The following is a 112886-nucleotide window of genomic DNA, read 5'->3' on the forward strand; positions in this document are numbered from 1 at the left end:
AGCCAGAGGGCGGCGATGAGCCGGGATTGCTTACGCGCCCCATCCGCCTGGCCCCGGACGACCCGGAGCAACTCACAACATACAGGATTGCTTCGTCGGCTGCGCCTCCTCGCAATGACGGACTATTTACGGCTGGCGAGGACCACGCCGAGGATCGCCACGGCCATGCCGGCGAGCTGGGTCGGCGTCAGCGTCTCGCCGAAGAGCAGCCAGGCCTCGATCGCGACCGCCGGCGGCACGAGATAGAGGAAGGTCACGGTGCGCGAGACCTCGCCGCGGCGGATCAGCCAGAGATAGAGCCCGATGCCGCCAAGCGAGAGCGCGATCACCGACCAGGCCAGGACGAGGACCATGGTCAGGTTCCACTCGATCCGCATCGGCTCGAGCGCATAGGCGAAGGGCAAGGTGACGATGAAGGCCGTGAGATACTGCCAGGCGGTGACGGTGCGCAGGTCGCCCGAGACGACCCGGGCCTTCTGGTAGAAGGAGCCGAGCGTCACCGCGAGCATGCCGACGACATTGACGATGACCGGCAGCAGCACGGCTTGGAGCGCCGCCGGCTCGACGCCGACGAGCTTGGGCTCGAGCACGAGCGCAATGCCGAGGAAGCCGCAGACGATGCCGGCCCAGCGCACCGGCGAGATGCGCTCGCCGACGAGCATGGGCGCGAGCAGCGCGCTCAGGATCGGCTGCAGCCCGGCGATCAGGCCGGAAATGCCGGCGGGCAGGCCATGGCGCACCGCCCACCAGACGCCGCCGAGATAGACCGCGTGCAGCAGGATGCCGGTGACGATGCAATCGATGATCGCGCGGCCCTTCGGCCAGGGCGCGCGCATGGCGAAGGCGATCGCCGCGATCAGCAGCCCGGCCGAGGCATAGCGCACCAGCAGGAAGGTCAGCGGGTCGGCATAGAGGGCCGAATAGCCGGCGACGATCCAGCCGCTCGACCAGAGCAGCGTGAAGATCAGCGGCACCAGCCGCAGGAACGTGGTGGATTTGTACATTGAACCGACTTTCTGGCGGCCTGATAGGCCGAATAGCGACAGTTGTCGCCGCCATGGACGCCGACGGGCCATGTGCAAGGGAGCGGGCTCCCTTCTCCCCCTGCGGGAGAAGGTGCCCCGAAGGGGCGGATGAGGGGTCGCGCTGTCCTTCCCCGTGACGGGATGCCACGCACCGATGCTGCAATCGTCGCGCGACCCCTCATCCGTCTCGGCTTCGCCGATCCACCTTCTCCCGCATCAAAGTCGGCTGCTGCCGACTTTGACACTCGGGATTGCCCATCTCGGGCAAGCCCGAGATGGGTGGGAGAAGGGAGCCCCCTTGCACTTGCCGGCTTCGGCTCGCTGGGCACACAATCGGCACCCGCCCGCCGAGCCCGCCCATGTCGCTGCACAAAGTGCCCGTCACCGCCTTCGAGCGCTTCATCGCCCATGATTCCTGGGCGATCGCCAGCCATATCGCGCTGTCGGTGCTGATGTCGCTGTTTCCCTTCCTGATCGTGGTGACCGCCTTCGGCGGCATGTTCGGCTCGCGCGAGGCGGCCGACGAAGCCACCATGCTGCTCTTCGAGGCCTGGCCGCGCGAGATCGCCGGGCCGATCGCGCGCGAGGTCCGCTCGGTGCTGACGGCGACACGCGGCGATGCGCTGACGCTCGGCGCCGTGCTCGCGCTCTATTTCTCGTCCTCGGGCGTCGAAGCTCTCAGAATCGGCCTCAACCGCGCCTATGAGGCCTATGAATGGCGGGCCTGGTGGCATACGCGGCTGGAATCGATCCTCTATGTGATCGGCGGGGCGGTGTTCATGCTCGCCTTCGCCTTCCTCGTGGTGCTCGGTCCGCTGGTCCTGCGCGGCCTGATCGGCCTCCTGCCGGAGCTGGCGCCGCTCTCGGCCGCGCTCAGCTTCGTGCGCGTCGCGGCCGCGACCGTGCTGATCGTCCTGGCGCTGGTCGTGGCGCACCGGCTGCTGCCGGCGCGGGCGCCGCATATCAGGATCCTCTGGCCCGGTATCCTGGTGACGCTGGTGTTCTGGCTGATCGGCGGGCTCGGCTTCGGCTGGTATCTCGACAGTTTCGCCGACACCTATGTCACGACCTATGCCGGGCTCGCGACGGCGATGATCGCGCTCGTCTTCCTCTACTGGCTGGCGGCGATCTTCCTCTATGGCGCGGAGCTGAACGCGGCCTATGCGCTCGCCCGCAAGCCGCGGGCCGATCCCGGCGAGGCGATCGGCTCGCTCTGAGCGTCGGCCGCGACGAACCAGGTCGCACGCGTTGACGCGCTGTCCCATGGCTGGTTGTCTGCGGCCATGATCGAGACGTCACGCCTGCTCCTGCGCCCGCATGCGCTGGAGGATTTCGAGCCCTGGTACGCGATGTTCTCGGATCGGGAGCTGTTCCGCTTCATCGCGGCGCCGCAAATGTCGCGCGAGGATGCCTGGAACCGGCTGCTGCGCTATGCCGGGCACTGGTCGCTGCTCGGCTACGGCATGTTCGCTGTCTTCGACAAGGCGACGGGCCAATTCATCGGCGATGTCGGCCACGCCGATTTTCACCGCGAGCTCGGCGCCGGCTTCGACGGCTATCCCGAAGCGTCCTGGATCATGGCGAAACCGGCGCATGGCCGTGGCCTGGCGGCCGAGGCGGTCTCAGCGTGCCATGACTGGATCGCCGGGCGGCACGCTCCGGCCCGCACGGTCTGCATGATCAACCCCGAGAACGCCGCCTCGCTCCGGCTCGCGGGCAAGCTCGGCTATCAGCTCTTCGACAGCCGGACCTACAAGGGCAATCCCTGCCTGATGCTGGAACGCGTAGCCCCCTAGCAGCTAACGCGCAGAGCGCTGCGCGTCCTTTCGGACGTGACGTGGCGCTCTGTCTTCCTGGGAGCATCGGATCGATCCGAAAAGTGCACCCCACTTTTCGGTCCGATGCTCAGCCGCCCAGCGCCTCGGCCACGTCCTCGAAACTGCGCAGCCCGGTACGGGGAGCATAGACCAGCACCGCCATGTTGCCGGGCGCGTGCTCGTTCTTCCACATCTTGTGATGCGCGAGCGGGATCTTGTCCCAGGGGAAGACCTCGGACATGCAGGGGTCGATGCGCCGGTCGAGCACGAACTGGTTGGCGGCGCTCGCCTGCTTGAGATGGGCGAAATGCGAGCCCTGGATGCGCTTCTGCCGCATCCAGACATAGCGGGCGTCGAAGGTGATGTTGAAGCCGGAGGTGCCGGCGCAGAACACGATCATGCCGCCGCGCTTGGCGACGAGGCAGGAGACCGGGAAGGTGACCTCCCCGGGATGCTCGAAGACGATGTCGACATCCTTCTTGCCGGTGATGTCCCAGATCGCCTTGCCGAACTTGCGGGCCTCCTTGGTCCATTCGGCATATTCGGGCGAATTGACCTTGGGCATCTGGCCCCAGCAGTTGAACTCCTTGCGGTTGATCACGCCCTTGGCGCCGAGGCCGAGCACGTAGTCGCGCTTGCTCTCGTCGGAGATCACGCCGATCGCATTGGCGCCCGAGGCGGCGCAGAGCTGCACGCCGAAGACGCCGAGCCCGCCCGAGGCGCCCCAGATCAGCACATTGTCGCCCGGCTTGATCGTATGCGGGGCGTGGCCGAAGAGCATGCGGTAGGCGGTCGCCAGGGTCAGCGTGTAGCAGGCCGCCTCCTCCCAGGAGAGATGCTTCGGCTTCGGCATCAATTGCCGCGACTGCACCCGGCAGAACTGGGCGAAGGAGCCGTCCGGCGTCTCATAGCCCCAGATGCGCTGGGACGAGGAGAACATCGGGTCGCCGCCATTGCATTCCTCGTCGTCGCCATCATCCTGATTGCAATGGACGATGACCTCGTCGCCGACCTTCCAGCGCTTCACCTTGGAGCCGACGGCCCAGACGATGCCCGAGGCATCGGAGCCGGCGATGTGATGCGGCGCCTTGTGGACGTCGAAAGGCGAGATCGGCTGGCCCAGGCCCGCCCAGATGCCGTTATAGTTGACGCCGCCGGCCATCACGAGCAGCAGCACCTCCTCCTCGCCCACCGGCCAGGTCGGCACGACCTCGATCTGGAAACTGTCCTGCGGCGGGCCATGCCGCTCGCGCTTGATCGCCCAAGCGTACATGTTCGCCGGGACATGGCCGAGCGGCGGCAGTTCGTTGAGCTCGTAAAGGTCCTTCAGCGGCGCCCGCGGCGGCGCTTCCTGCAGCGTGGACATGGCCTTCTCCCTTTTATCCCGCCGTGAAAGGCCCGACGGCTTTGGAGGGGATCATGGCGCCTAATGCTGCGCTGCGCCATCCCCCTTAGGAATCATACCGCAACGCAACAACAAGCCACCGGTGCACCGACTTGTTCCCGCATGGCTGCGGCATGGCGCTTGTGGTATTCTGGTCACGCAATCGCTGGAGCAGCATCATGCGCTCACTCCTGCAGCTGCTTGGCCTACCGAATCTGCCGGCCCCGGAACTGGCCGTCCTCGTCGGCCTCGTGGCTGTCGGGGCGCTGCTGCTTGGCTGGATCGCCGACATCATCCTGCATGAAGCCGGTTTCGGCGTGATCCTCAACGGCGTGATCATCATCGTCGGCGCGATGCTTGGCGTGATGCTCTGGCAACGGCTCGGCCTGCTGGTCGGCAGCAACCAGTATTTCACCGCGGCGATCATCGCCGCGACCTCCGGGATCGTCCTGCTGATCTCCTGCGGCGTCGGCAAGCGCCTCGTCGCCTGAGCTCCGGCCATGTTGGCGGGCGGCGTGATCGGGCTGGGGTGGCCGATAGCGGCTTGCCTTGCCGCCACCGAGCCCCGACAGTCCCTCGCATGGATATCTGCAAAGAGCTTCACGGCACGCGCGTGCTGATCTGCGGCGAAGACGGCCCCATGCTCGCCGGCGAGCGCGATGTCGGCGATTTCCTCGGCGCCGCCTGGGCCGAGGATGCGAGTCTGGTGGCGATCCCGACGGCGCGCATCGGCGCCGATTTCTTCCGGCTGCGCACACGCGTCGCCGGCGAGATCGTCCAGAAATTCGTCAATTACCGGATCCGGCTCGCCATTATCGGCGATATCTCGGCCCCATCAGCCGAAAGCCAGGCTCTGCGCGACTTCGTCCATGAAGCGAATCAGGGCGAGGCCTTCTGGTTCCTGGACGATCTGGCGGCGCTGGAGCGCCGACTGGCAGCGCGGAGTTAGCGCATCGGCCCGAAAAGTGGCTAGCGGTTTTCGGGAAAAGCCGATGCGAAAACAAGAAGCTAGATCATGGCACCGGATACGATATCCGGTGCCATGATCTAGCCAGCCCGACTCGCCGCCAGCATGTAATTGACATCCATGTCGCGCGCCGCCGACCAGCGGCCGGTGAGCGGATTGTAGACGACGCCGGTGCTCTCGCCGAGTTCCAGGCCGTTTGCCTCGATGGCGGCGCCAAGCTCGTCCGGCGTGACGAATTTCTCCCAGTCATGCGTGCCGCGCGGCAGCCAGCGCAGGACATATTCCGCGCCGACAATGGCGAGCGCATAGGATTTCAGCGTGCGGTTGAGCGTCGCCATGACGAGCAGCCCGCCGGGCTTCACCGCCGCGCAGCAGGCCGCCACGAAGGCGTCGACATCGGCGACATGCTCGACCACCTCCATGGCGAGCACGATGTCGAAGCGCCGCCCCTCGGCAACCAGCGCCTCGATGGTCTGCGCCCGATAGTCGATGGCGAGCCCGGATTTCTGGGCATGGGCGCCGGCGACGGCGATATTGCCCTCGGCCGGATCGAGCCCGGTCACCTCGGCGCCCAGCCGGGCCAGCGGCTCGGAGAGCACGCCGCCGCCGCAGCCGATATCGACCAGGGTCAGCCCGTCCAGCGCCTGGAGCGATTTCGGATCGCGGCCGAAGCGCTCGCAGGCAAAGTCGCGGATGAAGCCGAGCCGCACCGGATTGAATTTGTGCAGCACGGCCATGGGCCCTTTCGGGTCCCACCAGCTCTTGGCCATGGCGTCGAAGCGCGCGACCTCGGCCGGATCGATCGTCGAGCCTTCGCGTGCCATTGCTGCCATTGCCTCGATTCCCCGTTTACGCCGGCCGTTTCACAGCCGCATTGACACTTTCCGCGCCGCCCGTCATCTACACCCGCCCTTCGCTAGAGGACGCGCCGGTCGGATCGCCAGGCGAGCTGACCGGATCACGTGGTCTCTATCAAAGTTGGGAGGCGGATTCACTGATCAGGTTGACGCAACCCGATCGGATCCGGCTCCCGCGCGAGGGGACGTTTCGTCCCGGCCCGGCCGGGCGCTAGTTAGAGAGCCCTTGGACGCTATGGCCCGTCTGGTGATGAAGTTCGGCGGCACCTCTGTCGCCACTGTCGAGCGCATCAAGAACGCCGCCCGCCACGTCAAACGCGAATTCGACGCCGGCCATGAGGTCGCGGTCGTGGTCTCCGCCATGTCAGGCAAGACCAACGAGCTCGTCGCCTGGTGCAAGGAGGCGGCGCCCCTGCACGACCAGGCCGAGTACGACACGGTCGTCGCCTCCGGCGAGCAGGTCACCTCGGGGCTGATGGCGATCGTTCTGCAGGGGATGGGCATGCCGGCGCGCTCCTGGCAGGGCTGGCAGATCCCGCTCTTCGGCTCGGACGCGCATGGCGCCGCCCGGATCGAGGGCGTCGACGGCGCCGGCATCCTCGCCGGCTTCGACCGCAACCGCGAGATCGCGGTCTGCTCCGGCTTCCAGGGCGTGAACCCGCGCACCAACCGCATCGTCACGCTCGGCCGCGGCGGCTCCGACACTAGCGCGGTCGCGCTCGCTTCCGGCCTGAAGGCCGATCGCTGCGACATCTACACCGATGTCGACGGCGTCTACACTACCGATCCGCGCATCGTTCCGAAGGCGCGGCGCATGGACAAGGTCTCCTTCGAGGAGATGCTGGAAATGGCCTCGCTCGGCTCGAAGGTGCTGCAGGTGCGCTCGGTCGAGATCGCCATGGTCCAGCGCGTGCCGACCTATGTGCGCTCCTCCTTCGACGACCCCGAAAACCCCAATTCAGGCACACTTATCTGCGACGAGGACGACATCGTGGAACAGCAGATCGTCACCGGCATCGCCTTCTCGCGCGACGAAGCCCAGATCACGCTCCGGCGCGTGGCCGACAAGCCGGGCGTCGCGGCAGCGATCTTCGGGCCGCTGGCCGACGCCAATATCAATGTCGACATGATCATCCAGGTCGTCTCGGACGACCAGGCGACGACCGACATCACCTTCACCGTGCCGACGGCCGATTACGAGCGCGCCAAGACGCTGCTCGAATCGAAGCATGACGTCATCGCCTACCAGGACATCCAGGGCGCGACCGACGTGGTGAAGATCTCGGCGATCGGCGTCGGCATGCGCAGCCATGCCGGCGTCGCGGCACGCGCCTTCCGGGCGCTGGCCGAGAAGGGCATCAACATCCGCGCCATCACCACCTCCGAGATCAAGTTCTCGGTGCTGATCGATGCGGCCTATACCGAGCTCGCAGTCCGCACGCTGCACTCGCTCTACGGGCTCGACGCGGCCTGAGGCCCAGACGTCAGTGCGAGCACCCGGGTCTTGCCTTCGGCAAGCCCGAGTACAGGCTCCGCGAAGCAATCCAGGGGCGGCAGTGCTGTACGCCTCCTGGATAGCTTCGTCGCTGACGCTCCTCGCAATGACGGCTTGCCGTGGCCTGCTGCCTCGGCGCCATCAGGCCCAGAAGGGCGTCGTCGCCTCGAATTTCCGCCATCGCTTCAGCAGGCCCTTGGCCGCCTCGACCTGCTCGCGCCGCTGCCAGCCGATGACCGCTCCGATCGAGTAATGCAGCTCGGGCGCGGAGGTGCCGCGCCTGAGCGTGTCGAGCAGCGGCTGCGTCGTCGCTGCGTCATTGGCGGCGCCGAGCACGTCCTGGAGCTGCGAGAGCCGCTTCAGATATTTCCCGGCAGCAGGGACATCGGCATAGAGCGGCAGGAAGAACTCGCTGGTGTAGCGCAGCTTCTTCAGGGACAGCCTGAGCTCGTGCCGCGCCTCTGGCGAGAGCTGCTTGAAATGGCGGCCGCGCTTCAGTGATTTGCGGTGGCTGCGCGTCAGCACACGCCGCGCGAAGCTCTTCACGGGCTCGGCCAGCACCGTCATGGCTTCGCTGGCGACGCCGTTGCGCCAGCCGCGACGCTCGAGCAGGCGGCCGAAGGAGAGCAGGAAGCGATTGGTCTGCGACCCCGCGAGCATCTCGCGCACCACGACATAGCTTTCCGCCCGAAACGGCTCGGCGGCGTTGCGCAGGCCGGCAATATCGATATCCGGCAATCCGGCCTTCTCGATATCGGCCAGTGTGTCGGTCGCGAAGACGTCCCAGTTGCGGGCGGGGCCGAGCACCCGTGCGAGCCGCCTGGCCTCCTCGGCGACCGGACCGAGCGCCGTCGGCCCGAGCTCGCGGCGGATCAGCGTCAGCGCCGTGCGCAGGCGGCGCAGCGAGACCCGCATCTGGTGGACGCCCTCGGGATTGTCGCCGAATTCGACCGGGGCGAGATTGGCCATGAGCTGGTGCTGTCCGTTACCGAGGATCTTGGCGATGGCGGCGTCGACATTATCCTCCGCCGTAATGGCGACGGGCTCGGCCTTGGCGGCCTTGAACTCGGTATTGCGGGCGAGCTTGTAGCCGCGCGCGGCCTTGGTCGCGGTCTCGACCTGCAGGGGCGCGAGATCGAGCAGCGAGAGGCCGATCTCGTAGAGAATGGCGGCATCGCCGGCCTTCAATTCGAGCTCGATCTCGGACAGCTTTTCGCTGCGCTCGCCGGCGGCGATCACGCCCTCGTCGAAGGCGATCTCGACCAGGGCGCTGTCGAACTGCACCTTCTGGATGCGGCGGCGGACCTTGCTGCTGAAGACCGGCCTCAGGACCTCCGCGCGCAACCCGTCGAGCGGCGCTCCTATCTCCGCGACCGGAAAACGCGAGAGATCGATATGCTCGTCATCGACGGGCGTTTCCCATTCCTGCCGCGCGAGCGGATTGTCGCCGGAGGCCGCGCGCTTCAGCGTCTGGATATGGCGCTGGCCGCTGCGGCGCACCCGCAGCGAGATGCCGTGGCGGTCGAGCAGGCAATCGGGCGTGTCGTAATAGACCGCCTCGAGCCTGCGCACGATGCCCTGGTTGCGCGCATGCTGGGTGATGACCGGCGCCTGGCGGAGTTTGTCGAGCATAGCCGGCGTCCCCCGCAGCTTCAGCTCGACCTCGTGCGGCGCCTTGTCCTGAGCGTTCGGATGTCCTGGTGCGCCCGGCAGCGCCGGGTTCGGCATGTCGTCCAAGCATCCCTCCCGAGCGCGCCTTTATGGCAGTTAGGTGACAGTAGCCCCGCATCTGCGGCGCTGTCACCAGCGCCGTGATGTGCGGCGCCGATTTTCACGGGGCGCGTTGACCGGCGCCCCTGCCCTTACGAGAATGCCGGCCATGTCCGCCGGTTCCCCAGCCTCCGCTCCCGAATTCGATGCCAACCGGCTCGACGATTTCCTGCACGGCGCCCTGCCCGGCCGCGCCGGCGGCAAGATGGAACTGGAGCGGATCAGCGGCGGCCAGTCGAACCCGACCTTCTTCGTCTCCTATCCGGAGATCGGAACGCGGCTGGTGCTGCGCAAGAAGCCGCCCGGACCGCTCCTGCCCTCGGCCCATGCGGTCGACCGCGAATACCGCATCCTGAAGGCGCTGTCCGGCTCTGCCGTGCCGGTGCCGCCGGTGCTCCTCTTCCATGGCGAGGACGATGTCGTCGGCACGCCCTTCTACCTGATGGAGCGGCTCGACGGCCGCGTCTTCCACGACACCGCCCTGCCCGGCATCGCGCCAGCAGAGCGCAGGCAGATCTATGTCGCCATGGCCGAGACGCTGGCCGCGCTGCATCGTTTCGACTGGCAGGCGGCCGGCCTTTCCGATTACGGCAAGCCCGGCAATTACTATGCCCGCCAGCTCGCGCGCTGGGGCCGGCAATGGCGCGAGACCAGGACGCGCGACATCCCGGCGATCGACCGGCTGATCGACTGGCTCTCGGCGCATCTCGACGCGAGCGAGGAAACCACCATCGTCCATGGCGATTTCCGGCTCGGCAACCTGATGTTCGCGCCCGACGGGCCGCACGTGATCGCGGTGCTCGACTGGGAGCTCTCGACGCTCGGCCATCCGCTTTCGGACGCCGCCTTCTCCTGCCTGCCCTGGCATTCCACCCCGGCCATGTATGCCGGGATCGTCGGGCTCGACCGCGAAGCCTTGGGCATCCCGAGCCAGGCCGAGTATCTCGAGCGCTATTGTGCCGCGGCCGGGCGCATGGATGGTCCCGGAACCTTCCATATCGCCTTCTCGCTGTTCCGCTTCGCCGTCATCCTCGACGGCATCGCGGCCCGCGCCAAGGCTGGCAATGCGGCGGCGGAGAATGCGGTCGCGGTCGGCGAGATGGCCGAGAGCTTCGCGGGACAGGCCGAAGCGGTTATCGAGAGCGCCGAGTGAAAATCGTGACTTGCCGTCATGCTCGGGCGGAGCGAAGCGCAGACCCGGGAAACTCTCGACGAGGACGCGCTGGCGGGCGCCTCGCTTGTCCTGAGATGCTCGGGTCAAGCCCGAGCATGACGCCCCGGAGCTGAGGAGAAGCGCTATGGATTTCGCCTATTCCGACAAGGTCGAGGCGCTGCGGGCGCGGCTGCAGGACTTCATGGACGCACATGTCCAGCCGGCCGATGCGGAATGGAAGCACGAGGTCGAGGCCGGGCGCTATCCGATGGCGCTGATCGACGGGCTGAAGGCCAGGGCCAAGGCGGAAGGCCTGTGGAACCTGTTCCTGCCGGCGCTCAAGCCCGACGAGCCGGGCACGCGGCTCGCCAATCTCGAATACGCGCCGCTGGCCGAGATCATGGGCCGGATCTTCTGGTCCTCGGAAGTGTTCAACTGCAACGCGCCCGATACCGGCAACATGGAAATCCTGCACATGTTCGCCACGCCGGAGCAACGCGAGCGCTGGCTCGATCCGCTGCTCAACGGCGAGATCCGCTCCTGCGTCGGCATCACCGAGCCCGGTGTCGCCTCCTCCGATCCGACCAATCTCCAGACCACGATCCTGCGTGACGGCGACGATTACGTCATCAACGGCCGCAAATGGTGGACGACCGGTGCTCTGCACCCGAACGTCAAGTTCTGCATCCTGATGGGACTGTCGGACACGCGGCCCGATGCCGATCCGCATCGGCGCCATTCGATGGTGATCGTGCCGATGGATGCGCCGGGGGTGACGGTGATGCGCAACCTGCCGCTGCTCAACCATTATTCGCCGGAAGGCCATACCGAGACGGATTTCACCGAGGTCCGCGTGCCCGCCGCCAACCTGCTCGGCGAGGAAGGGGCGGGCTTCGCGCTGGCGCAGGCACGGCTCGGGCCCGGCCGCATCCACCATTGCATGCGCACGATCGGGCAATGCGAGGTCGCGCTCGAGCTGATGGTCGAGCGCGCGCTGCAGCGGAAGGCTTTTGGCCGCAACATCGCCGATTACGCCAATATCCAGGACTGGATCGCCGAGGGGCGCATGGAGATCGACCAGGCGCGGCTGCTCTGCCTGCGCGCCGCCTGGATGATGGACAGGCACGGCAACAAGGCGGCGCGGACCGAGGTCTCCGCGATCAAGGTCGTAGCGACGCGCCTGCAGACCAAGATCGCCGACCGGGCGATCCAGGTCTTCGGCGCCGGCGGGCTCTCCAACGATACGCCGCTCGCCTTCATCTATAGCTGGGGCCGGGCGCTGCGCTTCATCGACGGGCCGGACGAGGTGCATCTGCGCACGGTCGCGCGTGCCGAGATCAGGAAGCGGCAGGCGAGCAATCGCAGCACCATGGCCGAGCAGGGTGTGAAGCTGCCCTATCTGAAGCCGGTGGCGCCATAGAACGAGCCAGAAAGCGGGTGGCTGCATCGCGCCCCGCCATGTGAGCCTCTCGCGACATTCCCCGTCGAAGGAGGCGACCATGCCCGCTCTCGCAAAACAGCTCGCCCTGCCCCCGCCCGCAGCCCGCATCGACGATCTCGACTGGGCGCGCATCGAGGCCGAGCTGGATTCCCATGGCGTCGGCCTGACCGGCCCGCTGCTCACGCAAGAGGAATGCGCGGGCCTCGCCGGGCTCTACCCCGACGAGAGCCGTTTCCGCAGCCGCATCATCATGTCCAGGCACGGCTTCGGCAGCGGCGAATACCAGTATTTCGCCCATCCGCTGCCGGAGATACTCGCGGCGCTGCGCCCAGCCGTCTATGCAAGGCTCGCCCCCGTCGCCAATCGCTGGAACGAGGCGCTCGGCATCGCCCAGCGCTATCCGGCGAGGCTCGAGGCGTTCCTCGGCCTCTGCCATGAGGCCGGGCAGAAGCGGCCGACGCCGCTGCTGCTGAAATACGGCGCGGGCGACTATAATTGCCTGCACCAGGACCTCTATGGCGACCTGTTCTTCCCGTTCCAGATGGTGATCCTGCTGTCGCAGCCGGGCGAGGATTTCACCGGGGGCGAGTTCACGCTGGTCGAGCAGCGCCCGCGCATGCAGTCGCGGCCGGAGGTGGTGCCGCTGATGCGGGGCGAGGCGGCGATCTTCGCCGTGCAGCACCGCCCGGTGCAGGGCACGCGCGGCACCTACCGGGTCAACCTGCGCCATGGCGTCAGCCGCGTGCGCTCGGGCGAGCGCTATACGACCGGGCTGATCTTCCACGACGCCAGGTAGGAGGCGACGACACATTCCCCGTCATTGCGAACGCAAGCGAAGCAATCCAGGAGGCGTAGCGCGCGACGGCCCTGGATTGCTTCGTCGCTGCGCTCCTCGCAATGACGGCGGGGACAGCCAGACCCTAGTGCATTGCCTCTTTTTCCATGCTGCCGCGCATGCCGCCGGGGATGCAGAGCTTTGGGTAGAGCCTCGACATCTCACGGATCAGGAACTTCACCGGCACGTCGAAATAGGCGCCATGGTCGGCGAGATAGGCCATGAAGGTGCGGCCCTGGCTGTCGAAACTCTGCAGCAGCGCGTCGGCCTTGCCGTCGAAGGGCAGCGGCGCGACGCCGAGCCTGTCGCAGAGCGTCTCGTTGAAGGTCGGCGAGGCCTTGAGCCAGGTCTCGCCGAGATAGACCTCGGTATAGCCGTGATAGGCGAAGACATCGGTGCCGACGGCCGCGAGCAGGCGCGGCGTGGCGAGATGATTGCGGACATCGGCGAGGCCGACCCGCGCGGGAATGCCGACCACCCGGCAGAAGGCCGCGTAGAGCGCCGCCTTGCCGACGCAATAGCCGGTGCCCGCCTCCAGCACGGCGCTGGCGCGATAGGTCCCCGGATTGAGGTAATCGCCGTAGGGATCGTAGCGGATGCCGTCGCGCACCGCGTCGTAGAGGATGCGGGCCTGCTCGAGCGGGTCGCTGATGCCGGAGGTGAGCAGCTTCGCCTCGGCGATGATCGAGGGATGGTCGCTGTCGACGAATTCGGCGGGGCTCGTGAAGAGCGTGCGGTGGCTGTCCTGCATGATGATGGTCTCAGCGGCCGGTGAAGCGCGGCGGGCGCTTGTCGAGGAAGGCGGCGACGCCCTCGGTGAAATCGGCCGAGGCGGCCGAGGCCAGGAAGGCCTCGCGCTCGGCATCGAGCTGCTCGGCGAGGCTGCGATCGCCGGAGGCTCCGAGCAGGGTCTTGATCCGGCCATAGGCCAGGGTCGGCCCGTTGGCGAGCCGGCGAGCGAGATCGAGCGCGACATTGCCCGCCATCTCGTCGCCGACGACGCGATTCACGAGGCCGAGCCTGAGCGCCTCCCTGGCCTCGATCGTCTCGGCGAGCAGGGCGAGTTCCTTGGCCTTCTTCATCCCGACGGCGCGGGCGAGATGATAGGTGCCCGAGCCGTCCGGCGTCGCGCCGATGCGGGCATAGGCGAGCGTGAACCTGGCGCTCTCGGCGGCAACGGCGAGATCGCAGGCGAGCGCGAGGCTGAAGCCGGCGCCGGCGACGGCGCCATGCAGGCAGGCGACGCTCGGCTGCGTCAGGCTGTCGAGCAGGCGCAGGCCCTTATGCAGCGGATCGATGATCGCCATGATCGCGGCCTGCGGGTCGCCGCCCGCCGTGAATTGCGAGACGTCGCCGCCGGCGCAGAAACCCCTGCCCTCCCCCTTCAGCAGGATGACGCGGATATCGTCACGCCCCGAGATCTCCTCGATGCGCGCGAGAAAGGTCTCGGCCATCTCGGCGTTGAAGGCGTTCAGCACCCCGGGCCGGTTGAGCGTGAGAGTCGCGACGCCGGACTCGACCGCAAGCAGGACGGAGGTGGAGGATTCGGGCATACGGCGGGTTCCGGGCAACGGCGCAAGCGCCGCTTGTAGCACGGCCGCTTCCGCCGATGTCACCCGCGTCCTTAGACGAAGGAGGGTGTGATGAGATGTCGACCGTCGGACACCTGGCCTTGAACCACCGCCGTCGTTGCGAGCGAAGCGAAGCAATCCAGGGCCGCCGAGCTCTCCGAATCTGGATTGCTTCGCTGCGCTCGCAATGACGGGATTGCCCTTTCGCCTCCGGCGAGATCAGGCCACCGCCGCCCTCGGTGCATTCGCCGCGTCGCCGCCTTCCAGCAGCGCCATCGCGGCCTGCACGCCGCCGCTGCGATGCGGCACGCCGGCTGCCGCGAGCCCCATCTCGACGCCGGAAAGCGCGCCGATCAGGGTCAGCTCGTTGCACTCGCCGAGATGGCCGATGCGGAAGACTTTTCCGGCGACCTTGCCGAGGCCGGAGCCGAGCGAGATGTTGAACTTCTCCAGCGTGACCTTGCGGTAATGGTCGGCGTCATGGCTCGGCGGCATCAGCACCGCCGTCAGCACCGGCGAGTATTCGGCCGGGTTCTGGCAGAGCACCTCCAGCCCCCAGGTCTCGACCGCCTTGCGGGTCGCGGCGGCGAGGCGCTTGTGGCGGGCGAAGACATTGTCCAGCCCCTCCTCCTGCAGCATCGTGACCGCTTCCTTCAGGCCATAGAGCAGGTTCGTCGCCGGGGTGTAGGGGAAGAAGCCGCCGGCGTTGGGCTTCAGCATTTCCTGCCAGTCCCAGTAGGAGCGCGGCATCTTGTTGGTCCTGGACGCCGCCAGCGCCTTTTCCGAGACCGCGTTGAAGCTGATGCCCGGCGGCAGCATCAAGCCCTTCTGCGAACCGGAGACGGTGACGTCGACCTGCCATTCGTCATGCCGGTAATCGACCGAGGCGAGCGAGGAGATCGTGTCGACCATGAACAGCGCCGGGTGCTTGGCGTTGTCGATCGCCTTGCGGATCTCGGCGATGCGGCTGGTCGAGCCGGTCGAGGTCTCGTTATGCACGACCATGACCGCGGCGATCTTGTGCTCGCGATCCTCGACGAGCCTCGCCTCGATCGCGGCCGGATCGGCGCCGCGGCGCCAGTCGCCGGGCAGGAACTCGACATTGATGCCCCAGCGCGTCGCGATATTGCGCCAGAGCGTGGCGAAATGGCCGGTCTCGGCCATCAGCACGGTGTCGCCGGGCGAGAGCGTGTTGACGATCGCCGCCTCCCAGGCGCCCGTGCCGGAAGCCGGGAAGATCACCACCGGCTGCGTCGTCTTGAAGATCGCCTTGCTGCCTTCCAGGACGGCATGGCCGAGCCGGGCGAACTCGGCGCTGCGATGGTCGATCACCGGCATGTCCATGGCGCGCAGGATGCGGTCCGGCACCGGGCTCGGACCCGGAATCTGCAGGAAGTGACGACCCTGCTGCGTGGCCATGGCGTTTCTCTCCTTCTTGGCGCGGCGGCTCGTCGCCGCTTGATCGCGATCTTTTTGCATTCATTCTGTGGATTTGCAATATAACGATGGAACGCAAGAATGCCGTGCGCGATCTCGACAGGGACCGCGCCATCCCCTAGCGATGACATGATGACAGCGACGATGCTCGACAGCGCGGATGTAGACCTGGCCCCCGAGGAGAGCCGCAGCGAGCCCCTGCGCGGCTCGGCCTCGCTGCATGACGGGCTGCTGGCGGCCCTGCGCGACTATATCGTCGAAGGCAATCTGGCGGATGGTGCGCGCGTGCCCGAACGCCTGCTCTGCGAGAAATTCGGCATCTCGCGCACGCCGCTGCGCGAGGCGCTGAAGGTGCTGGCGGCGGAGGGGTTGATCGACCTCCTGCCCAATCGCGGCGCGCGTGTGCGCTCGCTCAGCAGCGAGGATCTGCGCGAGCTTTTCGACGTGATGGGCGGGCTCGAGGCCCTGGCCGGGCGCCTTGCCTGCGAGCGGATCAGCGACGAGGAGGTCGCGCAGATCGAGCAGGTCCATCACGACATGTACCGCTTCTATATCCGCCGCGACATGCACGGCTATTTCCAGTGCAACCAGGCGATCCACCGCATGATCGTCGAAGCCGCAGGCAATGCGACGCTGTCGGCGACCTATGCCAATTTCGCCGGGCGGATCAGGCGCGTGCGCTATTCCGCCAATCTCGACAAGGAGCGCGACCGCTGGGGCGAGGCGATGCGCGAGCACGAGGCGATCCTCGACGCACTGCGCCGGCGGGCCGGCAGCGAGCTCAGCGACATCATGTTCCAGCACCTGCGCAACAAGCGGAAGGCGGCGCAGCATATCGGCGAGGCGCAGGCGCTGGAGGGGGACGCCTCGCGCTAGGGCGCAGCCTCCCTTCTCCCCTTGCGGGCGAAGGTGGCAGCGCGAAGCGGTGACGGATGAGGGGTCGCGCGACGGTCGAAGCGCCGGCGCCTGGCGAACTCCCTCATCGGACAGCGCGGCGCGACCCCTCATCCGGCGCTTCGCGCCACCTTCTCCCGCAAGGGGAGAAGGAAGGGCCGAACTCCGCCTTCAATCCGGTCGTCTTCACTTTTCGGATTGAATGCAAAATTTTTTGATTCTAGGCTCCCTCCCATAGCGCCGTCAGAGTGCATCACTGGGAGGATCTGGAAGATGAAGCAGCATTGGCTTGCCGCATGTGCGGCGCTCGTTGCCGGCGCCGGCCCGGCTTTGGCCTGGGAGCCGACCAAGGCGATCGAGATCGTCGTGCCCTTCGCGGCCGGCGGCGCCTCCGACCAGATGGCGCGGACGATGCAGGGCATCATCCAGAAGCACAACCTGACCTCGCAGCCGATCATCGTCGTCAACAAGCCGGCCGCCGGCGGCGCCGAGGGCATGCTCGACATCCAGAAATCCTCGGGCGATCCGCACAAGCTGATCACCACCTCGAGCGGCGTCTTCATGACGCCGATGGCGACCAAGCTGCCGCTGAACTGGACCGACTACACGCCCGTCGCGATGATGGCGCAGGATTCCTTCGTGCTCTGGGTCAACGCCAAGTCGCCCTACCAGAAGGTCTCCGACTTCATGGAGGCGGCCAAGAAGGCGGCGCCGCCGCTCAAGGTCGGCGGCACCTCCTCGAAGCGCGAGGACAACCTGATCGTCTTCGCCATGGAGAAGGTCGGCGGCGTCAAGCTCGCCTTCATCCCGCATAACAGCGGCGGCCAGACCACGACCCAGCTCGCCGGCAACCATATCGAGGCCAGCACCAACAACCCGGCCGAGGATGTCGCCAACTGGCGCGGCGGCGCGACGCGCCCGCTCTGCGTCTTCTCGGACCAGCAGATGACCTACAAGGAGCCGGTGGCCGACGGGAAATCCTGGGCCGATATCCCGACCTGCCCGTCGCAGGGACTGAACGTCACCTACCAGATGCTGCGCGGCATGTTCATGCCCGGGAAGGTCACCAAGGACCAGCAGGCCTTCTACGTCGACATGTTCAAGAAGATCTCGCAGACGCCCGAGTGGAAGGAATATCTTGCCCGCTCCGCGCTGGTGCCCGACTATCGCGACGGCGAGGCCTTCGTCGCCTTCCTCAAGGAGGACGAGGCCAAGCACGAGAAGCTGATGAGCGAAGCCGGCTTCATGGCGAAGTGAGCGGTCCGTCGTGGCCAGCTACGCTGCACCCGACCACGCCGTCATCCCGGCCGGAGAGCAGCGTAGCGCCGGGATCCATCATAAAGCTCCGGAGCCCTGCGATGGATCCCGGAGCGGCGCGGCTTCGCCGCTCGTCCGGGATGACGCCGAGGGAGATCGCTGATGTCGAACCCAGCTGAAACCGAGCCTGAACCCGGCCTCTCGCGCCGCCCGGTCGAGATCGTCACCGCGCTGATCCTGATTGGGCTCGCCGGACTCGTGCTCTGGGATTCCTATGGCCGCGGCGCCGGCTGGGATAATGGCCCGGAGAACGGCTTCTTCCCGGCCCGCGTCGGCTGGCTCTTCCTGGCGGCCTCGCTCTTCATCCTGGTCCAGTCCTTCCGCTCCGAGAACAAGATCTTCGTCACCTGGGAGCAGCTCAAGCAGGTCACCCGCGTGCTCGGGCCGCTCGTGCTGTTCGTCGCGCTGATCCAGCCGCTCGGGCTCTATGTCGCCTCCGCGGCCTTCATCCTCGTCTTCATGGGCGTGGTCGGGACCTCGCGCTGGTGGAGCATCCTGCTCACCGCGATCCTCGTGCCGATCGTCTGCTTCTGGGTCTTCGAACTGCAATTCCGCGTGCCGCTGCCCAAGGGGCCGCTCGAAGCCGCGCTCGGCTATTGAGAGGTGATCGATGGATGATTTTGCCTCGCTGATCACCGGCTTCCAGGTCGCGTTGTCCTGGCAGAATGTCGGCTTCATGGCGATCGGCGTGGTGCTCGGCATCATCGTCGGCGTGCTTCCCGGGCTCGGCGGCCCGAACGGCGTCGCGATCCTGCTGCCGCTCACCTTCGGCATGGACCCGACCTCGGCGATCATCCTGCTCTCCTCGATCTATTGGGGGGCGCTGTTCGGCGGGGCGATCACCTCGATCCTGTTCAACATCCCCGGCGAGGCGTGGTCGGTCGCGACCACATTCGACGGCTACCCGATGGCGGTGCAGGGCAAGGCGGCGGAAGCGCTGACGGCCGCCTTCACCGCCTCCTTCATCGGCGCGCTCGCCGGCGTGGTGCTGATCACCTTCGTCGCGCCACTGGTCGCCGAGTTCGCGCTGCGCTTCGGCCCGGCCGAGTTCTTCGCCGTGTTCCTTTTGACCTTCTGCTCCTTCATCGGCATGGGCCGCGAGAACCGGGCCAAGATCCTGGCCTCGCTCTGCATCGGCTTCCTGCTCGCGGCGGTGGGTCTCGACTCGATCTCGGGCGACCTGCGCATGACCTTCGGCTCGACCGAGCTGATGCGCGGCTTCGACTTCCTGATCGTCGTCATCGGCCTGTTCGGCGTCAGCGAGATCCTGCTCACCGTCGAGGAAGGCCTCGTCTTCAAGGGCAAACAGGCCCGGATCGACCTGATGGTCGTGCTGCGGACCTGGGCCGGGCTGCCGCGCTACTGGCTCACCCTCGCCCGCTCCTGCCTCGTCGGCATGTGGATGGGCGTGACGCCGGGCGGCGCCATCGCCGCCTCGTTCATGGGCTATGGGCTCGCCAAGCGCTTCTCCAAGCGCGGCAAGAATTTCGGCAAGGGCGAGATCGAGGGCGTGCTGGCGCCGGAGACCGCGGCGCATGCCGCCGGCACCTCGGCGCTGCTGCCGATGCTGGCGCTCGGCATTCCCGGCTCGGCGACGGCCGCGGTGCTGCTCGGCGGCCTGCTGGTCTGGGGCCTCCAGCCCGGCCCGATGCTCTTCGTCGAGCAGAAGGATTTCGTCTGGGGCCTGATCGCCTCGATGTATCTCGGCAATCTCGCCGGGTTGATCATCGTGCTGGCGACCGTGCCGCTCTTCGCCGCGATCATGCGGATTCCGTTCTCCTATGTCGCGCCGGTCATCCTGATCGTCTGCGCCATCGGCGCCTATACGATCTCGAACTCGATCTTCGACATCTGGCTGATGCTGATCTTCGGCGTCGTCGGCTACGTCTTCAAGAAGCTCGATTTCCCGCTGGCGCCACTTGTGCTGGCCCTGGTGCTGGGCGACCGGGCCGAGGATGCGTTCCGGCAGGCCCTGCTCGGCTCGGCCGGCAGCCTCAACGTGTTCTACGCCAACGGGCTCGTCACGACGCTGGTCGTGCTGGCGCTGATGCTGCTGTGCTGGGGGCCGGTCTCGGATCTGATCGGCGCCGTGCGCAATCGCGGACGCGCAAGCAAGGCGGCGGAAGCGGCCGAGTAACTTGTACGAGCTATCACACCGTCATCCCGGACAGGCAGCGATGCTGCGCGGGGCCGGCGTTCTGATTTCAAGACTGGACTGACACGCGATGACCCATGCCGCTCCCCTCGCCAAGCAGGGCTCGCGCAATCTCGGACTGGAACGGCGGCTTGCCCAGGCGCTCGAAGGCGAGGTCCGCTTCGACGCCTTCACCCGCGGCCGCTACGCCACCGACGCCTCGATCTATCAGATCATCCCGCAGGGCATCGCGTTCCCGAAGACCGAAGCCGATATCGCCGCCGCGCTCCAGATCGCGGCCGAGCACGGCGTGCCGGTGATCGCGCGCGGCGGCGGCACCTCGCAGAACGGCCAGCCGATCGGCGATGCGCTGATCCTCGACATGAGCCGGCATTTCAACGCGATCCGCGACTATGACCCGGCCTCGGGCACCGTCTCGGTCGCGCCCGGAATCGTGCTGGAGCAGCTCAACGGCTTCGTGAAAAAGGACGGGCTGTTCTTCCCGGTCGAGCCCTCGACCGCGAGCCGCTGCACCATCGGCGGCATGGCCGGCAACAACTCGTCGGGCGCGCGCTCGCTGCGCTACGGCAAGATGGTCGACAATGTCCTCGCCCTGCGCGCGCAATTCCATGATGGCGAGGCCTTCGCGCTCGGCGACACGCCCGTCGGCGACAATGCCTCCGTGCGCGCCCGCGATCTGATGACCCGCATGCTCAAGCTCGCCGACACGCATCGCGACGAGATCGAGCGCATCTTCCCGAAGGTGCAGCGCCGCGTCGGCGGCTATAATCTCGACGAATTGCTGCCGGCGCGGCCGAACCTGTCGCATCTCCTGGTCGGTTCGGAGGGCACGCTCGCCATCACCACCGAGGCGACGCTGAAGCTCTCGGCCTTGCCGACGCATCGCGTCATGGGCGTCTGCCATTTCCCGAGTTTCCGGGCGGCGATGGAGACGACGCAGCACGTCGTCGCGCTCGGGCCGGTCGCGGTCGAGCTCGTCGACAATAACGTGCTGGTGCTCGGCGCCGATATCCCGCTCTTCGTCAGGACGCTCGCCGACATCACCAGGGGCACGCCGAACTGCCTGCTGCTGGTCGAGTTCGCCGGCGACGATCTCGATGCGCTGAAGCGCGACCTCAAGCGGCTCGACCAGTGCATGGCCGATCACGGCTTCGCCGATGCGGTGGTCGAGGTGATCGAGCCCGCCCGGCAGAGGCCGGTCTGGGAGGTGCGCGAGGCCTGCCTCAACATCATGATGTCGATGAAGGGCGACGGGAAGCCGGTCTCCTTCATCGAGGATTGCGCCGTCCCGCTCGAGCATCTCGCCGATTATACCGACGCGGTGACCGAGCTTTTCGCCAGCCATGGCACGCGCGGCACCTGGTATGCCCATGCCTCGGTCGGCTGCCTGCATGTCCGCCCGATCCTCAACATGAAGGACGAGGCCGGCGTGAAGGCGATGCGCGGCATCGCCGAGGCCGCCTGCGATCTCGTGCGCCGGTTCAAGGGCTCCTATTCCGGCGAGCATGGCGACGGCATCTCGCGCTCGGATTTCGTCGAGCCGATGTTCGGCGCGACGCTGACGCGGGCCTTCGAGGAGGTGAAGGACGGGTTCGACCCCCAGAACTCGCTCAATCCCGGCAAGATCGTCCGCCCCTATCATATGGACGACCGCTCGCTGATGCGCTTCCCGCCCGGCTATGCCACGCCGATCCCGGCCGAGACGGCGCTCGACTGGTCGGATTGGGGCGGGCTCGGCGGCGCCGTCGAGATGTGCAACAACAACGGCACCTGCCGGAAGATGGCGGGCGGGACGATGTGCCCGTCCTACCGCGCCACCAAGGACGAGCAGCACCTGACGCGCGGGCGGGCGAACACGCTGCGCCTCGCCATCTCCGGCCAGCTCGGCGAGGACGCCTTCACCTCGCAGGAGATGAAGGAGACGCTCGATCTCTGCGTCTCCTGCAAAGGCTGCAAGCGCGACTGCCCGACCGGCGTCGACATGGCGCGGATGAAGATCGAGTTCCTGCACCATTACCACGCCCGCCACGGCCTGCCGCTGAAGGAGCGGCTGATCGCCTATTTGCCGCGCTATGCGCCCTGGGCGGCAAAGCTCGCGCCGCTGATGAACCTGCGCGACCGGATCCCGGCGTTGGCGAGGCTCTCGGAACGCTGGCTCGGCTTCAGCGCCCGGCGCTCGCTGCCGGTCTGGCGCAAGCCCTGGGCGCAGGGCGGCAAGCCGGCGAATGCGTCGGACGTAAAGGGCGACGGGCGCGACATCGTGCTCTTCGGCGACACGTTCAACCGCTATTACGAGCGCGAGAACCTTGAGGCGGCCGAGCGCGTGCTGGCGGCCGGCGGCTATCGCATCCACAAGGTCGAGCCGGCCGATGGCGGCCGCCCGCTCTGCTGCGGCCGCACCTTCCTCTCGGCAGGGCTGGTCGACGAGGCGCGGGCCGAGGCGAAGCGGACGCTCGAGGCGCTCTCGCCCTATATCGCCAAGGGCGCCCGCATCGTCGGGCTGGAGCCCTCCTGCCTGCTGACCTTCCGCGACGAGTTCGGCGCGATCCTGCCGAAGGCCGAGAGCGAGCCTGCGGCCAAGGCCGCCTTCCTGCTGGAGGAGTTGCTGGCTGATGATCTCAAGGCCGGCACGACCACGCTGCCGCTGAAGGATCAGGGCGGCCGCGTCGCGCATCTGCACGGGCATTGCCACCAGAAGGCCTTCGCGGCGATGGGCGCGGTCGAAGCGACCTTACGCGCCATTCCCGGGCTCGAGGTGAAGCCGATCGAGTCGAGCTGCTGCGGCATGTCCGGCGCCTTCGGCTATGGCGCCACGACGATGGATGTCTCGCTCGCCATGGCCGAGCTCTCGCTGCTGCCGGCGGTGCGCAAGGCGGGCGCCGGTGACCTCATCATCGCCGACGGCACGAGCTGCCGCCATCAGATCCATGACGGCGCGAGCCGCGAGGCGCTGCATGTCGCCCGCGTGCTCGACATGGCGCTGGAGGGCTAGCGGATGCTTCGCTCACAAAGTCCGGTCACCCGCCGTCATTGCGAGGAGCGCAGCGACGACGCAATCCAGGGGAGTGCGTGAGCCCCTGGATGGCTTCGCTGCGCTCGCAGCGAGACTGACCAGGCGGCCGCTTCCACCATCGCCGGCATTTCCGAACCACAGGCCCGAGCAACGGGCGAAACCAGGGAGGATGGACATGCTACGGATGATGCTTCTGACGGGAGTCGCGGCTTTCGCCGCCTATGGAACGGTGCAGCAGGCAATGGCGAAGGACTATTTCCTGGCGAGCGGGCGCTGGGACAATGTCGTGCTGGTGATCGACCTCGAGAAGGCGATCGACCCGGCCAATGACGGCACGGCCAAGGCCGTGGTGAACCGGCTCCGGGTCACGCCGGATATCGACGCGACCGGCAGCGGCAAGGCCGATACGATCTCCAGCGGCCAGCCGATCAATATCGCGATCGCGCCGGACCAGCGCCGCGCCTATGTGGTCAACCATTCCGGCCGCTCCAAGCCCGAGGCTGCCGCCGCCTTCCAGCACGGCCATGCCGGCACGGTCACGGTGGTCGACCTGAAAAAGGCGCTCGATCCCGCCAGCAACAACACGCTCGCCGCGGTCGAGGCCTATATCGAGACCGAGGGCTTCGGCCCGACCGGCTTCGCGATCACGGCCGACGGCAAGCACGCCGTGCTCGCCCATGCCGAGCGCGAGGGCGACGAGGATGGCGGGCGCCATATCAGCATCGTCGACCTCGCCACCAACAAGGTCATCAGCAAGGTCGAGCAGGCCTTCGGCAAGCCGGGCTTCCCCTGCCCGCCCGACCCGGTGCCGCATCGCGCGCCCGATCCGAAATTCGGCTGCTTCCCCGATACCAACGGCGTGACGATCAGCCCGCTCGGCGGCGGCACGATCTTCGGCGCCAATGGCGGCACCGACGATATCTCGGTGATCAGCCTGCAAAAGGCGATCGCGGGCGGTTCAGGCGCGGAGATCGCGCGGATCCCGATCCAGGCCGGCGGCTTCGGCATCTCGACCAGCCCGGACGGCAAGCTCGTCGCCCATGCCTCGCGCGAGAACGCCCAGACCGACACGCCCGGCAACACGGTCTCGATCATCGATGTCGAGAAGGCGCTGTCGGACCCGGCCAAGGCCGAGGTCGCCCGCGTGCTGGTCGGCACCGACGACAAGGCCGCGCCGACGCGGCCCTTCGTGGCGGCGTTCCTGCCCGACGGCAAGCGCATCCTCTCCACGCATTTCCGCTCGAACAATATCGACATCATCGATGTCGACAAGGCGATCGCCGGCCAGCCGGCGACGATCAAGCGCATCGAGCTGAAGACGCCGGGCGGTGAGCCGTCGCGGCCGCGCGGCATCGCGATCACGCCGGACGGGAAATATGCCGCGATCACCGGCGCGCCCAAGGGCAAGCCGAATTCCAGCGTGGTCTGGATCGTCGATCTCGCCAGCTACGACGTGAAGGGCCGCGTCACCGAGATCGGCAACGAGAGCTATATGATCGGCGCCTTCCAGGCGAATTGAGCGACCAGAGCATCGGGCCGGATATCGTATCCGGTCCGATGATCCAGGTGCTCGAGTCGACGCATTTTCTTCACGCGAACCGGTGCCCGCTTCGCTCGGGCGCCTGCGTTTGCGGCGGGCGCCCGTGCAGCCAGTCCCGTAGCTGCGGCCGCGCTGGAAAGGCTAAAGCTGCCGCGCCTGGCGGCAGGCGCCGGGCCGGATAGCGGCGATTCATGCTCCAATTCCTTGCGACCAGCACGCCGTTCTTCGCGGTGATCGGGCTTGGCGCGCTGGTTTCCGGCCGCTCGCTCTTCGGACCGGAGGCGGTCCGCGTGCTCAACACCTTCGCCTTCATGGTGGCGACGCCCGCGATGGTGCTCAGGGTGATGTCGCGCCAGCCGATCGCGGAACTCTGGAACACGACCTTCTTCGTCGCGCTGGCTGCGATCGGCGTCACGGTGATGCTCGCCGGCATCGTCATATCCAGGCATCTGGGCGGGCTGCCTTTTGCACACGCCGTCTCGCGCGCGCAGGGCCTCGTCGGCGGCAATTTCGCCTTTCTCGGCATCCCCTTGATGCTGGCCTTTCTCGGCGAGCGCGCGGCGGCGCCGATCGCCATCGGCCTGATCTGCGATACCGCCCTGATCATCCCGCTCGCGATCGGGCTGATCGAGGCCGGCCGCGGCACCGGCACGATCCCGAGCATCGCAGTGCGGCTGCTCAAGGGCACGATCCTCAATCCGTTCATGCTGTCGATCATGGGCGGCGTCGCGCTGTCGCTGAGCGGCGTCGCGATCCCCGAGCCGATCGACCGCTTCCTCGCCTTCCTCGGCAATGCGGCGGCGCCCGTCGGCGTGTTCGCTCTGGGCCTCGCCGCGCGGCAATGGAGCGGTGGCGAGATGCCGCTGCGCGCCATCGCGCCGCTGGTGATCGGCAAGCTCGTCCTGCATCCGCTCGTCACCTGGGCCGTGCTGGCGCTGGTGCTGCGGCTCGATGCGTTCTGGGTCACGGCGGGCGTGCTCTATGCGGCCTTGCCGATCGCCGCCAATGTCTTCGTCATTTCCGAACGGTTCGACACCGGCAGCCGGCCGATCGCGGCGGCGATCGTGGTTTCGACCGTGCTGGCGGCGCTGAGCTTTCCTTTCGCCGTCTGGCTGATCGCCGGACAGGGGCTGGCTCCCTGAAGGGATCTTGCGCTGATGCGGATGCCGCCCTGCGCCGCGGTACGTGGCATGCATCCATGCCAACCGCTAGATAAGAGCCGCCGATTGTGCGGCGCGATATCAAACCGAGGCGGACCATGACCAGCCAGCTCTTCAGCCCCTACAAGCTCGGTGGACTCGAGCTGCAGAACCGCATCGTCATCGCGCCGATGTGCCAATATTCGGCCGAGGACGGCAAGGCGACCGACTGGCATACGATCCATCTCGGCCATCTCGCGCTGTCCGGCGCGGCGCTGCTCTTCATCGAGGCGACCGCGGTCTCGCCCGAAGGCCGGATCTCGCCGCTCGATCTCGGCCTCTGGTCGGATGAGACCGAGGAGGCGCTCGGCAAGGTGCTCGCCGCGGTGCGCAAGTATTCGGACATGCCGATCGGCATCCAGCTCGCCCATGCCGGCCGCAAGGCCTCGGTCCATGTGCCCTGGAACGGCGGCGGCCAGGCCGGGCTCGACCAGGGCGGCTGGCAGACGCTGGCACCGTCCGCGCTGGCCTTCGGCAACCACCCGCGTGCACCGCTGGCGCTCGACGCCGCCGAGATCGCCAAGCTGTGCGAGGATTTCGCCGAATCCGCCAAGCGGGCGGTCCGACTCGGGCTCGACGCGATTGAGCTTCACGCCGCGCATGGCTACCTGCTGCACCAGTTCCTGTCGCCGCTCTCGAACAAGCGCGAGGATCAATATGGCGGCTCGCTGGAAAACCGGATGCGGCTGCCGCTCGAAATCTTCGATGCTGTGCGTGCGGTCGTGCCGGCCGGCATTCCGGTCGGCTTCCGCGTCTCGGGCTCTGACTGGGCCGAGGGCGGCTGGGATCTCGACCAGACCATCGCCTTCGCCAAGGAATTGAAGACGCGCGAGGCCTGCTTCATCCATGTCTCGGGCGGAGGGCTCTCGCCGGACCAGAAGGTGCCGCTCGGCCCGAACTACCAGGTGCCGTTCGCGCGCGCCGTGAAACAGGCGACCGGGCTGCCGACAATCGCGGTCGGGCTGATCACCGAGGCGGACCAGGCCGAGGCGATCATCGGCACCGGCGATGCCGATCTCGTCGCGCTCGCCCGCGGCATGCTCTACGATCCGCGCTGGCCCTGGCATGCCGCTGCCCAGCTCGGCGCCAGCGTCAAGGCGCCGAACCAGTATCTGCGCTCGCAGCCGCGCCAGCACAGCAAGCTCTTCGCCTGAGGCCCGCGACCTGACGGAGCATGGCCGGTGGCTGCGCTCCGTCCCGCCCCGATCCAAACGAGCCCCATGAGCGAAAACCCGCTGACCAATCCGAACATCGCCCATCCCGCCGTCGACGATGCCGCGATCAGCCTGCTGATCCGCACCTTCTACGAGCGCGCCCGCGCGGACGAGCTGATCGGCCCGATCTTCGAGAAGGCGGTCAGCGATTGGGACGAGCATATCGGCAAGATCAGCGATTTCTGGAGCAACATCATGCTCCGGACCTCGCGCTATGACGGCCGGCCGATGCGCCCGCACCTGATCCTGCCGCTCGAAGGCGCGCATTTCGACCGCTGGCTCGCGCTGTTCGAGGCGACGGCGCGCGAGCTCTTCGCGCCCGATGTCGCCGATGCCTTCATCGTCCGGGCGCGCAGGATCGCCGACAGTTTCGAGATGGCGATCGGCACGCAGCGCGGCGAGATGCGCCCGCCGCGTCACAGCCTCCGGCCGCTCTAACGGCGCACCGTCGCGCGGTCTTGCGCATGGCCGCGCGAGCCGTTTCGGACGGCGGAGCCTGCGTTATCCTCAGGCAAATCACGCTCGCCCAAAAAATGGGCAGGAGCGCTCCCTCGCTCGGTTGACCACCTATCGGCCGGTCAGTAGCGTCGATTCAGCACATAAAAGCAGGGGTTGGCTCAGATGATCGGTAGCGTGCAGCAGGTCGTGTCGGGTTTGGCGCGCGTGGGATGCGGGGCGTTCTCGTCCGGCCGCCGCGCGGCGCTCAGGACCATCGTGCTCGGCGGCGCCATGGCGCTCGCCGCCCCCTTCGCCGCCCAGGCGCAGACGCCGATCAAGTTCACGCTCGACTGGGTGTTCCAGGGCCCGACCTCGCCCTTCCTCGTCGCGCTGGAGAAGGGCTACTACAAGGCCGAAGGGCTCGACGTGACCATGGATCCCGGCCAGGGCTCGGCCGGCGCGGTCCAGCGCGTCGCGACCGGCGCCTATGATATCGGCTTCGCCGACGTGAACTCGCTGATCGAGTACAACGTCAAGAATGCCGGCAAGGAAATCCTCTGCGTCTTCATGGCCTATGATTTCCCGCCCTTCGGCGTGCATACGCTGAAGAAGACCGGCATCACCAAGCCCGCCGACCTCGCCGGCAAGAAGCTCGGCGCCCCGGTCTTCGACGCCTCGTTCCGCCTGTTCCCCGCCTTCGCCAAGAAGGTCGGCCTCGACGCCAAGAGCGTCGAGCACGTCAACCTGACGCCGCAGTTGCGCGAGCAATCGATGGTGCAGGGCACGGTCGACTTCATCAGCGGCCATTATTTCTCGTCGGTCCTCGACCTCAAGGCGCGCGGCGTGAAGCAGGAGGACATCGTCTCCTTCAACTATTCCGACTACAAGATGGACGTGTACGGCAACGGCATCATCGTCTCGCCGGCGCTGGCCGAGAAGCCGCAGGTCGTCACCGCCTTCCTGCGCGCCACCGCCAAGGCCTGGAAGGAAGTGGCTGCCAACCCGGCGATCGGCATCGCCGCCACCAAGAAGCGCGACCCGCTGATCGACGAGAAGCTGGAGGCCGAGCGCCTCGACATGTCCCTGAAGATGAATGTGCTGACGCCCTTCGTGAAGGAGAACGGCATGGGCGATGTCGACCCGGCGCGCTTCGCCCGCTCGGTCGTCGATGTCGCCGAGGCCTTCGGCCTGCCGGCCGCGCCGGAGCCGGGCAAGGTGTTCAGCAGCAAGTACCTGCCGCCGAAGGCCGAGCGCATGGTCGCGCCGTGAGGGACGGGCGCGACCTGCCCCCTCCCGCCTGCGCGACCCCTCATCCGGCCCTTCGGGCCACCGTCTCCCGCATCAAACTCGGCTGCTGCCGACTTTGGCACTCGGGACTGCCCATCTCGGGCAAGCCCGAGATGGGTGGGAGAAGCAACAATGGCGCGACGCGCTGATCCGACTGCCTCAAGCCAAGCCCGAGCAAGCCAAGCCCGAGAATGACGCCCTCGATGCCGGACGCCACCTCTCCCCTCGTCGAACTGCGCCAGGTCAGCCTCGCCTATGGCAGCGGCGCGAACCGCATGCTCGCGCTCGAGGATGCGACGCTCTCCATCGCCAAGGGCGAGTTCATTGCCGTCGTCGGCCCATCCGGCTGCGGCAAGTCGACCTTGATGAAGCTCGTCACCGGGCTGCTGCCGCCGAGCGGCGGCGAGGTCCGGGTGCATGGCCAGCCGGTGAAGGGCCCGATCCGTGGCGTCGGCATGGCCTTCCAGGCGCCGACGCTGATGCCCTGGCGCACGACGCGCGACAATATCCTGCTGCCTCTGGAGGTGGTGGAGCCGCATAAGCGTCGCTTCCGCGCCAACAAGGCCGAGTATGTCGAGCGGGTCGAGAAGCTGCTCGCCTCGGTCGGCCTCGGCGGCTTCGGCGACAAGTTTCCCTGGCAGCTCTCCGGCGGCATGCAGCAGCGCTCCAGTCTGTGCCGCGCGCTGGTGCACGAACCCGAGATCCTGATGCTCGACGAGCCCTTCGGCGCGCTCGACGCCTTCACGCGCGAGGAGCTCTGGGGGGTGATGCAGAAGCTCTGGATGGAACGGCGCTTCACCGCGGTCCTGGTCACGCATGACCTGCGCGAGGCGGTCTATCTCGCCGATACCGTCTATGTGATGAGCAAGAGGCCCGGGCGGATCGTCAAGATCCGCAAGATCGACCTGCCGCGCCCGCGCACGCTGGAGACGACCTTCGAGATCGGGTTCGTCGACATCGTCCACGAGCTGCGCGAGCGCATCCACCTGGAGCATGCCTGATGCGGCCTCCGGCAGGATCTGGACAATGACCGATACGCAGCGCCGCCTGCTCCTCATCGCCATGCCCTGGCTCGCCATGGCGGCGCTCCTCATCCTGTGGGAACTCGCCTGCATCGTCTTCCAGGTGCCGGAGATCCTGGCGCCGCGGCCGACGCGGGTCTTCGAGGTGATGGTCCTGCGCTGGGACATCCTGCTGAAATACTGCATGGAGACCTTCGTCACGACCGCGATCGGCTTCGTTCTGGCGATCGGCTTCGGCCTGCTGCTCGGCCTGGCGGTCGGCGCCTCGCCCTTCATCTATTCGGGACTCTATCCGCTGCTGATCGCCTTCAACGCGGTGCCGAAGGTCGCACTCGTGCCGATCCTGATGATCTGGCTCGGCGTCGGCGCGCTGCCGGCGGTGATCACCGCCTTCGTGATCAGCTTCTTCCCGATCGTCGTGAATGTCGCGACGGGGCTGGCGACGATCGAGCCCGAGATGCGCGACGTGATGCGCTCGCTCGGCGCCAGCCAGTGGGAGATCCTGACCAAGGTCGGCGTGCCCCGCGCGATGCCCTATCTCTTCGCCAGCCTGAAGGTCGCGGTGACGCTCGCCTTCATCGGCTCGGTGATCTCGGAGACGGTCGGCGGCAATCGCGGCATCGGCTTCCTGATGCTCTCGGCCGGGGCGCGCAACGATTCCGCCACGACCTTCGCCGGGCTCTTCGCCATCGCGATCATGGGCATCGCGATGTATGCCGCCTGCGCGCTGGTCGAGCGTCGCATGACGCGCTGGGCCTTCCGCGGCGAGCTGGTGACTTAGCGCGGCGCGCGCTCAAAGCACTGGAACAACGAGACCTGCTGCCGCGTTCGTTGTCCTGGCCGAGGGACCGCGCAGCCCGGGGTCCGCGCAGCTATGGGCCGCTGCGGTCGCTGCGCTCGTTCGGGCGGTTGCGTAAAGACGGGTGGGTCGTGCAATGGCGCCGCGTGCAAACTGGAAGGGTTTTCTGAAGATCGCGGAACTGACCTGTCCGGTCGCACTCTACACGGCAGCCTCGACCTCCGACCGCATCACCTTCCATACGATCAACCGCGCCACCGGCCACCGCGTGCAGCGCCAGTTCGTCGATGCGGTGACCGGCAAGCCGGTCGAGAAGGAAGAGCAGGTCAAGGGCTACGAGATCGCCCAGGACGACTATGTCGTGCTCGAGCCGGAGGAGGTCGCCGAGGCCGTGCCGGAGAGCGACAAGACGCTCTCGGTTTCCGCTTTCGTCGGCTACGGCGATATAGACGACGTCTATTTCGACCGGCCCTATTACCTCGCGCCCTCGGACAGGCATGCCGAGGAGGCCTTCGCCTTGATGCGCGAAGGCATGCGTAAGAAGAATGTCGCGGCGATCGCCCAGGCGGTCCTGTTCCGGCGGGTGCGCACCCTGCTGATCCGCGCCCATGACAACGGGCTCGTCGCGACCACGCTGAATTTCGACTACGAGGTCCGGCCGGCGGCCGAGGCGTTCGACGAAATCCCGGCGATGAAGATCAAGGGCGAGATGCTCGATCTCGCCAAGCATATCATCGACACGAAGAAGGGCCGGTTCGACCCTGCCGAATTCGACGACCGCTATGAGGCGGCCCTCGCCGAGCTGGTGAAGGCCAAGGCGGAAGGCCGGAGGATCGCGATCCCGAAACAGGCCAAGCGCGAGAAGGTCGTCGACCTGATGGAGGCGCTGCGCCAGAGCGCGGGCGCGGCCGGCAAGAAGCCCTCCGCCAAGGCCGGCGCGGCCGCCCGCAAGCAGGCGGCGCCACGGCGCAAGGCGAGCTGAGCGATGGCGCTCGAAACCTACCGCAAGAAGCGCGATTTTGCCGCGACGCCCGAGCCGAAAGGCCGCAAGGCGCGCAAGACGGGCAACAGCTTCGTCATCCAGAAACATGACGCGACGCGGCTGCACTATGATTTCCGGCTCGAGCTCGACGGCGTGCTGAAAAGCTGGGCGGTCACCAAGGGGCCGAGCCTGGTTCCCGGCGAAAAGCGGCTGGCGGTGCATGTCGAGGACCACCCGCTCGACTATGGCGGGTTCGAGGGTACGATCCCGAAGGGCGAATATGGCGGCGGCACCGTGATCATCTGGGATCGCGGCACCTGGACCCCGCTTCACGACGCCCATAAGGGCTATGCCAAGGGCCATCTCGAATTCGAGCTGCATGGCGAGAAGCTGGGCGGACACTGGCATCTCGTCCGGATGGCGGGCAAGCCGCGCGAGAAGCGCGAGAACTGGCTGCTGATCAAGGGCGAGGACGAGGCCGCGCGCGGGGAGAGTGACCCCGATATCCTCGACGAGCGGCCGGAATCGGTCGCCACCGGGCGCGAGATCGCCGATGTCGCTGGCGAAAAGCCGGGCTGGTCGTCCAAGACCGGCCGGATCCGCAAGAGCAGCGGCACGCGCGCGCAGGCCAAGGCAGCCCCCTCAGCGGCAAGCAGCCGGACCGCCGAGCTGCCCGACGCCGCGACGATCAAGGGGGCGAAGAAAGCCGCCCTGCCCGCCTTCGTCGAGCCCGCGCTCGCATCGCTGGCCTCGGCGGCGCCGACGGGTGAGCGCTGGCTGCACGAGATCAAGTTCGACGGCTATCGCCTGCAGGCGCGCATCGAGGCCGGCCGGGTCAAGCTCCTGACCCGCAGCGGGCTCGACTGGACCAGGAAATTCGGCAAGGAGATCGTCGGCGCGCTCAAGGACCTGCCGCTCGGCACGGCGCTGATCGATGGCGAGCTCGTCGTCGAGGCGGCCTCGGGCGCCTCCGATTTCTCGGCGCTGCAGGCCGATCTCAGCGAGGGGCGCAGCGAGCGCTTCCGGCTCTATGTCTTCGACCTGCTCTATCTCGACGGCTACGACCTGCGCCCGCTGCCGCTGAGCGAGCGCAAGGAGCTGCTCGAACGGGTCGTCGGCAGCGAGCCCGGCCTCATCCGCTATAGCAGCCATTTCGACGAGGGCGGCGATCTCGTGCTGCAGCATGCCTGCCGGCTCGGCCTCGAAGGCGTCGTGTCGAAGCAGCGCGACGCGCCCTATCGCTCCGGCCGGAGCAAGGGCTGGGTCAAGGCGAAGTGCTCGAACAGGCAGGAATTCGTCGTCGCCGGCTATGTGCCCTCGACCACCTCGCGCAGGGCGATCGGCTCGCTCGTGCTCGGCCTGCATGAGCGCGGCAAGCTCCGCCATGTCGGCCGCGTCGGCACCGGCTACAGCGCGGCGATGGCGGAGGAGCTTTACCAGCGCCTGGAAAGGCTGAGGACGCCGTCGAGCCCGTTCGACGAGAAGCTCACGGCCGACGAGGCCCGGCAGGTGCGCTATGTCCGGCCCGAGCTCGTCGCGGAGGTGGAGTTCCGGGCCTGGACGGCCGACGGCCATCTGCGCCACGCTTCCTTCCGCGGCCTGCGCGAGGACAAGCCGGCCGCCGAGATCGTTCGCGAGACAGCAAGGACCAGGAAAATGGAGTCCAGGCCGCAGGCGCGCAAGGTCAAGCTGACCCATCCCGACCGGCTCTACTGGCCCAATGAGGGTGTGACCAAGGAAGGGCTCGCCGACTACTATGCCGAGGTCTGGACGCATATCGCGCCGCATATCGTCGGCCGGCCGCTGGCGCTGCTGCGCTGCCCGAGCGGCATCACCGGCGAGCATTTCTTCCAGAAGAACGCCTGGAAGGGGCTCAACCCCAATATCGTCCTCGTCGACGACCCCAAGACCGCCGAGCAGGAGCAGCTGATCAGCATCGAGGATCTCGATGGGCTGCTGGGCCTCGTGCAGTCGGCGGCGCTCGAAATCCACCCCTGGGGCTCGACCGTCGCCGATTGGGAACGGCCGGACCTGATCATCATGGATCTCGATCCCGGCGAGGGCGTCCCTTGGGAGGCGGTGATCGAGGCGGCCCGCGAGACCCGCGAGCGGCTGAAGGCGGCCGGGCTCGATCCCTTCGTCAAGACCTCCGGCGGCAAGGGCCTGCATGTCGTGGCGCCGCTGAAGCCGAAGGCGGAGTGGCCGGCGGTGAAGGCCTTCACCAAGGGCATCGCCGATGCGATGGCGGCGGACAGCCCGGAGCGCTTCGTCTCGACCATCACCAAGTCGAAGCGGCGCGGCAAGATCCTGATCGACTATCTGCGCAACCAGCGCGGCTCGACCGCGGTCGCGCCCTATTCGACGCGCGCCAGGCCTGGCGCCGCGGTCTCGATGCCGCTGTCATGGGATGAGCTCAGCCCCGGCATCGGGCCGGCCTATTTCACCGTGGCGAACACGCCGACGCGCCTGGCCTCGCTCTCCGCCGATCCCTGGGACAGGTTCCGCGCCGCCGCCGCGCCGCTGGAGGAGGCCAAGCCGCGCCGGAAGCGCAGCGCGGCATAATCGCAGCAATTTTTGAGGCTCAGGATTTCCGCTTGCCCTCGGCGCTGATGCTCCGGCGCAAGGCGTCCATGATGTTGATGACGTTGCCGGCCGGCTCCTCGGCGGGCGCCTTGGCCTTGGCCGGGCGTTTGCGCCCCTTCTTCTTGGCGGCAATGATCGCGAGCAGGCGCTCCTGTACCGGATCGTCCACCATCTCCGGACTCCAGGGCTTGCTGCGCTCCTCGATCAGCGTGGTGACGAGGCCCATGAGCTTGGAATCGGGCTTGGCCTCGCCGATCCCGCCGAAATACTCCTTGGCATCGCGCAGCTCGTCGCCATAGCGCAGGGTCCAGAGCACGATGCCCTTGCCGCGCGGCTCCAGCATGACGGCGCGCTCGCGCCGGTACATCACGAGACGCGAGATGCCGACCGTGCCGGTCGCGGCCATCGCGTCGCGGATGACGCAGAAAGCCTCCTCGCCGACCGGATCGTCCGGGGTGAGGTAATGCGGCGTGTCGTACCAGAGCCATTCGATGCTGTCGGACGGGACGAACATCTCGATATCGATCGTCCTGGTGCTCTCGAGCCCGACGGCTTCGAGCTCGTCATCCTCGAGCAGGACATAGTCGTCCTCGCCGCGCGGATAGCCCTTGACCTCGTCATCCTCGTCGACGGGCTTGCCGCTGACGGCATCGACATAGCGGCTGAGGACGCGGTTGCCGGTCTTACGGTTCAGCGTGTGGAAGCGCACCTTCTCGTTATCGGTCGTCGCCGGCACCATCGCGACCGGGCAGGTGACGAGCGACAGCTTCAGATAGCCTTTCCAGAAGGTGCGAGGTGCCATCTGCGCGCTCCATACGACCCGATGCAACGTGCGCGCATGCCGGATGGTTCCGCCGCAACAATCGGCCCGGGGCGCCCGATCCTTTTGGCGGCTGATGCGTTTAGCCGGCAGGAGGAATCCAGCAATGCAGCACCACGCCATGAAATGGCTACTCGCTACCAGCCTGGCCTTCGCCGCGGCGACGCCGGTGCTGGCGCAGGACAGCGCCCCCGGAAACGACGCGTCCTTCCTGCGCTCGTTCGAGGGCAAGTTCACCGGCAGCGGCCGCCTGCAGCGCGCCGGCGGATCGAGCCATAACCTGAGCTGCAAGTTCAGCGGCGATCAGGAGGGCTCGCGCGTCGTCCTGAACGGCACCTGCTCGACCGCGCTCGTCTTCAGCACCACCGTGCGGATCGAGATTCGCCATGAGGCCGGCGGGCAGCGCTATGAGGGGACATTCCGCGAAGGCACCGGCACCGTCGCGGCGCTGGCCGGCTCGCGCCAGGGCCGGACGCTGTCGCTCTCCTTCAATGAAACCGCGGAAAGCGTGCGCCCCGGTCCGCCCGCGCGGCTGTCGATCAGCCGGACGCAGAACGACATGGTCCTGACGCTTCGGGGGACGAAGCCGGGAGAAGGCCAGAATCTCGACCTGACGCTGCGCGAAAGCTGACGAACAGCTGGAGCATTTCCAGCGAAGTGGACGCAGGTTCGCGTGAAGGAAATGCATTAGGGACATCCCATGATCATGGCTGTCGCCAGGCGCATCGCGTTGCGTAAGATCGGATTCCGGCAGGACCCAACCCACGCGACGCATGAATGGCGCCAGTCAGCGACGGACAACCCACCAGCGCGATCCGGGTCCTGCTCGTCGAGGACGACGCGCCGACGCGCTGGCGCCTGCATGACGCGCTCGCCGCCCCCGCGACATTCGCGGTCACGACCGCCGCCACCCTGGCCGAGGCGCGGGCCGCGCTGGGCGAGACCGGCCCGCAGGTCCTTCTGACCGACCTGCAGTTGCCCGACGGGCATGGGGTCGAGCTCATCCGCGAGACGCGGCAGCGCTTTCCGCAGACCGAGATCATGGTGATCTCGATCCTCGGCGACGAGGAGAGCGTGATCTCGGCGATCATGGTCGGCGCCACCGGCTATATCCTCAAGGACGCCTTCCCGACCGATATCGCCGCGACGGTGCGCGACCTCGTCGCCGGACACTCGCCGATCTCGGCCTCGATCGCGCGCTTCATCGTGCGCCGGACCCAAGCACAGCCGGGCCGCTCGCCCCAGCCGGCGCTCAACACCACCAGGCTGACGCCGCGCGAGATCGATATCCTCTGGGGCATCGCCAAGGGCTTCAGCTATGCGGATATCGCGGCCCATCTCGGCCTGTCGCGCCAGACCGTCCCCGGCCATATCAAGAGCATCTACCGCAAGCTCGAGGTCAATACGCGCGGCGAAGCGGTGTTCGAGGCGCTCCAGCAGGGCCTGATCAAGCTGTGACGACGGAGGTGGCGGACGAGGCCTCATCCACGGCATGGGACTGGATCTACCGCCTCAGCGGCTATGTGCTGATGCAGGCGGTCATCGTCGTGATCTGCGCCTTGCTGCTGCGCCAGTCGCCCCCTGAGCCGCCGGCGCGCTACCGGCTGACCGAGGCGGCGCTCGTCGACGCCACCGGCGAGCGCGTGGTCGGCCTGCCGCATCACTACCCCTCCCGCTTCACGCTGAACGATCCGCCGCTCTATCACCTGCGCTTCGAGCGGCCGGCGGGCGAGGCGGACCAGAGCTGGTCCGTCTTCCTGCCGCGCTTTACCAATGGCGTCGAGGTCGCGGTCAACGGCGCCGTCATCCTCGACAGCCGGCGCGATCCGGAAGCCAACCGGCCCGACCGCAACACGCCGCAGATCGCCGCCATCCCGGCGCCGCTACTGCGTGACGGCGCCAATCTGCTGACGGTCCGGCTGTTCGTCTGGGAGCCGCTCACCGGCTTCCTCGACCGCCTCTATGTCGGGCCCGACGACGACCTGCGGCCGGCCTATAACCGGCGGACCCTGCTGTTCCTGACGCTGTCCGTGGTGTTCTCGTCCTGGCAGGCGATCCTCGCCGTCATCCTCGGCATCATGTGGCTGAAGCGGCGGCACGAGCCGGCCTATGGCATCCTCGCCGCCGCCATGGCGATCGGCACCGTCCAGGCCTTCGTCTCCACCCCTCCGGTCGGGCAATCGCTCTATGCCGGGCTGAACGCCCTCTTCATCGCCTCGGCCCCGCTGGAGAGCGCCTTCGTCCTCGTCTTCGTCTTCCTTTTCCTCGGGCTGAAGCTGCCGCGCCATGCCGCTGCGATCTTCATTCCCGGCCTGCTCATCGTCGCGATCGGCCTCTACGGGAACCCGCATCTGGTGCGGCGCTCCTATCTTCTCCTCGGCCCGCCGACCGTCGGCTTCTGCCTGGTCACCACCGCCATCGTCATCGCCCGCACGGCCATCTCACGGCGCGACATCGTCAGCCTCTTCCTCGGCAGCGCCGTCACCGTCGTGATGAGCTGCTGGATCCATGACATGCTCTCGGTGCTCAACATCCTGTCGGACCGGCGCATCTTCATCGCGCGCCTGTCCTATTCGGCCCTGCTGGTCGCCATCGGCGCCGGCCTGACCTGGCGCTTCGCGCGGGCGCTGAACGAGGTCGACAGCTTCGCCACGCGGCTGGTCGGCCTGGTGCGCGAGGCCGAGGACAAGCTGCGCGAGAGCTTTGCCCGCGAGGAGGAGCGCACGCGGGCCGCCGCGCTCGCCAGCGAGCGGACCCGGCTGATGCGCGACCTGCATGACGGGCTCGGCGGGCAGCTCGTCAGCATCGTCGCGCTCAGCGAGCGCAGCGGCCGCGACGGCGCGCAGATCGGCGAGGCGGCGCGCGGCGCCCTGCGCGACCTGCGCCTCGTCATCGATGCGATGGACGATATCGATGGCGACCTGATGCTGGCGCTCGGCTCCTGGCGCGAGCGCATCGCGGCGCAGCTGCGCCCGCACGGGCTGGCGCTGGACTGGCGGGCGCTGACGCCGGAGGGGCTGCCCGTGCATCCGGAGCTCAGGCCCTGGCATGTCATCCAGATCCTGCGCCTGCTCGACGAGGCAGTGACCAATGCCGTCAAGCATGCCGGCGCGAGGCGAATCACGGTCAGCCTCGAAACCATTGCGGGGGCGGAGGGGCCGGGCCATGGCCGCATCACCATCGAGGATGACGGCCACGGCTTTGCGCTCTCGCCCGATGGCGAGGCTGCGGCGAGCGCGCCGAAAGCGGCGCGCGGCCTCAGCAATATGCGAAAACGCGCCGCAAGCTGCGGCGCGCGGCTCGAACTCGCCTCCAGCCCGGCCGGAACGCGGGTCAGGCTCGACCTGCCCGCCCGCTTCCCCGCAACCGAACAGGCGGCCCGCTGAGCGTCCGCTCCGAGCCTTGGGGCCGAGGACGCACGACGATCTAGAGCATTTCCGCGTTTCTTCGAATCGCGAAAATGCTCTATCTATTTGTTCTGACGCATTTTCTTCACGCGAACCGGCATCCACTTCGCTCGAAAATGCTCTAGCGTCGGCCGACGCGGTTGACCGGACCGCCGCGATTGACGGGCGTGCCCGGGCGCACACCGACGCCGCGCGCGCCAACCCCGACCCCGCGGGTGACGCCGACGCCGGGAGCCCCGACACCGGGCGTGGCCACGGCGGCGCGCGCCACGGGCGCCCCGACGGGCGCAGCCACGACGGGAGCGACCGGCCGCGCGACGCAGCCCTGGGGCACGCCGACCGTCTTGCAATAGACCACGGCCCCGGCCGGGGCGGCGCCGAACGAAACCGCGGCGAGCGCTGAGACAGCAGCCAGCGCCGGGCCGAGCTTACGAACCATCATGGATCCTCCGATTGAGCGCCTGGGCACGACCGAGCGGTCGCTGCAGCCGACGCATGATCATCCTGAGGCGCCGCAAGCCGGGGCGACACCCCATGAAGATGGGGTGGCGGCGTGCCGGCTTTGCCGTTTGATCGGCGCTGCGACAACGCGCAAGCTGCGTCGCGGCCATCAGAATCCCAGGATCATCGCATGCAGAGCGGCCCGACGATCTCGCCTGCCCCGCCCGTCGCGGCCGGAACCATCGCCTCGCCCCTGGATGCGCTGCAATCGCTGGCCGAGCGCGCCGAAACCGAGCTCCTTGCCGCGCTCGCGGCAGCGCCGCGCCTTCCCGGCGATCTCTGGCGCCTGCTGTCGGCCCTGGATGCCACCGCTCTGCCGCTCCTGGGCAGGGCAGCCGCCGTCAGCGCGGCCGTGCTCCTGACCTATCTCGCCGTGCGGTACCTGACGCGGCGCCGGCGCGAGCGGGCGGCCGTGACCCGCTCGGCCTTTGCCGGCCTCGTCACCCTCGCCGGGCTCGAATTCCTGGCGCTGCTGGCTGCGGCCCTGGTCGGACGGGTGATGCTGGTGCGCGTCTTCGGCATCCCGCCGGGAAGTACGGGCTTCACCAGCAACGTCACGGTCAGCCTGATCCGCTGGCTGTTCGGTCTGACGCTGGCGCTGGTGCTGTTCCAGCCCGCGGTGAAGCGTTTCCGCCTGGCGGCGCTCGACGATGCCGGGGCGCGCAAGGCGGTGCAGCGTGTCGCCCTGATCCTCGCCGCCGGGCATGCGCATATCGTGCTGCTCAACGCCGCCCAGCGTGGCGGGCTCGCGCTGCCCTCGGTGAAGCTCATCTCCTGTGTCGTCGCCATCGCGATGGCGGCGAGTGCGATCCGGCTGCTCGCGGTGCTCAAGCAGCATGGCATGGGGGCGGTGGCGCGCTTCATCGCGGCCACATTGACGCTCGCCACGCTCGCCCTCTGGATCTGGGGCTGGGCGACGCTCGATTTCGACCTCTATCACGGCGCCATCGGCACGATCACGATCCTGCTGCTCGCGGTCGCGCTCGACCGCGCGGTGGCGATCAGCATCCGCGACTCGCGCCGCCCGGCCGCGATGCGCCTGCTCTTCGTGCTGCGGGTGGTGGTCGACGCGCTGGCGGCGGCGTTCGTCATCAGGATCGTGGTCGAGTTCTGGGTCGTGGGCGCGCTCGGCGCCCTCCCCGCGGCGGCCTGGCCGGCGTTTTCGGCAAGGCTGGGCTTCGCCTCCTTCGTGCTCGTGCTGGCGGTCGCGCTCGCCGCCGCGATCCATGCCTGGACCGAGGCCAAGCTGACGCCGCCCGAAGCCGCGATGACGGCGCAGGAGCGGGAATACCGGCTGGCGCGGCTCTCGACCGTCCTGCCGATCATCCGCTTCGTCGCCATCGGCCTGATCGGCGTCGTGTTCTCGCTCGTCGCCCTGTCGGCCATCGGCGTCGACATCACCCCGCTGATGGCCGGGGCCGGCATTATCGGCCTTGCTGTCAGCTTCGGCTCGCAGACGCTGGTCAAGGATATCGTCTCGGGGATCTTCTACATGCTCGACGACGTCTTCCGCCTGGGCGAGACCATCGAGGCCTGCGGCCGCAGCGGCCGGCTCGAGCAGATCAACCTGCGCAGCGTCCGCCTGCGCGACGATGCCGGGCGCCTGCACACGATCCCGCTCGGCGATCTCGGCACCGTCACCAATCACAGCCGCAGGCTGGTGCGCATGAGCGTCAGCGTGCCGCTCGCGGCGATGCCGGAGCAGGCCGAGCTCGCGCGCTTCAGCCGCGATGCCGCCGCGGCCTTGCGCAGCGAGCCGATGATCCACGCGGCGATCGCCGGGGACATCGCGGTGCGGCTGAGCGAGCCGGACTCTTCCGGCGAGGGCGCGATCACCCTCGCTTTCAACCTCACGGCGGCGACGGCGGACCGGGCCCAGCCGCTGGTGCAGCGCCTGGTCGAGGAGGCGGTCGAGGAGGCGCGGCTGGCCGGCAGCGCCGGGGCCGTCGCCATCGCGGTGGCCGACCTGCCGACCGTGCCGCTCCCGCCGGTGCCGGTGCCGGCGCCGAGCCCGACGCCGGCCGCCGCGGCGACGATGCCGCAGCCGCTGGCGATGCCATGAACATGGCATAGGCCGCCACCGCGTCTTCGCCGATGGTCCGGCCGCCCCGGTGCCGGCAGGCGCGGGGCCTCAAGGCTCTCTCGTGAAAGGATGATCCATGATCAGGTCGCTTCTTCCGGCGCTTGCACTCGCCGCCATGAGCGCGTCCGCCGCGCTGGCCCAGGCCCCGACCGCTCAGGAACGGGCCGCCTGTCGCTCGGATGCAACCAAGTTCTGCGCGTCCTTCATCGGCAAGCCCGAACAGATGAATGGCTGTCTGCGCGACAATAAGGCTAAGCTTTCGGATAGCTGTCGCAAGGTCGTCGAGGCTCGCGGCGGATAAGGACAATCCCGGCCTCGCTGCGCCGGGTCAGCGGGGCCGACTGAACCATGCAACCGCCACCAGGCGCCCGGCGAATCGGCCTGACCGCGACAAGCGTCGCGGCGCTGTGCTGCCTCGCCAGCGCCGGCAGCGCGGCCCCGTCCCCTTCCCGCGTCTCCTTCCTGAGAACCTGCATGATCTCGGCGCCGGACCCCGTGCCGCTCTTTCCAGCTCCCGCCCTGCCCGCGCCGGCCGCCAAGGCCAAGAGCGCGCCGCAGGCGCAGGACGCTGCGGATGACGACGACAGCGACGATTCGGACGACGATGACGACGACGACGATGATGACGACGACAGCGTGCCCGGCTTCATCGCCCCCGGCAGCAATACCTGCGTCGCCATTTCCGGCACGTTCAGCTTCGGCGTCCAGCGCGACTGGTTCAAGGCCAATGCGGCGGCGACGGCGACGGGTCTGATCCCGTCCAACGTGACCAGCACGCAGCGCAGCCTGTCATTCCGGCTGGAGAGCGCCCAGACGCTTGCCAACGGGCTCTATGTCGCGACCGCCTTCGAGTTCTCGCTGGACCCGACCGCCGACGACCCCGGCAAGGACGAGGCGACCCTGTCCGAAGCGAGCCTGACGATCGGCCCCTGGGTCTTCGGCGTGACGGATTCGCGTTTCGATTTCTGGAGCGGCGACGATTTCGTCTTCTCGAGCCGGGTGCCGAGCCGCACCGTCGCGCTGATCGCCTATGAGCGGGCGCTGTTCCCGGACCTGAAACTGTCGCTTTCGCTCGAGGATACCAATGCCGACGCGGCGCGGGCGCTGCCGGCCCCAAGCGGCAGCCATCTGCCCGACGGCGTCGTGCGGCTGCTTTACGAAGGCGACGCGCTGACGCTCCACAGCGCGGTCGCGCTGCACGAGGTGCCGGTCGCGGGCCCGACCCCGTCCCGTGTCGGCCGCGCCGCGATCCTCGGCGCGACCTGGACCGGCGATCTGCTCGGCCATTCGTCGACCCTGACGGCGCAGATCGCGGGCGCGATCGACGCGCCCACCTATATCGGCTCGCAGCTCGATCGCCGGGTGGTGCGCCCGGTGCTGTTCGCCGACGATCCGACGCGGGGCTGGTCCGGCGTCATCTCCGTCGGCCACGATTGGACCGACGAGATCTCCAGCAATGCCTATGTCAGCCGCTACGAGCTGACCTTGCCCCGGCTCGGAGTCAAAGAGGGACGCATCCGCATCGACAGGTTCACCACCAACCTGACCTGGAAGCCGATCGATGGCTTCAAGACCGGGATCGAGGCCTCCGTCGCCTGGCAGCGGCTCGATCTCGGCGGGCGCATCGTGCCGGCCTTTTCCGGCCGCCAGAGCTCGGTCCAGCTCTTCCTGGAAAGAACCTTCTGATGGCTCTGAGGGCACAGGCCGAAGCATTTTCGAGCGAAGTGGGCACCGGTTCGCGTCAAGAAAATGCGTCAGCACAACTATACTCTCGGGGCCGTGCGGCTCTCGTCGGGCTCGGCCTCGTCCTGGCAGGCTGCGCCGGGCCGGGCCGCGGCCTGCTGGTGCCGGTCGCGGCCGAGCCCGGCATCGGCCATGCCCGCACCATCCTGGCGGTGACGACGCGCAGCCCCGCCAGCGACGAGCCGCCGGGCTACCTGTTCTCGGGCGAGCGTGGCGACGCCACCCGCTTCGCCAGCCTGACCTTGTCGCTGCCGCCCGAGCGCGCCGCAGGTTCCGCCCCGACCGATGCCGATCATCCCGATCCGGCCAGGCATATCGTCCTCACCGCATCGCGCGGCCTGGAGCGCGCCGAATTCACCGCGCTCGCCCGCGGGCCGGTCCGGCGCCGGGCGCTCGTCTTCACCCATGGCTACAACACGCAATTCGACGCGGCCGCGATCCGCTTCGCCCAGATCGTCGACGATACCGGCTTCGAGGGGCTGCCGATCCTGTTCAGCTGGCCGTCGCGCGGCGGCATCAGCGATTACGGCTACGACAAGGACTCGGCCAATTACAGCCGTGACGCGATGGAGAACCTGCTCGCGACGCTGGCGCGGCAGCCCGGCATCAGCGGCATCGACATCTTCGCCCATTCGATGGGCAACTGGCTGACGATGGAGACGCTGCGCCAGCTCGCCATCGCCAGGGACCAGAAGACCCTGAGCCGGCTGGGCACGATCGTGCTCGCCGCGCCCGATGTCGACATGGACGTGTTCCGCACGCAGATCGCCCGGCTCGGCCCGCTCGCCGCGCATATGGTCGTCTATGCCTCCAAGGACGACTATGCGCTGCAGCTCTCGCGCCGGCTGTTCGGCGGCAAGATCCGCGCCGGCGAGAACACCGACCTCGCCCAGTTCCGCGCGCTCGGCCTGGCCGCCCATGACCTCTCCACCGTGGAGGGCGGCATCGGCCGCAACCATGGCAAGGCCTTCGGCGACGGCGCGACCATCGCGCAGATCGGCGCGACGCTGAGCGCCGGCCAGTCCGCACGCCCAGCCGGGCAGCTTCTCGCCGGCGGCTTGCAGACGCTCGGACAGTCCATGTCCGCCATTGGGGAAGCGCTGCTTCCGCTTCCGGCCCAGGGGGAGATGCGGTGATGAAAGCAAAGCTCGCCTTCGCTCTCGCCCGGCCGGCGCTGCTGGCCGGGCTAGTTGCCGGGCTTCTTGCCGGCTGCAACGAGAAGCAGGCCTACCAGCCGCCGCCGCCGGCCGAGGTCCGCATCTCCCAGCCGATCCAGCGCAACATCACCCGATATATCGAGGTGACCGGCCAGACCAACGCCGCCAAGCGGGTCGATCTCGTCGCCCGCGTGCAGGGCACGCTGACCGAGATCCGCCACAAGGACGGCGCCGCCGTGAAGAAGGGCGACGTGCTCTTCGTCATCGAGCCGGACAATTACAAGCTCAGCCTCCAGCTCGCCGAAGCCTCCGAAAGCCAGCAGAACGCCCTTCTCTCCCAGGCCGAGGCGGACCTCGCCCGCCAGAAGCAGCTCGCCAGCCGCCAGGCCGCCTCGGAAGCAGCGCTCGACAATGCGCTCGGCAAGCGCGACTCGACCGCCGCCGCCCGCGACCAGGCGGCGGCGCAGGTGGCCCAGGCCAAGCTCAACCTGGCCTATACCGAGGTGAAGGCGCCGTTCGACGGCATCGTCTCGGCCCGCAAGGTGGACGAGGGCGCGCTGGTCGGCGTCGGCGGGCCGACCCTGCTCGCGACGATCGTCCAGAGCGATCCGATCCAGGTGAAATTCTCGCTCGACGAGCAGCTCGTCCTGCGTGTCCGCGAGGCGATGCGCCAGCGCGGCGTGACGCTGGCCACGCTCGGCCCGATCCCGGTCGAAATCGGCTTCGATGCCGCGAAGGGCTATCCCTATCGCGGCCATCTCGACTATGTCGCGCCGGAGCTCGACGCCGCCAGCGGCACGCTGACCGCCCGCGCCGAAATCCCCAACCCGGATCGTGCGCTCCTGCCCGGCATGTTCGTGCGCGTGCGCGTGCCGGTGCAGCGCGACGTGCCGTCCCTGCTGGTGCCCGACAGCGCGCTCGGCGCCAGCCAGGCCGGCCGCTACCTCCTCGTCGTCAACGCGCAGGATATCGTCGAGCAGCGCCCGGTCGAGACCGGCGATCTCACGGAGGGCGGCCTGAGGGCGATCCGCAGCGGCGTCACCGCGCAGGACAGGATCGTGACCGGCCTCGCCGAGAATGCGCTTCCCGGCGCCAAGGTCCGCCCCGTCCCGGCCGAGACGGCGCAACGCTGATGGCGAAATTCTTCATCGAGCGGCCGGTCCTGGCCAATGTCATCGCCGTGCTCACCGTCATCCTCGGCCTGGTGGCGCTGATCAGGCTGCCGGTCTCGCAATATCCCGACGTGGTGCCGCCGACCGTGCAGGTCACGGCGCGCTATCCCGGCGCCAGCGCGGCGGTGATCGCGCGCGAGGTGGCGCTGCCGCTCGAGCAGAAGGTCAACGGCGTCGAGGGCATGATCTACATGTCCTCGACCTCGACCAGCGACGGGCTGTACACGCTGACCGTGACCTTCCGGATCGGCACGGACGCCGACAAGGCGCAGATCCTGGTGCAGAACCGTGTCTCCTCGGCCCTGCCGCTGCTGCCCTCGGTGGTCCAGACCCAGGGCGTGCAGACCAACAAGCGCTCGACCGCGATCCTCGAGATCGTGGCGCTGACCTCGAGCGATCCGCGCCATGACAGCCTGTTCCTCTCCAACTACGCGACCTTGAGCCTGCTCGACGAGATCGCGCGGCTCGAAGGCGTCGGCAATGTCGCCGTCTTCGGCGCCGGCCAATACGCGATGCGGATCTGGCTCGATCCCTCCAGGCTGCAGCTGCGCGGCCTGCTGCCGGCCGACGTGATCAATGCCGTCAACCAGCAGAACCGCTCCGTCGCCTCGGGCCAGCTCGGCACGGCGCCGACGGCGAGCGACCAGTCCTTCCAGTACACGCTGCTGACGCCGGGGCGGCTCGACGAGGCCGCCGATTTCGAGAACATCATCGTCAAGGCCGACAGCGCCGATGGCGGCCGCATCACCCGGCTGAAGGACGTGGCGCGGATCGAGCTCGGCGCGCAGGCCTATGGCCAGGATTTCAAGCTCGACGGCAAGGCGGCGGCCGGGCTCGCCATCTTCCAGTTGCCGGAGGCGAACGCGCTTGATGTCGCGGAGCGTGTCCAGGCCAAGATGACCGCGCTGGCCGAGCGCTTCCCGCAGGGGATGAGCTGGAGCGTGCCCTTCGACACGACGCGCTTCGTCGAGGCCTCGCTCAGCGCCGTCTATCACACGCTGATCGAGGCGGCCCTGCTCGTGCTGCTGGTGATCCTGATCTTCCTGCAGGATTGGCGTGCGACGCTGGTGCCGGCGACGACCGTGCCGGTGACCATCATCGGCGCCTTCGCCGCGATGGCGGCGCTCGGCTTCACCGTCAATATCTCGACCCTGCTCGCGGTCGTGCTCGCCATCGGCATCGTCGTCGACGACGCCATCGTCGTGGTCGAGGGCGCGGCCAAGCACATGGAACGCGGCCTCAATCCGCATGATGCGACGGTCGCGGCGATGCGCGAGCTGATCGGGCCGATCGTCGGGATCACGCTGGTGCTGATGGCGGTGTTCCTGCCGGCCGCCTTTCTGCCCGGGCTCAGCGGGCAGATCTACCGGCAATTCGCCCTCGTGATCGCCGCGACCGCGCTGATCAGCGCCATCAACGCCGTGACGCTGAAACCGGCGCAATGCGCGCTCTGGCTGCGCCCGCCCAAGCATGTGCATGAGCGCATGCTGGTCTTCCGGCTGTTCGAGCGCGGCTATCTCGCCTGCGAGCGCGCCTATACCGGGCTCATCCGCCGGCTGGTCGCGCGCAGCCGCCTGATCTTCGCGCTCACGCTCGTGCTCGTCGGCCTCTCCGGGCTGGCGCTCAGCCGGATCCCGACCTCGTTCCTGCCGGTCGAGGACCAGGGCTACCTGCTCGCCTCCGTGCAATTGCCCGATGGCGCCTCGCTGGCGCGCACGACGCGGACGCTGGAGGAGATCACCAGGCGGGCGAAGCAGGTGCCGGGCGTCGACAAGGTCGTCGCCATCGCCGGCCTGTCCGCGCTGAACGACAATGCCAGCCTCGCCAATGCCGGCGTCGCCTATGTCATGCTGACCGACTGGAAGGCGCGCAAGCCTGGCGAGGACCTGCTCGGGCTCTATACCGCGCTGTCCAAGGCGCTGGCCGGGCTCGAGGATGGCAGCGCGCTGGTGCTGCCGCCGCCGCCGATCCAGGGCATCGGTAACGCCTCGGGCTTCACCATGAAGGTCGAGCTGCGCGATGGCAGCTTCGACTACCAGAAGCTCCAGCGCCTCGCCGACGCGATCGCCGAGCGCGCCCGCGAGCAGAACCTGTTCCAGGCGGCGCGCAACACCTTCAGCGCCCAGGCGCCACAGGTCGAGGCGGTGATCGACCGCACCAAGGCCGAGACGCTCGGCGTCTCCTTCGGCACCGCGACCGATGCGCTCGGCGCCTATATCGGCTCGGCCTATGTCGGCCAATTCAGCAAGTCCGGCCGGGTCTTCCAGGTCTATGCCCAGGCCGAGGCGCCGGCGCGGATGGAGGCCGAGGCGCTGCAGACCCTGAAGATCCGCAGCAAGAGCGGCGAGATGGTGCCGCTCGGCGCCATCGCCGATATCCATGGCGGCATCGGCCCCTCGCTGATCAGCTTCTACAATCTCTACCCGGCCGCGACGCTGGTCGGCGCGCCCAACCGCAATGTCAGCTCCGGCCAGGGCCTCGCCGTGCTCGACGAGATCGCCAGCCGGACCCTGCCGCCGGGCACCGGCTATGAGTGGAGCGCGCTCTCCTACCAGGAGAAGGAGATCGGCGGGCAGGTCTTCATCGTCTACGGGCTGAGCCTGCTCCTGGTCTATCTCGTGCTCGCCGGCCAGTATGAGAGCTGGATCGCGCCGCTCGGCATCATCCTGTCGGTGCCGCTGGCGCTGCTCGGCACGGCCGGCGCGATGCTGGGCCTCGGCATCTCCAGCAATCTCTACACGCAGATCGGCCTCGTGCTGCTGATCGCGCTCTCGGCCAAGAACGCCATCCTGATCGTCGGCTTCGCCCGCGACCTGCATCTCAAGGACGGCATGCCGCTGGCCGAGGCCGCAATCGAGGCGGCGCGCCTGCGGCTGCGGCCGATCGTGATGACCTCGCTCGCCTTCATCCTCGGCCTCGTGCCGCTGGTGCTGGCGAGCGGCGCCGGCGCCAATGCGCAAAAGTCGATCGGCTTCGCGACGCTGACCGGCATGATCGGCTCGACCCTGCTGACCGTCGTCGTGGTGCCGTCGGCCTTCGTCGTGCTGCAGCAGATCGAGAACCGGCTGCGGCGCAAGGCCAAGCCGGTCGCCCCACCCCAGCAGGCGGGCGCCTGAGCCCGGCTCTCAGGCGCTCGCCGTAGAGCATTTTCGAGCGAAGTGGACACCGGTTCGCGTGAAGAAAATGCGATAAAACAAAAGCTTAGAGCATTTCCGCGATTCGAAGAAGCGCGGAAATGCTCTAAGGCACCACCTCAGGCGCTCCTGCGCCTCGCCACGGCATAGCCGCTTTCCGGGCGCGGCAGGCCGTAATGGTCGCGCAGCGTCGCGCCGGAATACTCCTCGCGGAACAGGCCGCGCTTGCGCAGGATCGGCACGACCTCGGCCACGAAGATGTCGAAGCCGCCGGTCAGCCAGGGCGGCATGATGTTGAAGCCATCCGCCGCGCCGGTCTCGAACCAGGTCTGGATCTCATTGGCGATACGCTCCGGCGTGCCCGCCAGCACCCAATGGCCACGCGCCCCGGCGAGACGCTTGATCAGGCCGCGAAGCGTCGGCTTTTCCCGGTCGACGATATCGATGACGAGCTGGAAGCGGCTGGCCACGCCCTTCGGGCCGTTGGTGTCGATGATCTCGCGCGGAAACGGCGCATCGAGATCATAGCCACTGAGATCGACGCCGAGCATGCGCTTGAGCTGGTCGAGCGAGGCGGCCGGCTGGATCAGGTCGTTGATCTCCTCCTCCAACCGGTCGGCCTCTCCTTGCGTCGAGCCGATGAAGGGGCTGATTCCCGGCAGGACACGGATATGCTCGGGGCGGCGGCCGAGCGCGACGGCGCGCTTCTTGATGTCGGCATAGAAGGCCTGGGCGCTCGCCAGCGTCTGGTGCGCGGTGAAGATCGCCTCGGCATGCTGGGCGGCGAAGGAGCGGCCATCCTCCGACGAGCCGGCCTGGACATAGACCGGCCGCCCCTGCGGCGAGCGCGAGACATTGAGCGGCCCGCGCACGCGGTAATGCTTGCCGGCATGGTCGATGCGGTGGACCTTCTCGCTATCCGCGAAGATGCCGCTCCGCGGATCGGCGACGAGCGCCTCGTCCTCCCAGCTGTCCCAGAGCTTGGTCACGACCTCCAGGAACTCGCGTGCCCGCTCGTAGCGGTCGCCATGTGGCGGATGCTCGGGCAGGCCGAAATTCTGGGCTGCTCCGGCATCGCTGGTGGTGACGATGTTCCAGCCGGCCCGGCCGTTGCTGATATGGTCGAGCGAGGCGAAGAGCCGGGCGAGGTTATAGGGCTCGTTATAGGTGGTGGACGCCGTGCCGATCAGGCCGATCCGGCTCGTCGCCGCCGCGAGCGCGGTCAGCCAGGTCACCGGCTCGAAGCGGACCCGCGCGGAATGCCGCACATTCTCCGGCAGCGACGGTCCGTCGGCCAGGAAGACGGCGTCGAATTTGGCGGCCTCGGCCCGGCGCGCCAGCTCCTGATAATAGCCGATGTCGAGCACGCGCTGCGGCTCGGATTCCCGGTAGCGCCAGGCCGCCTCGTGATGGCCGCCGGGATAGATGAACAGGTTCAGCGTCAACTGGCGTTCGGACTTGGACATGTCGGAACCTCGCTTGTCGGGATTGGAAAAGAGGCCGGACTCGCTCGCCGGAGCGCTCACGCCACGCGGCGCAGCTCGCGCTCGGTCACGCCGAGGCTGGTCAGCAAATGCGCGCGCACCTCGGCGAAGCGCCGCTCGCGGGGGCCGGGCTCATCCGGCAGATCGACCTTGATGTCGACGCTGAAGCGGCCCTGGTCGAGCACCAGCACGCGCTGCGCGAGATGGATCGCCTCGTCGACATCATGGGTGACCAGCAGCACGGCCGGCTGGTGGCGCGCGCAGAGATCGAGCAGCAGCGCCTGCATCCTGAGCCGCGTCAGCGCGTCGAGCGCGCCGAAAGGCTCATCCAGCAACAGCAGCTCCGGCTCACGTACGAGAGAACGGGCCAGCGCGGCGCGCTGCTGCTCGCCGCCGGAGAGCTGCAGCGGCCAGGCTTCGGCCCGGGCCGTGAGCTCGACCTCACCGAGCGCGCGCAGGGCCCGCTCGCGCGGCGCCGCGCCGCCGAGGCCGAGCGCGACATTGTCGACGACCTTCTTCCAGGGCAGCAGCCGCGCGTCCTGGAACACCACCGAGACGGCATCCGGCGCCTCGAAACCACCGGAGCCGGGCACGCCATGGTCCAATCCGGCGAGCGCCCGCAGGAAGGTGCTCTTGCCGGAGCCGGAGCGGCCGAGCAGGGCGACGAACTCGCCGCGACCGATATCGAGATCGACATGGTCGAGGATCGTGCGCTCGCCGTAACGGCGGGTCAGGTCGCGCACGCGCACGACCGGCTCCGGACTCAATCCGCGAGAATCTTGCGCCATGGCAAAGCCTTTCGGGTGATGAAGCGCACCAGCCAGTCCGAGCTCAGGCCGAGCGCGGCATAGACGGCGAGGCACAGGATGATGACCTCGGTCTGGCCATAGGTGCGCGCGAGGTTGATCATGTAGCCGAGGCCGCTGGTCGCGTTGACCTGCTCGACCACGACGAGCGCCAGCCAGGAATAGGTGACGCCGAAGCGCAGTCCGAGCAGGAAGCCCGGCAGCGCCGCCGGCAGCACGACATGACGCAGGAACTGCGCGTTGCTGAGGTCGAGCGTCTCGGCCAGCTCGATGAAGCGGGCATCGGTCGAACGCAGCCCGTCATGGGTCTGGATATAGATCGGCGCGAAGGTGATCAGCGCGATGGTCAGGATCTTCATGCCTTCGCCGATGCCGAACCAGAGCATCAGCAGCGGGATCAGCGCCAGCGCCGGGATGGCGCGCTTGATCTGGATCGGACCATCGACGAGGTATTCGCCGATACGGCTCAGGCCTGCGATGACGCCGAGCGTGGCGCCCGCGACGATGCCCCAGAACAGGCCCCAGAAGGAGCGCACGAAGGAGGTCCAGAGGTTGTCCTGCAGGCGCCCGTCCTGGATCAGGTCCCAGCCGGTCGTCGCCACGGTCCAGGGCGCCGAGAGGATGCGGTCGTCGATATATCCGGTGGCCGAGCCCAGGCTCCACAGGATGAGCAGGAGCACCGGCCCGAGCGCCGCGCCATAGGGGATGACCGGTCCGGGCCCGAGCTTGCGCCGGCGGCGCAATGCGGCCTCACCGGCCGAGCTCCGGGGCCGGGCGCGGCCGAGCCAGCTCGAGCGAGACGGCGCGGCGACGTCGCGCCCGTTCGAAAGGGAAAGATCGGCCATGGCTCACTCCCCCTGATAGGCTGCGCCGGCGACACGCTCGAAGCGGCGGTCGAACAGCGTCTGCGCCTTCAGCACGGGTTGCCTGAGCTCGGCCGCCAGGAGATCGATCGTCTCCTGCTGGCGCTCGATCGCGGCGGACCAATCGAGCGGCACGTCCGGCCTGCCATTGGATTCGATCAGGAATCGTCCGGCATCCTCCTTCAGCCCCTGGTCCTTGACGTAATAGCCCTTGACCCATTCCTCGGGATGGCTGTCGATCCATTTCGCCGCCCTGCCCCAGGCCTTGACGTATTCGCGGATGGCGGCGGCCTTGTCCGGGTCCTGCAGCGAGGACTTCACCACGTAGAGATAGGCCGGGTCGTCGCGCAGCCCGTGCGGCAGCGCCCTGGCGCCGTCGCGCGCGTAGTTCTGGACGAAGCGCTGCTTGTTGGCCTCCGCGATCGGGGCGGCATCGACCAGCTTGCTCGCCAATGCGTTGACATAGGCGTCGCCGACGCTCGGCAATTCGACGAGCTGGACGTCGCTATGCTTGAGGCCGAGCTTCTTCAGCACCCGCAGCACCAGCGCGCCCTGCGCCTGGCCGGGGCTGAAAGCGATCTTGCGGCCCTTCAGATCCTCGAGCCTGGCGATGCCGGAGCCCGGCGCCGTGGCAATGACGTAGATCGGGTTGGCGATCGGATCGAGCCGGAACTTCGCAGCGACGATCTTCACGTCGAGCCCGGTCCATTGCGCGTGGATCGGCGGGATGTCGGCGACCGAGCCGATATCGAGCGCCTTGGCGCGGAACGCCTCGATGGTCTGCGGACCACCGGAGATATTGGCCCACTCGACCTTGAAGGGCAGCTTCTGCAACTCGCCCGACAAGGTGAGCGCCACCTTGATCAGCGGATCGCCGATCACCAGCCTGGTCCCGGGCGCAACCTTGTCCGGGATCGGCGCCGTGTCGGACAGGATGTCCGTGGCCCCTGCCCCGCCAATCGCGCCCAGGATCGCGGCGGCGATCAACAACGGGCGCGTGGCCCTTCGAAAGAGCCCTGCTGTCATCATGCACCTCGTAGCAACGTTGCGAAAACGAGCGAAAAGCGAGGCAACAGGATGGGTAGATTAGCCGATTTAGTCTATCCAAATGATATTCTTTTATTTCGGGCGCCGATGGGCTTTTCACCCATCAACGCCCGAGGAGCCGCTATATTTCGGTTCCGGCGCGTTCCACGCCGCCTCGCGGTCAGAGGCCGGCATGCAGTCCCGGTCCTGTCGCCGAGGGCCCGAGGTGAACACGGGATCGCAGACTTTCGCGGTAGTGATCACGACCGGGTTCAAGGCGCCGCCACCAAGATCGGCGCCGAGTGAAAAATTCTATTTTATATGGCGCCAATAGAATTTTCTTGGTAGGCACATGCGATAGCGCCCGGTTGCGGCGGACGGGGATGACGGTGCTCACCAACAAGGGCAAATACGGGCTCAAGGCGATCATCCATCTCGCCAAGCTCGAAGCGGGCGAGACCGCGCAGGTCGCCGATATCGCCGAGAAGAACAATATCTCGAAAAAATTCCTCGACGCGATCCTGCTCGACCTGCGCAATGCCGGCATGCTGCGCAGCAAGAAGGGGCCCGGCGGCGGCTATGCGCTGGCCAAGCCGGCGCGCACGATCAAGGTCGGCGCCGTCATTCGCGTGCTGGAAGGCCCGATCGCGCCGATCGCCTGCGCCAGCCGCACGGCCTTCCGACCCTGCGAGGATTGCGACGACAACGCAGCCTGCGCCGTGCGCTCGGTGATGAGCGAGGTGCGCGACGCCATGGCTGCTGTGCTCGACACGACCACCGTCGCCGATCTCGTGCGCCGCTCGCTGCCGGCCGAAACGGGCGATCAATACGTCATCTGATTGTCCATCTGCACAATAGACAACTGCGCCTGACGGCATTCGACCCGTCAATCCAGGCCGGCACGGGCAAGTCCCTCGATCAGGCGCGCCCGATCCTCGGCGCGTACGAAAGACGATGTCGCTCCGACCGCGTCCCGTGAGATGTCAGGGACAAGCGATTTGAGCCGTCCGAGCAGGTCCGTGGCAGCGTCCCGGTTGTCGAGAAGTCCGGCACAGGCCGTGCCGATGAGCAGCGGAACCACGTGGCCGGACCGCAGGCGATGCGCCTCCCGGGCATAGCTCAATCCGGACTCGTAATTCGCGCCCTGGAAGCAAGCCATGGCGTAGTAGAACTGGAAGTCGCCGAGAAAGGCCTCGCGCGGGCTCAGCCTGAGGGCGTGGTCGATGCAGGCAATGGCGTCCGCCGCGCGGCCGCCATTGGCATGCGCGAGTCCCAGTTGGCCATGTGCAAAGGCGGAATTGGGGTTGATCGCGACGGCCTGGCTCGTCGCTGCCATCGCCAGGACATTGTCGCGCGTCGCAAAGGCGATCATCGCCTGCGCAAGGTAAGCCCATGGTTCCCTGTCATCCGCGGCAATGGCCTGCTGGACGAGATCCCTGGCCAGGGCCAGGGCGCATCCCATGTCCTCCCAGCCCTGGAAGGCGCGCCACGTCATGATCCAGCCTTTCATGGCGAGCGCCTGGGCATAATCGGGCGCCAGCCCGATGGCCCGATCGAGCAGGGGGAGCATCTTCCGGCTGCTCTCCTCGGATAGCTGGGAACAGAGGAACACCGCCCGCACGACACATTCCCAGGCATCGAGGCCATGATGCGGCTTGGGGCTTTCGCGGGCATGCTCCGCCGCCAGGAGTTCCGGCCCGATGCGACCGACGACGCTTGCGGTGATTTCGTCCTGGATGACGAAGATATCGCCGAGGTCGCCGTCGTAGCGCTCGGCCCAGAGATGGGCTTCGGAGGCCGCATCGATCAGCTGCGCGGTCACCCTGACGCGATTGCCGGACTTGCGGACGCTCCCCTCGAGAACATAGCGGATCCCGAGCTCGCGCCCGATGGCGCGCACATCCACGGGCCTTCCCTTGTAGGTGAACATCGTGTTGCGGGCGATCACGAAGAAGCCCTTGAGCTTGGACAGCGCGGTGGTGATGTCCTCGGTGAGCCCGTCGCTGAAGAAGTCCTGCTCCGGGTCGGCGCTCATGGCGTTGAACGGCAGCACGGCAATGGATGGCCGGTCCGGAAGTGCGGGCCTGGGCACTGCCGTCCGCGCGGCCCCTTCCGGAAGGGGGCGGTACAGCCGCACCGGCCGCTCCATGTTCTTGAGCGCGCGTTCGCCGAGATACTCGTAGTCGCAGGCGAGCTTGCCCTGGAGGTGATCATAGGCCGTGCCGGAAATGCAGATGCCACCTGGATCCGCCAGGGTCTGCAGGCGGGCCGCGATGTTGACGCCATCGCCGTAGAGATCGCCGTCGCGCTCGTGGATCACATCGCCGAGATTGATGCCGATGCGGAAGATGATGCGTCGCTCCGCCGGGATATCGGCCTGGTTCCCGGCAACACCCTTCTGGATGGCGAGCGCGCAGGCGACGGCATCGACGACCGAGCCGAACTCCACGAGCGCACCATCGCCCATCAGCTTGACGATACGGCCCTGATGCTCGGCCAGGAGCGGATCGATCAAGTCCCGGCGCAGAAGCTTCAGGGCCGACAAGGTCCAGGCCTCGTCCTGTTCGACGAGGCGGGAATAGCCGACGACGTCGGCGGCCAGGATCGCGGCCAGCCGCCGCTCCGCTCTTGCAGTCGCCATGGCCGTCTCTCCCTCGGGAGATCCGCCGGATGAAGCCCGGGCGATCGACGCGACATGCACCATCCGGCTGGCGGACACCGCGACCGTATCGCCTGATGATAACACCGGGACGGTCATCTGGGGACGCTGTACGAGAGTGCCGCCTTCGACCGGAACGGCAAAGCGGTCACTGCGAGGCTCTGTTGCGGTCCAGTGGAAGGACGGCGTCATTCGGCGAAGCCGCTAGGCGGTACCGAGCTCGAGCCCGTCGCCCACCCTGCCGGGCATGGCTGCCCGAGCCCGCGCTGTTTGTGTCGCAATGTATAGGCCGCGCTGCTCGCCCGCTTTTCGTTACACATGGGGCGGATCGGGACATATGCCGGATACGCGCTACGCGCTTCCTCCGCCCGGCGATCGGTTCAGCCATCACGGCTGGGCCCCAACCACCGACAAGGAAGCGAACCATGACCCAGATCGAAAAAGTGCTCTACACCGGCAAGACCCACACCACCGGCGGCCGCGACGGCGCCTCGCGTAGCTCCGATGGCCGCCTGGACGTCAAGCTCTCCTCCCCCGGCAGCGCGGGCGCCGGCACCAATCCGGAGCAGCTCTTCGCCGCCGGCTGGTCGGCCTGCTTCATCGGCGCGATCGGCCTCGCCGCAGCCAAGCTCAAGGTCAAGCTCCCGGCCGACCTCGCTGTCGATACCGAGGTCGATCTCGGCTCGACCGACGGCGCCTATTTCCTGCAGGCCCGGCTCAATGTCAGCCTGCCCGGCATCGACCGTGAGACAGCCCAGAGCCTGGTCGATACGGCGCACCAGACCTGCCCCTATTCCAAGGCGACGCGCGGCAACATCAACGTCGCGATCAACCTGGTCTGAACAGGATCTCGACAATCAGGCCCGCCCGATCGCTCGGGCGGGCCTTTTTTATTGGGCGCTTGGGTGTCAGGTCGCCCGGCGCGGTGAATGTCCCAGATGGGTGGGAAGGAGGAGTTAGGCGGTACACTGGTTCATGCCGATCAGCGCCAATTGCAGACTCTCGCCACTTGCCTGCAAGCGGACATTCGTCGTGATGCGATCCGACCGCCATGTCACTTGAGATCGGCGTTGAAAGCCGAGGTAAATTCGCGTGCGAGGTTGATGAATTCCTTGAACGCAGCGGAAGGGTTCCTCCGGCCGGGATAGTAGAGACAGAGTGGCGCCACGGGTTTCATCCAGTCCTCTAGGATGCGGATCAGACGGCCCGCTGCAATGTCTTCTCGAACATCCGACTCCATGAAGAAGCCGATGCCGATCCCGCTGAGAACGGCAATTCGCGACAGGCTAGCCTCATCCAATGTGATCGGGCCTTTGACGTCGATCTGGACCGGCTGGCCATCTTTCTCGAAATGCCATTTGTAGATGCCGCCGTCGGGCAACCTGATGCGGACGCAAATGTGATTGAGCAGGTCCAGCGGCACACGTGGAGTGTCGTGGCTCTCGAAATACGCCGGCGAAGCCGCGACCACGTATGATCTGGCAGGGCCGATCGGGATCGCGATCATATCGCTCGGGACAAAATCCGCGCTTCTCACGCCAAGATCAAAGCCATCGGCCACCACATCAACCAACCGACCCTCGGTGACCAGGTCGATATGGACCTGCGGATAGCGGCGCAGATACTCCAGAATGACGGGGGCGAGAATTTCGCGCGCGGCCGTTGGGAAGGCATTGATCCTGATGGTCCCGGAGGCCGTCTCCTGCTGAGACATCGCGCTGTCCATTGCGCTGTGTATGTCAACGAGAGCAGGGCCGATCTGTTCGACGAAGTTCCGCCCGGCGTCAGTGAGCGAAACACTCCGGGTCGTCCGATTGAATAGGCGGACGCCAAGCTGCTTCTCGAACTTCGCGATCAGGTTGCTCAGCGCCGTCGTGGAAACCTGCAGCTCCACGGCCGCCGCTCGGAAGGACTTCCGACGCGCAACCGCCATCACGGCGTCCAGTTCGATAAGGTTGTGGCCGATCATTGTCCCGTATTTCGTGATGTTTCATCCCATTTTATCCCGATTATCAGGCCCGCTGTCTATCGCTAAGTTGATGTCCGTGGAAGCAAACGCCGAGGCAAAATCTGAATAGATCAGCCAACGGCCAGTTCTACCGACTTTATCAAGTTAGGAGGATAATGATGTCCCTTGAACTTCCGACGCCGATAGCGCGGTACTTCACTGCCGATCTCGATCCCGATCCTCAGGCGATGGCCGATTGCTTTTCGGAAAACGCTACCGTTCGAGACGAAAACAAAGTCCACACTGGCCGGAACGAGATCCGCCAGTGGAAAGTGGATTACTCGAGGAAGTACACCGCAAAGTCGACCCCGATCGCAGTCGCCCATGATCGTGGCCGAACTGTCGTGACCTGCCACGTCGAAGGCAGCTTCCCAGGAAGCCCGATCGATCTGCGTTTCTTCTTCCGTCTGGAAGGGGACAAGATCGGCGAGCTGGAGGTCACGCTATGACCCCCTTCATCAGCTTTGAGGGCAAGCGGGCTCTCGTGACGTCCGGCACTCGTGGCGCTGGCGCGGCAACGGTCAAGCTCTTCAGAGAGCTGGGCGCCAAGGTTCTGACCAACGCTCGGTCGAAACCAGAGGATATGCCGGCCGAGATGTTCGTGGCCGCCGATCTCACGACGTCGGAAGGCTGTGCACAGCTGGCGGATGCCGTTCGGGAGCGCATGGGCGGCGTCGACATTATCGTGCACATGCTGGGCGGCTCATCGGCGCCGGCAGGGGGGTATGAGGCGCTCACCGACCAGGAATGGCGCAAAGAGCTCGACCTAAACCTGATGCCGGCCACTCGTCTCGACCGCGAGCTGGTGCCGGCGATGACGGCGCAAGGCAGCGGCGTCGTCGTCCACGTCACCTCGATTCAGCGGGTCATGTCGCTTCCGGAATCGACGATCGGCTATGCCGCAGCGAAGGCCGCACTAGCCTCTTACAGCAAGAGTCTCTCGAAGCTGGTTTCGCCCAAAGGGGTTCGGGTCGTCAACGTCTCGCCAGGATGGATCGCCACGGAGGGCTCCATCGCGTTCGCGGAGCGCCTTTCCGGGGAACACGGCGTCGATGTCGAGGCGGCCAAGAAGATGATCATGACTGCGCTCGGGGGCATTCCGATCGGCCGTCCGGCCGAGCCCGACGAAGTTGCAAGCCTGATCGCTTTTGTCGCTTCGGACCGAGCGGGAAGCATCACAGGGACCGAGTATGTCATCGATGGAGGGACTGTGCCGACGGTCTAGGCGGCATCAACTCTCGGCGGCAGTGACCGGCCGTGTCTCTGCCCCTTCCAAGATGCCGGTATGGCTGTAGATCGCATCTCGAAGTTGCCGGACCAGGCGATTGAGCTCGGCGAGGTGATCGGGGGTCTGTCCCGACGCCAAGAGCAGGTTGTCGTTCAGGCAGCCGGCTCGAAAGCGAAGACGGTCACCTTCTGGAGTGAGCGCGATGATGACCTGGCGCTCGTTATCCGGATTTCGGGTGCGACGCAGCAGCCCAGCTGCCTCCATCCTCTTGAGGAGCGGCGTCAGCGTGCTGGACTCCAGAGCCAGCTGATGAGCAATGCCGCCAACGGTCTGCGCGTCCTCGCGCCAGAGGACGTTGAGTACGAGATACTGCGGGTAGGTAAGCCCAAGGCCATCGAGCAAAGGCTTATAGGCCCGCTGGATAGCAATCTCCGCTGAATAAATCGAGAAGCAGAGCTGGTCCTCCAGCGGCACTGGCGGAGCAGCGGTGGCTTCGGTCATCGGCAGTCCCTATCGCTGCGGTTCACGGAACCGTGATCTCGAAAACATATATCGCGATAAATGTCAGATTGACAACCACGGCGACGATCGGCACGATAATTATCGCAATAACAATTACCGCAACAATAAAAGCGAAGGAACGCTGCCATGAACAAGTCTATCCGCAACACTCTTCTCGCCGCGGCCGCCATCGTCAGCATGTCGCAGGCCGCTTTCGCCCAGCCCGCGAACACGGCTCAGCCGGCCAAGAATGTCGTCCTGGTTCACGGCGCTTTCGCCGACGGATCGGGATGGCGAGGCGTCTATGACCTGCTGACGGCTCGCGGCTATCGGGTGACGATCGTCCAGAACCCGCTGACCTCGCTCGAAGATGACGTCGCCGCAACCAAGCGAGCGCTCGACCGGCAGGACGGCCCCACGATCCTCGTCGGGCATTCCTGGGGCGGCAGCGTCATCACCGAGGCCGGCGTCGATCCCAAGGTCACCGGGCTGGTCTATGTCTCGGCCCTGTCCCCTGATGCCGGCGAATCCACAGCCCAGCAATACGAGGGTTTCGCGCCGGCGACGGAGTTCGTTCTCGACAAGGCGCAGGATGGCTTCGCCTTCGTGGATCGCGACAGGTTCAAGGCCGGCTTCGCCCATGACGTTGCCGACGCGGACGTCGCATTCATGCGGGACTCGCAGGTGCCGATCAACCTGTCGGCCTTCGGAACGAAGCTGAAGAACGCGGCCTGGCGGACCAAGCCGAGCTGGGCCGTGATTGCCAGCGAGGACAAGGCCTTCGATCAGGCCATGCTGGACCACATGGCCAAGCGCATCGGCGCCAAGGTCACCAAGGTCTCGGCCAGTCATGCGCTCTTCATGACCCAGCCCAAGGTCGTCGCCGATGTGATCGACCAAGCCGCTCGCCAAGCCGCTGCTGCAGCAAAGTAGTCGGCCCACCGCCTACTGCGCGGCTCCCCAAGCGGCCTGGCGCCGAAATCGAAAGATCAACCGATGACTGACACCTCTGCCCCCGGCGATGCCGGGGGCCTGGAAAAGCGCGCGCGTAAAAACCAGGCGGAGCGCAAAGCCAACCTCAAGACCACTTACGACTTCATCATCTGCGGTGCGGGTGCGGCGGGATCAGTGATCGCGCGCCGCCTAGCCGAGAATCCCGCATGCGACGTGCTGCTGATCGAGGCGGGCCCCGATGACGATGCTGAGTCCGTCCTGGATCCTGCCCTGTGGCCGACCAATCTGGGGACCGAACGCGATTGGGGATTCCTGGCTGAGCCCAATCCGCATCTCGACGGCCGGGCCATTTCGATGTCGATGGGCAAGGGCCTCGGCGGCGGATCCAGTGTCAACGTCATGGTTTGGGCACGGGGCCACCGCAGCGACTGGGACCATTTCGCGGCAGAGGCGGGCGATCCCGGCTGGAATTATGATTCGGTTCTCAACATCTACCGTCGGATCGAGAACTGGCAGGGTAAGCCGGATCCGAAATACCGGGGCACGACTGGCCCGGTCTGGGTCCAACCCGCGAACGACCCGAGCCCCATCGCCGGCGCCCTGCTGGATGCAGCGGAAGGCCTCGGCATCCCCCGTTTCGATCATCCCAACGGTGAGATGATGGAAGGCGCGGGCGGGGTTGCCTACGCCGATATGTTGGTTCGGGAGAAACGGCGGCATTCCCTGTATCGGGCCTATGTCCGGCCGATCGCCGATCGTCCCAACCTGACGATCCTCAGCGAGACGGTCGTTCGGCGCGTCCTGTTTGAGGGGCGCCGCGCAACAGGCGTGGAGATCGAGCGCGCCGGCACCACCTCGGCCGTGAAGGCCAGCACGGAGGTTGTGATCTCGGCCGGTGCGATCAACACGCCGAAGCTGCTGATGCTGTCAGGGGTAGGCGATCGTGAGGAGCTGACACGATTTGGGATTCCCGTCGTCCAGCACCTTCCCGGCGTCGGCCGCAATCTGCAGGATCACGTCTCATTCGGCTGCACATGGGAGTATCGTGAGCCGATTCCGCCGCGCAACAGCGGCAGCGAGGCCACCCTCTACTGGAAGAGCCGACAAGAGCTGACGGAGCCCGATCTGCTGTTCTGCCAGGTGGAGTTCCCAGTCCCGAGTGAGCGAACGGCGCTAAGGGGCGTGCCAGCCCATGGCTGGACGATGTTCGCGGGACTTGCCCAGCCTCATAGCCGTGGCCGGATAGGTCTGAAGTCTGCCGATCCAAAGGACGGGCCCGTCGTCGATGCCAACATGCTGTCGGATCCGCGCGACCTTGAAGCGGCTCGGGCCTGCGTGAAACTTTGTCGGGAGCTTGGCAGTAGCGACGCCTTTCTCCCGTTCGTCAGCGCCGAACGCATCCCTGGAGCCGGCCGGCCGATCGACGACGCGTTCATCCGAGATGCAGCGGTCACCTACTGGCATCAGTGCGGCACAGCGAAGATGGGGTCGGACGATATGTCGGTCGTCGATGCCAAACTCGCGGTACATGGGATCGTCGGCCTTCGGATTGCAGATGGCTCGGTGCTGCCGCGTGTCACGACGGGCAACACTATGGCGCCTTGCGCCGTCGTCGGCGAGCGGGCTGCCGAAATAATGCGACGGCAGTACGAGCTATAGGTCCCTGACTATCTCACGATACGTGCTGAAGCGCGCTGGCCGCGCTTCAGCAATTGCTGCATGAGACTGGAGGAACATCTATCTCCATACCGTCCGTACATGGGCGTTCCCGGTTAGCCGACCGCGTCGCGCCGCAACCGGGCATTGGGGCGCTGCCGGGAACCGGACATTCACATGCCCTCCGATAACGAGCCATACTGGTTGTTCAGGTCGTTCAAAATCCCCAACAGGTCTCAAGCGGGCTGACGGCGGACACGACGAATGTGCTGACCGCGCTAGGCGGCGGTTCCCGTCAGCGCTGCACGACAAGCCCGGAGCTGGCCGACGAGCACTGCCACCGAGTCCGGGTCTTTCACCGGCGTGAATGGATTTGGGCCGGGTGGCGTGCATTCAACGATGACCGGGCCGGCGTAACCCGTATCGTTCAAGGCAGCGAAGATCGCGCGAAAATCCGTGTGACCTCGTCCGATGGCGTCTCGGTTCGAATCCGCCACATGGAACAACCCAAGATCATTGCCGGCATCGTGCACGGCCCGAACCGGATCGCTTTCCTCGATATTCATATGATAGGCGTCAAGCAGCACTTTGAGGCGGGGGCTCCCGATGTCCCGCATCAGCGCCAACGCTTCGCCGCACGTGTTGATCAGGTGCGCTTCATAGCGGTTGAGCACCTCGAAGACGAGGTCGACGCCGCTCTGTTCCGCATGCCCGGCTATGCGCCGTACAGACTGGACGAGGAGCGACCTCTCGGCGGCCATGGACGCCACGGGCGCGACGCGGCCGACATGGCCGTGCACGGATACAATGCCCCCGGCCTCTGCAGCGAAATCCACGAGCTTCATGTAGTAGTCCACCGCCGCCTGACGTATCGCGCTGTCGGGGTGGGCGGGGTCCACATTGGCGGGTGTCAGCGAGAAGAGGCGCAGGCCCTCGCCGTCCAGGATCGCGCGCGCCCTGGAGGGCGTGAAGGCATCAAGGTCGCCGTGGAGCTCGACACCGTCATAGCCGAGCGTCCGCAGCGTCGCTGCCGTTCGCTCGAGCGGCTGCGGACCGAATGTCCAGGTACAGACGCCGAGCGGCTGGGACAGGTCGAACATGCTCACGCCTCCTCGCCGGCGCTCTCGACGAGCCTGCGGAGGAACAGCACATCATCACCCGAGATGACGTCGATCAGGCCGCCCCGGATCCAGCTCCTGAGCTTTGGCAGCATGTCGCGACCATAGGACCAGCCAATGGCGAGCTTGGCAGGACGGGGCAGATGCACGCGGTTGCAGAGACCGGCCTTGTGCATGGCCTCCGCGTCCTCCTCGTCGAACATCATCAGCTCGATCGAAGCGGATTCCGCGCCGCAGGCCTGCAGGACATGGACCACGTCGGCATGGCGCGCATGGAGGATGGCCTGCGTCCGCAGCCGCTCGTCGCGCTTGCGGATGGCGGCCAGCGCCTTGTGGTCAAAGGATATCACCCGCACATGACCGAACCCCTCGGTCTCGCGCAGCACCTCTATCACGCGCTGCGCCAGCAAGGCGGCACGGTCATCGTCCTTCAGTTCCGCGTCGAGTCCGATGCCGTTTGCCTTGGCCCAGAGCACCGTCTCGCGGAATGTCGGGACGCGCACACCGGCGAACTGGGCCCCGGTCTTGATGCCGGCGTCCAGCATCTGGATCTGCGCCCAGTCATGGTCTCCGGCGTAGCCGAAACCGGTGGTCGTCCGGTCGAGCGTCATGTCGTGCAGGACGATCACCTCGCCGTCGCGACTGAGCACGAGATCGATTTCGCAGGACGTGCCGCCGGCGTCGCGGGTCGCCTCGAAAGCGACGATCGTGTTTTCCGGGTAATGCAGGCTGAAGCCGCGGTGGCCGCAGATGCGGGTAAAGCCGTTGTCCCGCCGGTGGAACGAGATGCTCATCGAATGCCCTTTACGCTGTTCTATCTCTTTGTTTTGACGCATTTTTTCACGCGAACCGGTGTCCGCTCCGCTCGAGAATGCGCTAGACCTTGCCCATGCCCGCGGCCAGGTCCTCGTCCCTCACGAGAGCCTGGGCGATCGCGAAGATGATGACCGTGGGAACGAGCAGGATGAATGTGACGACCGAGGCGGTCGGGAAGATGATGATGTCACCGCCGAGATAGGACCAAAGCTTTGTGGCTATGGTCTCGACAGCGGGCGCGCCGATCATGAAGGTCTTCTCGAACTCCTCGAACGAGCTGATGAAACTGAGCAGTCCCCCGGCGACCACGCCGGGAGCAGTCATCGGAATGACGATCCGCCGCATCGCCGCGCCGGGGCTCGCCCCGAGGGTCCGCGCCGCCCAGACAAGCTCCACCGGAAAGCCCTCCAGCGAGGCCGTCAGGATGCGGATCATCAGCGGCAGCGTGCCGACAGTCTGGACGAGGATCACGCCCAGCAGACTGCCGAACAACCCGAGCCGGATGAAGACTTCGGTCAGGCTGACCGCGACGATGATCCCCGGGACGATGAGCGGGGCAAGGATGAAGACCTCGACGGCGCGCTTGGCCCGGAAGGGAATGCGGGCCAGCGCCCAAGCGGTCGGGAGCGCGAGCGTCACGGTGAGCGCCGTGACCACGATGGCGATGCCGACGCTGCGCAGCAGGGCTGCCGGGATACCCGGCGTGGCGAACACATCGCTCCAGAAGGACGTCGAATAGGACGGTGGCACGAGGTCCGGAGCGAACCAGCCGTCCTGCGGATTGACGAGCGACCACAGCATCGCAACCACGAGCGGGATGACCAGAGCGATGAGCGCGTAGAGCGAGAGCAGCGCCGCGATGATGTGTCCGGCCCGGCGGTTCATGCGTCGCGCCCCGCCGTGAGAGAGTGCTGCGTCCGGCGTGTCAGCGCATGGTAGGCGAGCAGGATTGCGATGGCCGCGACGGACAGCATCGTCCCCATTGCGTAGACGAGTGGCCAGTTTCCGCGACGGTAGCCCTGATCGTACATGTGCACCGACAACGGCAGCGGATAGGGCGGCCCGAGCAGATTGGGGATCGCAAAGGCGCCAAGGCCGGTGATGAAGACCAGCAGCGAGGCGGCGGTGATGCCCGGCAGCGCCAGCGGCAGCTGGATGCGAACGAAGATCGTGAGCGTGCCCGCGCCGAGTGTCCGTGCCGCGCGGTGCAGATCCTCGGAGATTGCCGCCATGGAGCCCGCGACGATCAGCGCCATGAAGGGCACGTTCTTCCAGGCGGAGGCGAGGATTATGCCAATTCCGGCCGGGTCGCGCACCACGCGCGGCAGCGAAATGCCGACCAGCGCGGCCCAGCGATGAGCGAGCCCACCGCGGTCGAGAAGGATCAGCACGACGAAGGCTGCGACGATGCTCGGCACCACGAGCGGGATCTTGTAGAGGGCGCCAAAAAACGCCTTGCCTGGATAGCTGCGCACCAACAGGGCCGCGAGCGGCACGCCGATGACGACGGCGACCAGCGTGGGGGCAAGGGCCAGCCAGAGCGAGAACAGCAGGCCTTCGCGGTAGACCGGTGTCGTCAAGACTTCGGCGTAGTGCCCGAATTGCGGCAGCCAGCTGTCAGCCGAGGAGACACTCGCCAGCACCACGCGCGCCAGAGGCACGCCGAAGAACACCAGAAGGTAGCCGACGCCGGGTGCGAGCAAGGCCAAAAGGACAAGGCGTTGGCGAAGCGGGCGCGTCATGGCTGCACGTCTCGCTGGTCGTCGCGAAGGACGTGCAGGTCATCGGACGCCATGACGCCGACCGTCGCGCCGGGCGCAAACTGGTCGGCACGCTCGCCCGCGACATTGGCGCGGATCAGCGTGCCGCAGATGCGGATGCGGTACTGCATGCTGGCGCCGAGGAACGTCACATCCTCGATGACGCCGGCCTCCTCTCCCGGCGTCGGCTGCGCGGCGACGTGAATATCCTCGGGCCGGATCGAGACGAGTGCCGTCATGCCCGATGGGGCCTCGGGCGGCGCGGCCGGGCGGCGCAGCGCTCCCCAGGGCAGGACGAGCAGACCGTCCGACTGGCGCCTCGCCTCGACCACGTTCGTATGCCCGAGGAACTCGGCCACGTAGCGCTGCCGGGGCTTGCGATAGAGCGCCTGCGGCGAGCCCTGCTCGACGATGCGCCCCTTCCGCATGACGACGATATGGTCGGCTATGGCCATCGCCTCAGCCTGGTCATGCGTGACGTAGACCGAGGTGATGCCCGTGCGCCGCTGCAGCGCCTTCAGATCCTCGCGCAGGTTCTCGCGCAACTGCGCATCGAGATTGGACAGCGGCTCGTCAAAGAGCAGGACGTCGGGCTCGACGACGATGGCCCGCGCAAGCGCGACGCGTTGTTGCTGTCCGCCGGAGAGCTGGCGGGGGTAGCGATCCGCGTAACCCTCGAGTTCGACGAGCGAGAGTGCCTCGGCAATGCGCCGTCTCGCCTCCTCGCGCGGCGTGCGGCGCATCTCCAGCCCGAAGGCCAGGTTTTTCGCTATCGTCATGTGCGGGAACAGGGCGTAGGTCTGGAAGACCATGCCGATGTTCCGTTTCTCGACCGGCACATCGTTCATGCGCCGACCGTCAAAGCGGATGTCGCCGGACGCCGGATGCACGATTCCGGCAATCGACCGCAGCAGCGTCGTCTTTCCGCAACCGCTCGGGCCCAGCAGGGTCACCAATTGACCTGGCCGGACCTCGAGATCGACGCCGTGAAGGGCGACGAAGCTACCGAACTCGGCCCGCAGCTTCTCGATAGAGATATGCATGGCTCTACCGGCCCCGCAGCAGGTTTTCCTGGAAATAGGCAGCGGCCGCCAGCGTGATGGCGCGGGGAATGCCGGTCCGGGCCCGCGACGGATATTGCTCGGCCGGAATGAGCCGCTTCGCCTGCGCCTCGCTGAACTCCTTGTCGGTATCGATGTCGGTCCGCGCGGCACGCGAGCCGTTCATGCGCAGTTTGGTAAGCTGAACCTCCTTGCTCATCAGGAAATCCATGAGCAGCAATGCGGCGGCGGGGTTGCGGGGGCGGACGGGCAGGAAAAAGCCGTCGCCGCCACCCACCTGCCCTTCCTTCAGCAGCATCGGCCGCACCGTCGGCGGCAGAAGGCCGCGCCCGGTGAAGTCATACGTCATGTCCTCCCAAGCCGTGCCGATCCAGGCCTCGGCATTGGTGATGAGGTTCAGCGTGTCGGCGTTGCTGTTGGTGATCTCCGAGACCGCCAGCAGATCGCGATAGTAGCTCCAGACCGGCGCCATGCAGGGCGAGGCCACGTAGGCCTTGGCCTCCTCAGTGCCGATGGTGAAGTTATCAAGCGCCTTGCGGCAGTCGTCCCCGGTCACCATCGCGAGCACGAGGCTCTGCAGGAAGCCGTCGCCGGAGCCACCCTTGCCAGGATTTGTGACGGCGAGCCGCTTGGGATTGGCCTTGGCCCAGGCCAGCAGCGCCGGGAAATCGCCTGGCTCCGTGCCCGGGCGAACGAAGCGGCTGTTGACGGCAAGCGCGGTCTGATTGCGGTGGAACGGCGCAAAGAGGCCGCCGTGCACGATCCCTTCCGCCGTGGTGGCGATGCGCTCGTCATACGCCGCCGCGTTGGGCAGCAATTTGTGGAATGGAACGTTCGCCACCGCCGAGCCGCGCATCAGCACTCCGAGCGAGGACGAGGCATTGTAGAGAAGGTCGAACGGCGCGGGCTGGTCGGCCGCACTGGTCGCGACGAGCTGCTGCGCGGCAGCCTCGGCGTTACCACGCTGATAGTTGACCTTGATGCCGTATTTCCTCTCGAAGCCGGGGATCAGTTCCTCCCGGAACAGTTTCTCGAACGAATTCGAGAAGTCGAAGAACGTGACCGTCCCCTCCTGCTTCGCGAGCGGCACCAGCGTGTCGTAGAAGTTCGCCGCCGTCAGCTTGCCGAAGTCGAGGCTGCTCTTCACGTTGACCGGCTTGCCGCCGATACCTTCGACGGCCGCGCCTGGAGCTGCAAAGGCCAGCGACGCTGCGGCAGCGGATGCGCAGACGATGTTGCGGAAATCCCGAAATCTCATGTCACCCTCCCTTAGGTTGCGCCTGCGTCACTTGGCTTGGACGCAAGGCTTTCTTGACGCCCCATTCCGGGGTCGTTGAAACCAGGCTGGCAAGAAATCCGGCCACGCCGGAATTGGCCGCGAGCGTAAGGCCGCCACGGATCAAATCCGCATCGGACCAGGCAAGGCAGAGGCACCCCGCCTCCTCGGCAATGAGCAGCCCCGGGAGCGCGTCCCACGCATTTTGATGCAGCTCCACATAGGCGTCGAGCCGGCCCGCAGCGGTCTGGGCCAATGCGAGCGCGCCAGAGCCGTGCTGGTGGCAGGCCGCGCCGGCCTGCAGGATAGCGCGGACCATCTCCACATGGCGATCCGTGTCGACCCGCTCGGAGAAGCCGAGCGCGACAAGCGCGTGATGCGGATCCGGCACGCGTGTCGAAGGCGACAGGCGGGAGCCGTTCAGCCAGGCGCCAGCGCCCGCCTCCGCTTCGTAGAGATCGTCCCGGGCTGGATCGTAGATCGCGGCGAATTTCATCGCGCCGTCCACGAGAAGCCCCAGTGAGACGCAATAGTCGTGGCCGAACCTGAGAAAGCTGCGGGTGCCGTCGATCGGATCGCAGATCCAGACCCGGCCGCGATCCGGCACGTCCGGCCGGCCGCCCTCCTCTCCCCAGAAGCGGTCCGAGGGCCAATGCTGCGCCAGAGCCAACCTGACATGGCTTTCGATCGCCAGATCGGCCTCGGTGACGAGATCGAGGGGATTGGCCTTGGCGCGGCGGTCGATCTCGGCGCGCCTCGCCGCCATGACGCGTGCGAGCGCGCCAGCCTCGCGAATGAGGCTGCGGATCAGCTGCCATTCCTCGGAGGGCTCCGATAATTTCATGGTGCTGGCTCGGGGCTCCAGAGGCCGGTGCGCCGCTCGACGAGGCGCGGCGCCAGAACGCGCCCCTTTGCGACCGGAGTTGTGCCGATGGCGTCGCGCCACTGGTCGAGCACGGATACAACCTCGGCCGTCAGCGCCTCGATCGGCTGCCGGATCGTCGTGATCTGGTAGGCGGGCGCTGCTGCCTCCGTCAGGTCGTCGAACCCGACGAGCGCGAAATCCCGCGGCGGCACGAACCGGCCGGTCGCATAGGCGTGGTCAAGCATGCCGAGAGCCATGGCGTCATTGGCGGCCAGCACGCCTTCGGGGCGGTTGCCGGCGGAACGTGCCTCAAGGATTTCCGCGGCACGTTGGCCGCATTCGCGCTCGAAGGAGCCCATTTCGAGCACCTCGGCCTCGATATTGTGCTCAGCGCATCGCTCGCGAAATCCCTGTTCCCGCTGCTGCCCCGCATAGGAGTCGAGATTGCCCTGCAGGAAGCAGAGCCGGCGGCAGCCGCGTCCAGCCAGATAATCGACCGCAATCGAGCTCCCGAGGCGATGATCGCAGGAGATGGGGGCGACGCCGGCCGCGGTCGACCAACGGTTGAGCAGGATGACGAGCAAGCCGTTCTTGGCGCAGACCTTGGCGATGCGCGCCGACATCAGGCCGGCGCCGACAATGACCGCGCGACCCTGATAGCTGAGCACTTGATCGATGAGGTCATCGATGTCGCCTTCACGGTCGGTCTGGAACATCAGCGCCCGGTGCCCATTTTTCTCGAGCGCGGGCAGAAGCGCCGCGAGCTGCTGCGCGCGCCAGGGCGACGAGAGCTCGGATGTGATCAGGCCAACGAACTCCGTGCGACGCTTCTGGAGCGAACTCGCGATGGAATTGGGTCGCCAGCCCAGGGCGGAGGCTGCGGCCATGACGCGCTTGCGCAAAGCTGGCTTGATCGGCGCCGCAGGGTCGAACGCGCGCGACACCGACGATTGCGACACGCCGGCCGCAAGCGCGACATCATAGGACGTGGGTGCGGATTTATCCGCCTTTCGGGGCATGGCATCCCTCCTTCACCAAGGATGACTGCGCATTCACGTTAGTCAAGGAGATTATTAAATGTGTTTATAATCAACGTATTATGAGTGAATGCGCATTCTGTCTTTGTTGCTCTCCCACGGAGCCCGCGAGTTGAAGCTGCGTTTCATCGAGGTGACGAAGGAGCGAAGATGGCCCGATAGGCTTGAGCACGCAGGCCTGCGAAACAGCTGGTGAAAGAGATCCGGCGGGCGACCCGACGGCGCCTATTTCCTGCAGGCCCGGCTCAATGTCGGCCTGCCGGGCATCGACGCCCAGACCGCCCAGACGCTGGTCGATACCGCGCACCAGACCTGCCCCTATTCCAAGGCGACGCGCGGCACCAACAGCTGTTCTCTCTACGGCGAAAAATTAGCCTGCAATTCTGTGAGCGACCGTCATATTGAGTCGAGCCGCGACAGCAGATGCTTCTTCTAAGAAGGCCAACGCTGCCTGAGGCATCGAAAATTTGCTAATTACGTCGATGCGTAGAGGCCGCCCAGCGGCATCGGGATAGGCTTCGTACAACTGCCTAGATTCAACGAAACCAAAGTATGCATTCAGCTTCTCTTGCAAAGCGCGAAGATGCCGCGGCTCATCCACCCAGTCCCAACAGTCAATTATGCTGAGCACAACCGTGCCATCGTCGGTTTCAGTGCCGACCACATCGACCACCTTTAAGTTATCCAGACCCATCGATTCACCTTCCCAGGCCACGGCGAGGTCGGTCCATTGTGCGGACTTTGCATCCAGGGCTGCGGCGATCCCCTTCCAAAAGGAAAACCTTCAATCGCCCCAGCCTCACTTCCTAAAACATCAAGCAAAGATTTAGCCAGCGGAAATGGCTTCTCCAAAAGAAGCCATTTCCTGAAAAAGACAGGCTTGGTTTTCCCCAATGGATCACGCCTGACCGCGTTAGGCATCGGCCATCTGGCGGGGTCCCAGGAGGCCAGCTTTCCGGCAACCGGCCACAGGCCCTTGAACAAGCCGAGATCGCCAAATCGCAAGGACAAGACAGCATCATTCGGCTCAAGATCCGATAGGTCGGCCTCGGTTTGTGAAGCGAGGCGTGGCCCAAAAGCCGCGGCGCTAGCGGGCGTGACGGCGGACCGAGCCACTGCGTTGGACGGGCTCGGCGGCGGGCGGCGCTCAGTGCAAAGTGGTCATCCCATGCATTTGCAGGGCTTCGACCACGCCGTCGAAAATCAGCCCCCCACCGATCGCTGAGACGAAGAAGCCGACAATGCGCGTGACGGCGTCGATCCCCAGCGGGCCGATCCTTTGCGTGAGTTTCTCGGCATAGGTCAGGCAGATATAGGTCGTGAACATCGTCGCGACGATTGCCGTCGAGATCGCCGCGAAGGATAGGATTTGATTGGATGAATCCCTGATCGTCGCGGTCATTCCGATAATCGTCGCGATACCGCCGGGACCGAACATCAGCGGCATCGCCAGGGGCACGAAAGCGATGTTCGCATTGTCGGTGTCGGCGCCCGAGAGGCCCATATCGTCGTCCGACTTCCTGGGCATGAACAGCTCGAACCCGATCTTCATCAGGATGATGCCGCCGACGACCCGCACCATGCTGAGCGGGACGCCGAAAAGGCGAAGCAGGAATGTTCCGAAAATGAAGAAGAAGAAGCAAAGCAGCAGCGCATAGACACTGGCCTTCATGGCGACCGTGCGATGCGTCGCGTCATCCTTGCCAGCCAAGAGCTTGAGGTAGACCGGCAGGACCTCGAGCGGATTGATGATGGCAAGCAAGGTCGTGAAGGTGCCGACGAAGAGGGAGAACTCGCTTCTCATCTGCACTTCCCATCCCGGTCGCGTGAACGCGCAAGGTCCACCTTGGCAGGAGATGGCTCCGAATCGAAGTGCCCCGGGCCACAGGACGTCGCGCCAGGGCATTTCCGCGTTTCGACAATGCAGGGACCGCGGGCTGCCACAGGCCGCGCCTCATGCTCCGGAGACCAGCGACGCACCGACATTGATGCCGAAGGCCAGAATGCTGGTGTTGAAGAAGAAGGAGAGAATGGAGTGGGCCAGGACAATGATCCTGACCTGGCGTGTGGTGACGCCCACATCGGAGGTCTGCGAGGTGCAGCCGATCGTGTAGGAAAAATAGAGAAAATCGACGTAAGTGGGCTTCGCATCGCCTGGAAAATCCAGGCCGCCCGCGCCGTCGTCGCCGCTGTAGAAGTCGTGCGCGTAATGCAACGTGAAGAACGCATGCACAAGCGTCCATGAGCATAGGATCGTGATCGCGGCCAACGCGAGATGAAGCCCTTTTTCATCAGGCGATACGGATTTCAGGCCGGCGAGTTGAATGCCGATCGCGACGACGCTTGTCGCGGCTGCCAGGCAGGCGATCATCAGAATCGCGAGCGCGCCTTCATCCTGCTCGGCGGCTCGCGCCTTGATCTGCTCGACGTCCTCGCCAAAGATCATCGTCGTCAGCAGTCCCAGATAGAGGATTGCGCCCGCATCCCAGGCAATCAGAAGCCGCGTCGTCCAATGCCATGCGCTCGGCAACAAGGCCGCGAGCAACGCAATCGCGCCCATCGCGATCAGAAGGCGCGGGCGAAGGAGCAGGGATCGTGGCAGCAGCTTCATTGGGGCTCAGGCCTTCGGTAGCAGCCGGTCGATGGCGAGGTCGTCTCAACGACCTTCGCACGTCTCGGCGATCATCAGAGAGGCGAACAAACTGCTTCCGTTGCCGCCGAGTTCACAGGCCGCGAACACTGCGGAACGGTCGGGCACCTGTCCGATCAGAGGCAACCTGCCGCTCGACATCAGCTGCGCTCATCCGGCCACGACCTCGTCGGTCACGACCTCAAATTTTTGCAGGAGGTGTGGCCCGAACGTATGGATCAGCGGAATGTCGGCCGCATCCCGGCCCCTGGCCACCAGGATACGACCAATTCGGGGCATGTTATGGCGCGCGTCGAAGGTGAACCACGTGCCATCGAGATAAGCTTCAAACCATGCGTTGTAGTCCATGGGGGCGGGATCTCGCGGCACGCCGATATCACCCAGAAAGCCGTTGCAGTAGCGCGCCGGAATGTTCATGCAGCGGCAAAAAGCGACTGCCAGGTGTGTGAAGTCGCGGCAGACACCGACGCCCTCCGCCAACGCTTGCGCGGCCGTCCTGGTGTTGCGGGCGCACTGATAGTCGAAGCGGATTCGGGTATTCACGAAATTGCAGATCTGCTGGACCCGGTTCCAGCCCGGAGCGAAATTGCCGAACAGGTTCCACGCGGTTGGAGAGAGTTCGTCGACCTCGCAGTACCGGCTCGACAGCATGTATTCGAACACCTCGGATGGAAGGTCCCCCGGAAAGACTTCCTTTGCGTTACGGTCGAAGTGATCGGCTTCGCCGGAATCGCGCATGATCAAATCGCGCTCGAACGCGGCCCCAGCTGTCGGGACGACCAGGCGCCGGCAGCGGTTGCCAAAGCCATCGACGTATTCCGCCACCGGGACGTCGCTGCCATCGGCAAGGGATTTGACGGCTCTCTTTCCCGAGTACACTTTGTCCGCATCGCGACTGGGGTGGGGATCAAGTAGGACCAGAGCAGGTGTCGGCACGGAAGTGACGATCTCAATGCGATAGCCGACGCGGATTTTCATCTAAGCGACCCTAGTTCGGAGATGCTTAGCCAACCCGATCCGCCACCAACTGGTTCCTTGTACGCATGGCGAGATTTTATACCTTAGCCGCATCTTGAGGCATATTTGCCTGCTAGGTGAGCGTTGTTCGAAGGAAAGAAAAACGCTCCGACAGGTCGCTGACGGAGCGTCTGAAATGTCGGCTGACTCCGCCGGTTATTTGGCAAATCGGCCTTCATACTTGAATTGCGGAGCGGATTTCAGCTGGTCCTTCGTGGCGTTGATACGGGCATTCCACTTCTTGTCGGCCTCATTCCAGGTGATGGCGATCGAATCCGGCCTCACCGCGACATAGTGCGTCCCCATTCCGAGAAAGCCGCCGACTGAAAGGATGTATGACGCAAGGGTATTTCCGACCACGACGAGGTCTTCGATCTCGCCAACATTCTCGTCACCCGCATTACGGACATTCAGGCCCTTCAGGCTGCTTCCGAGGGCGGACGCCTGATTCACCTCGGTGAAAGCCGGGCCTTGCGCCAGCGTGGGCGCGGTCTGGGACATCGCGACAGTGGAGAGCAGGCTGGCGGCGAGAGCAAAAACGACCGTGCGCATTGAACTTCCTTTGAAACTGGACAACCCGAAGAACCGGTTGCCAGGCACAATGCGCAGGGCTGACGTTTCGTTCCGCCTCGTGCTGACACCACGGCCGATAGCCGCACCGGCAAAGAACGCTCGTGCCTCATGCAGACGCATCGAGCCTGCCAGATATGATTGGGACCGCCGGGAATAGCCGGAACATTGGGCAAGTGGAACACGTTGGTCTTCGCGAGCACACCGCTGCGAGGATGTGATGACAAGCAACTATAATGAAACGCGGCGTAGAGCTGAGCTTCAAAGTGAAGAATCTGACGACAAAAAGATCATGCCGATGACGGCTGATGATCATAGTTCATCACGACCAGCGATAGAAACACCAGTGGAAGCTCGACAAGGTTTCCTGGGCCGGCCAGTGCTAGTGGTCCTAATCGGCGGCCTCGCTCTAGCAGGCGTGGCCTGGATGATCGTCCACTACGCGGTGCCGTAGGGGCGTCTCGGTTCAGCAGGATCCGTCCACTATTGCGTTATCCGCGCTTGAGGCCTTCTGAGTGAGCAGCATCTTCGGCAATCTTCTGCGACGCCTCACGCCAACCGATATGTCGACCACAGCCATCAGGTCGGGCGAGGAACTGACCCAGTTCGTGTGGCGTGCCAGCGGGGCGCATCAGTTCTATGTCGGGCTAATCGCGGTGGCTGTGGCCCTGCTCAACTTTGTGCCGATCGATCTTCAGCGACGGATCGTGGACGTCGCGATCGCCGACAAGGACGTTGAGACGCTGATTTTGTTTGGCGTGTTCTATCTGGCGGTCATCCTGATCCAGGCTGCGCTCAAATATGTCCTGCTCGTTTATCAGGGGTGGGTTGGCGAGAGCGCGGTGAAGTTGTCGCGAGACCAGTTGGCGGCGGTTGCGGCCGGCAGATCCTCTGACGATATTACAAGCGGGCAGGTCGTCAATGTTATCGGCAGGGAAATAGATGGCGTCGGCGGCTTCGTGGGGGTGAGCATCTCGGAGTTCGTCGTCAACTTGACTTTCTTAATCGTGATTTTGGCTTACATGCTCTACATCCAGCCCGTCATTGCCCTAATCGGCGTTATTTTTCTGATCCCTCAGATAGTGCTCGCGTTGTTTATGCAAGAGCAGCTTAATACGTTGGTTGAACGACAAGTCGGGCTCGTTCGCAAACTCGGCGACGAAACGGTCGGCCAGACAACTGGCAAGTCGGAAAATGCGGGGGAGCGATTTCCCACAATTATCGCGATTTTCCACAATCGCCTCAGGTTTTACTTTTTGAAATACAGTCTGAAGACGCTGCTCAATATCGTAAATGCCCTCGGTCCTTTAATGGTTCTTGTCGTTGGCGGTTGGATGGTCATCCATGGGCAGACCACCCTGGGAACAGTCGTCGCCTTCATTTCGGGATTGGAGCGGCTTTCCAACCCGATGCGCGATCTATTGAATTTTTACCGAGAATACCAACAAGCGAAAGTCCAATACGAGATGATCGCCAAGTGGGTGGAAGGCGCTTCTTGAAGACTGGGCTTCCGCTATTCTTAAGGCGGATATGAAGCAGGGTCAGAGCGGCCAACCCACGGGTCAATCCGACAAGGCCGGAGCTTCGGCAGCGCTCGATCGAGCCAGAGGCTTCGATCGGGATGGCAAAGAGGCCGAGTGCATGGACGCGGTCCGGCAGGCAAGGCACCTCTTTGGTTCGTAGGCGTCGGACTGGCAAGCAACGCGCGTCGAAACTCTGCCACAACGTCGAAGGTTGGGCAGATCCAATCAAATGGGCGCGCGGGAAGTGTTGGCCGTGTTGCTCGTGGACGAGTTGCGATCCCCGCCCGGGTTCAGCTCCGAATGTGGGCGAGTACCTGTTGCAGTTGCGCAAGCTGGTAGGGCTTCTTCAGCAAGGTCGTCCGGCGGTCCCGCGGGAAGCCCTCGACCTCATTGTGGCCCGTCGCGAAGATGATAGCGACGTCCGGCTTGACCGCTCTCAGGCGTGTCGCCAGCTCGCTGCCCGATATGTCCGGCAAACCGACATCGGTGAGCAGCACATCGATATCTCGTGCGGTTGCGATTTCGAGCGCCTCAAGACCGGTGCCGGCTTCGATGGCGATATGCCCGATGTCTTGAACCATATCGGCTGTATCAAGACGGATAATCGCGTCGTCTTCGCACACGAGAACAGTTAGAGCTCGCTCAGTACCCAGCGGTGGATTCACTGGCAGGGGCTCCTGCCGAGGCATCTTGCCATCGCGAGCCAGAACCTGCCGAATCTTTCTGGCCAGGACATCGCGCGAATACGGCTTCGAGAGCAGGTTGACGCCCTCGTCGAGCCGACCACCATGGACGATGGAATTCTCGGTGTAGCCCGACGTGAACAGCACGCTGAGCTGCGGAATGCGCTCCCTGGCTTTCCGCGCGAGTTCCGCGCTCTTTAGCGGCCCGGGCATGACGACGTCCGTGAACAGCAAGTCGACCATCACGCCGCTCTCGATGACGACGAGCGCGCTTTGCGCATCGGGCGCCTTGAGGACCCGATATCCGAGACCTTCAAGCGTCGCTACGACGGTGTCGCGCACAGCCTCGTCATCCTCGACGACGAGCACGGTTTCGCTTCCACCGACAACCGGTCCCGTGTCTGTCTCGACCGGCACGTCCTCCGCCTGGCTCGATCGGGGCAGATAGAGTTTGACGGTCGTTCCTTGCCCCGGCTCGCTGTAGACTTTGACGTGCCCACCTGACTGCTTGACGAAGCCGAAGACCATCGAGAGCCCGAGACCGGTGCCCTTCCCCTGCGGCTTCGTCGAGAAGAAGGGCTCGAATGCCTTTTCCAGGATTTCCGGTGTCATACCGCTGCCGGTGTCGGTGACCGATAGCTGGACATATTGCCCGGCCGAGACCTCGGCATGACGTTCGGCGTAAGCATCGTCGAGAAAGGCATTGCCGGCCTCGATCGTCAGGTGGCCACTGCCTCCCATCGCGTCACGCGAGTTGATCGCCAGATTGAGAACAGCGTTTTCGAGGTTCGTCGGGTCGACCAGGGTGTTCCAGAGTCCACCTGCGACAACCGTCTCGATCTGAACAGCCTCTCCGATCGTGCGACGCAACAGGTCGTCCATGCCGCGAATGAGCCGCCCGACATTGACGACTTTCGGTTCCAAAGGCTGCCGGCGCCCAAACGCGAGCAGTTGCGACGATAGATGCGCGCCTCTCGCCACGCCGGCCATCGCTCTCTCAACCTTGGCCAGCGCCTTCTCGTTGTTGCCAACCTCCCGCGACAGCAGCTGAAGGTTGCCGCCGATAACCTGGAGCAGGTTGTTGAAGTCGTGCGCGACGCCGCCAGTCAGGTTGCCGATCGCTTCCATCTTCTGGGCCTGCACCAGCATCGCCTCCACCCGCGCACGCCGATCGATCTCGGCGGTGAGCCTGGCGTTGGCCTCCTCGAGATCACGCGTGCGCTCCGCAACGCGAAGCTCGAGGTTCGCGCTATCGGAGCGGATCTGTTGCGAGGCCGATGAAAGCGCATCCCGCAAAGCTGCGAACTCACGCAGCTTCGTGGCCACGGCGATAGGATTGTCCGATTTCCCCAACGCGCCGCTGGCGGCGGTCAGGCTTGCCAGCGGGCGCTCGATCAGGCGCCAGAGCCACAAGGCGGTGCCGGAGGCCAGAAGGAGCACCAGACCGCCAAGAAGAACGAGTGTCAGCAAGGCGGCTTGCAAGGGGCGTTCGATGATCGACTGCTTGATGTTCGCAGCGATCAGCCAGCGCGACACATCCGATCGGACATAGCCGACAAGAACATCGTCACCTGTGGCGCTGCGGCCCGAGAATGTTCCGCTCTCACCGGCAGCTTGCGCGAGAAAGGTGGGATTGCCCGGCTTGCCCCTGAACGCCTCGTCATTATCCGATCGTGTGACGTAGGTCCCCGCCTTGTCTCCGACGCCGATGATCCAGTCCGGCGGGATGACGTTTCGCAAAACGTCGTGCAGCACGGTCGTCGCGACGCTGACGTGCAGAAGATATTTGACTTGCCCGTCGATCGTCACCGGAACGACGACCGCGACGAGGGGGCGATTGACCACGCCACCGACGAACACGTCCGACACGAACGGTCGTCCCGCCGAGATGGCCTCGGGATCGGCGGCAATGCGCGAGCTAGGAAGGCCCGTACCGTATGGAACGGCAGTACTCAACAGCTGTTCGCCTTCGACGGAACGCAGTCCGATATCCCCGCCAATGAAGGCCTTCACAAGAAGTGCCTGGCGATAGAAGGCAGCGAGGTCGCCCGATCGCAGATTTCCGGACGTGCCGAGAGTCTGCAACGCGGTCCGCCAGCCGAGCAATTGTCGGTCCAGGATCGATGTCGCAGTCTGGGCGACCTCGCGAGCGTCCTGCTCGTATCGGGCGCGCTCCGCCGTCGAAAATCGTTCCAAGAGAACGATGGCGAAGAGCACGCCGGGCACGAGTATGATCGCCACGAGCGCGAGCGCGATCAGCCGCGAGGGAATTCCGGAGCGAGCAGGCCGATCCGAAACCGATTCTGCCAATTTCATCCGCGCTCTCGGACCACTCAAGGGTTTGATGAGAGGCAATAGCACGCTTTACGTGATGATTCGCCAGCGGCGCTTCGTCGGGCAATTGGTGCGTCGGCTGGTCGATGCGTTGGACATGTCGAGGTGGGTGCCACGAGAAGCCGCCAGAGGCTCTCACCTTACGAGGGAGGGCCGGGCATGGATGAGAATCGGATCAGGAGCATCGCCTGTGCGGCTTATCGTCTCGCAGCCGGCGCGTTCTCGGCGAAGGCCGGAATGGCGCGGAGCTTCGTGACGATCCCGGCGATGGCCGGCCATTGCGCGAGGTCGAAGCCCATGCGCTCGGCGCCGATCGCCTGCGGGAACAGAAAGATATCGGCAAGCGACGGGCGATCGCCGGCGGCGAAAGCCCCTGCCCCGCGGCCGGCGATCAGGCTTTCGACGGCGGCCAGGCCTTCGCCGACCCAATGGCGCCGCCAGGCGGCGATGCCGGCCTCGTCGAGGCTGAGATTCGCGTCGAGATAGGCGGCGACCCTGGGCGGCAGCAGCGCGTGGATCTCCGCCGCCACCGCGAGGGCGACAGAACGCGCGAAGGCCCTGGCCTCGGGCGTCGGCGGCAGCAGCGGCGGCTCCGGGTGGATCTCGTCGAGATATTCGATGATCGCCAACGATTGCGTGAGCAACTCCCCGCTCTCGGTCAGCAGCGCCGGCACCAGCCCTTGCGGATTGAGCCGGCGATAATCGGGCTGCCGGCTCTCGGCCGCCTCGCCGAAAATCGTGATGGGCTGCCGCTCGACCTCGAGCCCCTTGAGGGCGAGCGCGATGCGCACGCGGGAGGCGGCGGAGGAAACCTCGTTGTCATAGAGCTTCATGGGCGTGTCCTCAGCGATCATCGACTGTGACGCCTTGCGCCGCAGCGCTGCCGCGCGTGACGGCGGACTGAACCACAGCCTTGGGCGGGTTCGTCGGCGCGCCGGCCTTGGCGAGCAAGGCCGAGCTTGCCGCGAGCGCGCGCGGGTCAGTGTCCCAGGCGCAGGGCGACAGCATCAGCGCCAGGACGGCGAGGCATATGACGGCAAGCTGCATGATCAAGTCTCCTCTGTGTCGGTGAAGGCGCGCAAGGCGGGAGGCTGGATCACCGGACCGGATATCGTGTCCAGCCCGATGATCCAGCTCCTTGTTTCGCATCGGCTTTCCCGAAAACCGCGATCCACTTTTCGGGCCGATGCACTACGGCGGCGACGCCTCAGCCGAAGGTGAAGACGAAGGCCTCGGCGCCGGGATCGAGGAAGCGGATCTCGAAGCTCCGCTCGCGCACGTCGCCGGCCTGCCGCACGAGCTGGTAGAGACGGGTCTGCGTCACCACGCCGTTGCCATCGGCGTCGGTATCGGCGCCATGGCTCTCGCCGGGCGACTTGCCGTCGACCGTGACCTGGAAGCGGATCGGCTTGCCGCCGCTACCGGGCCCGAGAACAAGGTGCAGGTCACGCGCCTGGAAACGATAGGTGATGCCGCCACCCGCGCGGTTCAGCACCGCCTGCTCGGGTCCGACCGTCCAGTTGCCGGCCAGGGCCCATTCGTTGAGGCGGGGCTTCGCCGCCGAATAGTCGCGGGCGACATCCCGCCTCAGCCCCTCCGGAGAGGTGAAATTCGAGGCGCGCTCATAGCCGAGATAGGTCTCGAAGGAGCCGATATTGCCGAGATCGGGCGCCGCCTGCGCGCCAGGGGCGCTCGGGGCGACGGGGCCGCTTTCGGCGCGCAGGCTGCCGGCCTCGGCCAGCAGCTCCTGGATGACCTTCTCGGACCTGGCATTGTTGCCCTCGCCGAACTGGTGATGCCGGATCCGGCCCTGGGCATCGATGAAGTAATAGGCCGGCCAGTAATTGTTACGGAAAGCCCGCCAGATCCGGAAGTTGTTGTCGACCGCGACGGGGAATTCGATCTTCAGGTCGCCGATCGCTCGCTTGACGTTCTCGATCTTCTTCTCGAAGGCGAATTCCGGCGCATGCACGCCGATCACGACCAGGCCCTGGTCCTTGTACTTCTCGGCCCAGGCCCGGACGAAGGGGACCGAGCGAATGCAGTTGATGCAGGAATAGGTCCAGAAATCGACCAGGACGACCTTGCCGCGGAGCTGCTCCACGGTCAGCGGCGGCGAGTTCAACCACTCGACCGCGCCGTCGAGCGAGGGGAACTGGCCCTCGACCGGCAAATTGCTGCGGAAGCCCGGACGGGCATCGATCGCGAAAGTCGACATGCTGTTCTCCGCCATTCTCGTGGAGGGCGCGCCATTGGCGCCGAAAGCATCGAGCAGGACCTGCTCGATCCGGCTGGTGCCGGAACTGGACAGGCGCGCCAGCAGGCCGGTATCGGCGCCAAGCCCGATCGCGGCGACACCGCCGAGCACGGCGACGCCCAAGCCACGGCGCAGCCATTCGCCGGCGCCGAGCGAGCGCTTCATCGCCGCGAAAACCCGGCCGCCGACCAGAAGCGCGACGGCGAGCGAGCTCGCCGCGCCGGCCGCATAGGCGAGCAGGAGCAGGCTCGTCTGGGCATTCGCGCCCTGCAGGGCAGCGCCGGTCAGCACCAGGCCCAGGATCGGCCCGGCGCAGGGCGCCCAGAGCAGGCCGGTCGCGATTCCCAGCAGGAGCGAGCCGCCGAATGACGGGGCCGCGCCCGGCTCGGCCGCCGAACGGGAAAGACGGTTGCCGAGTTCGATCGCCGGCTGCGCCAGCCTGGCCGCCAGCCCGGGCCAGATCAGCGTCGCGCCGAACAAAGCGAGCAGGACCAGCGCCAACGCGCGGCCGAGCTCGTTCGCCTCGATCGCCCAGCCGCCGCCGACGGCGGCGAGCGTGGCGATGCCGGCAAATGTCGCGGCCATGCCGGCGAGCATCGGCAAGGTCCGGCTCAGGAAGGGCTGGTCGGCGCGGGCGAAGACGAAGGGAAGAACCGGGAGGATGCAGGGGCTGAGGATGGTCAGCGCACCTCCGAGATAGGCTATCACCAAAAGGGTCATCGTCGCTTCCTCTGCAAGGATCGATCAGGCGCCAAGGCGCCGCGGCCGTAGAGCGGCCGTTCCCCGCATCAGGTGGGCGTCAAGTATCCCGGATGTGTCCCGTCCGGCCGGAGTTGTAACGAAGTGTTCGGGCGAGACGGGTTCGTACGTTTCGATACGAAAGCGCGGTGAGGTCCGCCGCTGCGCGCGCGCTCAGCGCAGCGAAATCGTCGCGGACAGGCCGCCGCCCTCGCGGTTGCGCAAGGTGAGCGAGCCGCCGATCGCCTGCGCGAGCTGCTGCGCGATCGCCAGGCCCAGCCCGGTTCCGCCGGTTCCGCGGTTGCGCGACTGCTCGAGCCGGACGAAGGGCTGCATCACCGCCTCGAGCTGATCCTCGGGGATGCCGGGGCCGCGATCGAGCACCTCGATGACGACCGGCCCCCCAGCCTCCTGGCGCACAGATATCTCGGCGCTGCCGCCGAATTTCAGGGCATTGTCGACGAGATTGGTCAGGATCCGGCGCAGCGCATGCGGCCGGGTCACGATCGTGCCGGCGAGCGCAGTGCCGATCGTCACGTCCTTGCCGGTATCCTGGTAGTCATAGGCGAGGCTCTCGACGAAGGAGGCGACGTCGATCCGGGCGGATTTCTCGACATTGCCATGGGCGCTGCGGGCATAGGCCACGCCTTCCTTGACCAGCCGCTCGATCTCAGCGAGGTCCTGGACCAGCTTGTCCTTCTCCGGCGTGTCCTCGGCCATTTCGGCGCGCAGCTTCATGCGCGTGATCGGCGTCTGCAGGTCATGCGAGATCGCCGCCAGGATCTGCACCCGCTCCTCGAGATAATGCGCGATCCGGTCGCGCATCGCGTTGAAGGCGCTCGCGGCATAGGCGACCTCGCTCGGGCCGGCCTCGCTCAGCCGCGGCGTCTTCTGGTTCGGATCGAGCGCATCCGCCGCCCTGGCGAGGTTGACCAGCGGCCGGATGGCCTGCCGGACGGCGAACCAGCTGCAGAGTATGAGCAGGCCGAGCTGCGCGACCAGGACATAGGGCAGCCAGTCCGCCAGCGGCATCACGCCGGCGGGGTTGACGTCGACCGTCAGCGGGCTGCCATCGCTCAGGGTCAGATGGGCCTGCAGGCGCTTGCCGTCGCCCGGGATCGACTCGATCGTGACGGGGAAGCGCTCGCCGACGGCCTCGCGGATCCTGCCGGCGATCTCCGTGCTGCGCGCGCTCAGCTCGGGAATCCCGGGCAGGCCGGGGCCGAGAACATAGCTGTAGCTGCCGCGGGCGAGCCGCTTCGCCCAGTCCGGCCGCTCATCCGCCGGCAGCCGGTCGAGGATGGCGATCGAGGTCGCGACATCGTTCTCGAGCGTGCCGAGCATCACAGCCTTGGCGCTCATGTAGCGCTCGAGGAAGAGGACGCCGAAGGACAGGCCATGCGCGATGGCGAGCCCGGCAAGCAGGATCAGGAAGAGCCTCGATCCCAGGGTGCGCGGCCAGAGCCGGACGCGCCGGAAGGCCGCGACCGCGCTCATTGCCGTGCGACCGAGATCTCGACCGGCATCGAGAAGACATAGCCCTCGCTGCGGACGGTCTTGATATAGGCCGGCTCGCGCGCATCGTCGCGCAGGCGCTGGCGCAGCCGGCTGACGAGAAGGTCGATCGAGCGGTCGAAGAGCTCGGCCTCGCGGCCCTGAGTGAGGTTCAGCAGCTGGTCGCGGTTGAGCACGCGCTGCGGATGATCGACGAAGACGCGCAGCAGCCGATATTCGGCGCCGCTGAGGGCAACCGTCGTGCCGTCGCTGTCGAGCAGGTGCCGCCCGGTCGTGTCGAGCTGCCAGGCGCCGAAGCTCAGCAGCTGGCCGGCCTCCGAGACCTGCAGATTGGGCGGCAGCATGCGGGTCCGGCGCAGGATCGCCTTGATGCGGGCGAGCAATTCGCGCGCGGCGAAGGGCTTGGTCAGATAGTCGTCGGCGCCCATCTCCAGGCCGATGATGCGGTCGGTCTCGTCACTGCGCGCGGTCAGCATCAGGATCGGCGTCGCCTTGTGCTTGCCGACCCGCAGCTCGCGGCAGAGCACCAGGCCATCATCGCCGGGCATCATCACATCGAGAACGATGAGGTCGACCGAGTTCGTCTCGAGGAAGCTGCGCATCTGCCGGCCATCGGCCGCGATCGAGACGCGCAGGCCGTTCTTCTTGAGATAGCCGGAGACCAGCTCGCGGATCTCGCGATCGTCGTCGACGATCAGGATGTGGTCGATGTGGTCCATCGCAAGGGCGCTCCCTCCGCATCCGGGCTCGGCCCGGTCGGCATATCACAACGGGCCGCGATGTATCCGCGATGTGTCGCCCGCCACCCGAATTGGATGGCGATGTAACACTCCGGCCGCCGGATACAGTGCGATACAATGGGCCGGGCCGTCCGACTACGATGACGGCTCAGCGGGCGAGACGCCGGCTCGCCTCGACCTCGGCCGCGCTCGGCAGGTCGGCGCCGCGACGGGTGACGGTGATGGCCGCGGCCGCCGTCGCATAGGCGAGAAGATCCGCGATCGCCGGCAGATCGAGCGTCGCGATCGCCTGGGGATGAAGCCGCCCGGTTTTCGCGAGCTGCGCCAGCAGGGCGGCATGGAACGTGTCCCCGGCTCCGACCGTATCCTGCACGGCGACAGCACGGCCCGGCACCGAGATGCTGCCCGCGGCCGAGAAGGCGACGGAGCCGCGCGCCCCCTCGGTCACCACGACCAGCTTCGCGCCGCAGCCGAGCCAATAGGCAGCGGCCTCGGCAATCGAAACCTTGCCGCCCCAGGCGGTGCGGATATCCTCGTCGCTGGCCTTGATCAGGGTCGCGGTCCGGTAGAAGCGCTCGGCCGCGACGGCCCAGCTGGCCATCTCGCCGAGCACGGTCGGGCGCAGATTCGGGTCGATGCTGATGACCCGCCGCCCCGCCTCGCGCTCGGCCAGCGCGGCAAAGGCCGAGCCGACGGGCTCGACCGCCAGCGTGTAGGAGCCGAAGGTCAGGGCCTGGATCTGCGGCGGCAGTTCCGCCGGCAGGTCGGCTGGAACGAGCGAGCGGTCGGCAGCGCCTTCGCCGTGGAAGCCATAGCTCGGCTGGCCGTCGCCGGCGGTCGCGACGACCGAGATCGTGGAGAGCCGGTCGGTCCGGACCAGGAACCGGTCGTCGACCCCTTCCCGGACGAGGATGTCGGCAAGAAGCTCGCCGAAGCGATCGCGCGAGACGCCGCCGAGGAAGGCCGCGTCGACGCCCAGGCGCGCCAGGCCGATGGCCACATTGAAGGGCGAGCCGCCGGCGACGGCGCGGGCCGGCATCTCCGCGCCTTCGGGCGCGCCGACGAAGAGGTCGATCAGGGCTTCGCCGCAAACAAGGATCATGGGCCCTCGCATCTTGGGCCCTCGATGCTCGCCGGGCCGATCAGACCCAGCCACCATCGACGACATAGTGCTGCGAGGTGCAAGCCGAAGCCTCGTCCGAGGCGAGGAAAACGGTGAACTTCGCCAGCTCGTCGGGCACCAGCTTGCGCTTGAGGCATTGCCGGCGCATCAGCTCGGCCTCGCCTTCCGGGGTCAGCCATTTCTCGATCTGGCGCTCCGTCATGATCCAGCCGGGAGCGATCGCGTTGACGCGGATATTATAGGGACCGTAGTCCCGCGCGAGCGAGCGCGTCAGGCCGATCACCCCGGACTTCGCGGCGGTATAGGCGGCCATGCCGCCCTGCCCGGCCATCCATGAGGTCGAGCCGAAATTGATGATGGCGCCGCCATTCGCGGCCTTCATGTCCGGCAGCACCGCCTGGGCGGCGAAGAACTGGTGCTTCAGGTTCACCGCGAGCCGGTCGTCCCAATATTCCGGGGTCACCGTCTCCGTCGCGTGCCGCTCGTCATGGGCCGCATTGTTGACGAGGACCTGGATCGGTCCGTGCTTGGCGCGGGCCTGCTCGACATTGGCCCGAAGCGCCGCGGTGTCGGTCAGGTCGACATGCTGGAAATGCGCGGAGAAACCCTCCTTGGTCAGGTCCGCGGCGAGCTTTTCTCCGGCCTCACGCTGGATATCGAACAGGATCACCGTCGATTTCTGTTCGGCGAACCTGCGCGAGATCGCGGCACCGATGCCGGAGGCGCCGCCTGTGACCAGAACAACCTTGCCGGCAAGGTCTGAATACATGGCAGCCATAGTCAACTCCGTCATCGATTCGGATCAGGCTACCCCATGCAGCCATCTATTCAAGGCCGGACCATATACCGCAAAATCTGAGTTGCGTACCTCAAACTTTGAGGTAGTCTGTCGTCAACCTGCCGGTCAAAGCGCGGGAATTGGGAGGACGACATGCGAATTGTCAGGACGCTGGCGCTCGCCGCCGCAGGATTCATCATGGCCGCCGGGGCCGCAGCAGCCCAAACCACGGTGCGCTGGCTGCATATCGAGCAGAACCCGGCCCAGGTGAAGATCTGGGAAGAGGTGGCGCGCAATTTCGAGGCGAAGAATCCCGGCGTGAAGGTCGAGATGCAGTTCCTCGAGAACGAGGCCTACAAGGCCAAGCTGCCGACCATCCTGCAGTCGAAGGACCGGCCGCATATCCTCTATTCCTGGGCCGGCGGCGTGCTGAAGACGCAGGTCGAGGCCGGCGTCCTGGAAGACATCACCGCCGGGGTCGGCGACTACAAGAACAAGCTCTCCGCCGCCGCGGTCGAGGCCTTCACGGTCGACGGCAAGCTCTACGGCCTGCCCTATAACGTCTCGCAGGTCGGGTTCATGTACAACAAGGACCTGTTCGCCAAGGCTGGCGTCGACGGGACCAAGATCAAGACCTGGGACGACCTGCTCGACGCGGTGAAGAAGCTCAAGGCCGCGGGCATCACCCCGATCGCCGTCGGCGGGCAGGACAAGTGGCCGCTGCATTTCTACTGGACGCATCTGGCCGTCCGCCTCGGCGGAAAGCCGGCCTTCGAGGCGGCGCTGAAGGGCCAGAATGGCGGGTTCGAGGGCGAGACCTTCCAGAAATCCGGCGAATTGATGAAGCAGCTCGTCGATCTCGAGCCGTTCCAGTCCGGCTTCCTCGGCTTCAAGAACCAGCAGGCGCTCGGCTTCTTCGGCGACGGCAAGGCGGCGATGAACCTGGCGATCTCGCATCACTCGGCGACGCAGCGCGCCCTCGCCGCCGACAAGAAGGGCGTTCCCGAGGACAAGCTCGGCTGGATCGATTTCCCGATGCCGGCCGGCGCCAAGGGGCAGCCCACCGATACGCTCGGCGGCGTCAATGGCTGGCTCGTGACCAAGGGCTCTCCCAAGGAGGCCGTCGAGTTCGTGAAGTTCTTCGTCTCCGACGATGTCCAGCGTGCGCTGGCGCAGCAGAACTTCATCATCCCGACCTATAAGGGCGCCGAGGCCGCGCTGAGCGCCGCGTTCATGCAGAACGTCGCCAAGAATATCGCCGCCTCGAACTACCATCAGAACTTCTACGACCAGGATCTCGGCCCCTCCGTCGGCCGGGTGGTCAATGACGCGACGGCCGAGATCGCCGGCGGCTCGATGACGCCGAAGCAGGCCGCCAAGGCCATCCAGGACGCCTTCAAGCAGGGCAACTGAAACCCGGCCCGGCCTCTTCCGGGAGGCCGGCCAACCTGCGAGCGAACGAATGACTGAGCGCAGCGGCGCCATCGTCATGCGCAGCGGCCGGCCTGTGGCTGCAGCGTACCGGAAAAAGGCGATCGACGGGCGCCTGACCGCCCTCCTTCTGTTCCTGCCGCCGGCACTGCTGCTGTTCACGCTCTTCGTCGTGCTGCCGATCGGCGAGGCCGCCTGGTATTCCGGCTTCAACTGGAACGGCTTCGGCAAGCCGACCAAATGGATCGGCCTCGACAATTACCGCTTCGTCTTCGACACGCGCGGCTTCGGCACGGCCTTCCGCAACAACCTGCTGATCATCGCGGTCTCGCTGACGATCCAGCTGCCGCTCGCGCTGACGCTGGCGCTGATCCTGGCCGAGAAGTTCCGCGGCTCGGTCGCGCTCAGGATGCTCTTCTTCCTGCCCTATGTGCTGGCCGAGGTCGCCACGGGCCTGATCTTCAGCTTCATCTATGACGGCAATTACGGGCTGCTGGCCTCGATCTACCGGGCTTTCGGCGCCGAGGCGCCGCATCTGCTCGCCAGCACGCAGACCTCGATGCTGGCGATCCTGATCGTCGTCGTCTGGAAGTATTTCGGCTTCCACATGATGCTGTTCATCGCCGCGCTGCAGGGCATGGACAAGAACCTGATCGAGGCGGCGCGGATCGACGGCGCCTCGCGCTGGCAGGTGCTGCGCCATATCGTGGTGCCGCTGCTCTATCCGACGATCCGGCTCTCGATCTTCTTCGCCGTGGTCGGCTCGCTGCAGCTCTTCGACCTGGTGATGCCGCTGACCCGCGGCGGCCCGGCCGATTCCTCCAACACCATGGTCAGCTTCCTCTACAATCACGGCATCTCGCGCATGCGCGTCGGTTTCGGCAGCGCGATCGGCGTGATCCTGTTCGTGATCTGCGTGACCTTCGCCATCACCTATAAACGCTGGTTCATGCGCAATGAGTGACGCCCTCGCCGCGAGCCGCCGGCCGCTCGACCTCGTGCCCTACTACAAGGCGCTCTTCCTCCTGCTGGTCGCCGCCTTCGTCGCGGTGCCGCTGCTGGCGACCGTGCTCGGCGGCTTCAAGACGCTGGGGGAGCTGCGCACCAACCCGTTCGGGCTGCCCGAAACCTGGGAATGGGAGAACTATGCCGGCATCCTGTTCTCGGGGCGCTACTGGCAACTGCTGTGGAACTCGCTGGTGATCGCCAGCCTCACCGTCGTGCTGACGCTGATCGTCGCGTCGATGGCGGCCTTCGCCTTCGCCCATATCCATTTCTTCGGCAGCTCGATGCTGCTGAGCTACCTGACCATGGGCCTGCTGTTCCCGGCCGCGACCGCGATCCTGCCACTCTTCATCAAGGTGCGCGATCTCGGCCTGCTCGACAGCTATTTCGGCGTGGTGCTGCCACAGGTCGCCTTCGGGCTGGCGATGAGCGTGCTGCTGCTACGGCGCTTCTTCAAGGACCTGCCGCATGAGCTGCTCGAGGCGGCGCTCGTCGACGGCTGCAGCTATGTCGATTTCTTCCGCCACGTCACGCTGCCACTGTCGCGGCCGATCCTCGCCACGGTCGGCACCATCGTCTTCGTGCATAGCTGGAACAGCTACCTGCTGCCGCTGGTGATGCTGAACTCCGACGCGCTCTACCCCTGGCCGCTCGGCATCATGGTCTACCAGGGCGAGTTCTCGTCGGAATGGCACCTCATCCTGGCGTTCATCACGCTGACCCTGCTGCCGACGATCATCCTCTTCATCTTCGCCCAGAAACACATTGTCGCCGGCCTGACCGCCGGCGCGGTGAAGGGCTGAGCCGGCCGCGAACCGGCACCGCGCCTCGCAAACGGAGACTGGCATGCGTAAAGTAGGAATCGGGATCATCGGCTGCGGCAATATCAGCACGAAATATCTCACGGCGATGCAGCACTTCCCGGTGCTGGAGCTGAAGGCCGTGGCCGACATGCGCAGCGCGGCGGCGCAGGCGCGCGGCGCCGAGTTCGGCGTGCCCGGACTGAGGGTCGACCAGCTCCTCAAGCGCGACGATATCGAGGTCGTCGTCAACCTGACCGTGCCGCTCGCCCATACCGATGTCAGCCTCGCCGTGCTCAATGCCGGCAAGCATGTCCATTCCGAGAAGCCGCTCGGCATCAACACGGTCGAGGCGCGCAAGGTGATGGACCTCGCCGCCCAGAAGAACCTGCGCGTCGGCTGCGCGCCCGACACCTTCCTCGGCGGCGGCCACCAGACGGCGCGAAAGCTGCTCGACGACGGCGCCATCGGCAAGCCGGTGGCGGGCAGCGCCTTCTTCGGCTGCCCCGGTCATGAAAGCTGGCATCCGGCGCCCGGCTTCTATTACCTGCGCGGCGGCGGGCCGATGCTCGACATGGGCCCGTATTACATCACCGACCTGGTGCAGCTGCTCGGCCCGGTCGCCTCGGTGATGGGCTCGACCGCCCGGCCCCGCTCGGAGCGGCTCGTCACCAGCCAGCCGATGAACGGCGCGCTGGTCCCGGTCGAGGTCGACACCCATGTCGCCGGCACGCTCGAATTCGAGAATGGCGCGGTCGTCTCGATCACGATGAGCTTCGACGTGCCGCAGCACGCCCATGCGCCGATCGAGATCTATGGCGACAAGGCCGCCATGCTGGTGCCCGATCCCAACAAGTTCGGTGGCGAGGTCAAGCTGGCGAAGCCGCGCGGGCCCTGGGAGAGCGTCCCGCTCAGCCATGGCCATGCCGATGGCGAGTTCCGCTCGATCGGCGTCGCCGACATGGCCGCGGCCATCGTTGCCGACCGCCCGCATCGCGCCAGCGGCGCCCTCGCCTTCCATGTGCTGGAGGTGATGGAGGCGTTCCAGACCTCCGCCAACGAGGGCCGCCGGATCAAGATCGACAGCCGCGTCGAGAGGCCGGCCGCCTTGCCCGCGGGGCGTCAGACCGGCCAGATCGACTGAACAAAGGGATAGCGAGAATGCGTAAGGCTATGATCGTTTGGGGCGGCTGGCCGGGACATGATCCCGATCTCTGCGCCTCGATGATGCGGGGCTGGCTCAAGGCCGAGGGCTTCGAGGTTCGCGTCGAGACCGAGACATCGGCATTCCTGGATCCGGCGATCCGCGACCTCTCCCTGATCGTGCCGATCTTCACGATGTCGAAGATCGAGAAGGAGGAGGCGCTGGCGCTCTGCGCCGCTGTCCGTGGCGGGGTCGGGCTGGCCGGCCATCATGGCGGCATGTGCGACGCGTTTCGCGAATCCGTCGACTACCAGTTCATGTGCGGCGGCCAATGGGTCGCCCATCCCGGCAATATCATCGACTATACCGTCGAGATCACGAGGCCGGACGACCCGATCATGGCGGGGATATCCGGCTTCGAGCATCGCTCCGAGCAATATTATCTGCATGTCGACCCCGGCAATGAGGTATTGGCGACGACGCGATTCAGCGGCGACCATGCCTCCTGGATCGAGGGAGTGGAGATGCCGGTGGTCTGGAAGAAGCGCTATGGCGACGGCCGTGTCTTCTATTCCTCGCTCGGCCACCGCGCCTATGAGCTCGACGTGCCGGAGATCAGGATCATGATGACGCGCGGGATGCTCTGGGCGGCGCGCTGATGGCGGACGGGGTTGCACGCGTGACCGGGAGGGCGACGCTCGAGGATGTGGCGCGGGCGGCAGGCGTCTCGCTCGCGACCGCCGACCGCGTCGTCAACCGCCGCGACGGCGTGCGCGACAAGACGGTGGCGCGCGTCGAGGCGGCGATCGCCCGGCTCGGCTACCGGGCCGACCCCGCCGCGGCGCGGCTCGCGCGCAACCAGAGCTTCCGCTTCCTGTTCATCCTGCCGACCGGCGCCAACAGCTTCATGACCCTGCTGGCGGAGCAGGTCGCGCGCACGGCGGAATGGCTCGCCGACCAGCGCGCCTATCTCGATATCGAGCATGTCGATGTCTTCGAGCCCGAGGCGCTCGCCGCGGTGCTCGAGACGGTGCCGCCCGGCTATCATGGCGTGGCGACGGTCGCGCTCGACCATCCGCGCGTGCGCGCCGCGATCGACGATCTCGCCGATCGCGACGTGCCGGTGGTGACGCTGGTCTCGGACGTGCCGAGCTCGCGCCGGGTGCATTATGTCGGCATCGACAATCCTGCGGCGGGGCGGACAGCCGCGACGCTGATGGGCCGTTTCCTGCGCGGGCAGACCGGCACTGTCGGCGTCATAGCCGGCTCGCTCGCGCTGCGCGACCATGCCGAGCGCCAGTTCGGCTTCACCCAGGTGATCTCCCGGGAATATCCGGGGCTCGTCGTGCTGCCGGCCATCGAAGGACGCGACGACAGCGAGCGCACCCGGCTTGCCGTCTCCACCATGCTGGAACGGGAGAAGGATCTCGTCGGCATCTACAATGTCGGCGCCGGCAATCGCGGCGTCGCGGCCGCGCTGCAGCAGGCGGGGCGGCGCGCCGGCGAGATCGCCTGGATCGCGCATGAGCTGACGGCGCATAGCCGGCGCTACCTGCTCAACGGCGAGATCGACGCGCTGATCAGCCAGAATCCGGGCCATGAGGCGCGCTCGGCGGGGCGCGTGCTGCTGGCCTATTGCTCGGGCAATCCGATGCTGCCGGACCAGGAGCGCATCGGCATCGACATCTTCCTGCGCGACAACCTGCCCTAAGCGTCACACAGACCTTTTGGCGGTCCCCGCCTTCCGATTCCGCGGGATGCGGCACCCCGCCCTCACCCTTGCCATCGCGATTCGTGATTCGCGGACGAATCGATCGGGCGCCGATCAGGGCCGGCTCTCGTACCTGCAATGGGGTTGCCGAGCGCCGCCTGCAAAGCCTTGAAAAGCCACCTCGCCAGACGGCCAGGGGTCTCGTGGCGGGGCTCCGAAGCGCGGCGAGGGGCGTCCTTGCAGGCAGCTTCCGCACAGGCTTCGGCAGCGCCCGAAAAGTCTCGGCCTTAACGCCTCATTAAAAATATAAGCCGCTGATAATACAACTCTTTTCATCGCATACGCGGATTTCTCGAAGGCGTTTCCCCACGAAAATGAGCCAGCAATTTACCGGTCGTTAACCATTTTCTCGATACATCTGAGCAACCGAAAATTTACCAAGATGACCGACGTGTTAACCCAACCCCGGCCCATCCGCCTCAAGGGGCGATCCTACCTTGCGCTGACGCTGACCCCGGAGCTTCCCTTCGAGGACTGGCTGGTGCGGCTCGACGATCTGGCCTCCCGCTCCGCCGGGTTCTTCCTGCGGCGGCCGGTGGTGCTCGATATCGAAGGCCTGGAGATCGACCGGTCGCAGCTTCGCGACATGGTCAGCCAGCTCGGCTCGCGCAAGGTCAGGATCATGGGGATCGAGGGGGCACGCCCCTCGATGCTCGGCGCCGACCTGCCGCCGGCCATGTCCGGCGGGCGGGCGGCCTCGGATTTCGAGGAGCCCGTCGCAGCGGAGCCCGCCGCAGCCGAGCCGGTCACGGCCGAAGCGGCCAAGGATGCCGAAATCGTCGAGAGCCTCGCGCCCTCCGTCCAGCTGCCGACCCAGGTCACGCCGTCGCTCGTCGTCACCCAGCCGGTGCGCTCGGGACAGGCGCTGTTCTTCCCCGAGGGCGACGTGACGGTCGTCGGCTCGGTCGCATCCGGCGCGGAAATCGTCGCCGGCGGCTCGATCCATATTTACGGCACGCTGAGGGGCCGCGCGATGGCGGGCACGATGGGCAATGCCTCGGCGCGCATCTTCTGCCGCAAGCTCGAAGCGGAGCTGGTCTCGATCGACGGCTACTACAAGACGGCCGAGGATCTGGAGCCCGGCCTGCGCGGCAAGGCGGTCCAGTTCTGGCTCGAAGGTGAAACCTTCAAGGTTGGATCACTCGCCTGAACCGACGGCGCGTCCACAACAACAGGAGAGGTCAATGGGCAAGGTCATCGTGGTCACATCGGGCAAGGGCGGCGTCGGCAAGACGACGTCCTCGGCCGCGCTCGGCGCCGCGCTCGCACAGAGCGGCGAGAAGGTCGTGGTCGTGGATTTCGATGTCGGCCTGCGCAATCTCGACCTGGTCATGGGCGCCGAGCGGCGCGTGGTCTACGACCTCGTCAACGTGATCCAGGGCGAAGCCAAGATCACCCAGGCGCTGATCCGCGACAAGCGGCTGGAGTCGCTCTACCTGCTGCCGGCCTCGCAGACGCGCGACAAGGACAATCTCACCGCTGAGGGCGTCGAGGCGGTGATCGGCGCGCTGAAAACCGGGTTCGACTGGGTCATCTGCGACAGCCCGGCCGGCATCGAGCGCGGCGCGACGCTCGCCATGCGCCATGCCGACGTGGCCATCGTCGTGACCAATCCGGAAGTCTCCTCCGTGCGCGATTCCGACCGCATCATCGGCCTGCTCGATTCCAAGACGGTCAAGGCCGAAAATGGCGAGCGCATGGAGAAGCACCTGCTCCTCACCCGCTACGACCCGGCCCGCGCCGAGCGCGGCGACATGCTCAAGGTCGACGACGTCCTCGAGATCCTGTCGATCCCGCTGCTCGGCATCATCCCGGAAAGCATGGACGTGCTGCGCGCCTCCAATCTCGGCGCCCCCGTCACCCTGGCGGATGAGCGCTCCGCGCCGGCCCTCGCCTATTTCGATGCGGTGCGCCGCCTGCGTGGCGAAACCCTGCCGGTCGCCGTTCCCGGCGAGAAGCGGAGCTTCTTCGGCAAGTTCTTCGGGAGGAAAGCGGCATGAATTTCCTTCGCCTCTTTTCCCGCTCGCCGTCGGCGCCCGCCGCCCGCGAGCGATTGCAGGTGCTCCTCGCCCATGAGCGCGCCTCGACGGGCGGCTCGGATCTCGTCAGCCAGCTGCGCGACGAAATCCTGCGCGTCATCGCCAAGCACATGCAGATCGACGACGACAAGGTCAGCGTCAGGATGGAGCGTGGCGCGAAGGTCTCGACCCTCGCGGTCGATGTCGAAATCCCGTTCGACGCCAGCAAGGACGCCGGCAAGAAGGCGGCCTGAGGGCCGCCTTTTCTGCACGCGGCAGGACGCGCGGCTCAGGCTGCCACCTGATCCTGCCCCTGCACGGCTTTCGCCATGGCGAGCAGCGCCGCCATGGCGCTCGAGACATGGACATCGGAGCGGCGCACGAATAGCGTCTCGACCTGCGCCCGCTCGGCGGGCAGTTCATGAATGGCGACCCTGCCATCCCGCCCGGCTTCGGCGACCAGGCCTTTCGGCAGCAGGGTGACGCCGATCCCCGCCGATGCGCAGCTGATGATCGCGTCCAGCGAGCCGAATTCCAGAGGTTTGGCGGTGACGATGCCCATCTCCGCGATCAGCGTTTCCAGGCGCTGGCGATAGGAGCAGCCGATCTGGAAGACGATGGTCCTCAGGTCGGGGATATGCCGCAGCTCCGCCGGCGTGCGGATGCCGGGCGCGGTGACCAGGACGAGCTCCTCGTGGAAGACGACCTCCTGCTCGAGGCCAGCTTGATTGACCGGGCCGGACACGAACGCGCCTTCGAGCCGGCAGGCGATGACCTCGTCCAGCAGCTTGCGCGTCGTCCCGGTGGTGAGCACCAGCCGGACCGCCGGATGGCTCCTGGCAAAGCGCGGCAGCAGGGGTGAGAGCCGCAGCGCGGTCGTCGTTTCCAGGCTACCGAACAGGAGCGTGCCGCTCGGCGTGCCGTCATCCTGCGCCGCCGCCTGCGCCTCGCCGAGCAGCCTGGTGATGCGCCCGACGAAAGGCAGGAGGCGCTGCCCTGCCGGCGTCGTCAGAACGCCGCGGGCATGACGCTGGAACAGGCTGACACCCAATTCCTGTTCGAGCGTGCGGATGCGGGCCGTGACATTCGACTGCACCGTATGCAGCTCCTGCGCTGCCCGGTTCATGCTGCCATGGCGCGACACCGCCTCGAAAACCGTCAGATCGGAGACGTCCATCACTCACCTGCCGAAAGAGAGCTATCTGCTCACGAGATAGCCGATATCACAATATCCCGTTTCTGCAGATTGGCAGGAAGCCCTATGATCCGACCGTCAAACAGATCGAGAGACGACGCATGGCCGGCGATGTCATTCATGGGGCCGATCACAAAAAGGGCGGCGCCCCCAACGCCCTCGCCCGCCGCGCGATCCTGTGCGCCTTCTGCACCAGCCTGATCGGTATCGGGCTCGCCCGCTTCGCCTATACGCCGCTACTGCCGGCGATCATCGGCGCGCATTGGTTCGAGCCCTCCGCGGCCGCCTATCTCGGCGCCGCCAACCTCGCCGGCTATCTGGCGGGCGCGCTGCTCGGACGCAGGATCGCCGGACAGCTCTCGCTGGTCACGACGATCCGGATCATGATGCTGGTCGCGACGACCTCCTTCTTCGCCTGCGCCTTCCCGCTCAGTTTCCTGTGGTTCTTCACCTGGCGCTTCGTCGCGGGCGCCGCGGGCGGCGCGCTGATGGTGCTGGCCGCGCCGAGCGTGCTGCCGCATATCGGCCCGTCGCGGCGGGGCCTGGCGAGCGGCCTGATCTTCATGGGCGTCGGGGTCGGGGTCGCCGCCTCCGGCACGCTCGTCCCGCTCCTGCTCCGGCAGGGCCTGCAGGAAGCCTGGTTCGGTCTTGGCGCCCTGTCGCTGATCCTGGCGGCCATCGCCTGGACCGGCTGGCCGAGCGAGGCTGCGCCGGTGGCCAGCGCGCCGGCCGCACGCGAGGTCCATGTGCCCAAGCGCCTGACCTTGCGCGCGCTCTATCTCGAATACGCACTGAATGCGGCCGGCTGGGTGCCGCACATGATCTTCCTCGTCGATTTCGTGGCGCGCGGCCTCGGCGAAGGCGTCGAGATCGGCGCCCGCTTCTGGGTCCTGTTCGGGATCGGCGCCACGGTCGGGCCGGTGCTCGCCGGCCATCTCGCCGACCGCATCGGCTTCGGCGCGGCCCTGCGCCTGAGCTTCACGATCGAGGCCGTCGCCGTCGCGATCCCGGCCTTCGGGCTCGGCGAGGCCTGGCTGATGGCCTCCAGCGTCGTGGTCGGCGCCTTCGTGACCGGGACGGTTCCGCTGGTGCTGGGGCGCATCGGCGAATTGCTGCCGCATCATCCGGCGCAGCAGAAGGTCGCCTGGAGCCTGGCGACGGTGTTCTTCGCCCTGTTCCAGGCTGCGGCCGCCTATGGCCTGTCCTTCGTCTTCTCCGCGACCGGGGGCAACTACCGGCTGCTCTTCTTCATCGGCTCGGGCGCGATGATCCTGGCCCTGGCGATCGACCTCGTCGCCGCCGGGCTCGACCGGACGCGGGCGGCGAAGCGGTGATGCGCCCGCCCCTCATTGCAGCTTGTCGAGCGTGATCGGCAGCCAGAGCATTTCCGCGTTTCTCCGAAAGCGAAAACTCTCTGGCCCTTTGTTTTGACGCATTTTCTTCACGCGAACCGGTATCCACTTCGCTCGAAAATGCTCTGGCGCACGCGCTTGCCGGAGCGTCCTGCCCCCGGGCGATCGGGACGCCTTACGCCTTTGCACTCGTCGCGTAGCGCGCCTTGGTCTCCTCGTTCATCGGATAGAGCCCGGGCAGAGGCACGCCGCGGCCGACCTCGTCCATGATCCAGGCTTCCATGCGCTCCTGCTCCGGCGCCTCGGCGAGGATCTGGTCGAGATAGGCGGCGGGGATCAGCACCGCGCCGTCCTGGTCGCAGACCACCACGTCGTTCGGGAAGACGGCGACGCCGCCGCAGCCGATCGGCTCCTGCCAGGCGACGAAGGTCAGGCCGGCGACCGAGGGCGGCGCCGAGATGCCGTTGCACCAGACATCGAGACCGCTATCGAGCACGCCGGCAACGTCGCGCACCACGCCGTCGGTGACCAGCGCGGCGACATTGCGCTTGGCCATGCGGGCGCAGAGGATGTCGCCGAAAATGCCGGCGTCAGTGACGCCCATCGCGTCGACCACGGCGACGCAGCCCTCCGGCATCGCCTCGATGGCGGCGCGGGTCGAGATCGGCGAGGCCCAGGAAGCCGGCGTCGCCAGGTCCTCGCGCGCCGGGACGAAGCGCAAGGTGAAGGCCGGGCCGACGATGCGCGGCTGGCCGGGCTTCAGCGGCTTGGTGCCGCGCATCCAGACATTGCGCAGGCCCTTCTTGAGCAGGACCGTGGTGAGGGTGGCGGTCGAGACCGCCTGCAGGGCCTTGATAGCCGCTTGGTCGAGAGCCATGGTCTTATCCTCAGATGCTCTGGATGAGGCCGCCGTCCACGCGGACGATCGAGCCGGTGACGTAGGACGCCTTCGCGCTCGCCAGGAAGGCGACGACATCGGCGTATTCCTGCGGGTCGCCATAGCGGCCGGCGGGGATGGTGCTGGTGCTTTCGGCCGAGACCTCCTCGGTGCTGCGGCCTTCGCGCTTGGCCTTCTGCTCGTCGAGGAAGGTGATGCGCTTGGTCGCGATGCGGCCGGGCACGACGACATTGCAGGTGACGCCGTCGCGGGCGACCTCGCGCGCCAGCGTCTTCGACCAGCCGACGAGGCTGGCGCGCAACGCGTTGGAGACGCCGAGATTGGGGATCGGCGCGACGACGCCGGAGGAGGCAGAGGTGACGACCCGGCCCCAGCGGCGGGCGCGCATGCCGGGCAGGACACGGTCGGTGATGGCGATGACCGAGAGCACCATGGCGCGGAAGCTGCCCTCCCAGAGCGCCGGGTCCTGGCCGGCGGCCGGCGTCGGCGGCGGGCCACCAGTGTTGTTGACGAGGATGTCGATGCCGCCATGGCGCGCCTCGATGCCGGCGACATGGGCGTCGATCGAGGCGAGATCGGCGAGGTCCCAGGCGAGCGCCTCGGCCGTGCCGCCGGCGGCGGTGATCGCGGCCGCGGTCGCCTGCGCCGCCTCGAGATTGATGTCGGCGGCGACGACGCGCGCGCCCTCCTGCGCCAGGCTGCGGGCGATCGCGCCGCCCAGGCCGCCGCCCGCGCCGAAGACGAGCGCCGTCTTGCCGTCTATTCCAAAATTCATCGCTTTGGTCCCATGGGCAGGCCGCGTCGGGCGGGAGAGGAGGCTCTCCCGTCAGACCGGCGTGTTGAATTCCTTGATCAGCCCGTCCTTGGGCCAGAGCCCGGTGCCGGGCCTGGTCGAGACATGGAGGAAGCCGTCGACGGGCTGCGGCACCTCCTCGAAGATGGCGTTGTAGGCCATCCATTTGTGGAAATGGTACTCGACCAGCGTGCCGTTCATCAGGCCGGCCTGGAGCGCGACATTGTGCGGGCCGGCGCCGTTGCCGTGGCTGATCGGCTTGTTGAAGGCCTTGGCCATGCCGGCGATGCGGATGCCGGCGGTATAGCCGCCATCATTGTTGACATTGGGCTGCACGATATCGACCGCGCCGGCGATGAGCTGGTCGCGGATCGAATATTTGGCGTTCTCGGCGATCGCCATCGGGATGCTGGTCTTGGCCTTGAGCTCGAGCATCAGGCGGGGGTCGTTGTCGAGCAGCGGCTCCTCGAAGAAGGCGATGTCGAGATCGCGGCACATCTCGCAGAGGCGGATCGCCTGGATCGCGGTCATGCGGGCATTGCCGTCCATGGCGATCTTGACGTTCGGACCGACCGCGTCGCGCATCGCCTTCATGCGGATATAGTCGTCATCCGGGTCCGGCACCGTCTGGCGGCCGACCGTGTTCTTCAAGTGGGTGTTGCCGAGCGCGACGAGGTGCTTCGACTCGGCCGCGAGTTCCTCGACGCTGTAGACCGGCGCCCCGCCATAGGCGGCGCCATGGGTGATGTAGACCGGGATCTTGTCGAAGGCGCCGCCGATGAGGTGATGGACCGAGCGTCCGCAGGCCTTGCCCTTGATGTCCCAGAGCGCGATGTCGATCATCGCCAGGCCGCTGACCAGCGAGCGGCCGAGATCGCGATGGGCGAAGATGAACTGCTTCCAGAGCTTGTAGTTGATCCGCTCGATCAGGACCGGGTCCTCGCCGATCAGCACCGGCTGGACGTAGCGGTTGATGAAATTGACGATGATCGGGTGGGCGTAGCCGCCCATCGCCCAGCCGACGAGCCCATCGTCGGTCTCGATCTCGACCATGATCGCCTGCTCGACATTCGGCAGCTTGCGGAAGGGCGGCGGCGTGATCGGGATATTGGTGAGGTGATAGGCCTGGACGCGGGCGATCTTCATGGGCTTGGCTTCCCGTAGCGAGGGGCGGAGATCGGGCTCTGGCGGCGATGCGGGGGCATCAGCCGTTCCAGGCCAGGTGGCTGAAGAAGTCTCGCGTACGCTGCTCGCGCGGCGCCTCGAAGACCTGCCTGGGCACGCCCTCCTCGACGACGCGGCCCTTGTCGAAGACGACGACCCAGTTGCCGACGCGGCGCGCGAAGGTCATCTCATGGGTGACGACGATCATCGTCATGCCCTCCTCGGCGAGGCGCTTCATGACGTTGAGCACCTCGCCGACGGTCTCGGGATCGAGCGCCGAGGTCGGCTCGTCGAAGAGCATGACCTCCGGCTCCATGGCGAGGGCGCGGGCAATGGCGACGCGCTGCTGCTGGCCGCCGGACAGCTCGCTCGGATAGCTCGCCGCCTTGTCGCCGAGACCGACCTTGGCGAGCAGGGCCCGCGCCTTCTCCTCGGCAACGGCCTTGTCGGTGCCGAGCACGGTGCGCGGGCCGATGGCGACGTTCTCGAGCGCGGTCTTGTGCGGGAACAGCTCGAAATTCTGGAAGACCATGCCCATGCGCCGACGCACCGGGGCGGCGAGCGCGGGGGTCGGCAGGGTGCCGCCCTCGAAGACGATGCGCCCGCCCTCGATCGGCTCCAGCGCGTTGGTGCAGCGAAGCAGGGTCGACTTGCCGGAGCCGGACGGACCGATCAGGCAGACGACCTCGCCCTGATGCACCTGGGCCGAGACGCCGTTCAGCGCGACGAAGCCGCCATAGCGCTTGACCACGTCCTCGTAGACGATGACCGGTGGCCGGTCGGCGCCGACGCGGGCGGCGTTGACGGGATCGGTCATTCCTTCACTCCGTAGCGCTTCTGCAGCCAGTCGACGAACTTCGCCTGGGGGAAGCCGAGGGCCCAGTAGATGACGGCGAGCGCCGTCAGGACTTCGAGGATGCGGTAGGTCTGTGAGCGCACCTGCATCGCGTTGTAGGCGAGGTCGCCGACCGCGATGACCGAGACCAGCGAGGTGTTCTTGAACAGCGAGACCCAGTTATTGGCGATCGCCGGGACGACGCGCGAGACCGCCTGGGGCAGGATGATCTTCAGGAAGGTCTGGCTGCGGGTCATGCCGAGCGCGAGACCCGCATTCCATTGCCCCTGCCGGATCGAGCTGACGCCGGCGCGGAAGGCCTCGGCATTATAGGCGGTGACCGAGAGCGCCAGCGCCAGCAGCCCGGTGGTGAAGGGCGGGATGTCGACGGCCGCGACGATCGGCAGGACGTAGAAGGTCCAGTAGACCAGCAGGATCGCCGGCACGTTGCGGAAGAACTCGACATAGGCCGTGCCGAGGAAGGCGACCGGCGCGACTTGCGAGCGCCGCAGCAGCATGATCAGCACGCCGCCCGGCAGCGCGATCGCCATGGTCAGCACCGAGAGCAGGATCGTGGTGCCGACGCCGCTCAGGAAGGCGCCGCGATATTGCCAGAGGACGCTCCAGTCGTAGGTCATGACCGCCCCAGATGCGCAAGGCGGCGGTAGATCCGGTCGACGCCGCGGGCCACGGGGAACATCAGGAGGAAGTAGACGACGAGCGCCACCGTATAGACCTCGAGCGGGCGGAGGGATTGCGAGGAGACGACCTCGGAGGAGCGCATGAATTCAGGCACCGCGATCACGGCCGAGACGGCGGTCTCCTTGATCGTCATGGTCACGATCGTCGCGTAGGGCGGCAGCATGCGGATCGCGGCCTGGGGCAGCACGACCTGGCGGATCGCCTGGCCGGTCGTCATGCCGAGCGCCAGCGCCGCCCGCATCTGGCCGGTGCGGACCGACTCGATGCCGCCGCGCACGATCTCCGAGACATAGGAGCCGACATGGAAGGTCAGCGCGACGAAGGCCGCGATCAGCGGCGGCAAGGTGATGCCGACCGCGAGCGGGAAGGCGAAGAAGGTCCAGACCAGCACGACGAGCACCGGCACGGCGCGCATCGAGTCGACATAGAAGGTGAGCAGGACCCTGAGCCAGCGCGGCCCGTAGACCCGGCCGACGCCGACGAGCACCCCGAGGAGCGAGGCGGAGACGATGACGGCGGCGGCGAGGCCAAGCGTCACCGAAAGGCCGAGAGCCAGGAAGCGCCAGCTCTCGACAAGCGGCGAGAAATCGAATTCGAGCACTGGACCCTCGCCCCGAGCGGACGGCTACCAGAAGCATTTTCGAGCGAAGTGGAGACCGGTTCGCGTGAAGAAAATGCGTCAAAACAAATAGATAGAGAATTTTCGTGTTTCGGAGAAACGCGGAAATGCTCTGCGCTGCCGCCTACATCTTCTCGTTGATGACGCGCAGCTCTTCGGCCTTGAGCTTGTCGGTCATGCTGTCGGCGACCTTGCGCATCCAGTCGCGGTAGACGACCTCGTTCTTGTTGACGGCGAGGCCGACCGGCTGCGACTTCTCGGTGCTGTCCTGGCAATTATTCTCCTTGGGCAGGACGGCGAGGCCCTTGACCTTCCGGTTGAGCGCGATCCAGGCGAAGGTGTTGACCGGAGCGGCATCGGCCCGGCGCGCGATGATCTCGTCGACAGGGACGACGTTCGAGGTGATCTGCCCGCGCTGCTTGGCCTTGGCGAAGCGCTCCTTGACCCAGGGCTCCTGCGCCGCGCCGACCAGATAGGCGACCGTCACGCTCGGATCGTTCAGGTCGTCGATGGACTTCGCCTTGGCGAAGCGCTCGTTCGAGGCCAGCCCGAACATGCACAGGCTCTGCTTGGTGTAGAGCACGAAATCGACCACCGCGAGGCGCTCCGGCGTCTCGGCGACGGGCGCAAGCGTGAGATCGACCTGATTGGTCGGCAGCACCGGGATCTTGGTGTCGTTGCTGACCGCGACCTCCTGGATCTTCACGCCGAGCAGCCGGGCATATTCATTCGCCAGCACCCAGGCCGGCCCTTCCCAGCGCTGGCCGCCGCCGGTCGTGTTCTCGAACAGCCAGGGCGGGTTCGCCAGCATGCCGACGCGCAGCACGCCGGACTTGCGGATGGCGTCGACACGCGGGCTTTCGCCCGGCTTCGGCGGCTCCTGCGCCAGCGCGGCCGAGGTCAGGCCGGCGACGGCGAGCGAGAGCAATAGCTTGGACCACGTCGTGGAACGCATCGAAATCCTCCCCTTGAGAGCATGGGCAGGGCTCATCGTCCCCACCTCTTGTCGTGTTGACGCAGAGTATGGTGGCCGGGAAATCGATCGGTCAACCTATGCTGACCTACCTTCTGAACATCATAAAAAGTAATGTCCCGCGCTGTACTTCCTCCGCTAGATTTGCCGGGACAATGCCCCGTCCGTGCCCCGTTTCGGGGCTCCGCAAAGAGGTCCCGGCATGCTCCGCTCCATCCTGCTCACCGGCGCCGCAGGCGCGCTCGGCCGCCGGCTGCGCCCCGCCCTGCGCCAGGGCTTCGCGCAGCTGCGTCTCTCCGACATCGCGCCGGTGGAGGAGGCAGAGGAGAACGAGGAGATCGTGCCCTGCGACCTGCGCGATGCCGAGGCCGTGGAGCGGCTCGTCTCCGGGATGGATGCGATCGTGCATTTCGGCGGCTCGCTCAGCCGCAACGACTGGGGCAGCGTGATGGAGGTCAACATCGCCGGCACCTACAATCTCTACGAGGCGGCGCGGCGGCAGGGCGTTCTGCGCGTGGTCTATGCCAGCAGCAACCATGTCATCGGCATGTATCCGCGCAGCGAGCAGATCGATCTCGACGCGCCGCTGCGGCCGGACAGCCTCTACGGCGTCAGCAAATGCTTCGGCGAGTCGCTCTCGCGCTACTACTGGGACAAATACGGCATCGAGAGCGCCTGCCTGCGCATCGGCTCGGCGCTGGCCAGGCCGAATGACGAGCGCTCGCTCGCGACCTGGCTGAGCTATGACGATCTCGACCAGCTCGTGCTGCGCTGCCTGACGACGCCGCATCTCGGCTGGACGGCCCTCTACGGCGTCTCCGACAATGACCGCTCCTGGTGGGACAATGGCAAGGCCGGCTATGTCGGCTTCCGCCCGCACGACAATGCCGAGGATTTCGCGGCGGAGGTCGCAGGCTCCGCCTCGGCGCTCGATCCGGCCGACCCCGCCCTGTTCTTCCAGGGCGGCGCGCGTTCCTCGCATGATTATGTCGACGAGGCCGCCCGCGCCAAGGCGCGGCGCGAGCGTCAGGCGAAGCCGTAGAGCTTCGCCGGGTTGTCGACGAGGATGCGCCGACGCAGGCCCGCATCGGGCAGCCAGGAGAGGAACTCCTCGAACTGCGCCGCATCATCCGGCTTGTTGCCGACCGGAAAGCGCGGGTGCGGCCAGTTCAGGCCCCAGACCAGCCTGTCGGCATGCGCCTGCGCCAGCGTCCGCACGCGCAGCGCCACCTCGGACCAGTCGCTGCCGCCCTCGCCAAGGCCATAATAGAGCGCCGAGAGCTTGAGCCAGACCTTGCCGGTATCGAGCAGGGCGAGCAGCGCCTTGAAGGCGGGGCCCTCGATGCCGTCACCCAGCGGCAGGCGGCCGAGATGGTCGATCACCACCTGCGTCGGCAGGGCGTCGATCACCGCCGGCCAGTTGGCGATGTCGCGGCCGTCGCCCTGGATCTGCAGGTGCCAGCCCAGCGGCGCGACGCGGCGCGCGATGGCCGGGGCCTCGGCAAGGCCGAGCGTGCCGGGCTCGGTCGTCATGACCCGCAGGCCCCTCACCCCGGCCGCCGCCAGCTCGCGAAGCTCCTGGTCCGGGGTATCGGGCGCGACGATGGCGATGCCGCGCGCATTCTGTGCGCCCGTCTCGGCCATGGCCGCCAGCATGGCGCTGTGGTCGGTCCGATAGGCGAGCGGCTGGACGAAGACCGTGCGGGTGACGCCGAGCCTGGCGCAGACCGCTCGGTAGTCGGCGAGCGTCCATTCCGGCGAATTGTCGCCCGGCGGCAGCGGGAACCGGTCATAAGGCCCATAGATATGCATGTGGCAGTCGCAGACCGGCCCGAGCGCCCGCGCCGCGGCGGCCTGTTTCAGCATCGTCAGGTCAGTCATCGTCAGGTCAGTCATGGTCAGCGCGTTCCATCATCCCAGCCGGTCGTGCGGACCTCGTCCATGAAGGCCCGGATCAGCCGCGAGCGCGGCGAGTTCCTGAGCCAGACCAGGCCGATGCGCCGGCCCAGCACCGAGCCGGGCAGGCGCAATTTGTTCAGGGCGAGCCCCTCCGGCCAGGGCGGCGACCAGTCCGGCACGAGCGAGACGCCGAGGCCGCGATCGACCAGCACCGCGATCGCATCGAGCGCGTCGAGCTCGAAACGCTCCTTCGGCCGGATGCGGACCTTGCGCAAATAGGCATCGCCATAGCGCCCGCCCCAATGGTTGCGGTCATAGCGGATGAAGGGCTCGTGCCGCAGGATATCCTTGACCCCGGTGCGCTTCAGTGCGGCCGGCGTGATCAGCACCAGCGGCTCCTCGCGGAACATCTGCCAGCCACAGGTCTTCGGCAGCGCGAAGGGCGGCTCGACGACCACGGCCGCGTCGATATCGCCGCCGAGGACATCGGCATAGAGGTTCTTGGAGGTGCCGGGCACGACATAGAGCTCGAGATTCTCGTAGCGGGCCGAGAGACCTTGCAAGACGTCCGGCAGGATGCCGGTCAGCGCCGAGGAGATCGCCCCCAGCCTGAGCTCGCCGGTGATGCCCTCCCCGGCCGCCAGCGCCCTGAGATCGCGGACCTCGCGCAGGAACAGGCGCGCCCGCACCAGGATAGCGGCGCCGGCCTCGGTCGGCTGAACGGTGCGGCCGGTGCGGGCGAGCAGGCGCACGCCGAGTTCCTGTTCGAGCGCCCGGATGCGCTGCGCCAATGCAGCCGGCGTCAGGTTCAGACGCCGCGCGGCCTCTGCCAACGAGCCGCTTTCGACAACGGTCGTGAAGCTTTCGAGGAAGCGCGTATCCATCCCGCCCTTTTAGCCTATCGGCCCGAAAAGTGGATTGCAGCTTTCGGAACATGCCGTTGCGCAAACAGGAAGCTGGATCATCGGACCGGATGGCGAACCGGTGTCCACTTCGCTCGAAAATGCTCTAGCCTCTCCGCGCGGGCTTGGGCATCGCCGCGCGCCCTGGAGATTTGGCGGCAGCGCGCCTGCTCGTCGCCGTCGTCAGGAGCTTGCGGAAGTTCGGACATTCCAGATGCGACGGAGCGGGACAATCTGCGACGTGCCGGAGCATGTCCCGCAGCATCCGCAAATCCAGGATCTGCCGCTCCAGCTCATCGGCGCGGACATGCAGCTGCCCGCGCGGGATCTCGGGCCGCCCGTCCCGGCCGAACATGGCGGCGATCTCGACCAGGGAGAAGCCCGCCGCCTTGCCGAGGCTGACGAGCTGGAGCTTCAGCAGGACATCGCCGTCGAACTGGCGGCGCAGGCCATGCCGCCCGAGGGAGCGGATCAGGCCGATCTCCTCGTAATAGCGCAGTGTCGAGGGCGGCACGCCGGAACGCTCAGCGACCTCGCCAATGTCCAGAACACGCATGCTTGACCTCAAGTCGACTTGAACTCGTACGCTCTCCCGAACTGCCGGATTCAGCAAGAGGGAAAGCGATGGAAACTGCGTATGAGATAGAGAAACGGCCGGTCTGGCAGGATGGGCGCGCCATCGCGCTCCTGCTGGCCGCGTCGCTCACCACGATGGCCAATGCCACGATCAGCCCGGCGCTGCCGGGGCTCGAGCGCCTGTTCGCCGGGGACCCGAACGCGGCCATGCTGACGCGGCTCCTGGTGCCGGCGCCCTCGCTCGGCGTCGCGCTCTGCGCCCCGCTCGTCGGGCTGGCGGCGGACCGGTTCGGACGGCGGCGGCTGCTGCTCGCCGGCGTGCTGCTGTTCCTGGCAGCCGGGACGGCCGGGCTCGTCCTGCCCAATCTTCAGATGATCTTCGCCAGCCGCCTCCTGCTCGGCGCCGCCGTCGCCCTGATCATGACGGCGCAAACCGCCCTGATCGGCGACTATTTCACCGGCGACGAGCGCAGCGCCCTGATGGGGCTGCAGATCTCGGCCCGGAATTTCGGGGGCCTGGTCTTCATCTCGCTCGCCGGCTGGGTCGCGGCGCTCTCGCCGCGCCTGCCCTTCGCCATCTACGGGCTCGCCGCGGCCTTCCTGCCCCTGATGTGGAAGGTCATCATCGACCAGCCGCGGGTTTCCCAGGCGGGCGCCAGGCCGATGGCAGGCGCGCAGGAGCAGCGCTCCTGGGCGGTCATGCTCGCGCTGCTGGTGCTGCTTCAGGCGCTGACCAACATGCTCTTCTTCGTGATGCCGACCCAGATGCCCTTCTTCCTGGAGGCGGGAGGCTATGGCAGCAGCGTCATGACCGGCGCGGTCCTCGGCGCGCTGATGCTGTCCGGCGGCGGCTTCGCCCTGCTCTATCCCCGCATCCAGCGCGCGACGGGCTATGCGGGGCTGTTCTGCCTGGGCTACGCCGCGATGGCGCTCGGCTTCGCGCTGCTGCTTCTCGCCAGGGCGCCCTTGCCCCTGTTCGCGGCGGCTGCTGCGATCGGCATGGGTTATGCGCTGGTCTCGCCGAGCTTCGTCGCTCTCGCATTGACGCTGACGCCGGCGCGCGTGCGGGGGCTCGGCGGCGGCATCCTGACCGCCTCGATCTTCATCGGGCAGTTCTGCTCGCCGCTGCTCAGCACGCCGCTCATCACGCGCCACGGCTATGATCAGCTGTTCTGCGGCAGCGCTGCGCTGCTGGCGGCCATGGCGGCCTTGGCGGGAGCGGGCGCGGTCCTCTCCCGGCGACGAGTGGCGCTGTAGGCTCCCGCCGCGCCGGCGCGCAGCGCGCCCGTCGAGGTCATGGCGAGGCCAGCTCGAAATGCGAGCGGTCCATGTGCCTGTAGCCGTGGAAATGGCCGCCCCATCTGAGCGATACGCCGAGGTCATTGGCGGCCAGCTTCATCGCGGCCGCGATCCGGTTCTGGATGTCCGGGTCGAACACGACCCGTCCCGCCTGATCGAGCGCCCACAGATCCACCGCCCTGCCCGACCGATGCGGGCTGGCGCGGGTCATCGACCAGCCCCAGGCAACCGCGACGCGTTGCAGCTTGCGGTCACGCCTGCCTGAGCCGATCACGAAGCTGAGGCCTGGATTGTCAGCCTGCGCCTTGCGCACCACCCTGGCGAGGGCCGGTGCGATGGCGCGCAGGTTGGCCGCGTGATTGGCCCGCGGATCGGGGTTCCAGATCCGGAACATCGCAAGCTGATCCCGCCCGAATTCATCGCGGGCCGGAATCCGCTGGTAGATGCCACCCGGTCCATAGGGCAGCGGATCGCGCGGGATAACCTGCGGCCCCCTGCCGCCTGGCTGACCGAGCGCGGCGCTCCCCAGGCCGAAGAGCGCAAGGCCCAGCAATCCCAGGCGGAGATGGCGTGTCTTTCCGCTCATGACCCTCCGGATCATCGCAGCCGGATGCTGCCAAAGGAAGGCAGGGCCGCGCGAGCCGACGTCGCGGCCGATAAGCCAAGCCTCGGCTCCCTTTGCGTCACTCCACTCACCAAAGCGCGGCTCCAGGGGCATGACTTCTTACCCCGAAAACAGCGCCTCGCTTCTCCTTCAAAATTTACCATTCCCGCGAATAGCCGCGAATATTTAACGCCTGCCGGTATCTTGCTGGCTATAGTCCAAGTCGCGCTGATGAAGTCGCGCTGATTGACTTGGAACTATCTCGGCATGTGCGGTTTCGGCGGCTATTTCGGCACTGTCCGGGATGGAAGGGCGCTCCTCAAGGGGATGACGGCCGCCATTGCGCATCGCGGCCCCGATGAGCAGGGCTTCTTCACGGCGGAGGCTGCCGGCCTCGGCCATGCCCGGCTTTCCATCGTCGGTCTCAGCGACGGCCAGCAGCCGATGTCCGACGCGACAGGCGAGCTGACGATCGCCTTCAACGGCGAGATCTTCAACTATGTCGAGCTGCGCGAGGAGCTGCGCGCGAAAGGCCGCCATTTCCGCACGGGCAGCGATACCGAGGTGATCCTGCATCTCTACGATGCGATGGGCGAGGACTGCGTCTCGCTGCTCAATGGCGATTTCGCCTTTGCGCTCTGGGATGGCCGCCGGCGCCGGATGGTCCTGGCGCGCGATCGCATGGGCGTGCGGCCGCTCTTCTACACGCGGCAGGGCGAACGGTTCTATTTCGCCTCGGAGGTCAAGGCCCTGCTCCAGGTCCCGGGCGTCGCGGCCGAGCTCGATCCGGTGGCGCTCGACCAGATCTTCACGCTCTGGGCCCCGATTGCGCCGCGCACGGCCTTCCGCGACGTCTGGGAACTCGAGCCCGCGAGCCTGATGATCGTGCAGGAGGGCAGCGTCTCGACGCGGTCCTACTGGAGCCTGGATTATCCCGACCGGGAGGTGCCTCCACGGCACCGGGACGAGCGCGAAGCGGCCGAGGAGCTGCGCGCGCTCCTGACGGACGCCACCCGCATCCGCATGCGCGCCGATGTGCCGGTCGGTTCCTATCTCTCCGGCGGCCTCGATTCCTCCATCACCTCGGCGCTGGCGGCCGGCATGGCGCCGGGCGGGCTCAGGACCTTCTCGGTCACCTTCGACAGTGCCGAGCATGACGAGAGCGCCTTCCAGCTGGAGATGGCCCGAGCGCTCGGCACGCAGCATAGCTCGGTCGCCTGTGGAGCGGGCGATATCGCAGCGGTGTTCCCCGAGGTGATCCGCTTCACCGAGCGGCCGATCCTGCGCACCGCCCCTGCCCCGCTCTACAAGCTCTCGGGCCTGGTGCGCGAGGCCCGGCTGAAAGTGGTGCTGACGGGCGAAGGCGCCGATGAAATCTTTGCCGGCTACGATATCTTCAAGGAGGCCCGGGTTCGGCGGTTCTGCGGCAGGCAGCCCGGCTCGCGCATCCGCCCGCATCTGTTCCGCAAGCTCTATCCCTATCTGCCGGGGCTCAGGCAGCAATCCGCCGAGTATCTCGCCTCGTTCTTCGGGGCTGATGGAAGCGGGCTCGAGGATCCACTGTTCTCGCATCGGCCGCGGCTGGACGGCACCGCGGCGACGAAGCTGTTCTTCTCGGGCGACCTGCGGGCGACTTTGTCCGGATACGACGCCGCCGAGGAGCTCGCCGCGCGCCTGCCCGCTGCCTTCGCCCGCTGGCATCCGCTGCATCAGGCGCAGTATCTCGAAGCCCGCTTCCTGCTGCCCGGCTATATCCTGTCGAGCCAGGGCGATCGCATGGCGATGGCCCATGGCATCGAGGGCCGCTTTCCCTTCCTCGACCATCGCCTGGTCGAATTCGCCGCCGGGCTTCCTCCGCAGATGAAGCTGAAGGGGCTGGTCGAGAAACATATCCTGCGGGACGCGACCAAGGATCTGCTGCCGCCCGCGATCGGCCGGCGCCCCAAGCAGCCCTACCGCGCCCCCGACAGCCAGTCCTTCGTCGGGCCGGGCGCGCGGGACTATGTCGGGGCGATGCTGGGCAGCGCCGCGATCGGCGCCGGCGGGCTGTTCAATCCCAAGGCCGTGGCCAAGCTGCACGAGAAATGCAGCCGCCAGCCGGCCTCGGGCTTCCGCGACAACGCGGCCTTCGTCGGCATCCTGTCGACGCAGCTCTGGCTGGCGGCCTTCACCGGCGCCGGCCAGGCCACCGCAAAGGCCGCCTGACACCATCCAAGAAAGGGTAAGCACATGACAGACACGATCCGCGACGCAGTGAAGGCCTTTGTCATCGAGAACTTCCTGTTCGGCGACACCACCCAGGCCCTCGACGATGTCGACTCGTTCATCGAGACCGGCATCATCGATTCGACCGGCGTTCTGGAGCTCGTGGCCTTCATCGAGGACCATTACGGCATCACCGTCGCCGATGCCGATATCGTGCCGGCCAATCTCGATTCGCTGGCGCGCATCACGGACTTCATCAGCTTGAAGACCGCCTCGCTTGTCGCGGCGTGACGGCTGGCGGCGTGACGTCCAGAGCATGTCCGCGTTTCTCCGAAACGCGGAAGTTCCCTGTCCAATTATCTTGACGCATTTTCTTCACGCGGACCGGTTTCCACTTCGCTTGAAAATGCGCCATCTCTCTTTGAAGCATTTTCTTCACGCGAACCGGTTTCCACTTCGCTTGAAAATGCTCTAGCGGCGGAGGCCCGGGCTGATGCGGGTCGAGCAATTCCTGATCGCCAATGCGGCTGCGCATGGCGCCAAGACGGCGCTGGTCACCGAGCGGAAGCGGCTGCGCTATGACGAGCTGGACGCGCTGTCGAGCCGGCTCGCTGCCGCGCTCGCCGCGAATGGCGTCGAGCGCGGCGACCGCGTTCTCGTCTTCATGGAGAATTGCTGGGAAGCCGCCGTCGCGATCTTCGCGATCCTCAAGGCGGGCGCGGTCTTCAGCCCGATCAACGCCTCGACCAAGGCCGACAAGCTCGCCTATGTCATCGGCGATTGCGAGGCCGCGGCGATCCTGACCCAGGCGCGGCTGATGCCCGTCGTGACCCAGGCGCGCGCGCTGTCGGACCGGCCGCTCTTCGTCGCGTCGACGGGGGCGCCGTCGGGACAGGTCCCCGATGGCGCCGCCTCCTTCGAGGATTGCCTCGAATTTGAACCGGCGCCGGTCGGCCATGGCGGCATCGATATCGACCTCGCCATGCTGATCTACACCTCCGGCTCGACCGGCCGCCCCAAGGGCGTGATGATGACGCATCGCAATATCGATGCGGCGGCAGAGTCGATCACGACCTATCTCGGCAACACGCCCGACGACATCATCCTCAACGTCCTGCCCCTGGCCTTCGACTACGGCCTCTATCAGCTGCTGATGGCGATGCGGCTCGGGGCGACGCTCGTCCTCGAAAAATCCTTCGCCTTTCCGCAGGCGATTTTCGAGCGCATTCGCACCGAGAAGGTCACCGGCTTCCCGCTCGTGCCGACCATGGCGGCGCTGATCCTGCAGATGCGCGATCTGGCGCCCGGCTTCTTGCCGAGCCTGCGCTATCTCTCGAACACCGCCGCGGCCCTCCCGCCCGCGCATATCGCCCGGCTGCGCGAGCTCTTCCCGGGCGTGCGGCTCTATTCGATGTACGGCCTGACCGAGTGCAAGCGCTGCACCTATCTGCCGCCGGAGGAGCTCGACCGCCGGCCGGGCTCGGTCGGCATCGCCATTCCCAACACCGAGGCGATCGTCGTCGACGACGAGGGCAAGCGCGTGCCGCCGGGCGTCGCGGGCGAACTGGTCATCCGCGGCCCGCATGTCATGCAGGGCTATTGGCGCAACGAGGCGGCGACGCGGCAGATGCTGCGCCCCGGCCCACAGCCCTGGGAGAAGCGGCTGCATACCGGCGACCTGTTCCGCACGGATGCGGAAGGATTCCTCTATTTCGTCGGCCGCAAGGACGACATCATCAAGACCCGCGGCGAGAAGGTCGCGCCGAAGGAGGTCGAGGCGGTGCTGCATGCCCATCCCGGCATCGCCGAAGCGGTGGTGACCGGCGTGCCCGATCCGGTGCTCGGCCATGCCATCGCCGCGCTCGTGGTGCTCCGGGACGAGAGCGTGAGCGAACGCGACATCATCCGGCACTGCGCCGGTCATCTCGAGGACTTCATGGTGCCGAAGCGCGTCGAATTCCGCCAGGAGCTGCCGAAGACCGATACCGGCAAGGTCAGCCGCAGGCTGGCGGCCGAGGCGCTGGGAACGGCGGAATGACCCTCCCCGCCACACCGGGCCGCCCCGCCTTCTCGCCGGCGGCGCTGACCCTCGACAACGCCGCGGAAACCGACCGCATCGTCGCCGGGCTGCGCGAGCAGCTGCGCGCCATGCGCAAGCGCGGCCTCGTGCTCGGCCTCTCCGGCGGCATCGATTCCAGCGTCTGCGCCGCGCTCGCCGCCCGCGCCGTCGGCGCCAAGAACGTCTTCTGCCTGTTCATGCCGGAGAACGATTCCGATCCCGAGAGCCTGCGGCTCGGCCGGCTGGTCGCCGAGAGCTTCGGCATCGAGGCGATCGTCGAGGATATCGGCCCGACCCTGCGCGCAATGGGCTGCTACAACAGGCGCGATGCCTTCATCCGCGAGCTCGTGCCGGATTACGGCCCCGGCTGGGCCTCGAAGATCGTCATCGCCAATTCGCTCGCCGGCGACGGCTACAACATCTCCTCGCTGGTGGTTCAGGACCTGGAGGGCCGGCAGACCAAGCTGCGCATGCCGCCGGCGGTCTATCTCGGCATCGTCGCCGCCACCAACATGAAGCAGCGCACGCGCAAGCAGATCGAATACTATCACGCCGACCGGCTGAACTTCGCCGTGCTGGGCACGCCGAACCGGCTCGAATACGACCAGGGCTTCTTCGTGAAGAACGGCGACGGCGCGGCCGACGTCAAGCCGATCGCCCATCTCTACAAGAGCCAGGTCTATGCGCTTGCCGCCCATCTCGGCATCCCCGAGGAGATCCGCCTGAGGCCTCCGACGACCGACACCTATTCGCTCGCGCAGACGCAGGAGGAGTTCTATTTCTCCCTGCCCTATGACCGCATGGATCTTTGCCTGTTCGGCCTCAACAATGGCCTGCCGGCCGAGGAGGTCGCAGCCGCCGCAAAGCTGAGCGCGGTCGAGGTCGAGCGCGTCTTCGCCGATATCGCGGCCAAGCGCCGGGCGACGCGCTATCTCCATCTCGGCCCGCAGCTTGTCGGCCCTGTCGCGGAGGTCGCCGGCTGAGGCTTAGCGCATCGGCCCGAAAGTGGCTTTCGGCTTTCGAAAAAAAGCGGATGCGACAACGCTCTAGTCGAACCGGCCCCCGGCCAGGCGGCCCCAGTGCTCGCCGGCGAGCCCGTTGAAGAAGCCCTGCGAGTTCAGGAAGGCGTTCACCAGCTCCTTGTCGCGCGAATGCACGACGGTCGCCGCCGGCTGGGTGAAGGCGACCCGCCGCCCCAGCATCGCTTCGAGCAGGGCCGGCTGCGTGCGGCCGCGCAGGCCGGCGGCGCCGCGCTGCGCCGCATCGCCGATCAGGCAGTCGAGGACGGCGCCGGCCTGCCCCGGCAGCGCCAGGACCTGGAGCACCCGCGCGATCCTGCCCGGGCTGACATGATAGAGGAAGGCGCCGATCGGCTCGCCGTTCG

The 112886-nt window shown here is 66.6% G+C and carries 103 protein-coding genes and 1 pseudogene (1 of these 104 running past the window's edge); 54 read left to right on the forward strand and 50 right to left on the reverse strand.

Features of this window, described 5'->3' with window-relative positions; translation table 11 throughout:
* Window positions 1–122: 122 nt before the first annotated feature.
* Complete coding sequence (locus tag EV560_RS18570; protein WP_131857300.1) at window positions 123–1004, reverse strand: DMT family transporter; 882 nt, start codon at window positions 1002–1004, stop codon at window positions 123–125.
* A 380-nt stretch (window positions 1005–1384) separates the two neighbouring features.
* Between EV560_RS18570 and EV560_RS18575 the strand changes: the two genes are divergently transcribed.
* Window positions 1385–2242 carry a YihY/virulence factor BrkB family protein gene (locus EV560_RS18575; protein ID WP_131857301.1) on the forward strand — a complete coding sequence of 286 codons (858 nt, stop codon included), beginning with the start codon at window positions 1385–1387 and terminating at the stop codon, window positions 2240–2242.
* A 66-nt stretch (window positions 2243–2308) separates the two neighbouring features.
* The gene (locus EV560_RS18580) at window positions 2309–2821 is read left to right on the forward strand and encodes a GNAT family N-acetyltransferase (protein WP_131857302.1); all 513 of its coding nucleotides are present in this window, start codon (window positions 2309–2311) and stop codon (window positions 2819–2821) included.
* 109 nt (window positions 2822–2930) lie between these two features.
* Here EV560_RS18580 and ccrA read toward each other — a convergent pair whose 3' ends face one another.
* Window positions 2931–4208, reverse strand: a complete 1278-nt coding sequence (gene ccrA / locus EV560_RS18585; RefSeq protein ID WP_131857303.1) for a crotonyl-CoA carboxylase/reductase — start codon at window positions 4206–4208, stop codon at window positions 2931–2933.
* 197 nt (window positions 4209–4405) lie between these two features.
* Here ccrA and EV560_RS18590 point away from each other — a divergent pair, with 197 nt between their 5' ends.
* Window positions 4406–4717: a GlsB/YeaQ/YmgE family stress response membrane protein gene (locus EV560_RS18590; protein ID WP_131857304.1), complete on the forward strand. Its 312-nt coding sequence runs from the start codon at window positions 4406–4408 to the stop codon at window positions 4715–4717.
* An 89-nt stretch (window positions 4718–4806) separates the two neighbouring features.
* Window positions 4807–5175, forward strand: a complete 369-nt coding sequence (locus EV560_RS18595; protein WP_131857305.1) for a DUF4180 domain-containing protein — start codon at window positions 4807–4809, stop codon at window positions 5173–5175.
* Between the two features lie 98 nt (window positions 5176–5273).
* On the opposite strand, the gene ubiG is transcribed toward EV560_RS18595, so the two are convergent.
* The gene (gene ubiG / locus EV560_RS18600) at window positions 5274–6017 is read right to left on the reverse strand and encodes a bifunctional 2-polyprenyl-6-hydroxyphenol methylase/3-demethylubiquinol 3-O-methyltransferase UbiG (RefSeq protein ID WP_131857760.1); all 744 of its coding nucleotides are present in this window, start codon (window positions 6015–6017) and stop codon (window positions 5274–5276) included.
* 268 nt (window positions 6018–6285) lie between these two features.
* Between ubiG and EV560_RS18605 the strand changes: the two genes are divergently transcribed.
* Window positions 6286–7524 (forward strand): aspartate kinase, encoded by a 1239-nt coding sequence (locus tag EV560_RS18605; RefSeq protein WP_131857761.1) that lies wholly within the window; start codon window positions 6286–6288, stop codon window positions 7522–7524.
* A 162-nt stretch (window positions 7525–7686) separates the two neighbouring features.
* Here EV560_RS18605 and EV560_RS18610 read toward each other — a convergent pair whose 3' ends face one another.
* Window positions 7687–9273 (reverse strand): CYTH and CHAD domain-containing protein, encoded by a 1587-nt coding sequence (locus EV560_RS18610; protein ID WP_248312147.1) that lies wholly within the window; start codon window positions 9271–9273, stop codon window positions 7687–7689.
* A gap of 151 nt (window positions 9274–9424) precedes the next feature.
* Between EV560_RS18610 and EV560_RS18615 the strand changes: the two genes are divergently transcribed.
* The 3 genes from EV560_RS18615 to EV560_RS18625 all read left to right on the forward strand — a co-directional run bounded on the left by EV560_RS18615 (window position 9425) and on the right by EV560_RS18625 (window position 12705).
* On the forward strand, window positions 9425–10468 hold the full coding sequence (locus EV560_RS18615) for a phosphotransferase family protein (RefSeq protein WP_131857307.1): 1044 nt from the start codon (window positions 9425–9427) through the stop codon (window positions 10466–10468).
* A gap of 145 nt (window positions 10469–10613) precedes the next feature.
* Window positions 10614–11888, forward strand: coding sequence for an acyl-CoA dehydrogenase family protein (locus tag EV560_RS18620; protein ID WP_131857308.1), 1275 nt, complete (start codon window positions 10614–10616; stop codon window positions 11886–11888).
* A 79-nt stretch (window positions 11889–11967) separates the two neighbouring features.
* Window positions 11968–12705 (forward strand): 2OG-Fe(II) oxygenase, encoded by a 738-nt coding sequence (locus tag EV560_RS18625; RefSeq protein ID WP_131857309.1) that lies wholly within the window; start codon window positions 11968–11970, stop codon window positions 12703–12705.
* 124 nt (window positions 12706–12829) lie between these two features.
* Here the strand turns inward: EV560_RS18625 and EV560_RS18630 are convergent, their stop codons facing one another.
* From EV560_RS18630 to EV560_RS18640, 3 genes are all read right to left on the reverse strand, one after another.
* On the reverse strand, window positions 12830–13495 hold the full coding sequence (locus EV560_RS18630; RefSeq protein WP_131857310.1) for a transglutaminase-like domain-containing protein: 666 nt from the start codon (window positions 13493–13495) through the stop codon (window positions 12830–12832).
* 10 nt (window positions 13496–13505) lie between these two features.
* Entirely contained in the window at window positions 13506–14297 is a 792-nt protein-coding gene (locus tag EV560_RS18635; RefSeq protein ID WP_131857311.1) for an enoyl-CoA hydratase/isomerase family protein, read from the reverse strand.
* A 237-nt stretch (window positions 14298–14534) separates the two neighbouring features.
* Entirely contained in the window at window positions 14535–15734 is a 1200-nt protein-coding gene (locus tag EV560_RS18640) for a pyridoxal-phosphate-dependent aminotransferase family protein (RefSeq protein WP_131857312.1), read from the reverse strand.
* 150 nt (window positions 15735–15884) lie between these two features.
* On the opposite strand from EV560_RS18640, the gene EV560_RS18645 reads away from it, so the two are divergent.
* From EV560_RS18645 to ligD, 14 genes are all read left to right on the forward strand, one after another.
* Window positions 15885–16628, forward strand: a complete 744-nt coding sequence (locus EV560_RS18645; protein ID WP_131857313.1) for a GntR family transcriptional regulator — start codon at window positions 15885–15887, stop codon at window positions 16626–16628.
* Between the two features lie 291 nt (window positions 16629–16919).
* Entirely contained in the window at window positions 16920–17903 is a 984-nt protein-coding gene (locus tag EV560_RS18650; RefSeq protein WP_131857314.1) for a Bug family tripartite tricarboxylate transporter substrate binding protein, read from the forward strand.
* A 162-nt stretch (window positions 17904–18065) separates the two neighbouring features.
* On the forward strand, window positions 18066–18563 hold the full coding sequence (locus EV560_RS18655; protein WP_131857315.1) for a tripartite tricarboxylate transporter TctB family protein: 498 nt from the start codon (window positions 18066–18068) through the stop codon (window positions 18561–18563).
* Window positions 18564–18573: 10 nt separating this feature from the next.
* Window positions 18574–20100 (forward strand): tripartite tricarboxylate transporter permease, encoded by a 1527-nt coding sequence (locus tag EV560_RS18660; RefSeq protein WP_131857316.1) that lies wholly within the window; start codon window positions 18574–18576, stop codon window positions 20098–20100.
* An 88-nt stretch (window positions 20101–20188) separates the two neighbouring features.
* On the forward strand, window positions 20189–23110 hold the full coding sequence (locus EV560_RS18665) for an FAD-binding and (Fe-S)-binding domain-containing protein (protein WP_131857317.1): 2922 nt from the start codon (window positions 20189–20191) through the stop codon (window positions 23108–23110).
* A gap of 196 nt (window positions 23111–23306) precedes the next feature.
* Window positions 23307–24650, forward strand: a complete 1344-nt coding sequence (locus EV560_RS18670; protein WP_131857318.1) for a YncE family protein — start codon at window positions 23307–23309, stop codon at window positions 24648–24650.
* A gap of 212 nt (window positions 24651–24862) precedes the next feature.
* Window positions 24863–25813, forward strand: coding sequence for an AEC family transporter (locus EV560_RS18675; RefSeq protein WP_131857319.1), 951 nt, complete (start codon window positions 24863–24865; stop codon window positions 25811–25813).
* Between the two features lie 116 nt (window positions 25814–25929).
* On the forward strand, window positions 25930–27024 hold the full coding sequence (locus EV560_RS18680; protein WP_131857320.1) for an NADH:flavin oxidoreductase/NADH oxidase: 1095 nt from the start codon (window positions 25930–25932) through the stop codon (window positions 27022–27024).
* Window positions 27025–27090: 66 nt separating this feature from the next.
* Entirely contained in the window at window positions 27091–27522 is a 432-nt protein-coding gene (locus EV560_RS18685; RefSeq protein ID WP_131857321.1) for a group III truncated hemoglobin, read from the forward strand.
* A gap of 183 nt (window positions 27523–27705) precedes the next feature.
* Complete coding sequence (locus EV560_RS18690; RefSeq protein WP_207908065.1) at window positions 27706–28791, forward strand: ABC transporter substrate-binding protein; 1086 nt, start codon at window positions 27706–27708, stop codon at window positions 28789–28791.
* A 221-nt stretch (window positions 28792–29012) separates the two neighbouring features.
* The gene (locus EV560_RS18695; RefSeq protein ID WP_131857322.1) at window positions 29013–29810 is read left to right on the forward strand and encodes an ABC transporter ATP-binding protein; all 798 of its coding nucleotides are present in this window, start codon (window positions 29013–29015) and stop codon (window positions 29808–29810) included.
* A 25-nt stretch (window positions 29811–29835) separates the two neighbouring features.
* On the forward strand, window positions 29836–30612 hold the full coding sequence (locus EV560_RS18700; protein WP_131857323.1) for an ABC transporter permease: 777 nt from the start codon (window positions 29836–29838) through the stop codon (window positions 30610–30612).
* Between the two features lie 154 nt (window positions 30613–30766).
* Entirely contained in the window at window positions 30767–31612 is an 846-nt protein-coding gene (gene ku, locus EV560_RS18705; RefSeq protein WP_131857324.1) for a non-homologous end joining protein Ku, read from the forward strand.
* Window positions 31613–31615: 3 nt separating this feature from the next.
* Window positions 31616–34174: a DNA ligase D gene (gene ligD, locus EV560_RS18710; protein WP_131857325.1), complete on the forward strand. Its 2559-nt coding sequence runs from the start codon at window positions 31616–31618 to the stop codon at window positions 34172–34174.
* Window positions 34175–34193: 19 nt separating this feature from the next.
* Here the strand turns inward: ligD and ku (EV560_RS18715) are convergent, their stop codons facing one another.
* Complete coding sequence (ku, locus tag EV560_RS18715; protein ID WP_131857326.1) at window positions 34194–34997, reverse strand: non-homologous end joining protein Ku; 804 nt, start codon at window positions 34995–34997, stop codon at window positions 34194–34196.
* Window positions 34998–35121: 124 nt separating this feature from the next.
* Between ku (EV560_RS18715) and EV560_RS18720 the strand changes: the two genes are divergently transcribed.
* The 3 genes from EV560_RS18720 to EV560_RS18730 all read left to right on the forward strand — a co-directional run bounded on the left by EV560_RS18720 (window position 35122) and on the right by EV560_RS18730 (window position 38401).
* Entirely contained in the window at window positions 35122–35646 is a 525-nt protein-coding gene (locus EV560_RS18720) for a hypothetical protein (protein ID WP_131857327.1), read from the forward strand.
* 146 nt (window positions 35647–35792) lie between these two features.
* Window positions 35793–36473, forward strand: coding sequence for a response regulator transcription factor (locus EV560_RS18725; protein WP_131857328.1), 681 nt, complete (start codon window positions 35793–35795; stop codon window positions 36471–36473).
* Complete coding sequence (locus EV560_RS18730) at window positions 36470–38401, forward strand: sensor histidine kinase (protein WP_248312130.1); 1932 nt, start codon at window positions 36470–36472, stop codon at window positions 38399–38401. The genes EV560_RS18725 and EV560_RS18730 overlap by 4 nt, the downstream gene beginning before the upstream one ends.
* Before the next feature lie 142 nt (window positions 38402–38543).
* Here the strand turns inward: EV560_RS18730 and EV560_RS18735 are convergent, their stop codons facing one another.
* Entirely contained in the window at window positions 38544–38861 is a 318-nt protein-coding gene (locus tag EV560_RS18735) for a hypothetical protein (RefSeq protein WP_165923559.1), read from the reverse strand.
* A 192-nt stretch (window positions 38862–39053) separates the two neighbouring features.
* Here EV560_RS18735 and EV560_RS18740 point away from each other — a divergent pair, with 192 nt between their 5' ends.
* The 5 genes from EV560_RS18740 to EV560_RS18770 all read left to right on the forward strand — a co-directional run bounded on the left by EV560_RS18740 (window position 39054) and on the right by EV560_RS18770 (window position 48194).
* Window positions 39054–40985, forward strand: a complete 1932-nt coding sequence (locus EV560_RS18740) for a mechanosensitive ion channel family protein (protein ID WP_131857330.1) — start codon at window positions 39054–39056, stop codon at window positions 40983–40985.
* Between the two features lie 369 nt (window positions 40986–41354).
* Window positions 41355–42692 (forward strand): hypothetical protein, encoded by a 1338-nt coding sequence (locus EV560_RS18755; protein ID WP_165923535.1) that lies wholly within the window; start codon window positions 41355–41357, stop codon window positions 42690–42692.
* Window positions 42692–43885, forward strand: coding sequence for an alpha/beta hydrolase (locus EV560_RS18760; RefSeq protein WP_131857334.1), 1194 nt, complete (start codon window positions 42692–42694; stop codon window positions 43883–43885). Before EV560_RS18755 ends, EV560_RS18760 begins: the two co-directional genes overlap by 1 nt.
* Complete coding sequence (locus EV560_RS18765; protein ID WP_131857764.1) at window positions 43885–45039, forward strand: efflux RND transporter periplasmic adaptor subunit; 1155 nt, start codon at window positions 43885–43887, stop codon at window positions 45037–45039. Before EV560_RS18760 ends, EV560_RS18765 begins: the two co-directional genes overlap by 1 nt.
* Complete coding sequence (locus EV560_RS18770; protein WP_131857765.1) at window positions 45036–48194, forward strand: efflux RND transporter permease subunit; 3159 nt, start codon at window positions 45036–45038, stop codon at window positions 48192–48194. The genes EV560_RS18765 and EV560_RS18770 overlap by 4 nt, the downstream gene beginning before the upstream one ends.
* A gap of 137 nt (window positions 48195–48331) precedes the next feature.
* Here the strand turns inward: EV560_RS18770 and EV560_RS18775 are convergent, their stop codons facing one another.
* Genes EV560_RS18775 through EV560_RS18790 form a run of 4 tightly spaced genes read right to left on the reverse strand, consistent with a single transcriptional unit; the run spans window position 48332 to window position 52391 of the window.
* The gene (locus EV560_RS18775) at window positions 48332–49678 is read right to left on the reverse strand and encodes an LLM class flavin-dependent oxidoreductase (RefSeq protein ID WP_131857335.1); all 1347 of its coding nucleotides are present in this window, start codon (window positions 49676–49678) and stop codon (window positions 48332–48334) included.
* 56 nt (window positions 49679–49734) lie between these two features.
* Window positions 49735–50484: an ABC transporter ATP-binding protein gene (locus EV560_RS18780; RefSeq protein WP_131857336.1), complete on the reverse strand. Its 750-nt coding sequence runs from the start codon at window positions 50482–50484 to the stop codon at window positions 49735–49737.
* Window positions 50460–51347, reverse strand: a complete 888-nt coding sequence (locus EV560_RS18785; protein WP_131857337.1) for an ABC transporter permease — start codon at window positions 51345–51347, stop codon at window positions 50460–50462. The genes EV560_RS18780 and EV560_RS18785 overlap by 25 nt, the downstream gene beginning before the upstream one ends.
* Window positions 51348–51350: 3 nt before the next feature.
* On the reverse strand, window positions 51351–52391 hold the full coding sequence (locus tag EV560_RS18790) for an ABC transporter substrate-binding protein (protein WP_131857338.1): 1041 nt from the start codon (window positions 52389–52391) through the stop codon (window positions 51351–51353).
* Window positions 52392–52780: 389 nt separating this feature from the next.
* Between EV560_RS18790 and EV560_RS18795 the strand changes: the two genes are divergently transcribed.
* A complete protein-coding gene (locus tag EV560_RS18795; RefSeq protein ID WP_131857766.1) occupies window positions 52781–53230 on the forward strand; it encodes an RrF2 family transcriptional regulator in 450 nt (149 codons plus the stop codon).
* A 47-nt stretch (window positions 53231–53277) separates the two neighbouring features.
* Here the strand turns inward: EV560_RS18795 and EV560_RS18800 are convergent, their stop codons facing one another.
* Entirely contained in the window at window positions 53278–55242 is a 1965-nt protein-coding gene (locus EV560_RS18800; protein WP_248312131.1) for an adenylate/guanylate cyclase domain-containing protein, read from the reverse strand.
* A gap of 233 nt (window positions 55243–55475) precedes the next feature.
* On the opposite strand from EV560_RS18800, the gene EV560_RS18805 reads away from it, so the two are divergent.
* Window positions 55476–55892, forward strand: coding sequence for an organic hydroperoxide resistance protein (locus EV560_RS18805; protein ID WP_131857339.1), 417 nt, complete (start codon window positions 55476–55478; stop codon window positions 55890–55892).
* A gap of 212 nt (window positions 55893–56104) precedes the next feature.
* Here the strand turns inward: EV560_RS18805 and EV560_RS18810 are convergent, their stop codons facing one another.
* Window positions 56105–57019: a LysR family transcriptional regulator gene (locus EV560_RS18810; protein ID WP_131857340.1), complete on the reverse strand. Its 915-nt coding sequence runs from the start codon at window positions 57017–57019 to the stop codon at window positions 56105–56107.
* A 158-nt stretch (window positions 57020–57177) separates the two neighbouring features.
* Here EV560_RS18810 and EV560_RS18815 point away from each other — a divergent pair, with 158 nt between their 5' ends.
* Window positions 57178–57507: a nuclear transport factor 2 family protein gene (locus tag EV560_RS18815; protein WP_131857341.1), complete on the forward strand. Its 330-nt coding sequence runs from the start codon at window positions 57178–57180 to the stop codon at window positions 57505–57507.
* Window positions 57504–58283: an SDR family oxidoreductase gene (locus tag EV560_RS18820; RefSeq protein ID WP_131857342.1), complete on the forward strand. Its 780-nt coding sequence runs from the start codon at window positions 57504–57506 to the stop codon at window positions 58281–58283. Before EV560_RS18815 ends, EV560_RS18820 begins: the two co-directional genes overlap by 4 nt.
* Before the next feature lie 6 nt (window positions 58284–58289).
* Here the strand turns inward: EV560_RS18820 and EV560_RS18825 are convergent, their stop codons facing one another.
* Window positions 58290–58787, reverse strand: coding sequence for a MarR family winged helix-turn-helix transcriptional regulator (locus tag EV560_RS18825; RefSeq protein WP_131857343.1), 498 nt, complete (start codon window positions 58785–58787; stop codon window positions 58290–58292).
* Window positions 58788–58934: 147 nt separating this feature from the next.
* Between EV560_RS18825 and EV560_RS18830 the strand changes: the two genes are divergently transcribed.
* Both EV560_RS18830 and EV560_RS18835 read left to right on the forward strand, forming a co-directional pair.
* Window positions 58935–59720 carry an alpha/beta fold hydrolase gene (locus tag EV560_RS18830; RefSeq protein ID WP_131857344.1) on the forward strand — a complete coding sequence of 262 codons (786 nt, stop codon included), beginning with the start codon at window positions 58935–58937 and terminating at the stop codon, window positions 59718–59720.
* Window positions 59721–59783: 63 nt separating this feature from the next.
* Complete coding sequence (locus tag EV560_RS18835; RefSeq protein WP_131857345.1) at window positions 59784–61400, forward strand: GMC family oxidoreductase; 1617 nt, start codon at window positions 59784–59786, stop codon at window positions 61398–61400.
* Between the two features lie 275 nt (window positions 61401–61675).
* Here EV560_RS18835 and EV560_RS18840 read toward each other — a convergent pair whose 3' ends face one another.
* From EV560_RS18840 to EV560_RS18875, 8 genes are all read right to left on the reverse strand, one after another.
* The gene (locus tag EV560_RS18840; RefSeq protein ID WP_131857346.1) at window positions 61676–62497 is read right to left on the reverse strand and encodes a sugar phosphate isomerase/epimerase family protein; all 822 of its coding nucleotides are present in this window, start codon (window positions 62495–62497) and stop codon (window positions 61676–61678) included.
* 2 nt (window positions 62498–62499) lie between these two features.
* Window positions 62500–63309: a glycerophosphodiester phosphodiesterase gene (locus tag EV560_RS18845; protein WP_131857347.1), complete on the reverse strand. Its 810-nt coding sequence runs from the start codon at window positions 63307–63309 to the stop codon at window positions 62500–62502.
* Window positions 63310–63391: 82 nt separating this feature from the next.
* The gene (locus EV560_RS18850; RefSeq protein ID WP_207908067.1) at window positions 63392–64216 is read right to left on the reverse strand and encodes an ABC transporter permease; all 825 of its coding nucleotides are present in this window, start codon (window positions 64214–64216) and stop codon (window positions 63392–63394) included.
* On the reverse strand, window positions 64213–65073 hold the full coding sequence (locus EV560_RS18855; protein WP_131857348.1) for an ABC transporter permease: 861 nt from the start codon (window positions 65071–65073) through the stop codon (window positions 64213–64215). The genes EV560_RS18850 and EV560_RS18855 overlap by 4 nt, the downstream gene beginning before the upstream one ends.
* The gene (locus EV560_RS18860; RefSeq protein WP_131857349.1) at window positions 65070–66134 is read right to left on the reverse strand and encodes an ABC transporter ATP-binding protein; all 1065 of its coding nucleotides are present in this window, start codon (window positions 66132–66134) and stop codon (window positions 65070–65072) included. The genes EV560_RS18855 and EV560_RS18860 overlap by 4 nt, the downstream gene beginning before the upstream one ends.
* Before the next feature lie 4 nt (window positions 66135–66138).
* Window positions 66139–67410 carry an extracellular solute-binding protein gene (locus tag EV560_RS18865; RefSeq protein WP_131857350.1) on the reverse strand — a complete coding sequence of 424 codons (1272 nt, stop codon included), beginning with the start codon at window positions 67408–67410 and terminating at the stop codon, window positions 66139–66141.
* A 1-nt stretch (window position 67411) separates the two neighbouring features.
* Window positions 67412–68272: an inositol monophosphatase family protein gene (locus EV560_RS18870; RefSeq protein ID WP_131857351.1), complete on the reverse strand. Its 861-nt coding sequence runs from the start codon at window positions 68270–68272 to the stop codon at window positions 67412–67414.
* Window positions 68269–69312, reverse strand: a complete 1044-nt coding sequence (locus EV560_RS18875; RefSeq protein WP_131857352.1) for a LacI family DNA-binding transcriptional regulator — start codon at window positions 69310–69312, stop codon at window positions 68269–68271. Before EV560_RS18875 ends, EV560_RS18870 begins: the two co-directional genes overlap by 4 nt.
* Window positions 69313–69538: 226 nt before the next feature.
* On the opposite strand from EV560_RS18875, the pseudogene EV560_RS36450 reads away from it, so the two are divergent.
* Window positions 69539–69670: pseudogene (locus EV560_RS36450) on the forward strand (peroxiredoxin); the annotation flags it as partial.
* Window positions 69671–69700: 30 nt separating this feature from the next.
* Here EV560_RS36450 and EV560_RS18885 read toward each other — a convergent pair.
* The 5 genes from EV560_RS18885 to EV560_RS18905 form a co-directional block, all read right to left on the reverse strand.
* Window positions 69701–70024 carry a DUF6572 domain-containing protein gene (locus EV560_RS18885; protein ID WP_131857353.1) on the reverse strand — a complete coding sequence of 108 codons (324 nt, stop codon included), beginning with the start codon at window positions 70022–70024 and terminating at the stop codon, window positions 69701–69703.
* Between the two features lie 453 nt (window positions 70025–70477).
* Window positions 70478–71236, reverse strand: coding sequence for a MarC family protein (locus tag EV560_RS18890; protein ID WP_248312132.1), 759 nt, complete (start codon window positions 71234–71236; stop codon window positions 70478–70480).
* Between the two features lie 48 nt (window positions 71237–71284).
* Entirely contained in the window at window positions 71285–71941 is a 657-nt protein-coding gene (locus tag EV560_RS18895; protein ID WP_131857354.1) for a DUF1345 domain-containing protein, read from the reverse strand.
* A 189-nt stretch (window positions 71942–72130) separates the two neighbouring features.
* Window positions 72131–72958 carry a transglutaminase-like domain-containing protein gene (locus tag EV560_RS18900; protein ID WP_131857355.1) on the reverse strand — a complete coding sequence of 276 codons (828 nt, stop codon included), beginning with the start codon at window positions 72956–72958 and terminating at the stop codon, window positions 72131–72133.
* A gap of 195 nt (window positions 72959–73153) precedes the next feature.
* A complete protein-coding gene (locus EV560_RS18905) occupies window positions 73154–73690 on the reverse strand; it encodes a PRC-barrel domain-containing protein (RefSeq protein WP_131857356.1) in 537 nt (178 codons plus the stop codon).
* 392 nt (window positions 73691–74082) lie between these two features.
* Between EV560_RS18905 and EV560_RS18910 the strand changes: the two genes are divergently transcribed.
* Window positions 74083–75066 (forward strand): ABC transporter transmembrane domain-containing protein, encoded by a 984-nt coding sequence (locus tag EV560_RS18910; RefSeq protein WP_131857357.1) that lies wholly within the window; start codon window positions 74083–74085, stop codon window positions 75064–75066.
* Between the two features lie 314 nt (window positions 75067–75380).
* Here EV560_RS18910 and EV560_RS18915 read toward each other — a convergent pair whose 3' ends face one another.
* From EV560_RS18915 to EV560_RS18950, 8 genes are all read right to left on the reverse strand, one after another.
* Window positions 75381–78089, reverse strand: a complete 2709-nt coding sequence (locus tag EV560_RS18915; RefSeq protein ID WP_131857358.1) for a response regulator — start codon at window positions 78087–78089, stop codon at window positions 75381–75383.
* A gap of 215 nt (window positions 78090–78304) precedes the next feature.
* Window positions 78305–78940 (reverse strand): maleylacetoacetate isomerase, encoded by a 636-nt coding sequence (gene maiA, locus EV560_RS18920; RefSeq protein ID WP_131857359.1) that lies wholly within the window; start codon window positions 78938–78940, stop codon window positions 78305–78307.
* A 10-nt stretch (window positions 78941–78950) separates the two neighbouring features.
* Window positions 78951–79154 carry a hypothetical protein gene (locus EV560_RS18925; RefSeq protein WP_131857360.1) on the reverse strand — a complete coding sequence of 68 codons (204 nt, stop codon included), beginning with the start codon at window positions 79152–79154 and terminating at the stop codon, window positions 78951–78953.
* A 160-nt stretch (window positions 79155–79314) separates the two neighbouring features.
* Window positions 79315–81084 carry a cytochrome c biogenesis protein DipZ gene (locus EV560_RS18930; RefSeq protein ID WP_131857361.1) on the reverse strand — a complete coding sequence of 590 codons (1770 nt, stop codon included), beginning with the start codon at window positions 81082–81084 and terminating at the stop codon, window positions 79315–79317.
* A gap of 192 nt (window positions 81085–81276) precedes the next feature.
* The gene (locus tag EV560_RS18935) at window positions 81277–82599 is read right to left on the reverse strand and encodes an ATP-binding protein (protein ID WP_131857362.1); all 1323 of its coding nucleotides are present in this window, start codon (window positions 82597–82599) and stop codon (window positions 81277–81279) included.
* Window positions 82596–83336: a response regulator gene (locus tag EV560_RS18940; RefSeq protein WP_131857363.1), complete on the reverse strand. Its 741-nt coding sequence runs from the start codon at window positions 83334–83336 to the stop codon at window positions 82596–82598. The genes EV560_RS18935 and EV560_RS18940 overlap by 4 nt, the downstream gene beginning before the upstream one ends.
* A 169-nt stretch (window positions 83337–83505) precedes the next feature.
* Entirely contained in the window at window positions 83506–84459 is a 954-nt protein-coding gene (locus EV560_RS18945; protein WP_131857364.1) for a carbohydrate kinase family protein, read from the reverse strand.
* A 40-nt stretch (window positions 84460–84499) separates the two neighbouring features.
* Window positions 84500–85258: an SDR family NAD(P)-dependent oxidoreductase gene (locus EV560_RS18950; RefSeq protein ID WP_131857770.1), complete on the reverse strand. Its 759-nt coding sequence runs from the start codon at window positions 85256–85258 to the stop codon at window positions 84500–84502.
* A gap of 153 nt (window positions 85259–85411) precedes the next feature.
* Here EV560_RS18950 and EV560_RS18955 point away from each other — a divergent pair, with 153 nt between their 5' ends.
* The 9 genes from EV560_RS18955 (at window position 85412) to minE (ending at window position 93681) form a co-directional block, all read left to right on the forward strand.
* On the forward strand, window positions 85412–86671 hold the full coding sequence (locus EV560_RS18955; protein ID WP_131857365.1) for an ABC transporter substrate-binding protein: 1260 nt from the start codon (window positions 85412–85414) through the stop codon (window positions 86669–86671).
* A gap of 76 nt (window positions 86672–86747) precedes the next feature.
* Window positions 86748–87653, forward strand: a complete 906-nt coding sequence (locus EV560_RS18960) for a carbohydrate ABC transporter permease (RefSeq protein ID WP_248312148.1) — start codon at window positions 86748–86750, stop codon at window positions 87651–87653.
* Window positions 87646–88497, forward strand: a complete 852-nt coding sequence (locus tag EV560_RS18965) for a carbohydrate ABC transporter permease (protein ID WP_131857367.1) — start codon at window positions 87646–87648, stop codon at window positions 88495–88497. Before EV560_RS18960 ends, EV560_RS18965 begins: the two co-directional genes overlap by 8 nt.
* A 43-nt stretch (window positions 88498–88540) precedes the next feature.
* Window positions 88541–89638 (forward strand): Gfo/Idh/MocA family protein, encoded by a 1098-nt coding sequence (locus EV560_RS18970; protein WP_131857368.1) that lies wholly within the window; start codon window positions 88541–88543, stop codon window positions 89636–89638.
* 17 nt (window positions 89639–89655) lie between these two features.
* Window positions 89656–90297: a ThuA domain-containing protein gene (locus EV560_RS18975; protein ID WP_131857369.1), complete on the forward strand. Its 642-nt coding sequence runs from the start codon at window positions 89656–89658 to the stop codon at window positions 90295–90297.
* A complete protein-coding gene (locus EV560_RS18980) occupies window positions 90297–91349 on the forward strand; it encodes a LacI family DNA-binding transcriptional regulator (protein WP_131857370.1) in 1053 nt (350 codons plus the stop codon). Before EV560_RS18975 ends, EV560_RS18980 begins: the two co-directional genes overlap by 1 nt.
* Window positions 91350–91791: 442 nt before the next feature.
* The gene (gene minC, locus EV560_RS18985) at window positions 91792–92559 is read left to right on the forward strand and encodes a septum site-determining protein MinC (RefSeq protein WP_131857371.1); all 768 of its coding nucleotides are present in this window, start codon (window positions 91792–91794) and stop codon (window positions 92557–92559) included.
* A gap of 34 nt (window positions 92560–92593) precedes the next feature.
* Complete coding sequence (gene minD, locus EV560_RS18990; protein WP_131857372.1) at window positions 92594–93409, forward strand: septum site-determining protein MinD; 816 nt, start codon at window positions 92594–92596, stop codon at window positions 93407–93409.
* Window positions 93406–93681 (forward strand): cell division topological specificity factor MinE, encoded by a 276-nt coding sequence (minE, locus tag EV560_RS18995; protein WP_131857373.1) that lies wholly within the window; start codon window positions 93406–93408, stop codon window positions 93679–93681. Before minD ends, minE begins: the two co-directional genes overlap by 4 nt.
* A gap of 35 nt (window positions 93682–93716) precedes the next feature.
* On the opposite strand, the gene EV560_RS19000 is transcribed toward minE, so the two are convergent.
* Window positions 93717–94604, reverse strand: a complete 888-nt coding sequence (locus tag EV560_RS19000) for a LysR family transcriptional regulator (RefSeq protein ID WP_131857374.1) — start codon at window positions 94602–94604, stop codon at window positions 93717–93719.
* A 119-nt stretch (window positions 94605–94723) separates the two neighbouring features.
* Between EV560_RS19000 and EV560_RS19005 the strand changes: the two genes are divergently transcribed.
* Window positions 94724–95956, forward strand: coding sequence for a YbfB/YjiJ family MFS transporter (locus EV560_RS19005; protein ID WP_131857375.1), 1233 nt, complete (start codon window positions 94724–94726; stop codon window positions 95954–95956).
* 193 nt (window positions 95957–96149) lie between these two features.
* Here EV560_RS19005 and EV560_RS19010 read toward each other — a convergent pair whose 3' ends face one another.
* The 7 genes from EV560_RS19010 to EV560_RS19040 all read right to left on the reverse strand — a co-directional run bounded on the left by EV560_RS19010 (window position 96150) and on the right by EV560_RS19040 (window position 101940).
* The gene (locus tag EV560_RS19010; RefSeq protein WP_131857376.1) at window positions 96150–96851 is read right to left on the reverse strand and encodes a ribonuclease activity regulator RraA; all 702 of its coding nucleotides are present in this window, start codon (window positions 96849–96851) and stop codon (window positions 96150–96152) included.
* Between the two features lie 10 nt (window positions 96852–96861).
* A complete protein-coding gene (locus tag EV560_RS19015) occupies window positions 96862–97647 on the reverse strand; it encodes an SDR family oxidoreductase (RefSeq protein ID WP_131857377.1) in 786 nt (261 codons plus the stop codon).
* 51 nt (window positions 97648–97698) lie between these two features.
* Window positions 97699–98811, reverse strand: coding sequence for a mandelate racemase/muconate lactonizing enzyme family protein (locus EV560_RS19020; protein ID WP_131857378.1), 1113 nt, complete (start codon window positions 98809–98811; stop codon window positions 97699–97701).
* 58 nt (window positions 98812–98869) lie between these two features.
* On the reverse strand, window positions 98870–99646 hold the full coding sequence (locus tag EV560_RS19025) for an amino acid ABC transporter ATP-binding protein (RefSeq protein ID WP_131857379.1): 777 nt from the start codon (window positions 99644–99646) through the stop codon (window positions 98870–98872).
* Entirely contained in the window at window positions 99643–100302 is a 660-nt protein-coding gene (locus EV560_RS19030) for an amino acid ABC transporter permease (RefSeq protein ID WP_131857380.1), read from the reverse strand. Before EV560_RS19030 ends, EV560_RS19025 begins: the two co-directional genes overlap by 4 nt.
* On the reverse strand, window positions 100299–100967 hold the full coding sequence (locus tag EV560_RS19035; RefSeq protein WP_131857381.1) for an amino acid ABC transporter permease: 669 nt from the start codon (window positions 100965–100967) through the stop codon (window positions 100299–100301). Before EV560_RS19035 ends, EV560_RS19030 begins: the two co-directional genes overlap by 4 nt.
* 142 nt (window positions 100968–101109) lie before the next feature.
* On the reverse strand, window positions 101110–101940 hold the full coding sequence (locus EV560_RS19040) for a substrate-binding periplasmic protein (protein WP_131857382.1): 831 nt from the start codon (window positions 101938–101940) through the stop codon (window positions 101110–101112).
* A gap of 220 nt (window positions 101941–102160) precedes the next feature.
* On the opposite strand from EV560_RS19040, the gene EV560_RS19045 reads away from it, so the two are divergent.
* Window positions 102161–103000: an NAD-dependent epimerase/dehydratase family protein gene (locus EV560_RS19045; protein WP_131857383.1), complete on the forward strand. Its 840-nt coding sequence runs from the start codon at window positions 102161–102163 to the stop codon at window positions 102998–103000.
* Here EV560_RS19045 and EV560_RS19050 read toward each other — a convergent pair.
* The 3 genes from EV560_RS19050 to EV560_RS19060 form a co-directional block, all read right to left on the reverse strand.
* Window positions 102985–103854, reverse strand: coding sequence for an amidohydrolase family protein (locus EV560_RS19050; RefSeq protein WP_131857384.1), 870 nt, complete (start codon window positions 103852–103854; stop codon window positions 102985–102987). The genes EV560_RS19045 and EV560_RS19050 overlap by 16 nt on opposite strands.
* Window positions 103855–103856: 2 nt before the next feature.
* Window positions 103857–104741: a LysR family transcriptional regulator gene (locus EV560_RS19055; RefSeq protein WP_131857385.1), complete on the reverse strand. Its 885-nt coding sequence runs from the start codon at window positions 104739–104741 to the stop codon at window positions 103857–103859.
* A gap of 124 nt (window positions 104742–104865) precedes the next feature.
* Window positions 104866–105315 carry a helix-turn-helix domain-containing protein gene (locus EV560_RS19060; protein ID WP_131857386.1) on the reverse strand — a complete coding sequence of 150 codons (450 nt, stop codon included), beginning with the start codon at window positions 105313–105315 and terminating at the stop codon, window positions 104866–104868.
* A gap of 68 nt (window positions 105316–105383) precedes the next feature.
* Here EV560_RS19060 and EV560_RS19065 point away from each other — a divergent pair, with 68 nt between their 5' ends.
* Entirely contained in the window at window positions 105384–106592 is a 1209-nt protein-coding gene (locus EV560_RS19065) for an MFS transporter (RefSeq protein ID WP_131857387.1), read from the forward strand.
* Window positions 106593–106629: 37 nt separating this feature from the next.
* On the opposite strand, the gene EV560_RS19070 is transcribed toward EV560_RS19065, so the two are convergent.
* On the reverse strand, window positions 106630–107220 hold the full coding sequence (locus EV560_RS19070; protein ID WP_165923537.1) for a M15 family metallopeptidase: 591 nt from the start codon (window positions 107218–107220) through the stop codon (window positions 106630–106632).
* Window positions 107221–107505: 285 nt separating this feature from the next.
* On the opposite strand from EV560_RS19070, the gene asnB reads away from it, so the two are divergent.
* From asnB to nadE, 4 genes are all read left to right on the forward strand, one after another.
* Complete coding sequence (asnB, locus tag EV560_RS19075) at window positions 107506–109443, forward strand: asparagine synthase (glutamine-hydrolyzing) (protein ID WP_131857771.1); 1938 nt, start codon at window positions 107506–107508, stop codon at window positions 109441–109443.
* A 24-nt stretch (window positions 109444–109467) separates the two neighbouring features.
* Complete coding sequence (locus EV560_RS19080) at window positions 109468–109734, forward strand: acyl carrier protein (RefSeq protein ID WP_131857389.1); 267 nt, start codon at window positions 109468–109470, stop codon at window positions 109732–109734.
* Window positions 109735–109936: 202 nt separating this feature from the next.
* A complete protein-coding gene (locus EV560_RS19085) occupies window positions 109937–111481 on the forward strand; it encodes a class I adenylate-forming enzyme family protein (RefSeq protein ID WP_131857390.1) in 1545 nt (514 codons plus the stop codon).
* A complete protein-coding gene (gene nadE, locus EV560_RS19090) occupies window positions 111478–112485 on the forward strand; it encodes an NAD(+) synthase (protein WP_131857391.1) in 1008 nt (335 codons plus the stop codon). The genes EV560_RS19085 and nadE overlap by 4 nt, the downstream gene beginning before the upstream one ends.
* A 63-nt stretch (window positions 112486–112548) precedes the next feature.
* Here the strand turns inward: nadE and EV560_RS19095 are convergent, their stop codons facing one another.
* Window positions 112549–112886: the 3' portion of a hypothetical protein gene (locus EV560_RS19095; protein ID WP_131857392.1), read on the reverse strand. Its footprint extends 778 nt past the window's final position; the window shows 338 of its 1116 coding nt (coding positions 779–1116); its start codon lies beyond the right edge, outside the window — the gene reads right to left on this strand; it ends in the stop codon at window positions 112549–112551.

The sequence above is a fragment of the Allobosea sp. BK604 genome (genome assembly GCF_004341515.1).
Taxonomy (GTDB): domain Bacteria; phylum Pseudomonadota; class Alphaproteobacteria; order Rhizobiales; family Beijerinckiaceae; genus Allobosea.

Bases quoted from the DNA above. Each gene is read 5' to 3' on its own strand.
- EV560_RS18570 (WP_131857300.1), bottom strand. From the start codon at position 1,004: ATGTACAAATCCACCACGTTCCTGCGGCTGGTGCCGCTGATCTTCACG.
- EV560_RS18575 (WP_131857301.1), top strand. From the start codon at position 1,385: ATGTCGCTGCACAAAGTGCCCGTCACCGCCTTCGAGCGCTTCATCGCC.
- EV560_RS18580 (WP_131857302.1), top strand. From the start codon at position 2,309: ATGATCGAGACGTCACGCCTGCTCCTGCGCCCGCATGCGCTGGAGGAT.
- ccrA (WP_131857303.1), bottom strand. From the start codon at position 4,208: ATGTCCACGCTGCAGGAAGCGCCGCCGCGGGCGCCGCTGAAGGACCTT.
- EV560_RS18590 (WP_131857304.1), top strand. From the start codon at position 4,406: ATGCGCTCACTCCTGCAGCTGCTTGGCCTACCGAATCTGCCGGCCCCG.
- EV560_RS18595 (WP_131857305.1), top strand. From the start codon at position 4,807: ATGGATATCTGCAAAGAGCTTCACGGCACGCGCGTGCTGATCTGCGGC.
- ubiG (WP_131857760.1), bottom strand. From the start codon at position 6,017: ATGGCACGCGAAGGCTCGACGATCGATCCGGCCGAGGTCGCGCGCTTC.
- EV560_RS18605 (WP_131857761.1), top strand. From the start codon at position 6,286: ATGGCCCGTCTGGTGATGAAGTTCGGCGGCACCTCTGTCGCCACTGTC.
- EV560_RS18610 (WP_248312147.1), bottom strand. From the start codon at position 9,273: ATGCCGAACCCGGCGCTGCCGGGCGCACCAGGACATCCGAACGCTCAG.
- EV560_RS18615 (WP_131857307.1), top strand. From the start codon at position 9,425: ATGTCCGCCGGTTCCCCAGCCTCCGCTCCCGAATTCGATGCCAACCGG.
- EV560_RS18620 (WP_131857308.1), top strand. From the start codon at position 10,614: ATGGATTTCGCCTATTCCGACAAGGTCGAGGCGCTGCGGGCGCGGCTG.
- EV560_RS18625 (WP_131857309.1), top strand. From the start codon at position 11,968: ATGCCCGCTCTCGCAAAACAGCTCGCCCTGCCCCCGCCCGCAGCCCGC.
- EV560_RS18630 (WP_131857310.1), bottom strand. From the start codon at position 13,495: ATGCAGGACAGCCACCGCACGCTCTTCACGAGCCCCGCCGAATTCGTC.
- EV560_RS18635 (WP_131857311.1), bottom strand. From the start codon at position 14,297: ATGCCCGAATCCTCCACCTCCGTCCTGCTTGCGGTCGAGTCCGGCGTC.
- EV560_RS18640 (WP_131857312.1), bottom strand. From the start codon at position 15,734: ATGGCCACGCAGCAGGGTCGTCACTTCCTGCAGATTCCGGGTCCGAGC.
- EV560_RS18645 (WP_131857313.1), top strand. From the start codon at position 15,885: ATGACAGCGACGATGCTCGACAGCGCGGATGTAGACCTGGCCCCCGAG.
- EV560_RS18650 (WP_131857314.1), top strand. From the start codon at position 16,920: ATGAAGCAGCATTGGCTTGCCGCATGTGCGGCGCTCGTTGCCGGCGCC.
- EV560_RS18655 (WP_131857315.1), top strand. From the start codon at position 18,066: ATGTCGAACCCAGCTGAAACCGAGCCTGAACCCGGCCTCTCGCGCCGC.
- EV560_RS18660 (WP_131857316.1), top strand. From the start codon at position 18,574: ATGGATGATTTTGCCTCGCTGATCACCGGCTTCCAGGTCGCGTTGTCC.
- EV560_RS18665 (WP_131857317.1), top strand. From the start codon at position 20,189: ATGACCCATGCCGCTCCCCTCGCCAAGCAGGGCTCGCGCAATCTCGGA.
- EV560_RS18670 (WP_131857318.1), top strand. From the start codon at position 23,307: ATGCTACGGATGATGCTTCTGACGGGAGTCGCGGCTTTCGCCGCCTAT.
- EV560_RS18675 (WP_131857319.1), top strand. From the start codon at position 24,863: ATGCTCCAATTCCTTGCGACCAGCACGCCGTTCTTCGCGGTGATCGGG.
- EV560_RS18680 (WP_131857320.1), top strand. From the start codon at position 25,930: ATGACCAGCCAGCTCTTCAGCCCCTACAAGCTCGGTGGACTCGAGCTG.
- EV560_RS18685 (WP_131857321.1), top strand. From the start codon at position 27,091: ATGAGCGAAAACCCGCTGACCAATCCGAACATCGCCCATCCCGCCGTC.
- EV560_RS18690 (WP_207908065.1), top strand. From the start codon at position 27,706: ATGATCGGTAGCGTGCAGCAGGTCGTGTCGGGTTTGGCGCGCGTGGGA.
- EV560_RS18695 (WP_131857322.1), top strand. From the start codon at position 29,013: ATGCCGGACGCCACCTCTCCCCTCGTCGAACTGCGCCAGGTCAGCCTC.
- EV560_RS18700 (WP_131857323.1), top strand. From the start codon at position 29,836: ATGACCGATACGCAGCGCCGCCTGCTCCTCATCGCCATGCCCTGGCTC.
- ku (WP_131857324.1), top strand. From the start codon at position 30,767: ATGGCGCCGCGTGCAAACTGGAAGGGTTTTCTGAAGATCGCGGAACTG.
- ligD (WP_131857325.1), top strand. From the start codon at position 31,616: ATGGCGCTCGAAACCTACCGCAAGAAGCGCGATTTTGCCGCGACGCCC.
- ku (WP_131857326.1), bottom strand. From the start codon at position 34,997: ATGGCACCTCGCACCTTCTGGAAAGGCTATCTGAAGCTGTCGCTCGTC.
- EV560_RS18720 (WP_131857327.1), top strand. From the start codon at position 35,122: ATGCAGCACCACGCCATGAAATGGCTACTCGCTACCAGCCTGGCCTTC.
- EV560_RS18725 (WP_131857328.1), top strand. From the start codon at position 35,793: ATGGCGCCAGTCAGCGACGGACAACCCACCAGCGCGATCCGGGTCCTG.
- EV560_RS18735 (WP_165923559.1), bottom strand. From the start codon at position 38,861: ATGGTTCGTAAGCTCGGCCCGGCGCTGGCTGCTGTCTCAGCGCTCGCC.
- EV560_RS18740 (WP_131857330.1), top strand. From the start codon at position 39,054: ATGCAGAGCGGCCCGACGATCTCGCCTGCCCCGCCCGTCGCGGCCGGA.
- EV560_RS18755 (WP_165923535.1), top strand. From the start codon at position 41,355: ATGCAACCGCCACCAGGCGCCCGGCGAATCGGCCTGACCGCGACAAGC.
- EV560_RS18760 (WP_131857334.1), top strand. From the start codon at position 42,692: ATGGCTCTGAGGGCACAGGCCGAAGCATTTTCGAGCGAAGTGGGCACC.
- EV560_RS18765 (WP_131857764.1), top strand. From the start codon at position 43,885: ATGAAAGCAAAGCTCGCCTTCGCTCTCGCCCGGCCGGCGCTGCTGGCC.
- EV560_RS18775 (WP_131857335.1), bottom strand. From the start codon at position 49,678: ATGTCCAAGTCCGAACGCCAGTTGACGCTGAACCTGTTCATCTATCCC.
- EV560_RS18780 (WP_131857336.1), bottom strand. From the start codon at position 50,484: ATGGCGCAAGATTCTCGCGGATTGAGTCCGGAGCCGGTCGTGCGCGTG.
- EV560_RS18785 (WP_131857337.1), bottom strand. From the start codon at position 51,347: ATGGCCGATCTTTCCCTTTCGAACGGGCGCGACGTCGCCGCGCCGTCT.
- EV560_RS18790 (WP_131857338.1), bottom strand. From the start codon at position 52,391: ATGACAGCAGGGCTCTTTCGAAGGGCCACGCGCCCGTTGTTGATCGCC.
- EV560_RS18800 (WP_248312131.1), bottom strand. From the start codon at position 55,242: ATGACGCCGTCCTTCCACTGGACCGCAACAGAGCCTCGCAGTGACCGC.
- EV560_RS18805 (WP_131857339.1), top strand. From the start codon at position 55,476: ATGACCCAGATCGAAAAAGTGCTCTACACCGGCAAGACCCACACCACC.
- EV560_RS18810 (WP_131857340.1), bottom strand. From the start codon at position 57,019: ATGATCGGCCACAACCTTATCGAACTGGACGCCGTGATGGCGGTTGCG.
- EV560_RS18815 (WP_131857341.1), top strand. From the start codon at position 57,178: ATGTCCCTTGAACTTCCGACGCCGATAGCGCGGTACTTCACTGCCGAT.
- EV560_RS18820 (WP_131857342.1), top strand. From the start codon at position 57,504: ATGACCCCCTTCATCAGCTTTGAGGGCAAGCGGGCTCTCGTGACGTCC.
- EV560_RS18825 (WP_131857343.1), bottom strand. From the start codon at position 58,787: ATGACCGAAGCCACCGCTGCTCCGCCAGTGCCGCTGGAGGACCAGCTC.
- EV560_RS18830 (WP_131857344.1), top strand. From the start codon at position 58,935: ATGAACAAGTCTATCCGCAACACTCTTCTCGCCGCGGCCGCCATCGTC.
- EV560_RS18835 (WP_131857345.1), top strand. From the start codon at position 59,784: ATGACTGACACCTCTGCCCCCGGCGATGCCGGGGGCCTGGAAAAGCGC.
- EV560_RS18840 (WP_131857346.1), bottom strand. From the start codon at position 62,497: ATGTTCGACCTGTCCCAGCCGCTCGGCGTCTGTACCTGGACATTCGGT.
- EV560_RS18845 (WP_131857347.1), bottom strand. From the start codon at position 63,309: ATGAGCATCTCGTTCCACCGGCGGGACAACGGCTTTACCCGCATCTGC.
- EV560_RS18850 (WP_207908067.1), bottom strand. From the start codon at position 64,216: ATGAACCGCCGGGCCGGACACATCATCGCGGCGCTGCTCTCGCTCTAC.
- EV560_RS18855 (WP_131857348.1), bottom strand. From the start codon at position 65,073: ATGACGCGCCCGCTTCGCCAACGCCTTGTCCTTTTGGCCTTGCTCGCA.
- EV560_RS18860 (WP_131857349.1), bottom strand. From the start codon at position 66,134: ATGCATATCTCTATCGAGAAGCTGCGGGCCGAGTTCGGTAGCTTCGTC.
- EV560_RS18865 (WP_131857350.1), bottom strand. From the start codon at position 67,410: ATGAGATTTCGGGATTTCCGCAACATCGTCTGCGCATCCGCTGCCGCA.
- EV560_RS18870 (WP_131857351.1), bottom strand. From the start codon at position 68,272: ATGAAATTATCGGAGCCCTCCGAGGAATGGCAGCTGATCCGCAGCCTC.
- EV560_RS18875 (WP_131857352.1), bottom strand. From the start codon at position 69,312: ATGCCCCGAAAGGCGGATAAATCCGCACCCACGTCCTATGATGTCGCG.
- EV560_RS18885 (WP_131857353.1), bottom strand. From the start codon at position 70,024: ATGGGTCTGGATAACTTAAAGGTGGTCGATGTGGTCGGCACTGAAACC.
- EV560_RS18890 (WP_248312132.1), bottom strand. From the start codon at position 71,236: ATGCCCTGGCGCGACGTCCTGTGGCCCGGGGCACTTCGATTCGGAGCC.
- EV560_RS18895 (WP_131857354.1), bottom strand. From the start codon at position 71,941: ATGAAGCTGCTGCCACGATCCCTGCTCCTTCGCCCGCGCCTTCTGATC.
- EV560_RS18900 (WP_131857355.1), bottom strand. From the start codon at position 72,958: ATGAAAATCCGCGTCGGCTATCGCATTGAGATCGTCACTTCCGTGCCG.
- EV560_RS18905 (WP_131857356.1), bottom strand. From the start codon at position 73,690: ATGCGTCTGCATGAGGCACGAGCGTTCTTTGCCGGTGCGGCTATCGGC.
- EV560_RS18915 (WP_131857358.1), bottom strand. From the start codon at position 78,089: ATGAAATTGGCAGAATCGGTTTCGGATCGGCCTGCTCGCTCCGGAATT.
- maiA (WP_131857359.1), bottom strand. From the start codon at position 78,940: ATGAAGCTCTATGACAACGAGGTTTCCTCCGCCGCCTCCCGCGTGCGC.
- EV560_RS18925 (WP_131857360.1), bottom strand. From the start codon at position 79,154: ATGCAGCTTGCCGTCATATGCCTCGCCGTCCTGGCGCTGATGCTGTCG.
- EV560_RS18930 (WP_131857361.1), bottom strand. From the start codon at position 81,084: ATGACCCTTTTGGTGATAGCCTATCTCGGAGGTGCGCTGACCATCCTC.
- EV560_RS18935 (WP_131857362.1), bottom strand. From the start codon at position 82,599: ATGAGCGCGGTCGCGGCCTTCCGGCGCGTCCGGCTCTGGCCGCGCACC.
- EV560_RS18940 (WP_131857363.1), bottom strand. From the start codon at position 83,336: ATGGACCACATCGACCACATCCTGATCGTCGACGACGATCGCGAGATC.
- EV560_RS18945 (WP_131857364.1), bottom strand. From the start codon at position 84,459: ATGATCCTTGTTTGCGGCGAAGCCCTGATCGACCTCTTCGTCGGCGCG.
- EV560_RS18950 (WP_131857770.1), bottom strand. From the start codon at position 85,258: ATGGCTGCCATGTATTCAGACCTTGCCGGCAAGGTTGTTCTGGTCACA.
- EV560_RS18955 (WP_131857365.1), top strand. From the start codon at position 85,412: ATGCGAATTGTCAGGACGCTGGCGCTCGCCGCCGCAGGATTCATCATG.
- EV560_RS18960 (WP_248312148.1), top strand. From the start codon at position 86,748: ATGCGCAGCGGCCGGCCTGTGGCTGCAGCGTACCGGAAAAAGGCGATC.
- EV560_RS18965 (WP_131857367.1), top strand. From the start codon at position 87,646: ATGAGTGACGCCCTCGCCGCGAGCCGCCGGCCGCTCGACCTCGTGCCC.
- EV560_RS18970 (WP_131857368.1), top strand. From the start codon at position 88,541: ATGCGTAAAGTAGGAATCGGGATCATCGGCTGCGGCAATATCAGCACG.
- EV560_RS18975 (WP_131857369.1), top strand. From the start codon at position 89,656: ATGCGTAAGGCTATGATCGTTTGGGGCGGCTGGCCGGGACATGATCCC.
- EV560_RS18980 (WP_131857370.1), top strand. From the start codon at position 90,297: ATGGCGGACGGGGTTGCACGCGTGACCGGGAGGGCGACGCTCGAGGAT.
- minC (WP_131857371.1), top strand. From the start codon at position 91,792: ATGACCGACGTGTTAACCCAACCCCGGCCCATCCGCCTCAAGGGGCGA.
- minD (WP_131857372.1), top strand. From the start codon at position 92,594: ATGGGCAAGGTCATCGTGGTCACATCGGGCAAGGGCGGCGTCGGCAAG.
- minE (WP_131857373.1), top strand. From the start codon at position 93,406: ATGAATTTCCTTCGCCTCTTTTCCCGCTCGCCGTCGGCGCCCGCCGCC.
- EV560_RS19000 (WP_131857374.1), bottom strand. From the start codon at position 94,604: ATGGACGTCTCCGATCTGACGGTTTTCGAGGCGGTGTCGCGCCATGGC.
- EV560_RS19005 (WP_131857375.1), top strand. From the start codon at position 94,724: ATGGCCGGCGATGTCATTCATGGGGCCGATCACAAAAAGGGCGGCGCC.
- EV560_RS19010 (WP_131857376.1), bottom strand. From the start codon at position 96,851: ATGGCTCTCGACCAAGCGGCTATCAAGGCCCTGCAGGCGGTCTCGACC.
- EV560_RS19015 (WP_131857377.1), bottom strand. From the start codon at position 97,647: ATGAATTTTGGAATAGACGGCAAGACGGCGCTCGTCTTCGGCGCGGGC.
- EV560_RS19020 (WP_131857378.1), bottom strand. From the start codon at position 98,811: ATGAAGATCGCCCGCGTCCAGGCCTATCACCTCACCAATATCCCGATC.
- EV560_RS19025 (WP_131857379.1), bottom strand. From the start codon at position 99,646: ATGACCGATCCCGTCAACGCCGCCCGCGTCGGCGCCGACCGGCCACCG.
- EV560_RS19030 (WP_131857380.1), bottom strand. From the start codon at position 100,302: ATGACCTACGACTGGAGCGTCCTCTGGCAATATCGCGGCGCCTTCCTG.
- EV560_RS19040 (WP_131857382.1), bottom strand. From the start codon at position 101,940: ATGCGTTCCACGACGTGGTCCAAGCTATTGCTCTCGCTCGCCGTCGCC.
- EV560_RS19045 (WP_131857383.1), top strand. From the start codon at position 102,161: ATGCTCCGCTCCATCCTGCTCACCGGCGCCGCAGGCGCGCTCGGCCGC.
- EV560_RS19050 (WP_131857384.1), bottom strand. From the start codon at position 103,854: ATGACTGACCTGACGATGACTGACCTGACGATGCTGAAACAGGCCGCC.
- EV560_RS19055 (WP_131857385.1), bottom strand. From the start codon at position 104,741: ATGGATACGCGCTTCCTCGAAAGCTTCACGACCGTTGTCGAAAGCGGC.
- EV560_RS19060 (WP_131857386.1), bottom strand. From the start codon at position 105,315: ATGCGTGTTCTGGACATTGGCGAGGTCGCTGAGCGTTCCGGCGTGCCG.
- EV560_RS19065 (WP_131857387.1), top strand. From the start codon at position 105,384: ATGGAAACTGCGTATGAGATAGAGAAACGGCCGGTCTGGCAGGATGGG.
- EV560_RS19070 (WP_165923537.1), bottom strand. From the start codon at position 107,220: ATGAGCGGAAAGACACGCCATCTCCGCCTGGGATTGCTGGGCCTTGCG.
- asnB (WP_131857771.1), top strand. From the start codon at position 107,506: ATGTGCGGTTTCGGCGGCTATTTCGGCACTGTCCGGGATGGAAGGGCG.
- EV560_RS19080 (WP_131857389.1), top strand. From the start codon at position 109,468: ATGACAGACACGATCCGCGACGCAGTGAAGGCCTTTGTCATCGAGAAC.
- EV560_RS19085 (WP_131857390.1), top strand. From the start codon at position 109,937: ATGCGGGTCGAGCAATTCCTGATCGCCAATGCGGCTGCGCATGGCGCC.
- nadE (WP_131857391.1), top strand. From the start codon at position 111,478: ATGACCCTCCCCGCCACACCGGGCCGCCCCGCCTTCTCGCCGGCGGCG.